The organism is Paraburkholderia sp. BL9I2N2 (assembly GCF_004339745.1).
Taxonomy (GTDB): Bacteria; Pseudomonadota; Gammaproteobacteria; order Burkholderiales; family Burkholderiaceae; genus Paraburkholderia.
Map to the genome: position 1 here is coordinate 1,839,035 of NZ_SMGP01000002.1, position 102,935 is coordinate 1,941,969.

At 62.7% G+C, this 102,935-nt stretch carries 97 protein-coding genes and 2 pseudogenes (1 of these 99 cut by a window edge); 42 read left to right on the top strand and 57 right to left on the bottom strand.

What is annotated here, in order from left to right; all coding sequences use genetic code 11:
• The 12 genes from B0G74_RS30255 to B0G74_RS30310 form a co-directional block, all read left to right on the top strand.
• A protein-coding gene (locus B0G74_RS30255; protein ID WP_132379108.1) for an SDR family NAD(P)-dependent oxidoreductase crosses the window boundary here: on the top strand, positions 1-686 show its 3' portion. Its footprint begins 88 nt before the window's first position; only the last 686 of its 774 coding nucleotides appear in the window; its start codon lies beyond the left edge, outside the window; it ends in the stop codon at positions 684-686.
• The gene (locus tag B0G74_RS30260; protein WP_132379110.1) at positions 683-1,243 is read left to right on the top strand and encodes a MarR family transcriptional regulator; all 561 of its coding nucleotides are present in this window, start codon (positions 683-685) and stop codon (positions 1,241-1,243) included. The genes B0G74_RS30255 and B0G74_RS30260 overlap by 4 nt, the downstream gene beginning before the upstream one ends.
• A 34-nt stretch (positions 1,244-1,277) precedes the next feature.
• Complete coding sequence (locus tag B0G74_RS30265) at positions 1,278-2,129, top strand: enoyl-CoA hydratase family protein (protein ID WP_132379112.1); 852 nt, start codon at positions 1,278-1,280, stop codon at positions 2,127-2,129.
• A 1-nt stretch (position 2,130) separates the two neighbouring features.
• Positions 2,131-3,339, top strand: coding sequence for an acyl-CoA dehydrogenase family protein (locus B0G74_RS30270; protein ID WP_132379114.1), 1,209 nt, complete (start codon positions 2,131-2,133; stop codon positions 3,337-3,339).
• Positions 3,336-3,779, top strand: a complete 444-nt coding sequence (locus tag B0G74_RS30275; RefSeq protein ID WP_132379116.1) for a thioesterase family protein — start codon at positions 3,336-3,338, stop codon at positions 3,777-3,779. Before B0G74_RS30270 ends, B0G74_RS30275 begins: the two co-directional genes overlap by 4 nt.
• Positions 3,776-4,171 carry a RidA family protein gene (locus B0G74_RS30280; protein ID WP_132379118.1) on the top strand — a complete coding sequence of 132 codons (396 nt, stop codon included), beginning with the start codon at positions 3,776-3,778 and terminating at the stop codon, positions 4,169-4,171. Before B0G74_RS30275 ends, B0G74_RS30280 begins: the two co-directional genes overlap by 4 nt.
• A gap of 79 nt (positions 4,172-4,250) precedes the next feature.
• Positions 4,251-5,891, top strand: coding sequence for an AMP-binding protein (locus B0G74_RS30285; protein WP_132379120.1), 1,641 nt, complete (start codon positions 4,251-4,253; stop codon positions 5,889-5,891).
• A gap of 42 nt (positions 5,892-5,933) precedes the next feature.
• Entirely contained in the window at positions 5,934-7,157 is a 1,224-nt protein-coding gene (locus B0G74_RS30290) for a dienelactone hydrolase family protein (protein ID WP_132379122.1), read from the top strand.
• Positions 7,158-7,230: 73 nt separating this feature from the next.
• On the top strand, positions 7,231-7,908 hold the full coding sequence (locus B0G74_RS30295; protein WP_132379124.1) for a glutathione S-transferase: 678 nt from the start codon (positions 7,231-7,233) through the stop codon (positions 7,906-7,908).
• A 192-nt stretch (positions 7,909-8,100) separates the two neighbouring features.
• Positions 8,101-9,606, top strand: coding sequence for a DHA2 family efflux MFS transporter permease subunit (locus B0G74_RS30300; RefSeq protein ID WP_132379126.1), 1,506 nt, complete (start codon positions 8,101-8,103; stop codon positions 9,604-9,606).
• 85 nt (positions 9,607-9,691) lie between these two features.
• Positions 9,692-10,525, top strand: coding sequence for an AraC family transcriptional regulator (locus tag B0G74_RS30305; RefSeq protein ID WP_132379128.1), 834 nt, complete (start codon positions 9,692-9,694; stop codon positions 10,523-10,525).
• Between the two features lie 286 nt (positions 10,526-10,811).
• Entirely contained in the window at positions 10,812-13,205 is a 2,394-nt protein-coding gene (locus B0G74_RS30310; protein WP_243658352.1) for an SdiA-regulated domain-containing protein, read from the top strand.
• 336 nt (positions 13,206-13,541) lie between these two features.
• Here the strand turns inward: B0G74_RS30310 and B0G74_RS30315 are convergent, their stop codons facing one another.
• The 5 genes and pseudogenes from B0G74_RS30315 to thrS all read right to left on the bottom strand — a co-directional run bounded on the left by B0G74_RS30315 (position 13,542) and on the right by thrS (position 18,004).
• Positions 13,542-14,090 carry an alpha-ketoglutarate-dependent dioxygenase AlkB gene (locus B0G74_RS30315; RefSeq protein ID WP_165923944.1) on the bottom strand — a complete coding sequence of 183 codons (549 nt, stop codon included), beginning with the start codon at positions 14,088-14,090 and terminating at the stop codon, positions 13,542-13,544.
• Between the two features lie 70 nt (positions 14,091-14,160).
• Entirely contained in the window at positions 14,161-14,346 is a 186-nt protein-coding gene (locus B0G74_RS30320) for a hypothetical protein (RefSeq protein WP_132379132.1), read from the bottom strand.
• Positions 14,347-15,748: 1,402 nt separating this feature from the next.
• A pseudogene (locus tag B0G74_RS30330) lies at positions 15,749-16,177 on the bottom strand (aldehyde oxidase); the annotation flags it as partial.
• A 271-nt stretch (positions 16,178-16,448) separates the two neighbouring features.
• Entirely contained in the window at positions 16,449-16,781 is a 333-nt protein-coding gene (locus B0G74_RS30335) for a hypothetical protein (RefSeq protein ID WP_132379134.1), read from the bottom strand.
• A gap of 8 nt (positions 16,782-16,789) precedes the next feature.
• Entirely contained in the window at positions 16,790-18,004 is a 1,215-nt protein-coding gene (gene thrS, locus B0G74_RS30340) for a threonine--tRNA ligase (RefSeq protein ID WP_132379136.1), read from the bottom strand.
• Positions 18,005-18,370: 366 nt separating this feature from the next.
• Between thrS and B0G74_RS30345 the strand changes: the two genes are divergently transcribed.
• Both B0G74_RS30345 and B0G74_RS30350 read left to right on the top strand, forming a co-directional pair.
• A complete protein-coding gene (locus B0G74_RS30345) occupies positions 18,371-18,856 on the top strand; it encodes a GNAT family N-acetyltransferase (protein ID WP_132379138.1) in 486 nt (161 codons plus the stop codon).
• A 7-nt stretch (positions 18,857-18,863) separates the two neighbouring features.
• Positions 18,864-18,950: pseudogene (locus tag B0G74_RS30350) on the top strand (phosphotyrosine protein phosphatase); the annotation flags it as partial.
• Positions 18,951-18,966: 16 nt separating this feature from the next.
• Here B0G74_RS30350 and B0G74_RS30355 read toward each other — a convergent pair.
• On the bottom strand, positions 18,967-19,554 hold the full coding sequence (locus B0G74_RS30355; RefSeq protein WP_132379140.1) for a flavin reductase family protein: 588 nt from the start codon (positions 19,552-19,554) through the stop codon (positions 18,967-18,969).
• Between the two features lie 186 nt (positions 19,555-19,740).
• Here B0G74_RS30355 and B0G74_RS30360 point away from each other — a divergent pair, with 186 nt between their 5' ends.
• Complete coding sequence (locus B0G74_RS30360; RefSeq protein ID WP_132379142.1) at positions 19,741-20,547, top strand: aminoglycoside phosphotransferase family protein; 807 nt, start codon at positions 19,741-19,743, stop codon at positions 20,545-20,547.
• 49 nt (positions 20,548-20,596) lie between these two features.
• On the opposite strand, the gene B0G74_RS30365 is transcribed toward B0G74_RS30360, so the two are convergent.
• Positions 20,597-20,929: a hypothetical protein gene (locus B0G74_RS30365; protein ID WP_132379516.1), complete on the bottom strand. Its 333-nt coding sequence runs from the start codon at positions 20,927-20,929 to the stop codon at positions 20,597-20,599.
• A gap of 227 nt (positions 20,930-21,156) precedes the next feature.
• Complete coding sequence (locus B0G74_RS30370; protein WP_132379144.1) at positions 21,157-22,680, bottom strand: PLP-dependent aminotransferase family protein; 1,524 nt, start codon at positions 22,678-22,680, stop codon at positions 21,157-21,159.
• 108 nt (positions 22,681-22,788) lie between these two features.
• On the opposite strand from B0G74_RS30370, the gene B0G74_RS30375 reads away from it, so the two are divergent.
• Entirely contained in the window at positions 22,789-23,529 is a 741-nt protein-coding gene (locus B0G74_RS30375; protein WP_132379146.1) for a GNAT family protein, read from the top strand.
• 75 nt (positions 23,530-23,604) lie between these two features.
• Here B0G74_RS30375 and B0G74_RS30380 read toward each other — a convergent pair whose 3' ends face one another.
• Positions 23,605-24,138: a GNAT family N-acetyltransferase gene (locus B0G74_RS30380; RefSeq protein WP_132379518.1), complete on the bottom strand. Its 534-nt coding sequence runs from the start codon at positions 24,136-24,138 to the stop codon at positions 23,605-23,607.
• Between the two features lie 191 nt (positions 24,139-24,329).
• Here B0G74_RS30380 and B0G74_RS30385 point away from each other — a divergent pair, with 191 nt between their 5' ends.
• Entirely contained in the window at positions 24,330-24,998 is a 669-nt protein-coding gene (locus B0G74_RS30385; RefSeq protein ID WP_132379147.1) for a VC0807 family protein, read from the top strand.
• Between the two features lie 9 nt (positions 24,999-25,007).
• On the opposite strand, the gene B0G74_RS30390 is transcribed toward B0G74_RS30385, so the two are convergent.
• Complete coding sequence (locus B0G74_RS30390) at positions 25,008-25,874, bottom strand: LysR family transcriptional regulator (protein WP_132379148.1); 867 nt, start codon at positions 25,872-25,874, stop codon at positions 25,008-25,010.
• A 137-nt stretch (positions 25,875-26,011) separates the two neighbouring features.
• Between B0G74_RS30390 and B0G74_RS30395 the strand changes: the two genes are divergently transcribed.
• The 5 genes from B0G74_RS30395 to B0G74_RS30415 all read left to right on the top strand — a co-directional run bounded on the left by B0G74_RS30395 (position 26,012) and on the right by B0G74_RS30415 (position 30,036).
• Positions 26,012-26,956, top strand: a complete 945-nt coding sequence (locus B0G74_RS30395) for an AEC family transporter (protein WP_132379150.1) — start codon at positions 26,012-26,014, stop codon at positions 26,954-26,956.
• A gap of 75 nt (positions 26,957-27,031) precedes the next feature.
• A complete protein-coding gene (locus B0G74_RS30400) occupies positions 27,032-27,931 on the top strand; it encodes a helix-turn-helix transcriptional regulator (protein WP_207915721.1) in 900 nt (299 codons plus the stop codon).
• A 146-nt stretch (positions 27,932-28,077) separates the two neighbouring features.
• Positions 28,078-29,043 carry a zinc-binding alcohol dehydrogenase family protein gene (locus tag B0G74_RS30405; RefSeq protein ID WP_132379152.1) on the top strand — a complete coding sequence of 322 codons (966 nt, stop codon included), beginning with the start codon at positions 28,078-28,080 and terminating at the stop codon, positions 29,041-29,043.
• Positions 29,044-29,098: 55 nt separating this feature from the next.
• On the top strand, positions 29,099-29,275 hold the full coding sequence (locus B0G74_RS30410; RefSeq protein ID WP_132379154.1) for a DUF1427 family protein: 177 nt from the start codon (positions 29,099-29,101) through the stop codon (positions 29,273-29,275).
• Between the two features lie 182 nt (positions 29,276-29,457).
• Positions 29,458-30,036 (top strand): DUF4337 domain-containing protein, encoded by a 579-nt coding sequence (locus B0G74_RS30415; protein ID WP_132379156.1) that lies wholly within the window; start codon positions 29,458-29,460, stop codon positions 30,034-30,036.
• A 119-nt stretch (positions 30,037-30,155) separates the two neighbouring features.
• On the opposite strand, the gene B0G74_RS30420 is transcribed toward B0G74_RS30415, so the two are convergent.
• The 8 genes from B0G74_RS30420 to B0G74_RS30455 all read right to left on the bottom strand — a co-directional run bounded on the left by B0G74_RS30420 (position 30,156) and on the right by B0G74_RS30455 (position 36,286).
• Positions 30,156-31,430 carry an RNA polymerase sigma factor gene (locus B0G74_RS30420; protein ID WP_132379158.1) on the bottom strand — a complete coding sequence of 425 codons (1,275 nt, stop codon included), beginning with the start codon at positions 31,428-31,430 and terminating at the stop codon, positions 30,156-30,158.
• 4 nt (positions 31,431-31,434) lie between these two features.
• Positions 31,435-31,842 carry a VOC family protein gene (locus tag B0G74_RS30425; RefSeq protein WP_132379160.1) on the bottom strand — a complete coding sequence of 136 codons (408 nt, stop codon included), beginning with the start codon at positions 31,840-31,842 and terminating at the stop codon, positions 31,435-31,437.
• A 93-nt stretch (positions 31,843-31,935) separates the two neighbouring features.
• Positions 31,936-32,463 carry an SRPBCC family protein gene (locus B0G74_RS30430; RefSeq protein WP_132379162.1) on the bottom strand — a complete coding sequence of 176 codons (528 nt, stop codon included), beginning with the start codon at positions 32,461-32,463 and terminating at the stop codon, positions 31,936-31,938.
• 44 nt (positions 32,464-32,507) lie between these two features.
• Positions 32,508-32,921: a YciI family protein gene (locus tag B0G74_RS30435; protein ID WP_132379164.1), complete on the bottom strand. Its 414-nt coding sequence runs from the start codon at positions 32,919-32,921 to the stop codon at positions 32,508-32,510.
• A gap of 150 nt (positions 32,922-33,071) precedes the next feature.
• Positions 33,072-33,425 carry a YciI family protein gene (locus B0G74_RS30440; RefSeq protein WP_132379166.1) on the bottom strand — a complete coding sequence of 118 codons (354 nt, stop codon included), beginning with the start codon at positions 33,423-33,425 and terminating at the stop codon, positions 33,072-33,074.
• A 656-nt stretch (positions 33,426-34,081) separates the two neighbouring features.
• Complete coding sequence (locus B0G74_RS30445; protein WP_132379168.1) at positions 34,082-34,555, bottom strand: hypothetical protein; 474 nt, start codon at positions 34,553-34,555, stop codon at positions 34,082-34,084.
• Between the two features lie 1,029 nt (positions 34,556-35,584).
• Positions 35,585-35,857: a DUF1488 domain-containing protein gene (locus B0G74_RS30450; RefSeq protein WP_095421882.1), complete on the bottom strand. Its 273-nt coding sequence runs from the start codon at positions 35,855-35,857 to the stop codon at positions 35,585-35,587.
• Positions 35,858-36,001: 144 nt separating this feature from the next.
• Positions 36,002-36,286, bottom strand: a complete 285-nt coding sequence (locus tag B0G74_RS30455) for a hypothetical protein (RefSeq protein ID WP_207915722.1) — start codon at positions 36,284-36,286, stop codon at positions 36,002-36,004.
• A gap of 377 nt (positions 36,287-36,663) precedes the next feature.
• On the opposite strand from B0G74_RS30455, the gene B0G74_RS30460 reads away from it, so the two are divergent.
• Together B0G74_RS30460 and B0G74_RS30465 are read left to right on the top strand one after the other, a co-directional pair.
• The gene (locus tag B0G74_RS30460; protein ID WP_132379170.1) at positions 36,664-37,137 is read left to right on the top strand and encodes a GNAT family N-acetyltransferase; all 474 of its coding nucleotides are present in this window, start codon (positions 36,664-36,666) and stop codon (positions 37,135-37,137) included.
• Between the two features lie 35 nt (positions 37,138-37,172).
• Positions 37,173-37,523, top strand: a complete 351-nt coding sequence (locus B0G74_RS30465) for a DOPA 4,5-dioxygenase family protein (RefSeq protein ID WP_132379172.1) — start codon at positions 37,173-37,175, stop codon at positions 37,521-37,523.
• Positions 37,524-37,558: 35 nt separating this feature from the next.
• Here B0G74_RS30465 and B0G74_RS30470 read toward each other — a convergent pair whose 3' ends face one another.
• The 6 genes from B0G74_RS30470 to B0G74_RS30495 form a co-directional block, all read right to left on the bottom strand.
• The gene (locus B0G74_RS30470) at positions 37,559-37,870 is read right to left on the bottom strand and encodes a high-potential iron-sulfur protein (protein WP_132379174.1); all 312 of its coding nucleotides are present in this window, start codon (positions 37,868-37,870) and stop codon (positions 37,559-37,561) included.
• Between the two features lie 51 nt (positions 37,871-37,921).
• Positions 37,922-38,611, bottom strand: coding sequence for a nitroreductase (locus tag B0G74_RS30475; protein WP_132379176.1), 690 nt, complete (start codon positions 38,609-38,611; stop codon positions 37,922-37,924).
• A gap of 106 nt (positions 38,612-38,717) precedes the next feature.
• Entirely contained in the window at positions 38,718-43,661 is a 4,944-nt protein-coding gene (locus tag B0G74_RS30480) for a response regulator (protein ID WP_132379178.1), read from the bottom strand.
• A 329-nt stretch (positions 43,662-43,990) separates the two neighbouring features.
• Positions 43,991-44,695 carry a PepSY-associated TM helix domain-containing protein gene (locus tag B0G74_RS30485; RefSeq protein WP_243658378.1) on the bottom strand — a complete coding sequence of 235 codons (705 nt, stop codon included), beginning with the start codon at positions 44,693-44,695 and terminating at the stop codon, positions 43,991-43,993.
• 14 nt (positions 44,696-44,709) lie between these two features.
• A complete protein-coding gene (locus tag B0G74_RS30490; RefSeq protein WP_132379182.1) occupies positions 44,710-45,393 on the bottom strand; it encodes a Fe2+-dependent dioxygenase in 684 nt (227 codons plus the stop codon).
• A 67-nt stretch (positions 45,394-45,460) separates the two neighbouring features.
• Positions 45,461-47,659 (bottom strand): TonB-dependent siderophore receptor, encoded by a 2,199-nt coding sequence (locus tag B0G74_RS30495; protein WP_132379184.1) that lies wholly within the window; start codon positions 47,657-47,659, stop codon positions 45,461-45,463.
• 455 nt (positions 47,660-48,114) lie between these two features.
• Here B0G74_RS30495 and B0G74_RS30500 point away from each other — a divergent pair, with 455 nt between their 5' ends.
• Complete coding sequence (locus tag B0G74_RS30500) at positions 48,115-49,110, top strand: aldo/keto reductase (RefSeq protein ID WP_132379186.1); 996 nt, start codon at positions 48,115-48,117, stop codon at positions 49,108-49,110.
• 31 nt (positions 49,111-49,141) lie between these two features.
• On the opposite strand, the gene B0G74_RS30505 is transcribed toward B0G74_RS30500, so the two are convergent.
• The 5 genes from B0G74_RS30505 to B0G74_RS30525 form a co-directional block, all read right to left on the bottom strand.
• Positions 49,142-49,711, bottom strand: a complete 570-nt coding sequence (locus B0G74_RS30505; RefSeq protein ID WP_132379188.1) for a YbhB/YbcL family Raf kinase inhibitor-like protein — start codon at positions 49,709-49,711, stop codon at positions 49,142-49,144.
• Between the two features lie 39 nt (positions 49,712-49,750).
• Complete coding sequence (locus B0G74_RS30510; RefSeq protein ID WP_132379190.1) at positions 49,751-50,530, bottom strand: ROK family protein; 780 nt, start codon at positions 50,528-50,530, stop codon at positions 49,751-49,753.
• 140 nt (positions 50,531-50,670) lie between these two features.
• A complete protein-coding gene (zwf, locus tag B0G74_RS30515) occupies positions 50,671-52,281 on the bottom strand; it encodes a glucose-6-phosphate dehydrogenase (RefSeq protein ID WP_132379192.1) in 1,611 nt (536 codons plus the stop codon).
• 149 nt (positions 52,282-52,430) lie between these two features.
• Positions 52,431-55,238: a glucosidase gene (locus tag B0G74_RS30520; protein WP_132379194.1), complete on the bottom strand. Its 2,808-nt coding sequence runs from the start codon at positions 55,236-55,238 to the stop codon at positions 52,431-52,433.
• Between the two features lie 51 nt (positions 55,239-55,289).
• Positions 55,290-57,275 carry an amylo-alpha-1,6-glucosidase gene (locus B0G74_RS30525; protein WP_132379196.1) on the bottom strand — a complete coding sequence of 662 codons (1,986 nt, stop codon included), beginning with the start codon at positions 57,273-57,275 and terminating at the stop codon, positions 55,290-55,292.
• Between the two features lie 45 nt (positions 57,276-57,320).
• Here B0G74_RS30525 and B0G74_RS30530 point away from each other — a divergent pair, with 45 nt between their 5' ends.
• The 3 genes from B0G74_RS30530 (at position 57,321) to B0G74_RS30540 (ending at position 60,435) form a co-directional block, all read left to right on the top strand.
• Complete coding sequence (locus tag B0G74_RS30530; RefSeq protein WP_243658353.1) at positions 57,321-57,800, top strand: hypothetical protein; 480 nt, start codon at positions 57,321-57,323, stop codon at positions 57,798-57,800.
• 58 nt (positions 57,801-57,858) lie between these two features.
• A complete protein-coding gene (locus B0G74_RS30535) occupies positions 57,859-60,012 on the top strand; it encodes a phospholipase C, phosphocholine-specific (RefSeq protein ID WP_132379198.1) in 2,154 nt (717 codons plus the stop codon).
• Positions 60,013-60,165: 153 nt separating this feature from the next.
• Positions 60,166-60,435, top strand: a complete 270-nt coding sequence (locus tag B0G74_RS30540) for a cupin domain-containing protein (protein WP_132379200.1) — start codon at positions 60,166-60,168, stop codon at positions 60,433-60,435.
• A gap of 42 nt (positions 60,436-60,477) precedes the next feature.
• Here B0G74_RS30540 and B0G74_RS30545 read toward each other — a convergent pair whose 3' ends face one another.
• Together B0G74_RS30545 and B0G74_RS30550 are read right to left on the bottom strand one after the other, a co-directional pair.
• Positions 60,478-61,593, bottom strand: coding sequence for a succinylglutamate desuccinylase/aspartoacylase family protein (locus B0G74_RS30545; RefSeq protein WP_132379202.1), 1,116 nt, complete (start codon positions 61,591-61,593; stop codon positions 60,478-60,480).
• Positions 61,594-61,632: 39 nt separating this feature from the next.
• Entirely contained in the window at positions 61,633-62,400 is a 768-nt protein-coding gene (locus tag B0G74_RS30550; protein WP_132379203.1) for a transporter substrate-binding domain-containing protein, read from the bottom strand.
• A gap of 122 nt (positions 62,401-62,522) precedes the next feature.
• Here B0G74_RS30550 and B0G74_RS30555 point away from each other — a divergent pair, with 122 nt between their 5' ends.
• Positions 62,523-63,443, top strand: a complete 921-nt coding sequence (locus B0G74_RS30555) for a LysR substrate-binding domain-containing protein (protein ID WP_132379524.1) — start codon at positions 62,523-62,525, stop codon at positions 63,441-63,443.
• Between the two features lie 24 nt (positions 63,444-63,467).
• On the opposite strand, the gene lysA is transcribed toward B0G74_RS30555, so the two are convergent.
• Entirely contained in the window at positions 63,468-64,751 is a 1,284-nt protein-coding gene (gene lysA / locus B0G74_RS30560) for a diaminopimelate decarboxylase (RefSeq protein ID WP_132379205.1), read from the bottom strand.
• A gap of 70 nt (positions 64,752-64,821) precedes the next feature.
• On the opposite strand from lysA, the gene B0G74_RS30565 reads away from it, so the two are divergent.
• Positions 64,822-65,751, top strand: a complete 930-nt coding sequence (locus B0G74_RS30565; protein WP_132379207.1) for a LysR family transcriptional regulator — start codon at positions 64,822-64,824, stop codon at positions 65,749-65,751.
• A 171-nt stretch (positions 65,752-65,922) separates the two neighbouring features.
• Positions 65,923-66,777 carry an oxidoreductase gene (locus B0G74_RS30570; protein WP_132379208.1) on the top strand — a complete coding sequence of 285 codons (855 nt, stop codon included), beginning with the start codon at positions 65,923-65,925 and terminating at the stop codon, positions 66,775-66,777.
• A gap of 30 nt (positions 66,778-66,807) precedes the next feature.
• On the opposite strand, the gene B0G74_RS30575 is transcribed toward B0G74_RS30570, so the two are convergent.
• The 8 genes from B0G74_RS30575 to B0G74_RS30615 form a co-directional block, all read right to left on the bottom strand.
• Positions 66,808-67,221 (bottom strand): rubredoxin, encoded by a 414-nt coding sequence (locus tag B0G74_RS30575; RefSeq protein ID WP_132379210.1) that lies wholly within the window; start codon positions 67,219-67,221, stop codon positions 66,808-66,810.
• A gap of 465 nt (positions 67,222-67,686) precedes the next feature.
• A complete protein-coding gene (locus B0G74_RS30585; protein ID WP_132379217.1) occupies positions 67,687-68,907 on the bottom strand; it encodes an aromatic ring-hydroxylating dioxygenase subunit alpha in 1,221 nt (406 codons plus the stop codon).
• A gap of 164 nt (positions 68,908-69,071) precedes the next feature.
• Positions 69,072-70,523 carry a glycosyltransferase family 2 protein gene (locus B0G74_RS30590; RefSeq protein WP_132379219.1) on the bottom strand — a complete coding sequence of 484 codons (1,452 nt, stop codon included), beginning with the start codon at positions 70,521-70,523 and terminating at the stop codon, positions 69,072-69,074.
• Between the two features lie 49 nt (positions 70,524-70,572).
• Entirely contained in the window at positions 70,573-71,172 is a 600-nt protein-coding gene (locus tag B0G74_RS30595) for a cytochrome b (protein WP_132379221.1), read from the bottom strand.
• A gap of 181 nt (positions 71,173-71,353) precedes the next feature.
• Positions 71,354-72,160 (bottom strand): class I SAM-dependent methyltransferase, encoded by an 807-nt coding sequence (locus B0G74_RS30600; RefSeq protein ID WP_132379223.1) that lies wholly within the window; start codon positions 72,158-72,160, stop codon positions 71,354-71,356.
• 300 nt (positions 72,161-72,460) lie between these two features.
• A complete protein-coding gene (locus tag B0G74_RS30605; protein ID WP_132379225.1) occupies positions 72,461-73,561 on the bottom strand; it encodes a cyclopropane-fatty-acyl-phospholipid synthase family protein in 1,101 nt (366 codons plus the stop codon).
• A gap of 75 nt (positions 73,562-73,636) precedes the next feature.
• The gene (locus tag B0G74_RS30610) at positions 73,637-74,413 is read right to left on the bottom strand and encodes a DUF1295 domain-containing protein (RefSeq protein ID WP_132379227.1); all 777 of its coding nucleotides are present in this window, start codon (positions 74,411-74,413) and stop codon (positions 73,637-73,639) included.
• 70 nt (positions 74,414-74,483) lie between these two features.
• Positions 74,484-75,095, bottom strand: coding sequence for a lipocalin family protein (locus B0G74_RS30615; protein ID WP_132379229.1), 612 nt, complete (start codon positions 75,093-75,095; stop codon positions 74,484-74,486).
• Positions 75,096-75,256: 161 nt separating this feature from the next.
• Here B0G74_RS30615 and B0G74_RS30620 point away from each other — a divergent pair, with 161 nt between their 5' ends.
• From B0G74_RS30620 to B0G74_RS30650, 7 genes are all read left to right on the top strand, one after another.
• Positions 75,257-76,150, top strand: a complete 894-nt coding sequence (locus B0G74_RS30620) for a LysR family transcriptional regulator (RefSeq protein ID WP_132379231.1) — start codon at positions 75,257-75,259, stop codon at positions 76,148-76,150.
• A 71-nt stretch (positions 76,151-76,221) separates the two neighbouring features.
• Positions 76,222-77,286 (top strand): DMT family transporter, encoded by a 1,065-nt coding sequence (locus B0G74_RS30625; RefSeq protein WP_132379233.1) that lies wholly within the window; start codon positions 76,222-76,224, stop codon positions 77,284-77,286.
• A gap of 175 nt (positions 77,287-77,461) precedes the next feature.
• A complete protein-coding gene (locus B0G74_RS30630) occupies positions 77,462-77,665 on the top strand; it encodes a DUF3562 domain-containing protein (RefSeq protein ID WP_132379526.1) in 204 nt (67 codons plus the stop codon).
• A gap of 142 nt (positions 77,666-77,807) precedes the next feature.
• Complete coding sequence (locus B0G74_RS30635; protein WP_132379235.1) at positions 77,808-78,911, top strand: FAD-dependent oxidoreductase; 1,104 nt, start codon at positions 77,808-77,810, stop codon at positions 78,909-78,911.
• 120 nt (positions 78,912-79,031) lie between these two features.
• Positions 79,032-79,493, top strand: a complete 462-nt coding sequence (locus B0G74_RS30640; protein ID WP_132379237.1) for a GNAT family N-acetyltransferase — start codon at positions 79,032-79,034, stop codon at positions 79,491-79,493.
• A gap of 279 nt (positions 79,494-79,772) precedes the next feature.
• A complete protein-coding gene (locus B0G74_RS30645; RefSeq protein WP_132379239.1) occupies positions 79,773-81,482 on the top strand; it encodes a molecular chaperone HscC in 1,710 nt (569 codons plus the stop codon).
• Between the two features lie 6 nt (positions 81,483-81,488).
• A complete protein-coding gene (locus tag B0G74_RS30650) occupies positions 81,489-83,216 on the top strand; it encodes a J domain-containing protein (protein ID WP_132379241.1) in 1,728 nt (575 codons plus the stop codon).
• 107 nt (positions 83,217-83,323) lie between these two features.
• On the opposite strand, the gene B0G74_RS30655 is transcribed toward B0G74_RS30650, so the two are convergent.
• Genes B0G74_RS30655 through B0G74_RS30720 form a run of 14 tightly spaced genes read right to left on the bottom strand, consistent with a single transcriptional unit; the run spans position 83,324 to position 96,745 of the window.
• Positions 83,324-84,727, bottom strand: coding sequence for an MFS transporter (locus tag B0G74_RS30655; protein ID WP_132379243.1), 1,404 nt, complete (start codon positions 84,725-84,727; stop codon positions 83,324-83,326).
• Positions 84,728-84,752: 25 nt separating this feature from the next.
• Positions 84,753-86,018: an FAD-dependent oxidoreductase gene (locus tag B0G74_RS30660; protein WP_132379245.1), complete on the bottom strand. Its 1,266-nt coding sequence runs from the start codon at positions 86,016-86,018 to the stop codon at positions 84,753-84,755.
• Positions 86,015-86,977 carry a VOC family protein gene (locus B0G74_RS30665; RefSeq protein WP_132379247.1) on the bottom strand — a complete coding sequence of 321 codons (963 nt, stop codon included), beginning with the start codon at positions 86,975-86,977 and terminating at the stop codon, positions 86,015-86,017. The genes B0G74_RS30660 and B0G74_RS30665 overlap by 4 nt, the downstream gene beginning before the upstream one ends.
• A 26-nt stretch (positions 86,978-87,003) precedes the next feature.
• The gene (locus B0G74_RS30670; RefSeq protein WP_132379528.1) at positions 87,004-88,494 is read right to left on the bottom strand and encodes an aldehyde dehydrogenase; all 1,491 of its coding nucleotides are present in this window, start codon (positions 88,492-88,494) and stop codon (positions 87,004-87,006) included.
• 39 nt (positions 88,495-88,533) lie between these two features.
• Positions 88,534-89,364, bottom strand: a complete 831-nt coding sequence (locus B0G74_RS30675) for an aspartate dehydrogenase (RefSeq protein WP_132379249.1) — start codon at positions 89,362-89,364, stop codon at positions 88,534-88,536.
• On the bottom strand, positions 89,357-91,015 hold the full coding sequence (locus B0G74_RS30680) for a thiamine pyrophosphate-binding protein (protein WP_132379251.1): 1,659 nt from the start codon (positions 91,013-91,015) through the stop codon (positions 89,357-89,359). Before B0G74_RS30680 ends, B0G74_RS30675 begins: the two co-directional genes overlap by 8 nt.
• Positions 91,008-91,817, bottom strand: a complete 810-nt coding sequence (locus tag B0G74_RS30685) for an SDR family oxidoreductase (RefSeq protein ID WP_132379253.1) — start codon at positions 91,815-91,817, stop codon at positions 91,008-91,010. The genes B0G74_RS30680 and B0G74_RS30685 overlap by 8 nt, the downstream gene beginning before the upstream one ends.
• Positions 91,817-92,722: an IclR family transcriptional regulator gene (locus B0G74_RS30690; RefSeq protein ID WP_243658354.1), complete on the bottom strand. Its 906-nt coding sequence runs from the start codon at positions 92,720-92,722 to the stop codon at positions 91,817-91,819. The genes B0G74_RS30685 and B0G74_RS30690 overlap by 1 nt, the downstream gene beginning before the upstream one ends.
• Complete coding sequence (locus B0G74_RS30695) at positions 92,723-93,622, bottom strand: alpha/beta fold hydrolase (RefSeq protein ID WP_132379255.1); 900 nt, start codon at positions 93,620-93,622, stop codon at positions 92,723-92,725.
• A 38-nt stretch (positions 93,623-93,660) separates the two neighbouring features.
• Positions 93,661-94,188 carry a cupin domain-containing protein gene (locus tag B0G74_RS30700; RefSeq protein ID WP_132379257.1) on the bottom strand — a complete coding sequence of 176 codons (528 nt, stop codon included), beginning with the start codon at positions 94,186-94,188 and terminating at the stop codon, positions 93,661-93,663.
• Positions 94,189-94,214: 26 nt separating this feature from the next.
• Positions 94,215-94,982 (bottom strand): SDR family oxidoreductase, encoded by a 768-nt coding sequence (locus B0G74_RS30705; RefSeq protein ID WP_132379259.1) that lies wholly within the window; start codon positions 94,980-94,982, stop codon positions 94,215-94,217.
• On the bottom strand, positions 94,975-96,069 hold the full coding sequence (locus B0G74_RS30710) for an aromatic ring-hydroxylating dioxygenase subunit alpha (RefSeq protein WP_132379261.1): 1,095 nt from the start codon (positions 96,067-96,069) through the stop codon (positions 94,975-94,977). Before B0G74_RS30710 ends, B0G74_RS30705 begins: the two co-directional genes overlap by 8 nt.
• Before the next feature lie 48 nt (positions 96,070-96,117).
• Entirely contained in the window at positions 96,118-96,429 is a 312-nt protein-coding gene (locus B0G74_RS30715) for a recombinase-like helix-turn-helix domain-containing protein (protein WP_132379263.1), read from the bottom strand.
• A 1-nt stretch (position 96,430) separates the two neighbouring features.
• Positions 96,431-96,745 carry a non-heme iron oxygenase ferredoxin subunit gene (locus tag B0G74_RS30720; protein ID WP_074289216.1) on the bottom strand — a complete coding sequence of 105 codons (315 nt, stop codon included), beginning with the start codon at positions 96,743-96,745 and terminating at the stop codon, positions 96,431-96,433.
• A gap of 441 nt (positions 96,746-97,186) precedes the next feature.
• Between B0G74_RS30720 and B0G74_RS30725 the strand changes: the two genes are divergently transcribed.
• Positions 97,187-98,260 carry a porin gene (locus B0G74_RS30725; RefSeq protein WP_132379265.1) on the top strand — a complete coding sequence of 358 codons (1,074 nt, stop codon included), beginning with the start codon at positions 97,187-97,189 and terminating at the stop codon, positions 98,258-98,260.
• A gap of 90 nt (positions 98,261-98,350) precedes the next feature.
• Here the strand turns inward: B0G74_RS30725 and B0G74_RS30730 are convergent, their stop codons facing one another.
• Complete coding sequence (locus tag B0G74_RS30730) at positions 98,351-99,322, bottom strand: IclR family transcriptional regulator (protein ID WP_132379267.1); 972 nt, start codon at positions 99,320-99,322, stop codon at positions 98,351-98,353.
• Positions 99,323-99,624: 302 nt separating this feature from the next.
• On the opposite strand from B0G74_RS30730, the gene B0G74_RS30735 reads away from it, so the two are divergent.
• Together B0G74_RS30735 and B0G74_RS30740 are read left to right on the top strand one after the other, a co-directional pair.
• Positions 99,625-99,912, top strand: a complete 288-nt coding sequence (locus tag B0G74_RS30735; RefSeq protein ID WP_132379269.1) for a hypothetical protein — start codon at positions 99,625-99,627, stop codon at positions 99,910-99,912.
• A gap of 98 nt (positions 99,913-100,010) precedes the next feature.
• Positions 100,011-101,705 carry an acid phosphatase gene (locus tag B0G74_RS30740; RefSeq protein ID WP_132379271.1) on the top strand — a complete coding sequence of 565 codons (1,695 nt, stop codon included), beginning with the start codon at positions 100,011-100,013 and terminating at the stop codon, positions 101,703-101,705.
• 62 nt (positions 101,706-101,767) lie between these two features.
• Here B0G74_RS30740 and B0G74_RS46850 read toward each other — a convergent pair whose 3' ends face one another.
• Entirely contained in the window at positions 101,768-101,995 is a 228-nt protein-coding gene (locus tag B0G74_RS46850; RefSeq protein ID WP_243658355.1) for a hypothetical protein, read from the bottom strand.
• Complete coding sequence (locus B0G74_RS30745) at positions 101,976-102,443, bottom strand: DUF4410 domain-containing protein (RefSeq protein WP_243658356.1); 468 nt, start codon at positions 102,441-102,443, stop codon at positions 101,976-101,978. Before B0G74_RS30745 ends, B0G74_RS46850 begins: the two co-directional genes overlap by 20 nt.
• Positions 102,444-102,602: 159 nt before the next feature.
• On the opposite strand from B0G74_RS30745, the gene B0G74_RS30750 reads away from it, so the two are divergent.
• The coding region (locus B0G74_RS30750; protein ID WP_132379273.1) for a DUF3564 family protein at positions 102,603-102,935 on the top strand (333 nt) is incomplete at its 3' end.

Sequence of the window (102,935 nt, forward strand, 5' to 3'; positions counted from 1 at the left end):
TGCTGCGCGCCGGCGCGCGCGTGACCTTGATGGGCCGCAATGCGGAACGTCTCGACATGCAGCGCGAAAAGTGCCGCGCGCTGGGCGACGTGGCGTGCATCAGCGTCGACGTCACGCAGGAAGACTCCGTCGCGAACGCGTTCCGTGAGGCCGGCGCAGTCGACATCCTCGTCAACAACGCGGGTCAGGCGCAAGCCGCGCCGTTCACACACACCGACACGGCGCTCTGGCAGCGCATGCTGGACGTGAACCTCACCGGCGTCTTTCTCGGCACGCGCGCGGTATTGCCCGGCATGCTCGAACGCGGTCATGGACGCATCATCAACGTGGCCAGCACGGCGGGACAGATCGGCTACGCGTACGTCGCTGCCTATTGCGCCGCGAAACATGGCGTGATCGGTCTGACGCGTTCGCTCGCGTTGGAAGTCGCGACGAAAGGCATCACCGTGAACGCCGTGTGTCCCGGCTATACGGAAACGGAACTGCTGCACGCGTCGCTTGAACAGATCACCAGCAAGACCTCGCGCACCGAACAACAAGCGCGCGAAACCTTGCTTCGCTCGAATCCGCAACATCGCTTCGTGAGTCCGGAACAGGTCGCCAATGCGGTGCTCTGGCTCTGCCAACCCGGCTCGGACGCCATCACGGGGCAATCCATTTCCATCTCTGGTGGAGAAGTGATGTGACCAAGTCATCGAACATCAAGAAGCCCGCTGCGGCGGCTGAAACGAAACCGCCGCGCAAAGGCGTCCCCAAACCCGCGGAGAACGTCGTGGACCTCGAAATGAGCACCGGCGCGGATAGTCACATGGGCTTGCGGCTATGGCTGCGCATGCTGACCACGACCAACCTCGTGCAAGCCGAATTGCGCAAGCGTCTGCGCAACGAATTCGACACTACGTTGCCGCGTTTCGATCTGATGGCCCAATTGGAGCGACATCCCGAAGGCCTGAAAATGACCGAACTGTCGCGTCGTTTGATGGTGACGGGCGGCAACATCACCGGCATTACGGATCAGCTCGAAAAAGAAGGACTGGTCTCGCGCGACAACGACCCGAACGACCGCCGCTCGATCAGCGTGTGTCTGACACCAGCGGGTCGCAAGGCATTCGACAAGATGGCGGTCGCGCACGAGCAATGGGTAGTCGAACTGTTCGGCGGTTTGAGCCTCGATGAAAAATCGCGCACCCATCAGCGCCTCGGCAAACTCAAGCAACATCTGCTCGACAGTCTGAAAGACTGATCGGCATCGAAACGAGCGGACATAGGAGACATTCATGACACGATCCAACGCCGATGCCCTGCTGGCCGGCAATCGCCTCACGCTAGCCGGCTACGAAGCGCGGCACTTCGGCTGGTCGGTCGCCGACAAGGTCGCGACGATCACGCTGAACCGCCCGGAGCGCAAGAATCCGCTGACTTTCGAGTCGTATGCCGAGTTGCGCGATCTGTTCCGGCAATTGACCTATGCGACCGACGTCAAGGCAGTGGTGATTCACGGCGCCAGCGACAACTTCTGTTCCGGCGGCGACGTGCACGACATCATCGCGCCGCTGATCGATCTGCCCATGCCGGAACTGCTGCTCTTCACGCGCATGACCGGCGATCTGGTCAAAGCCATGCGCCATTGCCCACAACCGGTGATTGCGGCCGTCGACGGCGTCTGCGCCGGCGCCGGTGCGATTCTCGCGATGTCGTCCGACATGCGGCTCGGCACCGCGCGCAGCAAGCTCGCTTTCCTGTTCTCACGCGTCGGTCTCGCGGGCTGCGATATGGGCGCTTGCGCGATTCTGCCGCGCATCATCGGCCAGGGCCGCGCCGCCGAATTGCTCTTCACCGGACGCTCGGCAAGCGGCGACGAAGGCCACGCGTGGGGCTTCTACAACCGGCTGTGCGAACCCGCGGCGCTTCTTGAAGAAGCGCACAAGCTCGCCGCCGACCTCGTCGCCGGTCCGACTTTCGCGCACGGCATCACGAAAAAGATGCTGCATCAGGAATGGAGCATGAGCATCGACGAAGCGATCGAGTCCGAAGCGCAAGCCCAGGCGATCTGCATGAGCACACGCGATTTCGAGCGCGCCTACAGCGCGTTTGCCGCGAAGTCGCGTCCGGTGTTCGAAGGAGACTGAGTTGAGCGCCAACACTGAACTGGATCTGCATAGCGCGCTGGCGTGGCCGTTCTTCGAGCCGCGTCATCGCGAACTGGCCGCGGGCATCGAAGCATGGTGCCGCGAGAACCTCTCGCACGAAGACCACAAGGACGTGGATGCGGCCTGCCGTCATCTGGTGCGTGAACTCGGCGCCGCGGGCTGGCTGAAATATGGCGTGGGCGGCGTTGCGTACGGCGGCCACGGCGATACGATCGATACGCGCGCCGTTTGCCTGCTGCGCGAAACGCTGGCCAAACACTCGGGACTCGCGGACTTCGCTTTGGCGATGCAGGGGCTTGGTTCGGGCGCCATCTCGCTCGGCGGCACGCACGAACAGAAGACACGTTACCTGCCGCGCGTCGCCAACGGCACGGCCATCGCAGCGTTCGCGCTGTCCGAGCCTGAGGCGGGCTCCGATGTCGCCGCCATGGCGCTGTCCGCCCGCGACGACGGCGACACCTACGTGCTCGACGGCGACAAGACGTGGATCTCCAATGGCGGCATTGCCGATTTCTACGTGGTGTTCGCGAGAACCGGCGAAGCGCCGGATGCGCGCGGCATTAGCGCATTTATTGTCGATGCGGAAACGCCGGGCCTGGAGATCGCCGAACGCATCGACGTGATCGCGCCGCATCCGCTCGCGCGCCTGCACTTTGCGGGCGCTCGCGTGCCGCGCAGCCAGATGCTCGGCACGCCCGGTGAAGGGTTCAAGCTCGCCATGCGGACGCTGGATATTTTCCGCACTTCCGTGGCGGCCGCGTCGCTCGGGTTCGCGCGTCATGCAATGGCAGAAGGCCTCGCGCGTGCCGCGTCGCGCAAGATGTTCGGGCAGACGCTCGGCGATTTTCAACTGACGCAGGCCAAACTCGCGCAGATGGCCTTGACCATCGATAGCAGCGCGTTGCTCGTTTATCGCGCCGCGTGGTTGCGCGATCAAGGCGAAAACGTCACGCGTGAAGCCGCAATGGCGAAGTGGCACGCAAGCGAAGGCGCACAACAGGTGATCGACGCCGCGGTGCAACTCTACGGCGGCATGGGCGTGCAAAGCGGTACGGCCGTCGAGATGTTGTATCGCGAGATTCGCGCGCTGCGCATTTACGAAGGCGCGACCGAAGTGCAGCAATTGATTGTCGGACGCGATCTGCTGAAAGCGCATGCTGCCGCGACTGCCGGAGCGAACCTCAAATGAGCGCGTCTTTCGAGCGGCCCGTACGCATCCGTTTCTCGCACTGCGATCCGGCGGGCATCGTGTTCTTTCCGCAATATCTGGTGATGACCAACGCGCTGGTCGAAGACTGGTTCAACGAAGGCCTGCATATCGATTACGCGCACATGATCTCGCAACGCCGCCTCGGCTTGCCGATCGTCAAACTCGACTGCGAGTTTTCGCGGCCGAGCCAGATGGGCGAAACGATCACGCTGACACTTAATGTTGCGGCGATCGGGCGGCGATCGATCAGCATCGAGATCGTCGGCCATTGCAACGGCGAAACCCGTTTCCGCGCGAAACAGGTGCTCGTCACGACGTCGCTCGAACGCGGCACATCCATCGACATTCCCGCCGACATCGCGAGCGCGCTCGCGGCGTTCGCTCCACAGCCCGACTCCATTGAGGCGCATCGCTCATGAAAAAAGCTCTTCTTCCCGCCGGCTGGGTCAAGCCGCGTGGCTACGCGAACGGTGTCGCGGCAAACGGTACGCAGGTGTTCATTGCCGGCCAGATCGGCTGGGACGAACAGGCGCGTTTCCAGACGACCGACTTCGCCGCGCAAGCCATCCAGGCGCTCAAGAATGTGCTCGCCGTATTGCACGAAGCGGGCGGCAAGCCCGAGCATCTGGTGCGATTGACGTGGTACGTCACTGACAAGCGCGAGTACCTCGCTTCGTTGAAAGACATCGGCCGCGCGTTTCGCGAGCTGATCGGGGACTACGACATCGCGATGAGCGCGGTGCAGGTCGTCGCGCTGATTGAAGACGAAGCGAAGGTCGAAATCGAGGCGACCGCCGTGGTCCCTCAGTAACAGAGCAACGAAGCACACGAAAAGAACCCACCAAGCCAACCGAAGCGCATTTAGCCGGCTCAACGCCCGGGAGACCATGATGGAACCGTCAGCACACGTCGATACCTTCGCGCGCGACAATCTTCCGCCGCAGGATCAATGGCCCGTCTTTCTGCTCGACAACCCCGACGTCGCGTACCCGGCGCGCTTGAACTGCGCGACGGAGTTGCTCGATAGAACCATCGATGCAGGCCACCGCGATCATCCCGCGATCTGGTCCGATGTCGACGGCACACCGCGCGCCACCACCTACGGTGAACTGCTGGCGCTCGTGAATCGCAGCGCGCACGTGCTGGTCGACGAAATGGGACTGCAGCCCGGCAACCGCGTTTTACTACGCGGTCCGAACACGCTGCACATGGCCGTGACCGCGCTCGCGGCGCTGAAGGTCGGACTCGTCGTGGTGCCGACCATGCCGCTACTGCGAGCCAAGGAACTGAAGCAGATCATCGAGAAAGCGCAGGTCGGCGCGGCGTTGTGCGACGCTCGCCTGACCGCCGAACTGGCACGCTGCACCGATCCAGAAGACGAGTTCTATTGCGCGGGTCTGAAGCAAACGCGACTCTTCCACGATGACGCCGCCGATTCGCTCGATACGCTCGCGATCAACAAGCCCGACCATTTCACCGCGTGCGACACCGCCGCCGACGACGTCTGCCTGATTGCGTTCACCAGCGGCACGACCGGTGCGCCGAAGGGCTGCATGCACTTTCATCGCGATGTCGTGGCCATGTGCGATCTGTTCCCGCGTCACGTGCTCAAGCCCACATCGAACGATATTTTTTGCGGCACTCCGCCGCTCGCGTTTACGTTCGGGCTCGGCGGCCTGCTGTGTTTTCCGTTGCGAGTTGGCGCCTCCACGGTGTTGATCGAGAAGCTCACGCCCGAGACGTTGCTGCAGACCGTCGAGCGTTTTCACGCGACCGTCATGTTCACCGCGCCGACTTTCTATCGGCAAATGGCGCCGCTGGTTGCGCACCACGACGTCTCTTCGCTGAAGAAAACCGTGTCGGCGGGTGAAGCATTGCCGGATTCGACACGGCGTCTGTGGCGCGACGCGACAGGCATCGACATGATCGACGGCATTGGCGGCACCGAGTTGATCCACATTTTCATTTCGGCGCAAGGCGACGAGATTCGCGCGAACGCCATCGGCCGCGCGGTGCCGGGTTACGTCGTGCAGGCCGTGGATGACGACATGCGACCGGTCGCGCCCGGCACGATCGGCAAACTCGCGGTGCGCGGCCCGACCGGCTGCCGCTATCTCGCCGACGAGCGGCAGAAGAAGTTCGTGCGCGACGGCTGGAACCTGCCCGGGGATTCCGTCTATCTCGACGAAGACGGCTACGTGTTCTACCAGGCACGCGCCGACGACATGATCGTCTCCGCCGGCTACAACATCTCCGGACCCGAAGTGGAGAGCGTCCTGCTGCAACACGACGCGGTGTCCGAATGCGGCGTGATAGGTGTGCCGGACGAAACCCGCGGACAGATCGTCAAAGCGTTCGTCGTGGTCAATCCGGGTTACGAGCGCGACGACAAATTGGTCGCGCAACTGCAGGATTTCGTGAAAAATAGCGTGGCGCCGTATAAATATCCACGCGTCATCGTTTTCGTCGATTCACTGCCGCGCACCGAAACCGGCAAGCTCAAACGCTTCGAGTTGCGTACGATGGCCTAGCCCACATTTGTCGATCAACGATCGACACAGGAGACACACCGCATGGCCGCCTCTTTCATCGAAGTCGTCGCCCAGGATGGCGGCCGTTTCAATGCGTACGTCGCGAGCCCCGCGCAAGGGTCGGGGCCGGGACTCGTGCTCCTGCAGGAAATTTTCGGCATCAACGACACCATGAAGGCGATGGCGGACCGCTTCGCTGAGGAAGGCTATGTGGTGCTGGTGCCGGATCTGTTCTGGCGGATCAAACCGGGCATCGTGCTCGGATATGGCGAAGCCGACATGAAGCAGGCGCTCGCCTATCTCGGCCAGTTCGACACGGACCTCGCGATCGACGATATCGCGGCCACCGTCGCCGCATTGCGCGCCATGCCCGAACAGGCCGGCAAGGTGGGCACAGTGGGTTACTGCCTCGGCGGCAAGCTCGCATTCCTGAGCGCCGCGCGAACCGATGTCGATTGCGCAGTCAGCTACTACGGCGTGGGCCTCGAAGCGTATCTGGACGAAGTGCCCGCGATTCGCTGCCCGATGATGTTCCACTTCCCCGAAAACGACTCGCATTGTCCGCCGGAAACCCGCGAACGGATCAGCGTTGCGTTGCGCACGCAGCCGCAAATCGAACAATACGTGTACCCCGGTTGCGATCATGCGTTTGCCGCGCCGTCGCGTCCGCAATACGACAAACCCGCCGCGATGATGGCCTATTCACGCACGCTCGCGCTGCTGCGCAAGGTGCTGGGTCCGGTCTACGATCTCAACGCGCTGTGGGAAGCGCATTGCTACTACGAGTTCGCCACGCGTGACGTGGATGCGGTCATGCCCACCATGGTCGCGCAACCCTACGTCAATCACGTTCCGACCATGACCGGCGGAGTCGGTCATGACAACCTCAAGCGTTTCTATACGCATCACTTCGTCAACTCGAATCCTGTCGATACGAAGCTGATTCCGATTTCGCGCACCATCGGCGCGGATCGCATCGTCGACGAATTCATTTTTAGCTGCACGCATAGCTGCGAGATCGACTGGTTGCTGCCCGGCGTAGCGCCAACCGGTAAGTATTTCGAGGTGCCGATGCTCGCGGTAGTGTGTTTCCGCGGCGACAAGCTTTATAACGAGCACATCTATTGGGATCAGGCATCCGTGCTGGTGCAGGTGGGCTTGCTGAACCCAGAGGGGCTGCCTGTGGCCGGTATCGAAAGCGCGCGCAAGCTGCTCGACGAAACGCTGCCGTCGAATCAATTGATGGGCGGCAAATCACGCGTGTGAGGTGCGACTAGAGGCCCGCCTCTGCACAACATCCTTATGATGTGACACTCCATTGGCCACCGTCCCTCGACCCATGCTGACCGTCCATCATCTGAACAACTCCCGCTCGCAACGTGTGCTGTGGCTGCTCGAAGAACTCGGTGTTCCTTACGAGATCAAGCGTTACCAGCGCGATCCGAAAACAATGCTGGCGCCGCCCGAGTTGCGCGCGGTGCATCCGCTCGGCAAGTCGCCCGTGATTACCGATGACGGCCAGACTATCGCGGAGTCGGGCGCGATCATCGAGTATCTGATCGGCAAATACGGGCAGGGACGGTTTGCGCCGGCGCCGGGCACGCCGGAGCGGCTGCGTTACACGTACTGGCTGCATTACGCGGAAGGTTCCGCGATGCCGCCGCTGCTGCTCAAGCTCGTGGCGCTGCGCATTGCCAGCGCGCCGATGCCGTTCTTCGCCAAGCCGATCGCGCGCAAGATTGCCGGCACGCTGCAGTCGAGCTTCATCGATCCGCAGTTGAAGCTGCACCTCGGCTACATCAACAAGGAACTGAGCGCGACCGGCTGGTTCGTCGGTGACGATTTCACGGCGGCTGACGTGCAGATGAGCTTCCCGCTCGAAGCCGCCACGGCGCGCGGCGGCATGGAAGGCCAGATTCCGGCGGTGGTCGATTTCCTCAAGCGTATTCACGCGAGGCCGGCTTATCAGCAAGCGCTCGAGCGTGGCGGCAAGTACGAATTGCTCGGCGGCGATTGAGGTTTGCGCGGCCCTGGAAATCGTAGTTGTGGGCCCAAACCCGCGGGTGCTAGACTGAAAAATCCCATTGTCGTCAACGAGTTGCCAACCGGTTGGACGGTGTTGCCGCCGGTTGCGTTTCTTTCGGCGCGGCGTCTGTTTCAGCGGCGGCGCGTCCGGCATCCGATAGACCGTGCCTAAGGAGCCGCCTGCATGACCCATTCCATCCACGGCAACAAACGCTGGCTCGCACTGATTGTGTTGTGCCTCGGCGTGCTCATGATCGTGCTCGATACGACGATCGTGAACGTTGCGCTGCCGTCCATTGCGGCGGACCTCGGTTTTACCGAGACATCGCTCGTATGGGTGGTCAATGCGTATATGCTGACCTTCGGCGGTTGCCTGCTGCTTGGCGGGCGGCTCGGCGACCTGTATGGGCATCGCAAGCTGTTTCTTATCGGCATCACGTTGTTTACGCTGGCGTCGCTTGCTTGTGGGATTTCGAACTCGCAAGGACTGCTGGTGTGCGCGCGGGCCGTTCAGGGCGTGGCGGGTGCGATTGTCTCGGCGGTTTCGTTGTCCCTCATCATGAACCTGTTCACAGAGCCCGGCGAGCGTGCGAAAGCGATGGGCGTGTACGGTTTCGTGTGCGCGGGTGGCGGCAGCATCGGCGTGTTGCTCGGCGGGCTGCTGACCAATCTGCTGAGCTGGCATTGGATCTTTCTCGTCAACCTGCCGATCGGTATTGCCGTGTACGCGCTGTGTGTCGCGCTGTTGCCGTCCGCGCGCGGGCATGCGCACGGCGAGCGGCTCGATGTGGCCGGCGCGGTGTCTGTCACTGTTTCGCTGATGCTGGCGGTCTATGCGGTGGTGAATGGCAATGAGGCTGGTTGGACTTCGGCGCAGACGCTAGGTTTGCTGTTTGCCGCGTTGGCGCTGCTTGTCGTGTTCCTTGTGATCGAAGCGCGCGTTCAGCATCCATTGATGCCGCTTGGTCTGTTCCGCTTGCGCAATGTCGCGACCGCGAACGTGGTCGGCGTGTTGTGGGCGGCGGCGATGTTTGCCTGGTTCTTCATCTCTGCGCTGTATTTGCAGCGTGTGCTTGGCTATCGGCCGTTGCAGGTCGGGCTTGCATTCCTGCCCGCCAACCTGATCATGGGGTTCTTTTCGCTCGGGCTGTCGGCGCGGGTGGTGATGCGCTTTGGCCTGCGGCTTCCGCTGGCCGTCGGTCTGCTGGTCGCGGCGTGCGGTCTTGCTTTGTTCGCTCGCGCGCCGGTGGGCGGCAGCTTTGTGCTCGATGTCATGCCCGGCATGATCCTGCTCGGCTTCGGCGCCGGTATCGCCTTCAATCCGATGCTGCTCGCCGCCATGAGCGATGTCGATCCGAGTGATTCGGGGCTCGCGTCGGGTATCGTCAATACGTCGTTCATGATGGGTGGCGCGCTTGGGCTTGCGGTGCTGGCGAGTCTTGCCGCGGCGCGGAGTGAGGCGATGCAGGCGTCTGGTGATGCGGTCGCGGCGCTGAACAGTGGGTATCACGTCGCGTTTTTGTTTGGGGCGATCTTTGCGGCAGTGGCGGGGGTGCTTGGCGGGCTGTTGTTGCGGCCGGGGCACGCGGGTTCGGCTGGGGCGCAGGAAGGGGCTCACGGTCACAACGTGACGGCAGCGGATGGACACTCCCCCGCCACGGGCAACAAAGCCGCGACCGAAAACTACTAAACGCCGCCCCGCAAAACCGCAATCCCGATCAAACATCCCGGATCGGCGCTCGCTATGCTGGTTCCATGCTGACATGAGAGCCCATATGAACCCGGTTGGAAAAGCGCTGTGGTTTATCGAAAGCCACTTTGCCCACGAGTTGACGCTCGACGACATCGCCAAATGCGGATGCGTGTCGCGCTTTCACCTGGCGCGCGCCTTCGAAGCGGCCACGGGGGTTTCGGTGATGCGCTATGTCCGCGGGCGGCGCTTGACCGAAGCGGCACGCCGTCTGGCGAGTGGTGCACCGGACATCCTCACGGTCGCCATCGACGCCGGCTACGGTTCTCACGAGGCATTCACACGCGCGTTTCGCGAGCAATTCGGGCTCACGCCCGACGGGCTGCGCGTGCGCGGCCATCTCGACAATCTCGCCCTCGTGGAGCCGATCAAAATGGACGAAACCCTGCTTACCCATCTCGAACCGCCGCGCTTTGAAGACGGTAAAGCGTTTCTTGTTGCGGGTCTGAGCGAGCGCTATACCAGCGAAACCTGCGCTGCAATTCCGTCGCAGTGGCAGCGCTTTGGTGACTACTTCGGCAAAGTGCCTGGGCAGATCAGCAATGTGGCGTATGGCGTCTGCTATAACGCTGACGATGCTGGCAACATTGACTATCTGTGCGGTGTCGAAGTCAGTGACTTTTCAGCATTGCCTGCTGAGCTCAGCCGCTTGCGGATTTCGCCGCAGCGGTATGCGGTGTTTAGCCATCGCGAACATATTTCGACTATCCGGCGCACCTGGAACACGATCTGGAATCAGTGGCTGCCGGCGTCGGGACATATTCCTGCTGATGCGCCGAATTTCGAGCGGTATGACGAGAAGTTTGATCCTGTTAGTGGGATGGGCGGGCTTGAGATATGGTTGCCATTGAAGAGCTGAGGAGCCTCCATTCTCGGTGCGGCGATGCGTGTGGCGGGTGCGTTTCCGGTGACATTGAATAATCACCTGCACAAACGCACGAAGCGCCCGATGTTCGCCATGTGCATTCTTGAATGAGAATGCACACATATCGATCGCGAGATTACCTTGCTCGCGCTGAACGTCTTGATCTTGCTATCTCGCGATTCGCCACGTCCCGGATGTCGTCAGGCAATCTGTCGCACTCGTTGCGCTTGAAATCAGGCGGTGGGACAGCCTGAAAATCGGTCGCAAAACGCATCTCCGGTTGGACAGCGTCGACCGCCAAACCAAAGATATCGGCTATTCCTGCCCGAGCGCGCTCTCGTACAGTTTTATCGGTCATGAAAATGCAATACACGTCCGATATGGTCGCGAATTCTTCAACCTTTCAAATACTTACCGTACCGTGAAAATAAAACTTTTAATTTCTGCGATTCTCGCAGCCGGTCTTAGTGCATGTGGCGGGGGCGATAATAGCAGCAGCACTGCTGGTGACAATGGCGGCAATGCGGCGCCTGTAGTAGATAGCAAAATTCCTACGCTTGCATTTGCCAATCCGCAAAGCACCTATGATTTGAATAGCTACACGCAAACAGCAATGTTTCCTCTGCAGTTCGCTACGACCGGCACCAATCTGCTGAATGCAGAGGCGTCCGGCGTGACCTATGACAAGGATACCGATTCGCTGTTTGTCATTGGCGACGGTGCGACCTCAGTGGTGCAGGTTGCAAAGAGCGATGGTCACGTTATCGATTCCATGACGCTCAATGCCGGCGACTTCGAGGACACTGAAGGCATCACCTATGTCGGTGGCGGCAAGTTCGTATTGGTGGAAGAGCGTCTCCGACAAGTCGATCTGTTCACTTACGTTCCTGGTGGAATACTGCACAGAGCAGACGTACAGTCCGTCAAACTGGGGACGACGGTTGCCAACGTCGGTATTGAGGGTGTTACTTTCGATACCAAAACAGGCGGCTACATTGCCGTGCGCCAGTCGCAACCCACCAGCATCTTCCAGGCCGCAATCAATTTTGCGGGCGGGTCGGCGACAGCATCGAACGGTACGCCCATCTTGCCGACGACAGACAATCCGCCGGTGCTGTTCGATGCGACCACGACGGGCCTTTCTGCGTTCAATGACGTTTTCTCTGTGTCGAATATCGTACCGAGCAGCGCTCCGGATTACGGCAACATCATCATCATCGGCGCGCCGGATGGCAAGATCGTCGAGATGGATCGTACCGGCAAGTTGCTGAGCAGCTTGTATATGAGTGCCACTGCCCAGAATGAGGGTGTGACGATGGGCCCGGACGGGACCATTTATGCGGTTGGTGAACAGGCCGCGGGGCCGAGCCTGCCAGGCCTGACCATCTTCAAGCCAACCACCAGCACAAACAATGTCGGCATTGGCAGCAACCTCTACCTGACGTTCGATCAATCGGTGAAGGCGGGTGCGGGTAATATCGTTCTCAGTAACGGCGCTGACGATACGCGGTCGATTCCCGTAACCGACGCATCGCAAGTGACGTTCAGCGGTAATGTGATGAAGATTCATCCGAAGTTCTACATGGTTGCCGGCACCACCTACCACATCACGTATCCAACGGGGGCGGTCAAGACGGCAGCGGGGAACGATACCTCTGCCGTGTCCGACTTATCGACGTTCTCGTTCAAGGCGATTGGCACCGTTGACCACACAGCCCCGACATTGACCAGCACTGCGCCGGTCGATGGCGCGACAGGCATCATCGGCAACCACATGACACTGTCGTTCAGCGAAGTCGTACAGGCCGGCACAGGTAACATTGTTATCAGCAACGGCTCTGATACGCGTAATGTGTCCGTTGACGACACGACCCAGGTCAAATTCAACGGCGGTCGGGTGAGCATCACCTTGACGACACCGTTGCAGGATAGTTCTCGCTACACCGTGCAATTGGCCGGCGGCGTTATCACTGACCTGTATGGCAATGCGTATGCAGGCACGACGCAGAGCTTCACGACTGCAGCAGCAGGTGCGCCAGCGCCGACCGTGCTGATCTCGGAGGTGAACTCGAACGCAGACGGCGGTCAGGATTTCTTTGAAATCTATAACTATGGCAGCACGGCAATTGATCTGACCGGCTGGAAATGGGGCGACAATCATGCTGACGTCAACGATGCCAACAATAGCGCGGCATTTGTGGCCGGTACGATGCTTGCACCGGGTGAACATCTGGTCGTTGTGCCGGGTGTGCCCGGAACGGACGAAAATACGTTCCGCACAACCTGGGGCCTCGCTGGCACGGTTCCGGTCGTTGCGATGTTGAACGTCAACAACGATGCAGCGAATCCGATCGGTTTGGGTAAAGGCGATGCGGTGGTCGTCTATGATGCGAACGGTAATGTCGCGGCTGCAATGAACTACGGCACACCGATCAATGCAGCGCAGGGAGACGGCACGACGAAAGCGATTCCAACGGCCTCGGGTGCAGATGCCAGCCTCGTTGCCGCCGGGAATCATGCTGGTGCCGTCTTCGCCGGTGGCAATGCGAAGGTTTCCGCAGTATGGGATACGGTTTCGACAACGACGCCAAACTATGTTGAGGCGGTGATTGGCGTGCACGGCGGCATAGCCGAACCGCTTAAACCTGCGTCGATTGGTTCACCTGGACAGTAATTTCCTGCCGCTTTACGGCATGAGTATGGCGAAGAACCGTCCGACTATGTCGGGCGGTTTTTTTTATGGTCTACGAACCCGAACTCGCACCGAATGTCGGCTGCGGGGTGAATTGAATCACGCCCACGGAGGTCCGCTCGTGGGCGACCTGAGCCGAACGACGATGGGCGCAGTTCGACCCACAACGGACGACCGCCCTACGTTGCTCGGGCGATCGGTTCCAAGTTACAAGCGGTCATTCACAATCGCACTTGCGATGTCACCGCAGCCCACATTTGCCCTCGTCCGCGCCGCTATCAAACGCGGCCGGGGGCTGACACCGAAAGTGCAAATGACTCAAGCGGTGCCAGCCGGTCCCCACACGATGACGTCGCCGTGCCAAAGGTTAATCCTGCGAGCGTCCACCGACGACTCGTGCTCCTTGAAGAGAAATGCGCTAGCCATCCCCAATACAAATGCAACAATAGGCGCGCCACCTTCTGGCCAGCTCATCTCCTGATGCAAAGAGACGCGCGCGCCTGGCGAAGAGTGACTGTGCAGACTGACGTCAGGGACAAAGTAATTGAAGCCCACGGCAGCGGCGGCGTCCCGCCCTAAACTCCTCAATACCTCCGGTATTGCCGCACGCGGCACGTCGATCGGAAAGTGATCTTTACTTCGCTCGATTGTCGTGCAGCCCAGATGAAAACATGTTGTGGAGTCGCCGGACATGCTCAGTCCACTCGGCGTTACAGAGGGGCGATTAGGTGACGATTTTTGTAGCTCGGCTAGGCCGCGCTGCAGGTCTTCCCCGTAGCGCAGCGCAAACCCACGCAAGATAAAAGCGCCATGCTCGAGAGCGCGATAGTCAGGGTAGTCGATCATCAAGCGAGCCTTGTCGGTCATAAGGATTTGCATCGTCAGAAAAATGCAATAGCTCCAGGAAATTTTTCGGATGGTTGGCAGCAGCCCCGCACTACTTCACTGGCTCTTTGGGCACGACGTCCATCACCTGGTTAAGGTGCTCCGTTTCGTCTGGTTCGATGATGGCAGCGAGCCCGGTCTCTGATCCGGTATGGCGTTCAAATAGAGCTAGAAGTTCAGGGCGCAGTCCGTCACCGCGTTGAGCAGCGAGAGCGTGGAGCGAGAGAAATGGCAGCATGGTTAAACTCCATTCAATGAAAGACCGGCGAACGCGATGCCGATGAGAGAATTGACGTATTGGCCGCGTGCGCGACAAGGGAGGTTCGATCGCGCCCTGCGTCGTGCACCGACCTTGGCTACTGCGGGATTCAATGATTAATCTATGGCAGCCGCTCGATACAAACACTCCGTTTCTTGCTATTTGATTTCTGTGAACGGAAAGCGTCGCCAGCGCGAGGGCGCCCGTGACGGCTTGTATCGGAAAAGAGAAGAGCTTTAACTCCGTTTTCACAACCTCGTCTGTGCAGCATAGTCCTCAAGCGGCCGCCGTTGTTGCCGACGTCGAATCGACGCATACACCTGGATCCCATCGACACATCGTCTTCGACAGAAACGATTTCCTCTGAAGCAATAGGATCGGTGAAGCTGGACCGTCCGCTTACAGGGGGCGGAGCCGACGCCTGAATGTCTCAGCGACGCATCGGACGAAGGTCTCTTAGTGGCCGCGCGCAGCCCGAGAGTGGCCAGGCCGATCGTAACGCTGGAGACCTGAGCTACCGCTCAAGCTCAGGACTATCTGCGCGAGTAGCTACGCGAGAGATTCAGACCACACCAGGGGCACAGGATAGCTGCCATCCGCGATCGTCCGCGCCCCTAGCGGACCCGATATGACGTCGCACCGGCGTAGTGCTCCGCCGTTGACCGGTCTCCGGAGGGAGGGGCGGTATCCATTCCATCTCGACCCGTTGCAGTCAATTGACCCGCTCGAAACTCGTCACTCAGCGAAACAAGCCCAGCAGCGGATTCCTGAAAGCGAAAACGCGCAGATTTATCTGCGCGTCTCTACGTTATTCGCTCAACAGACCAAGGACGTCTAGGTACCACCCAATCAACGACACAAGGCTGCAATCAATGCGGTCAATTTATGCGCCGCCGAAAAACACGGGCTTCATTCCATCATTCGGGTCCGGGCGAATAGAGCCTTGGATTTTATGTCCCAAGTGGGCGACGGCGGTGCCGAACGAGCGCAGTTGATGATGGCTGCCCGACACTGAAGTACCGTCAGCGACGCCGCCAAAATCGGTCGCAGCGCCACTTCCTGGATTCACGCTAGTTTGCGCGGCCTGAACATTGGTCGGAGCGACCGCTTCGTTCGATTGAGCAAAAGATGAGGCAGTCGGAATTGCAAGAGCAGCTACGACGATGAGCGATTGAACGAGTTTCATGATGCTTACCTCCAGACTTCGTTTGTCCGCAAACGCCCGTTTGCGTTTCAGTACTTGCAGTCTAGGCTGTGGCCTGCTCGCAATTAAGTACTTGCAGAACAAAACAATGTTGTAGAAATAAGTACAAACCCTTAGAACCAAGCGCCACGCACGCAGTTCAAGCTTTCCCTTTCCCACCCACCTTCGCGAGATCGAAGCCTGATTAGTCGCCACGCCCAAAGCAGTCCCAGCAGGCAACGCCTTTCCCCAGCCAGCACGTTTCGCCGCCTCCATCAAAACAGCCTTATGCCTAGGGTCCTTCATATGCGCTAACCGAAACTCAACAGGATCCCGACGCCCCGCATGCGCGGCCTCATCCATAAAAGACTCAACCGCAAACACGTTCGGGATATAACTCACCGCCCGATACCATCCAGTCGGCACACCGGTCTCATGCCGCACCCAACCAATATCCACATGCGGCGCCCCATAAGCGAACTCATACTTACTGATCGCTCCAGTCGTGCTGTAGTCCATCCGGTCCGGCCGATCGAAGTACCCGGGCTTCCACTGTTCCGGCGAAGCAGGCATCACCGCCCGCAACTGCAACGTCGCCAGATTCCCGCGCTTATCGAGCACAGCCTTGGATGGCGGGGGTGGATACGGAGCCGCTGGCGCGGTGGGGGCGGCTATTTGCGGAGGTGCGGTAATCACTATGTTCGAATGGTGACGTATCGTGCCCAAGCGCTCTGTTGCGTTAAAGCGCCCGGAGGCGCAGCTCGATACACCGTCGGAAGCTATCCGAAAGAAACTTTATTCCATCTGCCCACGGGGATCCCGACCGAAAAGCCCTGCAGCACGACACTGACTCCTTTCTCGGAGTCGCTACTCATCGAGGCGCTTAGGGCGCCTTTTTTTACGACATCTGATTCGCATCACCATTGCTGATGAGGCTGCTGATTTCGCGCGTTCCCTGTCCGACATTTGAGCTACCTGAACGACCAGCGACACCCGCCACAAAAGCACCCAATCCGTCCAACTGGATCGTCACCGTCACCTCTTGTCCGATCAGATCGAGCAGGTTAAGGTTGGCCGACTCATCGGCCGTGAGGTTCGCGTCGGGCGACGTGCGCACATTCAGTACATAGCGGAAGATTCTCGACAGCTCTTCCTCGCCGCCGATGCTACTCAGAAGCAACAGGGGCTCGCCGTCCGGTCCCGCCGGCAGAGCTGGATACGCGAGCCGCACTCACCACATCAGAGCCTCGACACCATCGCAGGCGTCGGCGCCATCAACATCAACCGTTCCACACCTTCCACAAATGAAACCGTCGCGTGCCGCCCATCCCGCATGCGAATACTGATCGTCCGATCCCGCTCATCGCGCGAGCCCACCACGACCAGAAGCGGCACCTGCTTCTCGCGCGCATCGAAGATCTTCTTCTCCAGCCGCTCGGGCCGGCTATCGAGCACCGCCCTGACACCCGCGTCGTCAAGCACCTGCATAACCTCCTGCGCGTAGCCGATATTTGCGTCGCTGACCGTCGCCACGACGACCTGTTCAGGAGCCAGCCACACCGGCAACCATCCCTCATGATGCTCAAGCAGCATCGCGATGAACCGCTCCATACTGCCGAGCACCGCGTGATGAATCATCACGGGCCGCTCACGCTCATTACGCTCGTTGACGAACTCCGCGTCGAGCCGCTCAGGTAGCACGAAGTCGAGCTGAATCGTGCCGCATTGCCAACTCCGCGCGCGACTGTCCGTCAGATGAAACTCGAGTTTCGGCCCGTAAAAAGCGCCCTCTCCTTCGAGCACATCGAACTCAAGACCAGCGGCACGCGCAGCCTTCGCCAAGGCATCTTCCGCGCGATCCCACGTTTGATCGCTGCCCGCGCGCATGGCCGGCCGCGTCGCTAGCGCGACCTTGAACCCGGAAAAACCAAGGTCCGCATAGACCGTACGCAACAGCGCACAGAAGCGGCCGACTTCCGCTTCGATATGCGCAGGCATACAGAACACATGCGCGTCGTCCTGCACGAAAGCACGCGTGCGCTTCAGTCCTTCGAGCGAACCCGACGGCTCGTCGCGATGACAAGCGCCGAACTCGCTATAACGGACCGGCAACTCTCGATACGACCGCACGCGCTGGTTGAACGCCTGCACATGACATGGGCAACTCATCGGCTTCAGACAGAGCGCGCGGCCTTCTTCCGCATCGGCCAACGAGTACATGGCCGCGCCGAACTTCTCCCAATGCCCGCTCTTTTCCCACAGCGATCGCGCCAGCAATTGCGGCGTGCGAATCTCGCGAAATCCTGCGCGACGCATGCGCGCACGCACATAATCTTCGAGTACGCGATACAGTTCCCAGCCCCGCGGGTGCCAGAAAACCATGCCCGCGCCTTCTTCCTGTTGATGAAAGAGGTCGAGTTTATTGCCTAATACACGATGGTCGAGGTCGTTCACAGTCTTGCTCCATTTGATCGGTTGCCACGAATGGATGCCGCAAACGGAGGTCCAGAAACGCCAAAGGCCCCGTCCGTTTCCGGCGGGGCCTTCGGTGGTTTGCCACAGCTTCGTGCTTCTAGCGCGCGCAACCTCCAGACGACCCGCCTGTGAAGGTGGTCGTCGTGGTGGTGACGGCAGCGAAGGGAATCGAGTGGAAGTCCATGGATCGACAGTAAACGATTTTGTGACGAGGCGTCAATCGCATTCTCGTCGCGCTCTGGTCAGAACAGCACGTTAAACGCTACGATGTATGTCTGATCCGAAGCTGACGCGCCCGCGCGAAACTTCGCTCTGCAACTCAACCGATCAATCGAGCATCCAACCTTGACTATCCATATCCGTCCCGCTCACGCCGCCGACTCGGCGCTGATTCTTCGCTTCATCACCGAACTCGCAGTGTACGAAAAGGCGGCGCACGAAGTCGTCGCGACCGTCGGCGACATCGAAGCAAGCCTGTTTTCCGCCGGCTCCAGCGCGAAGGCGCTGATCTGCGAGATGAACGGCGAGCCCATCGGCTTTTGCGTCTACTTTTTTTCGTATTCCACCTGGCTCGGCAAACAGGGGCTTTATCTGGAAGACCTGTACGTGTCGCCGTCATCGCGCGGCAGCGGCGCAGGCAAACAGATGCTGCGCCACCTCGCGCGCATTGCCTGCGATACCGGTTGCGGCCGCTTCGAATGGAGTGTGCTCGACTGGAACGAGCCGGCCATCGGCTTCTATGAATCGATCGGCGCGAGCGCGCAAAGCGAATGGGTGCGGTATCGGTTGGCGGGAGATGCGCTGAAGAAGTTTGCCGAGGGTGACGTATGAGTGGTGCGACATTCCCGACGACTACGCATTCATGCAGCCGGAACTCGTCGCGCTACTGGAATTGAAGGCGGGCAAATGCCTTCGATGCAAATAGCCGCGCGCGCCGAGCCTCACTCACTCGCCGCGCCATTCGCCACGGCGTCCACCTCGAACGCATCGCCCGTGGCAAAGAACGTCCCGCCAGCCACGTAGTGGCAGGTGCGCAGATCGGGATCGTCGCCGAAGTGCCAGCGGTTGTTCGAGTACACGCGGCTATCCGCATACGCCGCGACCACTTCGCCGATGATCAGATCGTGACGCTGGCTATCGTCTGGAATGACTTTGCACTCCATCCACGTGATGCAACCCGCGAGCATGGGCACGTCGATCTGTTGCGCGGGGAACGTCTCCAGGTCGAAGGCGGCAAACTTGTCGAGTTCGGTGCCCGCGTTCGAGCCCACCGCCAGCGTTTGCGCAGCGAATCCCCGGCTCGGCAGTTGCAGTCCGAACACGCCGCTCGCCTCGATCAGTTGTCGCGTGAGCGTGCGGCTATCCACCACCACGACCACCTTCGGCGGATTGAAGTCGAGCGGCATCGCCCACGACGCCGCCATCACGTTCGAGCGGCCACCGTGCGCGCTGGTGATGATCGTAACCGGTCCATGATTCAGTAGCTGCGTGGCCCGCGGCAAGGCTACGGGTTCTCGGGTGACTTTCATACGTAGGTTCCGCGTCAGATGAATGAGAGTGATTGTAGCGGCGGGGCTCGATGCGCGCTGCGCGCGCCACTGCGTGTCGATTTAGGCGAGAATGAAAAACCGTCGAACTCATTGGAGAGACCGTGCGCATCGCCTGCCTGCATCCCCCTGACAGCAACATCGCCCTGCTCGCGAACTGAAGCTCAAATGTTCACCGAGTACATCGTCAAATGGGATCTGCAGCAGGATGGCGAGCCGATTCGCACGCACAGCAGCCGGCTCCTGCCCGTGCGCCGATACGGCATTCCCGCGATGCTAAAAGTCGCGCAGGAACCCGAAGATAAATTCGGCGCGTGGCTGATGGTCTGGTGGGACGGCGAAGGCGCGGCCCGCGTACTCGCCCACGATGCCGACGCTCTCCTGCTGGAGCGTGCGCAAAGCAGCCACACGCTAGCGGACCTGGCGCGCACCGGCAACAGCGACGCCGACGACCGCGCCATCGACATTCTCTGCGCCACCGCCGCGCGCCTCCACGCGCCGCGAAACAAACCGCTTCCCGAATTGATCGATTTGCCACGCTGGTTCGCGAGCCTCTGGCCCGCCGCGCAAAAATACGGTGGCTGGTTGCAGAACAGCGCCACGGTCGCGCAAGCCTTGCTCGCCGCGCCGCAAGAACTGGTGGTATTGCACGGTGACATCCACCACGGCAACGTGCTGGATTTCGGCCCGCGCGGCTGGCTGGCCATCGACCCGAAAGGCCTCTGCGGCGAACGCGGATTCGACTACGCAAACATTTTCTGCAATCCGGACGCCGAGTCGGCATTGCGACCGGGATGGTTCAAGCGTCGCGTCGAAAGAGTGGCGCAACATGCCGGGTTCGATCGGCGCCGTTTGCTGCAATGGATATTGGCGTGGTCCGGTTTGTCCGCGGCGTGGATTCTCGAGACGGGCGAGACGCCCGACATCGATACGGAGATCGGCAAGCTGGCTGCCGAAGCGCTCGAGCGCGGGTAAGGTCAGACAGATCGGGGCGGCAACTCGCGAGCCGCCGCCCGGGCGTACATCAGTGCGGCGCTTTGCCGTTGGGCACAGCGTCCAGTGGCTTGTGCTGTTCCTCGCCGAGTCCCGGGAAGAACGCGTTCCACGCGGCGCGCACGCCTTGGGCCGCGGTGGCCTCGGCGGCAATCGATTCGGTCTCGCCTTCGCCGGCTTTCGATGGATCGGCGGACAAGCCGCGCCAGTGTGTAAATACCAGCAACGGTTTCTCGGTCCATACGCCGTCGCCAAACTTCGCAAAAGCCGTGTCCCCGCTCGTCAACTGCACCTCGTACCAGCCTTCACGGACGGGCGTGTGGGCCTCAAGCTCAAACCACGGGGTCGGTTCGATTTCCTTCATGTCGTCTCCGGTCGATAGATCGTCATAGATAACCACAACAAAGGCATTCTTCATGCCCGAGCCAACAGCGACCCGGCGAGCGCTTGCGGCACCGCATATCACGCGATGTTGCAGTGCGGCGAGTGCGACATGAGCTGCGGGCGATCCGTCGATGACGCACACTCCGAAATCGCCGCGCATAAGCGACACGATAGCGCGACATGGGCCACGCGGACAAACGCAAAAAGTTACACGCGCATCTTCGTGGCCGATTGCCTGGCCGGCTGACGCTTCGGCTTGCCGTCCAACTCGGCCACCAGCCCGGCCAGCACACGGATTGCCGGCGCCAGCCGCTCAGCCGGCGTACTGCCGTAGCCGATCACGAGCCCATTCGTCTCCGCGCACGGCTGTAACGCGAAACCGGATAGCGCGCGCGGATTGAGCCCGTGAGCGAGCGCGCGTTCGGCGAGGGTCTGATCGTCGATGCGCGGCGGCAAGCGCAGCGTCAGATGCATGCCGCAATTGCCGCCGAGAATCTGCGACGGTGCGAAATGCGCGCTCAGCGCATCGCGCAATGCCTGCTGGCGCTCGCGATACAGACGCCGCATGCGCCCGAGATGCCGCCCGAACTCGCCGCTCTCGATGAACTGCGCCAGCGCCAGTTGCTCCAGCCGATGCCCGCCGCGCAGCATCTCCTGCACAGCGACAGCGGTGTGCGCGGCGATCGGACGCGGCAGCACCACAAAGCCGATGCGCAGCGCCGGAAACATCGTTTTGCTGAACGAGCCGACGTACAACACCGGCGCGTCCTCGACCAGCCCTTGCATGCTGGCGATCGGCTCGCCGGTGTGGCGGAACTCGCCGTCGTAATCGTCCTCGATCAGCCACGCGCCGCTGCGCCGCGCCTGAGCGATCAGCTCCAGACGGCGCGCCACCGACAGCACCGAGCCCGTCGGATACTGATGCGCGGGCGACGTGTAGACCAGCGTGGGTGGCTGCGTGCGCCACGCGTCGGATGGCACCGCCATGCCTTCGGTGTCGACGGGGATCGGCAGCGTGGTCAGGTCGCCCAGATTGAACGCGGCTTTCGCGCCGCGATAGCCGGGGTCCTCGACCCATGCGACGTCGCCGGGATTGGTGAAGAGGCGCACGCACAGGTTCAGCGCCTCCTGCGCGCCCTCGGTGATCACCACTTGCGAGCCTTCGCAGCGCACGCCGCGCGCCATTCGCAAGTGCGCGGCGATGGCGTCGCGCAACGCCGGCTCGCCGGCCGGCGTGCCGTAGCCGAGCGCGAGGGGCAGCGCACGCTCCATCGAGCGTTCAAGTGCGCGCCGCCACGCGGTCACCGGGAAACGGTCCAAGGCGGGGGTGCCGGGCGTCAGAGGCAAAGTGTTGTCGGCGTGGGTGCGCGTGGCCGCGAACTGCCCGACGCGCGCCGCGTAGGCCACCTCCGGCGCGGCAGGGTGCGAGCGCGGCTCGCCGCGGGCGGATGGGCTGGAGAGTGGGCTCACGCGCGTGCCCTTCTTGTCGGCGACCACATAACCGACCGCGGCCAGATGCTCGTACGCGATCACCACCGTGTTGCGCGACACGCCCATTTCCGCAGCCAGCAGGCGCGACGACGGCAGCAGCGATCCCGCCGGCAAACGCCCAGCGAGAATCGCCTGCTGCAAGCGCTCGATTAGTTGTTTTTGCAGCGGCTCGGGCTTTGCGCCGCTGCCGGCGGCCGTCGATGCAGCCGGGCTGGCAAGCGGGCCAATGATCTCGATCATCGCGGCTGGACCTATCAAATGACGTTGTCGTGGATCTTTTGAACATACCACGTTTGCCGTATCGTTCTCCATCATCGACGATCATTCGTAACCGCCAGGAGAACAGACATGGAACCCAGACGTAACGCGTTCGACCAACCGATCGGCACCCCCGTGCCGGGCTGGAACGGCGCGCAAGCGCCTGGCCGCGAGCCGCTGGTGGGCCGCTATTGCCGGATCGAACCCGTGCACGTGGAGCGTCATGCCGAGGATCTATACGACGCGTACAGCTCGGCCGCCGATGGCCGCGACTGGACCTACCTGGCAGTCGGTCCGTTCGGAAGTCTCGCCGCCTATCGCGAGCATCTGACGCGCGCCGCCGCGTCTGCCGATCCGCTGCACTACGCGGTGATCGATCTGACGACCGGCAAGGCGGTCGGCACGCTGGCGCTGATGCGGATCGACCGCGCAAACGGTGTGATCGAAGTCGGCCACGTCACGTATTCGCCGCGTCTGAAGCGCACGCGCATCGCCACTGAAGCGATGTTTCTGCTGATGACGCAGGTGTTCGACAAGCTCGGCTATCGGCGCTTCGAATGGAAGTGCGATTCGTTGAACGGACCGTCGCGCACGGCGGCGTTGCGCTACGGCTTCACGTTCGAGGGAATCTTCCGTCAGGCGATCGTGTATCGCGAACGCAATCGCGACACCGCGTGGTTTTCGATCATCGATAGCGAATGGCCTGCGCTGCGTCCGAGCTATGCGCGTTGGCTCGATGCCGGCAACTTCGATGCGCAAGGGCAACAGGTCGAACGGCTGGTGGATCTGATCGCACAGCAGCGGAAAGTAGCGAGCGGCGACGCGCGGTGAGGTGATTGTCGAGCCGCACGGCGCGCACGGCGCGCTCGATGTAACGGGCAACAACGGCGCTCGCCGCGCGTTGGCTCAAACCGCGTGCGCCTGCCGACGCAGCACGATGGTCGGCTTGCCTTTATACGTGGTGCGAAGTTGCTCACGATAACCGCACTTATGAGCGACGCGCAGCGACGGCAGATTCTCCGGCGCGACGATGCAGGCCGTTTCCCCATCCGGCCACTGCTGGTCGGCCCACTCCAGCGCGGCACGCACGGCCTCGGTTGCGTAGCCACGGCCATGCATGGCCGGATCCAGCGCCCAGCCGACTTCGGGCGCCAACAAGGACGGCTCGATCTCGCGATGGTAGTCGGCAAAGCCGACTTCACCGAGAAACCGGCCGCTCTCCTTTTCCCGCACGACCCAATAGCCATAGCCCAGCATCGCCCAATGACCGGCGTAACGCAGCAGACGCGCCCAGACTTCTTCGCGCGTGAAGGGCTTGCCGCCGATATAGCGGATCACCTCGGGATCGGACCACATCGCGTAACTCTCGAGGAAATCGTCGCGGGTGTGGGGACGCAGGGTGAGGCGGGAGGTGGTGAGGAGCGGGGGAGCAATCGACATTGCGTAAGAGCAGATAGTGGATGAGATGGCTCGGCAATCAGTGCGCTCGATCATCGCAGATTTTCTGCGCGCCATGTGCGTTGCCAAAATCCTGGCCGCCCGCGCCGCAAGCTATGGCATGCGAAGAGACTTCGCCCTACACTCGCCGGATACGTCCGCGCATCGTTGCCACGCTCACCACCGCTCCGTCGATGAAACTTCGCCTGCGCTACCTCACCGCGCTGATTGTGAACGTCGCCTTGCCCTGGCTCGCCTACCAGCTCGCGTTCCCGCACTGGGGCCAGCTCGGCGCGCTGGCCGCGTCGGCGCTGCCGCTGATTGCGTGGATGAGCTGGGACCTGCTGCGCTATCGCCATTTCGACGCGCTCAGCGCGCTCGTGCTGGTCGGCATCGTGCTCTCGCTGCTGGCACTCAGCGTCGGCTTCGGCGGCAACACGCGACTGCGCGAGATCGAAGATCCGATGGTCTCCGGCATGATCGGCGTATCGTTCCTGGTGTCGCTCGCGCTGCCAAAACCGCTAGTGTTTTATCTCGCGCGCTCGACCATGTCGCGCGAGGATCATCGCAGCGTCGAGAGCTTCGAAAAGCATTGGCGCGAGCGTCCCTCGCTCGTCGCGTATATCCGCCTGATGACGCTCGTGTGGGGCATCGGCATGACGGGCGAGAACATCTTGCGCAGTCTGATCGTCTGGCAATGGCCCGACGATCCGCGCTCGGCCATCGCGTCCACCGTGCTGAGGTACGGCGTCTATGCCGGCCTGACGGCCTGGACCTTCTGGTGCCGCCGGCTCATCAAGCGAGATGCGCTGCGCTATCCGGACGACTCCGTGGAGCAGACAAACCACCTCGCCAGTTCATAGGCGCTGCCCTCACGCCAACTCGAGAAAGCGCGCCAGACACGGATTGCGATTCGCCGGCGACCACGCCAGCACCTGTTCGATCAGCGGTGCATCGACCAGCGGCCGGAACACCACGCCCGCGAGTTGCGCTTTGCGCATGGAAGCCGGCACCAGCGCCACGCCCACCCCTTCGTCGACGAGACTCAACACCGTCTGCTGCAACTGCACTTCGAACCGTATGTCGGGTTCGAAGCCGCCGGAGCGGCAATGCTCGAGGATCGTCGCGCGCAAAGTGGGCGCCACGTCCTCGGATGCAAGCACAAACGGTTCGCCGGCCAGTTGCGCGATCTTCAGACGCCGCGCGCGGGCCCGCGGATGGCTGCGCGACAGCGCAACGCACAAGGGCTCGCTGAGAATCGTGCGCGTGGCGAGCCCCTTGTCCGGCACGGTCGGGAACATGATGGCCGCGTCGATCTGGCCGACCAGCACCTGCGCGGCGAGATCGTTGGAGACGACTTCACGCAGGTTCAACGCGACTTCGGGATAGGCCGCGCCGAACGCCCGCGCATAGCCGGGCACGACGTTGTACGCCGCGCACATCGTGAAGCCGATGGCGAGCTTGCCGGCGTCGCCATGCGCGGCGGCTTGCGCGTTGCTGACCGCTTGCTCCACGGAGGCGAGAATCGCTTTCGCATCGGCATAGAAGCGCTCGCCCGCGGCGGTCAAGGTCACGCTGCGCGGGCTACGCTCGACCAGCGTCACGCCGACGCTCGCCTCCAGCGCCGCCAGTTGCCGGCTCAACGGCGGCTGCGACAGATTCAGACGCGCCGCCGCCCGGCCGAAATGGCGCGTCTCGGCAAGCGTCACGAAGTAGCGCAGCGGCTTGATATCGATCACGACGGCCTCATGGGAAATGACTCATGGGAAATAACAATGCAAAAAAGGTATTGTCGAGCACAAAAAACAGTATTGGATTGTATCGCCGCTAGCCACTACGCTGGCGGATCGCCATTTCTCCCCACATTTTTGCGCCAATGTTAGCCACCCTCGAAATCCTGCTCCCCGTCTTCGGTCTGATTTTCGCGGGTTTCGCCTGCCGCCGGCGCAATGTGCTCGGGCCGAACTCGGCATCGGAACTGAACCGTTTCGTGGTCTGGCTGGCGCTGCCGGCGTTGCTGTTCGACATCATGGCCCACGCCACCTGGCAGCAGCTCTATCAGCCGGCGTTCGTCGCCACATTTTCGATTGCGTGTGTCAGCGTGTTCGTCCTGATTCTGGCCATGCGGTTGATGAGCGGCCGGCATCTCGCCGATGCGAGCGTCGATGCGATTGCGGCCTCGTATCCGAACACCGGCTATATCGGTTTCCCGCTGGGCATGATCGCGTTCGGCTCGGCCAGTCTGACGCCGACCACGATCGCCACGATCCTCGTTGCCTGCGTGCTGTTCGCGGTTGCGATCGTACTGATCGAAGTGGGTCTGCAGACCGAGCGCACGCCGCATAAGCTGGGTTTGAAAGTGCTGCGCTCGCTGGCGCGCAATCCGCTGATCGTGTCGCCGATCGTGGGCGTGCTGTTCGCCAGCCTCCATGTCGCGTTGCCGCCCAGCGCGGAAACCTTTCTGAAACTACTGGGCGGCGCGGCGAGTCCGTGCGCGCTGGTGAGCCTCGGATTGTTCCTCGCGGAGAAGCGCCCATCCGAGGCCGGGGCGCGAGGCATTTCCTGGCTGCTGACCGGCGTCAAGCTGCTCGTACAGCCCGCGCTGACATGGTGGCTTGCGGCGCGCGTGTTTGGGCTCTCGTCCACGCTGGTCGAAATGGCGGTCATCCTCGCCGCGTTGCCCACCGGCACCGGCCCCTTCATGCTCGCCGAGTTTTACGAACGTGAAGCCCACATCACCTCGCGGACGATCCTGCTGTCGACCGTGGGCTCGATCGTGACCCTCTCGTTGCTGCTGCTGTTGATGGGCCATCGCACGTAAGCGCATCTAAGCGCCTCCAAGCGCATCTGAGCGCGCCGACCGGCGCGCAACATGCACGGGCCCGCGCCTCGCGCTATGCTTCGCAAACGGATCGACACGGTCCGCGATCTTCATCCGCCATGCGCGAAGCCTGAACCGAGCCGCCGTGCCCAAAGCCCGCCCCCCGAACTCCACGACGACGCCGACGCCCGTTCGCTCGCCCGGCACTATCCGCGCGGGCTGCGTATCGACCCGCACTCGCACACGTGGGCGCAGGTGCTGTATGCGGTATCGGGCGTGATGTGGGTCGAGGTCGGCCGCGAAGCGCTGGTGGTGCCGCCGCAACGCGCGGTCTGGCTGCCGGCCGGCACGCTGCACTCCATCCACATGATGAGCGAGGTGGAGATGCGCAATCTCTATCTCCACGCGCGCAATGTCGGTCATCTGAGCCGGCGCAGCGACGTGTTCGAGGTGAACGGCCTGCTGCGCGAACTGATCACCTCGATCGCGGAGCATGAAAGCAGCGACTCGCGCGATCAGCCCTATCTCGACGCCGCATACCGTCTCGCCATGCTGGAACTGGGACATGCGCCGCGCTCGTCGCTGCGCATCGCGCTGCCCGATGCCTCGGACCGGCGGCTCGAGGCGTTATGCCGCGCGGTGATCGACAATCCGTCGATCGCGATCAGCTTCGAGCAGCATGCGGCGTCGGTCGGGGCGAGCGTGCGGACGCTGGCGCGCCTCTTCACACGCGAACTGGGCGTCGGCTTTGCCGAATGGCGCCGCCAGGTGCAACTGGCGGTCGCCGTCTCCTGGCTCGCCGAAGGACGCCCGGTGAGCAGCGTCGCGCGCGCGCTCGGTTTTCAGCCGAGCAGCTTCAGCGACATGTTCCGGCGGGAACTGGGCGCGCCGCCGACCGGCTTCGATCCGAGCGGCACGTTGAGCGAGCCGGCGTCCACGGTCGCGCCCGAACCCGCAAAGAGCCAGCAAAGTTGATCCGCTTCGCAGCGCCACCGGCGTGGGTCGCCAACTGCTTGTCCGAATTTCGAAAGTCTTTGTCTCAACACCTGAGTGCCGGTCACCTAGACTAACGTTCAATCTACTGCGCAACGCAGCCCGGAATCCAATTGGAGCGACATACGATGAAAGCCATCCAGTTCAAATCCTTCGGCAGCCCCGAGGTGCTCGACCACATCGAACTGCCGACGCCGCGAGCCGACGCCGACAATGTCGTCGTGCAAGTCAAGGCGGCCTCGGTGAATCCGAGCGACGTCAAGAACGTCTCCGGGCATTTCGGACACACGGTGCTGCCGCGCACGCCGGGGCGTGACTTTAGCGGCGTGGTGGTGGACGGCCCGCAAGCCTGGCTCGGCGCCGAAGTGTGGGGTACCGGCGGCGACATCGGCTTCACGCGCGACGGCACGCATGCCGAGTTCATCAAGGTGCCGCTCGCGGCACTGTCGCGCAAACCCAAAACGCTGAGCCATGCCGAAGCCTCCGCGATCGGCGTGAACTTCGTGGTCGCCTGGCTCGGCACGGTCGAGTACGCGCAGTTGCAAGCGGGTGAGACCATCGCCGTGATCGGCGCCGGTGGCGGCGTGGGCGGTGCGGTGGTGCAGATCGCCAAGGCGCGCGGCGCCCGTGTGATCGCCGTGGACCGTCATCCGCTCGACGCGGATACGCCGGCGGGCCGCCTGATCGACGAGTACGTGCCGTTCGATGAAAACACCACGGACCGTTTGAGGGCGCTGACCGACGGCGCGGGTGCGGACGTGGTGTACGACACGGTCGGCGGCGTGGCGTTCGAGATGGCATTGAGCCTCGTCAAACGCCGTGGCCGCGTGCTCGAAATCAGCGGCACGGGCAAGCGCCGCGTCGAATTCGATCTGATCGACTTCTATCACAACGAGACGCAGTTGCTCGGTGTGGATAGCGCGAAGCTAGGCGTCGCGGAATCGGCGCCGTTGATGACGGCGCTAGTCGAGGGCTTCGAAACCGGCAAGCTGACCGGACCGGCCATCGCGCAGACATTCCCGCTCGAACGCGCTCGCGAAGCCTACGAGGCCGTGGCCGCCGGCACACGCGGCCGGGTCGTCATCACGATGTAATCGCCATTGCGACCGGCGGGCGTGGCAGCCCGCCTCTCATCTGGATACAACAGTCATGAAAGCGTATTTGATCTCGCTGGCCGCCGGTGTCGTGGTCGGCCTCCTCTACAGCGTGATGGAAGTGAAGTCGCCCGCGCCGCCGACCATCGCGCTGGTCGGGCTGCTCGGCATGCTTGGCGGCGAACATATGATTCCGTTGGTGCGGACCTGGCTGGCGTCAGGCATTCATTGACTCGCATCTTGCCGCTGCACTTCGCTCGCGTTGGGTTCCGCGTAGCCGTCGAATAAACGCCGACGCGGCCGCATCTCCACGAGGCACCTTTTCCGTCACCCTGCGTCACACGCTAAGATTGAGCCCGACGGGCTCGTGCGCCGCCCGCATACGACAAGAAAAGCTTTGCCTCGGAGAATCAGATGCCTGAAGAATATGAAGTGCATGGTCCGCACGACCATGCCGTGGAACACGCCGGTCATCACGACGCGGATCCGTTTGCGAGCCGCATGGCCGTGATCACGGCGATCCTCGCGACGATCGGCGCGCTGTGCGCGTACCAGAGCGGCAACAGCGAAAACCTCGCGCTGTACTACAAGAACGAAGCCGCCATCAAAAAGACCGAAGCGTCGAACCAGTGGAACTACTACCAGGCGAAGGGCGAGAAGCAAAATCTCGCCGAGCTCGGCGCGGCGCTGTCCACCGGCAACACGGACGCGCATGCGAAATTCCTCGCCGACGTCGACAAATACAAGCAGCAGAAAGAGCCGATCCGCGCGAAAGCCGAAGCGATCGAAAAGGAAGTCGTCGATAACGACGCCCGCAGCGAAGCGTTGCTGCACGGCCATCATCGTTGGGCGCAGGCCACCACGCTGATTCAGGTGGCGATCGCCCTGTGCGCGATCACATTGCTGACTCGCAAGAAGTGGTTGCGCAATCTCTCGTTCGTGGTGGCGGGAGCGGGCGTGATCACCGGCGCGTTGGCGTTTTTCTCGGCTTGATGAGTGAAGCGCCGCGCGGCGCGAAAGAAGGAGTGCAGTGTGATTGATGGGTCCGCGGTTCGTCGCGTTGGGCGTGCGTCAGTTGATCCGGTAGCGGTTACGACGCTAAGACTCAAGGCTCAATGCGCGATGCCGTGCGCGCGTTCGAGCAACAACTCGCGCTCGCGTGCATTGCGCGTCATCCCGGCGGCACGTTCGAACTCCGCGCGCGCTTCTTCCACGCGCCCGAGCTTCGCCAGCAGATCGCCGCGCACGCTCGGCAGCCAGTGGTAGTTCGCCAGCGCGGCATCGCTTGCCAGCGCATCGACGATCTCCAGGCCGGCCGCCGGACCGAACGCCATGCCGACCGCCACCGCGCGATTCAACTCGACCACCGGCGACGGCGCCACTTGCGCCAGCGCGTCATACAACGCGACGATCTGCGTCCAGTCCGTATCGCTCGCGCGACGCGCACGAGCGTGACAGGCGGCGAGCGCTGCCTGCAACGCGTACGGGCCGCTGGCGCCGCCCAGCGCATGCGCGCTGTTGAGCGCGGTCAGCCCGCGACGGATCAGAAGCGGATCCCAGCGGCTTCGATCCTGATCGAGCAGCAGCACCGGACGGCCCTGCGCATCCGTGCGCGCATGCGTGCGCGAGGCCTGGATCTCCATCAGCGCGACGAGGCCGTGCACTTCGCTCTCGTCGGGCACGAGACCGCTCAGCACGCGGCCGAGCCGCAGCGCTTCCTCGCAGAGCGCGGGACGCATCCAGTCGTCGCCGGCCGTGGCCGAATAGCCTTCGTTGAAAATCAGATAGATGACCTGCAGCACCGAGGCGAGCCGCGGCGCGCGTGCGTCCGCCTGCGGCACCTCGAACGGCACCTTGGCCGCCGACAGCGTGCGCTTGGCCCGCACGATCCGCTGGGCGACAGTCGGCTCCGGCACGAGAAACGCGCGCGCGATTTCGTCCGTGGTGAGGCCGCCGAGCAGGCGCAGCGTGAGCGCGACGCGCGCATCGGTCGACAACACCGGGTGGCACGCGGTGAACACGAGCCGCAGCAGGTCGTCGCCGATATCGTCGGCGCGGGCGGCATCGAGGGAATCGACGAAATCGGGCACGAGGTGAGCCTCCATCGCGTCGAGATCGTGACCCAGCTCCTGGCGCTTGCGGGCGTGCAGCGCTTCCTGCCGCAAGCGGTCGAGGGCACGGTTCTTTGCGGTCGCCATCAGCCATGCTCCCGGGTTGTCGGGCACGCCGGCGTCGGGCCAATGTTCGAGCGCGGCCACCAGCGCGTCTTGCGCCAGTTCTTCGGCGAGCCCGACGTCGCGCACGATCCGCGCGACGTGGGCGATGACCTTGGCGGATTCGATCCGCCAGACTGCCTCGATGGCACGGTGGGTGGCTGCCGTGGTCACAGCCTCAGCCCGCCGTCTTGGCGTTCGGGTCCATGTGGATGAGCTCCCAGATGTGGCCGTCGATATCCTCGAAGCCGTGCCCATACATGAAACCATAATCCTGCGGCGCGCGCGGCACGGTGCCGCCGGCGGCGAGCGCTTTGGCGACCAGCGCATCCACCTCCTCCCGGCTTTCGCACGACAGCCCGACCAGCGCTTCCGTGCTCTCCTTCGGATCGCACAGCGACTTGCGAGTGAACGACTTGAACAGGTCCTTGACCAGCAGCATCGCGTAGATGTTCTCGCCGAGGATCAGACAGGCCGCCTGTCCGTTCGTGAATTGCGGTTCGAAGCTCAAACCGATCGCGCTGAAGAAGGCTTTCGATCGTTCGAGGTTGTCAACCGCGAGATTGACGTAGATCTGCTTATGCATGATGGAGTCCAGTGATCGGGTTGTGGTTCGGACGGCTTGGGCGCTTCGCGCTCAGTGCGAGCGTTGCGCCGCTCCGGCCGCCACGCACCGTGTTCAACTCGCTTCGGCGAGCGTTTTCAGATTGTTCAGGCCGTCTTCGAAATCCTTGCCGACCATTCTGTCCATGTTGAAGAACACCTGAACCAGCTTCGACATGAACGGCGTGGGTCCGTGCATCGCCCAGGTCACTTCCGTCGCGCCCGCTTTAGGCTTCAACGTGAATTCGGCCATGTTGTGCGCTTCGAACGGCTTCAGAAAATCGAGGTTGAACGTCACGCTCGAGGGCACCGCCGTATCGACGATCTCCATTTGCCCCACGCCGACCTTTTCGCTTTGCCACGCATAACGCGCGCCCTTGCCGTTCGGCGTGCCGCTATAGGTGCCTTGGGCCGCGGGGTCCTTGCGCAGAAACGGATTCCACAAGTTGAACTGGTGGAGATTGTCGATCAGCGCATAAATCCGCTCGGGCGGCGCCTGAATGCGCACGCTGCGTTCAATGCGAAAGGTGTCGGGCCGAGTCGCCGCGTAGACCAACAGCAGGCCCACGGCCGCAACCACGGCAATCAGCATGGTCTTGAGCATGATGAATCCTTCGATAAAGCCGGAGCGGGCTTCGCGTTCCCGCCTTAGCGCTTGCCCGCGTCCAGTTCACGGAACCGGTCCAACTCGGGGCTCGGTTCGAAGTCGTCGAGTTCGAACAATTGACGCACTTCGATTTCGCCATCCGCTTGCTCGCCGAACGGCGCCGGAAAGCGCCGCGCCCATTCCATGGCTTCTTCACGCGAGCGCACCTGGATCAGCGTGTAGCCGGCAATCAGTTCCTTGGTTTCCGGAAACGGACCGTCGATCACGGAGCGCTTGCCGCCGCTGTAGCGAACCCGCCAGCCTTTCGAACTCGGTTGCAGGCCGGTCGCGTCGAGCAGCACGCCGGCCTTGGCGAGCTCTTCGTGGTACGCGCCCATCGCGGCCATCAGGGACGCTTCCGGCATCTCGCCGGCTTCGCTGGCAGCGGTCGCTTTTACGAGGATCATGAATCGCATCGCCGTTACTCCTTTGTCGTTCTGAGAGGGAGCGCCGCGCCCGTGGGCCGGCTTCTTACTCACACGACGAGCAACGCACAGCCGGATCGACACACTCGCCGATCCGCCAGGGAAAACCCCGAGAACACATGCTGCCGATGCGCGAATCGGCTAGAGGAAACAAGGTCCGAGCTTGCGGACCTCGACCGTGCACCACGTTGCCGCCGGGCAGGTCTGCGCTATCGCCACGGCTTCTTCACGGGTTTCGCAATTGAGGAGAAAGAACCCGCCGACCATTTCCTTGGCTTCGGCGAACGGGCCATCGAGCAGTTTCGGCTGGCCGTCGCGCACCTGAACGCGCACGGCGTCGTTCAGCGAAGTGAGCGATTCGACCGCGACCAGTTTGCCGCGCTCTTTCAGGTCGGCGGCGAAACGGACCATCTGGTCATAGACTTCGCGGCCCGCAGCTTCACCGCGTTCAATGCGTTGATCCGGGGGTTCGACGATGAGCAGCATATAAGACATGGCGTCTCCGATTTGATCGCGCCGCAGACGTGAACGCCCTGGAGGCGTATGAAGGCAAAAACGCGCTTGCGGTGAGTTTGCGAGAGGCAGTCTAACAAGCATGAAAGCCTCCGGCAAACCTGACCCGGCGCTGGCGCGGCGGTCAATCGGACGTCTTACGGAGACTCGTAATATCCAAACGACAGGGGAATCGTTTTTTACCGTGCGACACGATATCGCCGCATTGAAATATTCCCGCAATGCGCTGAGGACCGCGGCGAAATTGCCGCTCGCTTTACCGCGTTGACACCCGCAAATAATCGGCCTTCAATCTAACGACGATGCACGGTCCAGATTGTTCGTAATCGGCAGCAAAATCTGCCCGCAAAAAGATGGCCGATTCACAAGCAATCGAATGATCAGAGCAGCGGGGAAAATCATGCATCGATCGTTAGTGCGCACCGGCATTGCCGCCATCGTGGCCTTGGCCATTTTCCAGTGCAGCGGGTGCGGCGGTGGTGGCTCCAGTTCCAGCAGGACGGGTTCGCCTTCTACGATTTAAAGGCGTACAACGATTAGCACTGTTCCTTGGCACGCGCATGCGGCCGAATAAAAAAAACGCCCCACTGGGGCGTTTCATCTGCGCGTATGAGAAAGAAGAAACCCGTGCGTGCGGTTCAGACCGCCGCTTCCGCAATCGCCTGGACCTGCGCGGACCGCATCAATCCTTCGATCATTCTCGCTTCCGCACTAGCAATCTCGCTCAACGATGCCACGGAGAGTTGGCCGTCGAGAATCGCCAACGCCGTGCACAGGCGGGCGTATTCGCCGTCTTGCAGGGCCCACGCGCCTTCGTCGTGTTCGCGAGCGTCGAGCTGAACCATCGCCGCATGCGCGCTTTCGATGTCGGACAACACGTCCTCGCCAAGTCCGAGGCGCGCAAGTTCTTGCGACACCAGCAAATGCCGGCTCAAGGTCATATGCAGGTTCCGCGAGCCGTGGCCGTGCCGGAATGCATCGAGGGCGGCGTAGCACTGCAGAAGCATCGCCGACGTAACCGGCTCATGGGCGGTGCGGCTATAGGTCAACGCGCGCAACAACGGGGACATGGCCGACTGGTTGTGCTTGCGGACTCGCGATTTACTGGACATATCGGTTCAACCTCCTTCTCTAACTCTCGGCTTCGCCACCGAATTCTTCTGCTCTCCGGTGGCAAACGCCGCCGATACGCCGGCGGCTTGACAGGCCCTGATGTGAGTCTGTGCAGCCATCATCGCAAGCAACTATTAAGACAGACTTAAACGACTTCAAGTCCGGTTTGTATGAAGCATCTCATACTACGCGGCCGGCCGGCTGTTCGATGCCGCCCAAAAGCGCACAGCGTAGCGCAACGCTGGCATATCGGTTCGAACTTGCCAATTGCAAGTCGCGTCACGTGTCACGACGAAAAAAAACCCTGTTCCCGCGAGGGAACAGGGTCTGACAGGATGGAACAGTCGTACTCGCGCGTGGATGCTTGCCGACCTATACCCACCGCAAACTAAAAAGCTGTTAGTACTTGAACTACATCTGCTAAAGCTGTGTTGCTTGAACTACCACCGCAAATAAAACCGTGCTGCCTATATTGCTGCTGCAAAAAACATTCGTTACGGAACTGCTCACTGCAATCACAGCCGGGTCCTTTGCCTTCAACATCGCCTGGCTGCAACCCCCTGCTGATTCACGCGCAAATTACATGGATCGCGCGCCGTTTGCATTGCTTCGACTACCTACTGCTTTACTGCCCTGCCGCGTTCGACAACCGCGGCAAACTGCCATCAACGGTACGGTTCAAAACAACGCGGGGGGAAGACCGCGTCGATGGGGCTCGGTGATTTGTCGCTCCATGGAAAACAGTGTATTCCGGCACCTGAGAATGCAATTGGGCGAAGCGAAGGGATTTGACAGGCCAGTTTGGCGAATCGGCGTAACAGGCCGATTTCCTCAGAGGTGAGCGGCGCGCAGCCTGCGCCGCCACGGCGATACGCGCGGTTATTTACCGCGCCGATACGTAGTCGGCGGCCTCAGCTGGGCGGCCGAAAAGCGCCGATCGGATCGGCAACGACGCGAGCGACGGCCCCGTCACCGTCGCTCGCTGAACTTTGAGCATGTGCGCTTGCAAGACGAGCAGCCTAAACTCATCAACCCCGGGCGGCGAAATCGCTGATCGTCAGCAGCACTTTTTCGCCGGGACGCGCGAGCATTTTTCTTTCCGCCACAGCGGTAATGCGTTTGCGCCCGTCCGCGAACGTCTTCAGTACGCGTTCCTCGCCGGCGTCGCGTTGCAACCAGAAATGCTGTTCCAAGGCCTCACGCGTGACGGCGCACTCGAGATCCCGTCCTCGCGTCGAAAGCTGGAAAATCACCGCGCGTCCGTCTGCCGAGACGCTTGGTTCAAGCTCGATAATCTCCATGGCCCACCTCGCAAAGTTCGTTAAGCCGCTCGCCGTCTTGAACGAACGACACCGAAAAAAACTGAATACAAACGCGAAACCGCGCGTCGAGTTCTTTTGACTGACCAATACACGCTATCGCGCCACAGCCATGCTCACTGTGCGCTAGACCACCGTCGAGTGGGCCGAAGCATGCGCGCTCAACCGGCGCGGACGTTTCGCGCAGAACTCATGCAGCAGTGCGTTTAATCCTTCCGTCATGGCTTGCGTGCCGCGCCGGGCGCCTCGCGACGCGGACGAAAGCGCGAACCAGGAATGCGGCGGCCGAAGCTCGTGGCACGTGCCGCGCGCATCGAGAAAGCGCAGACAACCGGTATCGGGATAAAAGACGAGCGTCATCGCGTCGCCGTCGACCCCGTGCGTGACCGTATGTGGTTTCGTATTCAGCATTTTCGTTGTTATGCCAGGTTGGCGTCGTTCCTCGGCGGCTCGACGTTCGAACCCGCACGCGCCAGCAATTCGCGGATAAGGCAAAAGCAAAGCGCATGCCAATGAGCACCAAACACGTCGCGCGAAACGTCGCGAGCGCACCGCAAACCGACGACACGACGCCTTCGGCACACCGCAAACGCCGACCGCGTCTGAATCGGCGCACGCGGCAGCGCGCGAATCCGTCATAGCGCGGACCATCGGCCGACGGCGTCGGCACGACCGGCGAACAGCAAAGTCGAGAGGCGCAAACATAACCGCGTGGTAAAAAAGCGCTGCTGGCGCGACAATTCACGGCCATTCTTACTAGCCGCCGGCACGCCGGAAACGTTACCAACATGTCCGTTCAAGAACCTGTCTTCACCCTGCGTCCGGCGCTGGACACGGACGAGGCCTTCCTGTTCGAGCTGCGCAAGGCGACCATGACGGAGCACCTGGCGCGCGTCGGCGAACCGTCGGACGATACCGAGCATCGCGCGCGTCTGCTGCACCGTTATGACACGGCGCGCGTGATTTGCATCGACGGCGCGCCGGCCGGTTTGCTGAAAGCGCATCGCACCGGCGCCGAGTGGGTCGTCGTGCAATTGCAGATCACGCCGGCGCTTCAAGGGCGCGGCATCGGCGAACGCGCGCTGCATACGGTGTTGCGCGCCGCGCAGGCCGACGCATTGCCGGTCACCCTCAAGGTGCTCAAAGGCAATCCCGCGAGGCGCCTATACGAGCGCCTCGGCTTCGAGATCGTCGGCGAAGATGAGAGACAGTTTCACATGAGGCGCGCGCCGCGCGCGTCGGCGGAAATTGAAGCAGAATGAATGTCGGATAAAGACTGATACGCAACGGACCTGTTATGACCTTTCGCGACACCTCCGCCATCGCAAGCTGGCACGCCCACGTGTATTTCGATGCGAGCAGCCGCGACGCCGCGTGGACTTTCCGCGAGCAGATCGACGCGCACTGGGGCGACAAATTGCAACTGGGCCGCTTTCACGAGCGCCCGGTGGGACCGCATCCCATGTGGTCGTATCAACTCGCGTTCACGCAGGCGCAATTCGCCGAGCTGGTCGGCTGGCTCACGCTGAATCACGGCACACTGGATATCTTCGTGCACCCCAATACCGGCGACGCGCTACGCGATCACCGCGACGCGGCCGTATGGATCGGCCGATCGCATGAATTGGTGCTGAGCGCGTTGAACTAGGCACCGCTCGAAGCTCGAGCGGCGCCTCTCGCGCTTCACATATTCGAGTACGAACTGCACCAGCCAGGCGCCGCGACCTGCTTGTCGCCGAACAACGTGCATCCGCCGTATGCGTCGTTGGCTTTGCCCTGGAACAGCGAGCAGTTGGCGCAGGTTTGTCCGGAGGCGTAGCCGGGGAATTTCGCTTTGTCGACCTTGGACGCGTCCTCCTTATAGCCGACGGCTTGCGCCTTTGGATCGGTTTCGCTGAGTTTGTTCGCCGTATCGGCGAAGGCCGCACGGGTGAGCATGAGCGCCGAGCCCGCGCTCACGCCCAGCAGCAGAAAATGGCGACGCGATGTTTTCATATGGGTCCGATGGAAGGTGGGGAAATTTGCCTCGATCGCGATCAAGCGCCGTCAATCGAGAAATCGCGTGAACCGTTCGACTGGTTCGCGCTCAGTGCGTAACGTGTTGACCAATGCGTTTTCGTCGGCGAAACCGAGCGACATGCCGCACACCAGTTGCTCTTGCGACGGCAAGCCGAGATGCTCGGCAATTACCCGATGAAACGGCGTAAACGCGGCCTGCGGACACGTATCGAGACCCCGTCCGCGCGCGGCCGTCATGATCGCCTGCAGGAACATGCCGTAGTCGAGCCAGCTGCCGCGCTCCATCACCCGGTCGATGGTGAAGAACAAACCCACCGGTGCGCCGAAGAAGCGGTAGTTCTGCGCATGCTGCTCATGCATGCGCGCCTTGTCGCCCTTCTCGATGCCAAGCAGGCCATACAGATCCCAGCCGATTTTGCGGCGCCGATCGATATACGGCGACACCCATTGATGCGGATAGTACGGATACTCTTCCTGATACAGCGCGTCGCGTTGCGGGTCGTCGTAAGCGGCAAGCAAGGCTTGCGAGAGACGCGCCAGCGACTCGCCCCTCACCACGTAGACTTTCCACGGCTGCGTATTGGTACCCGAAGGCGCGCGGCTGGCGGCTTCAAGAATGGCTTCGATGTCGGCGCGCGACACCGGCGTGGGCAGAAAGGCGCGAATCGAACGCCGCGTGACGAGCGCGGCGTCGACATCGTTGGCGGGTGTGGTCATCGGCGAATTCCGGCGGAGCCAGCAGTTGTGGCGGTCTGCGAGAATTCTAGCGCGAGCGCCCACTTTCCCGCTGGCGGGCCGGCAACGCCGGCCGCGCGCAGCGGTTTTAGCGCAGCGGCGTTTTCAGTGCATCGATGAGATCGAGCGGATCGTAGGGCTTGCGCAACAGGATCGCGTGCGGCAAGACCGCGCGCTGCTCCGGCGTCAGCACGAGGTCGTAGCCGGTCAGAAAGATCACGCGCAAATCGGGCCGCTCGCGGCACACATCGAGCGCCAGGTCGATGCCCGACTTGCCCGCCAGCCCCACGTCGGTCAACATCACGCTGATCGCGTGTTCGCTGAGAATCTGCTTGGCGTCATGCTCGCCTTCGGCTTCCAGAATGTCGAAGTCGAACGTGCGCAACAATTCGGCGGTGCTCACGCGAATCAGCTCGTCGTCTTCAACCAGCAGAATCCGCAGCCGCGTCTGAGCGACGAAACTATCGGCGCTGTCCGGCATTACGGGCGGATCGATCTCGAGAAGATGCTGTTCGGCCTCGGCGATTTCGGCCGCTTGCGGATTCTGCGCTTGCAGCACGTAGCGGACTTTGCGCGCCAACGCTTCGTGCGTGTACGGCTTGCTGAGCAATTCGATGCCTTCATCGAGTCGCCCCGAATGCACGATCGCGTTGTCCGTATAGCCCGACGTGAACAGCACCGCGATTGCCGGCAACCGTTCGCGCGCCTTGCGGGCGAGTTCGGTGCTGCGCAGCGGACCGGGCATCACCACATCGGTAAACAGCATGTCGATCGGCACGCCGCTTTCGACGATTGCCAGCGCGCTTTGCGCGTCTTTCGCCTTCAGTACGCGGTAGCCGAGATCGGAGAGCATTTCGACCACGGTCGTGCGTACTTCTTCGTCGTCCTCGACCGCCAGAATGGTTTCCGTGCCGCCCTTGGCAGGACCGGCGTCGATGTTCGTTTCGAGGTCTTCTTCCTGGCGCACCCGCGGCAGATAAATGCGGATCGTCGTGCCGTGGCCTTCCTCGCTATAGATCTTCACATGGCCGCCGGATTGCTTGACGAAGCCATACACCATGCTCAGGCCAAGGCCCGTGCCCTGACCTTCAGGCTTGGTCGTGAAGAACGGCTCGAACACGCGCTCGCGCACTTCCGGCGGCATGCCGGAGCCCGTGTCGGTGACCGCCAGCATCACGTACTGGCCCGGCGTAACGTCTGCGTTGCGCTTGGCGTAGGCGTCATCGAGCGCGGCGTTGCCGGCTTCGATCGTGAGCTTGCCGTGGCCGTTCATGGCGTCCCGCGCGTTGATCGCCAGATTCAGCAGCGCGTTCTCGACCTGGAACGGATCGACCAGCGTATTCCACAAGCCGCCCGACACGATAGTTTCGATTTCGACGCCGTCGCCGAGCGCGCGCCTGAGCATGTCGTCGAGGCCGCGCACGAAGCGGCCGAGATTGACGACCTTCGGCGCGAGCGGCTGACGCCGCCCGAACGCGAGCAGTTGCGAGGCGAGGTTCGCGCCGCGCGCCACGCCCGCCAGCGCATTGCGCACGCGCTGCTCGGGCTTCTCCGAACCGGCCACGTCTTTCGCCAGCAATTGCAGATTGCCGCCGATCACTTGCAGCAGGTTGTTGAAGTCGTGTGCGACGCCGCCCGTGAGCTTGCCGATCGCTTCCATCTTCTGCGCCATCCGGAGCGCTTCTTCGGCGTGCCGCAGTGCCTCGGTGGTTTCCTTGTCGGCGGTGACGTCGCGGCCTACGCCGTGAATGCGCGCCGAGTCGGGATCGAGCGCGAGCGTCCACGCGACCCAGCGCCATGTGCCGTCGATCCGCTTGAAACGGTTTTCATAACGCACCGGCACGCCCGTTCTGCGCAATTCGGCCAGATGCGTGCGGACAGTCTCTACGTCATCCGGATGAACCAGATCGACATACGAACGCGACATCAGCCAATGCACGTTATGACCGAGCGCCGTGCTCCACGAAGGACTCACACGCTGCAAGCGGCCTTCGATATCGGCCACCACCAGCAGATCCTCGCTCAACTCCCACAGACGGTCGCGGTCCGCCACCGTCTCGATCACGCGGCGCTCCAACGTTTCGTTCAGATCGCGCAACGCGCTTTGCGCCTTGGTGCGCTCGGCGATTTCGGTTTGCGCCGCCTGATACAAGCGCGCGTTGTCGATGGCAATCGCCGCCTGCGCGGCGATGCCGGCCACGATCCGCTCGGCACGCTCGGTGAACACGCCGGGCTCCGGGTGGCCGAAGAACAAGCCGCCGACCACTTCGCCGCTGCGCGACTGCACCGGCGCGGCCAGATAGCTGCGCACCTTCAGATGGCCCTCCGGCATGCCGCGATGCGGCGCGTTGTGGCCATAGCGCGGATCCTGCGTGATGTCGTCGACGCGGACGATGCCTTCGCCCTGGAAAGTTGGCGCGAACACCGCCGTGTTGCGCGGCATAGGAAATCGTTCGAACGCTTCCTTCGGCACGCCGGACAGCGTGTACAGCATGTAGCTGCCGCCCTTCTGGTCGAGCACGTTGTAGAAGAACGAGCCGAATGCCGCGCCCGTCAGTTCGGTGGCCGCGTCGGTCACGATCTGCACCGCGCGGTTCAGATCGAGTTCAGCCGCCACGGTCGAGCCGACGCGATTGAGAATCTCCAGCGTGCGCGATTCCTCGCGCAGCTTCATCTCCGTCTCGCGGCGCAAGCGCGCGAGTTGCAGGTTGCCCGATACGCGAGCCAGCAGTTCGCGCGCAGAGAACGGCTTGGTCAGATAGTCGTCTGCGCCATGCTCGATGCCGTCGACGCGCGCTTCCTCTCCCGCACGCGCGGACAGGATCAGCACCGGCGTGTCGCGCAAGTCCGGATCGGCGCGCAGTGCGCGTAGCAGGCCAAAGCCGTCGAGGCGCGGCATCATCACGTCGGAGAGCACCAGATCGGGCGGTTCCGCGCGCGCGGCTTCCAGCGCGGCCTGGCCGTCGGTGGCGAGCCGCACGTCGTGGCCCGCAGCTCGCAATATGCGGCTCATGTACTCGCGCAAGTCCGCATTGTCGTCGACGACCAGCAGCCGCGCGGCGGCGACCGGCGCAGCCTCGGGCGATACCTCGCCGGCCGGCGTTGCGCCGATCGACGCGTCGGCGAGAATTTCGTTCTCCGGACTCCAGCGCAACGCGGCATCGACATAGGTGCGCGCGTGCTTGCTCATGGCGGCATGCACGATTGCATCCTCGGGTTGGGACAGCACGGCGCCGCGCGGCAGCGAAACGGTAAAGCACGCGCCTTCGCCGAGCACACTGTCGACCCGCACCGTGCCGCCGTGCAGCTTTACCAGTTCCTGCACCATGGCGAGCCCGATGCCGCTGCCTTCGACGGAGCGACCCGGTGCGCCCGCCACGCGATGAAAGCGCTCGAAGAGGCGCGGCACTTCTTCTTCCGCAATGCCGATACCGCTATCGGTCACACTGACCTCGACGCCACCGCCTTCGTCAGCGCGAACCACGACGCGGATCGTGCCGAAGAACGTGAACTTGTATGCGTTCGACAGCAGGTTCATCACGACCTTTTCCCACATCTCGCGGTCGAGTTGCACGACCACGGGCGTGGCCGGAATCTCCACTTCGAGACGCAGGCCGGCCGCCTCGATCGCGGACTGGAACAGCGACGCGAGCTCGGCCGTGAAGGAGGCGATGTCGGTGGGTTCCGTGTGAATCTCGATGCGGCCCGCCTCGATCCGCGAGAAATCCAATAGTGCGTTGACGAGCTTCAACAGACGCAAGCCGTTGCGATGCGTGATCTCGATCAGCGCGCGGTCGTCGATATCGCTGCCCGTCTGCGCGCTGTCACCGTTCGCGGCCTGCTGCGGCTTGGCGAGCAGTTCTTCGAGCGGGCCGAGCATCAGCGTCAACGGCGTGCGGAATTCGTGGCTGATGTTGGAGAAGAACGTGGTTTTCGCGCGGTCGATTTCGGCCAGCGCTTCCGCGCGCCGCCGCTCTTCCTGATACGCCTGCGCGTAGCCGATCGCCGCGCCGATCTGGCCGGCGGCCAGGTTCAGGAAGCTGCGATAGGCGTCGTCAAAAATGCGGCAAGGGTTCAGGCCGGCGATTAGAACCACCGTCTGCGTCGACTCGCTGCCGGGCGACACCGGCAGGATGACCGCCTGCTCCGGCGCGAGATGCCACGGGCCGCTCGGCAACGCGGTGCCGAAGCGCTGCGTCAAGTCGCGCACCAGTTGCGGCGCCTGGATCTTGAGCGCGTCGGCGACCGGCCAGAGCGAATCGCCGACACGCATTGTCTGCGGTGCGGCCGGATGGCCCGGCTCGATGCCGCACGCCCCGACCAGCGTGACCGTGTCGCTGCCGGATTCGGCTGCGTATAGCAAAGCGAAGGGCAGGTCTTGCGGATTCGACTGCAACGCGCGCGCGCTGAGTTCGCACGCCTCGCGCCAGTCGCGGCCGTCCGGACTGACCGCCGCCAGTTCCTTCAGCAGCGCCAGTTGCCGTTCGCCGACCACCTGCATGGTGTCGTCGCTGTTGGCGCAGATGATGCCGCCCGGTTCGCCGTTCTCGCCGGGAATGGGGCTGTACGAGAAGGTGTAATACGTCTCCTCGGGAAAGCCGTTGCGCTCCATGATCAACAGCTTCTGTTCGACGAAGATGCCCTCGGCGCCCGCCAGCGCGGTAGCCAGAAGCGGCTCGATGTCGGTCCAGATTTCTCGCCACACCACGTGAGTCGGTTGACCGAGCGCGACCGGATGCTTGCCGCCAATGATCGATTTGTACGGGTCGTTGTAGAAATAGAGCAGCTCGTCGCCCCAGCCGATCCAGATCGGTTGACGCGACGTGAGCATGATGCGGATCGCGATCTTCAGACCTTGCGGCCAGGTATCGGGCGCGCCGAGCGCCGTTTGCGTCCAGTCGTAGGCGCGGATCAGCGCGCCCAGTTCGCCGCCGCCGGCAAGAAAGGACGGGGCGGCCAGGCCGGCGGGCGGTGCATCCGACATGAAGCGGTCCGGCTGTTTCAACGCGATCTCCTCGACGCGGCGGGTCATATTCGTGCGGACCGCTGTTGCAAAAGCGGTGCCTGATACGACGGATGGCTAACGATCACCACGCAATTGATGTAGCGCGATTCTCGCACGTAGCGGTATGCCGGAGGAAGATGAGACGAGGCGCAAAAGCCCGGCACAGCGGGCTTTTCGCGGCGTGGGACTGCACGTTAAGCAGAGGATTGGGCGGCGTCGACGGGACACCGCGAAATGAAACGGAAATGCAGGTAAAACGTACCTTGATGCAGCGCCTTGGGACAGGCAAATTTCCCGATCGCAATGCCTTCCGCATGCGACCGGTTTTTCTCGCTCACGCAATGCCCGCAGCGTCTTTACAACAAGCCCACACACACCGCGGCGACGATCGATCCCAGCACCAACACCGCGCCGATGGTCTTGCGTTTGTTCAACTCCGTCCAGAGCAGAACGCCGGTGAGCGACAGCAAAATGATGCTGCCTGCGAGCGTATCGATCAGCAGCACCCAGCCGACGCTCAGACCGACGCCCTTGTGCAGGTTCGTCATCATCGCGAGAAACGTGTTCTCGCTGCGCTTGACCGTCACATAGCCGTTGCCCACCCAGTACTCGGCGGACGTGTTCTCATGCGGCGAAGCGAAGTTGAGCTGCCAGTGCTCCGGCTGAACGACGCTGCGCTCGCCCCAGGCCACCGGATGTGCCGGCTCTTTCTGAACGCGTCCTGGCGTGCCCGTCAGTTTCAGTTCGTGCTTGAGCCATTTGCCCAACTCGCGCGGCGACTCCGGCGCGGGTTGCGGCAACGGCACCTGCAACACCGCCACTTGCGGCTCGCCGGTCGATACTTTGAGCGGGCCGCCGCGATGGTTCAGCAGGAACCCCGTGGTGCCGAACAACAGACCCAGCGCCGCGCCCCACAAGCCAACCCAGCCATGCACCTTGCGCAGCCATTTGACGAAGGTGGCGCGGCGCGAGCGCTGCTGCCGCGCTTTCAATTCGTCGTCATCCAGCCGCCGCGGCTCACGCGTCGCATGGTCGATGCCCACGGGCGATTGAATGTCGATTGCCTCAGGTACGCTCACGTCTCGCTCCAGGTCCGCAACAGATTGTGATAGATGCCGACGAGACTGCGGCGCGCGGTATCGTCGGCGTTGGTGGCGTTCAGCCGTTGAATCGCCGTGTCCATGTCGAACAGCATCGCGCGCTGCGTATCGCTGCGCACGAGACTTTGCACCCAGAAGAAACTCGCGATCCGCGCGCCGCGCGTGACCGGCGTGACCTGGTGCAAACTCGTCGCCGGATAGACGATCATGTCGCCGGCCGGCAGTTTGACCTGCTGCACGCCGTACGTGTCTTCGATCACGAGCTCGCCGCCGTCGTAGTCGGCGGGCTCGGAAATGAACAGCGTCACCGAGACGTCGGTGCGCAGCTTCACGCCGTTGGGCAGCACGCGCACGGCTCCGTCGACGTGACTGCCGAACTGCATGCCGCCTTCGTAACGATTGAACAGCGGCGGATACACCTGGTTCGGCAACACCGCGCTGATGAACAGCGGGTTGCGCTCGATCGACGCGAGAATCACGTCGCCGAGTTCGCGCGCAATCGGCGTGTGCTCGGCGATCTGCTGATTGCGCTTGACCGGCGCGCCCTGATAGCCGGCGGTCGCGCGGCCGTCGACCCAGGCGTCGCCCGCCTGATCGAGCCGTTCGCGCACGAGCCGCAACTGCTCGGCGCTCAGTACATTCGGAATGTGCAGCAACATGGTGTTTCCTTTGCGTCGGCTTACCGTGTTCGAAAACGGCAAGCCTAACGCATCCGTTCAACGCATATCAAAAGCGGTAGTCGAACGTCGCCAACAAGGTACGTCCGATACCCGGCACGGAACGGCCGCCGTCCGACGGAATCAGCGCGTCGTAGTAGTACTTGTTGGTCAAGTTCAGCAGGTTCAGGCGGATGTCGTATTTCTTCGCGTGGTACGCAGCGGTCGCATCCCAGCGCGTGTAGCCCAGCACTTGCACGTAGTTCGTATTGGATGCGTAGCGCGGCGACATATAGGTCGGACCGCCGCCGATTTCCCAGTGCGGCGTGAGCGCGTAGGTGGTCCAGAACATCAGCGTGTTGCGCGGCGTGTTGGCCGGCACGTGCCCTTGCGTACCGTCGCGCGCCTTCAGGATGATGGCGTCCATGTAGGTGTAGCCGCCGAACACTTGCCACTTGTCGGTAATGTGGCCCGTCACGCCCGCCTGGAAACCGTCGACGCGGATGTCGCCGTCGAGTTCGTATTCGGTCGGCGAGACCTGCGTGCGTGCGTTGGTCTTTTCTTCGCGGAAGAATGACGACGTCACCGAGAGATTGCCGCCGAGCAGATCCCATTTGCCGCCGACTTCGTACGACTTGGTCGACTCGGGCGCAAGGTTCTGCGTGAGGTTGGTCACCGTCAGCGCTTCGAGCGAGGGATTGAACGACGTGCCGTACGACACGTAGTACGACTGCCAGTCGGTCGGCTGATAGATCACGCCGGCGCGCACGCTGGTGAAGAAGTTGGTCTGGGTCGCATAGCTCGGCAGGCTGATCGAGTTGTGGATCTGCGCCTGGAAGCGATCCCAGCGCAAACCGCCGACCACCTTCCACTGCTGGCCGATCGACACGGTGTCGTTCACGTACGCGCCAATTTCGTTCGCGCCGGAATCGGCGTAGTTGCCGACCGTGGTGGTCACACCGGCCGGGTTGGACAGATACGCCGGGTTCACCATCGTCACGACCGGCAAGTTGTTACGGGTGTACGCCTGGTTCGAATAGCTGTCGTGACCGAGGTCGACACCGGCGATCAGGTCGTGCTTGATCGGGCCAGTGACGAACTTGTATTGGAGCATCGTGTCGTTGTACAGCGAGTGGTTCTGGATCACACGGTCGTGGCTTTGCAACTTGATGAACAGTTGCGACGGCGACAGCGTCGTGAAATTGCCGTTGCTCAACGCGGGGCTGGTAGCGAGCGGGCCCGTCAATACCGCTTGCGGCGCGGTTTCGCGCGCGTCGGTCATCGAGTGCGAGAACTGCGTCTGGTTCGTCAGGATCAGGTTGTCCGAGAACTTGTGCTTGATCGCGGCAGTGACGGTCTGCACGTCCTGGATCGTGCGGTCGGTCGTCAAGCCGTAGAACGTGTTCTTCGGCACCGGCGACGGGCGGCCGTTCAACGCCTGCACGCCGTAGTCCGGCATGTCGTAGTTGTGCTGGATCAGCGCGGAGATCGTCACTTCGGTCGGCGTGCCGATTCCGAAGCGCACTTCCGGCGCGATACCGTAGTCCTTGTTCTTCATCTCGTCGCGCGTCGAACCGAGGCTTTGGCCGAACGCGTTCAGGCGAATCGCCGAGGTATCCGTCAGCTTATGGTTCACGTCGACAGTGCTGCGATATTTGTCGTCGGTGCCGATCATGCCCGTGACTTCGGCCGAGTCATGCAGGTTCGCCTTCTTGCTGACCTGGTTGATCACGCCGCCCGTCGAGCCGCGGCCGAACAGCATCGACGACGGGCCGTACAGCACTTCGATTTGGTCGAGGTCGAACGTGTCGCGATAGTACTGGTTACGATCGCGGAAGCCGTCCAGATAGATGTCGTTCTGCGCGGTGAAGCCGCGCAGGTTGATGTTGTTGCCGATCTGGCCGCCTTCAGCCGCGCCGATCGTCACGCCCGGCGCATTGCGCAGCGCGTCCTGGAACGAAGTGGCGCCTTGCGATTGCAGCACGGCCTTGTTGATGACGGTGACGGTCTGCGGAATATCGCGCAGCGCCGTGGGCGTCTTTGCGCCCACCGTCGAACGCTCTGCCTGGAAGTCCTGTTGTTCAGCCTGCGCCGCCACGCCGATGGTCGGCAAGGTGCCGCTGTCGGTCGCGGTGGTCGTCGTCGCATTTGCATTCGCCGCCGGTGGCTGCGAAGTGGTTTGCGGAGCAGTCTGCGCGACCGCCGGAGTCGCAAAGGGAACGGCAAAAGCTAACGCTAACGCAGTCGCAAGCGGCGTGTGGTTGAACATGGGAATTCCCGTCGGAGATGCGCTTGCCGGATTCGCATACCTGAGATGGAATCGATGACAAAGTCGCAATTTGGCTGGCTGCCGGTCTCGTGCGCACGGCACAAACGACGGGATGGCTGGCTATTGGTTAAATGAGAATCGCTATCATTCCACACGCATAAAACCGCATCAATCGCGACACGCCTTACCCCTAGTAACAGAATTGTTTCTATTTTTTACGGATGTATGGCATTTGTAATTTTTCAGGCCTTTGCCAAGCCTATTTATTACATTTCTGTAATGTTTTGTATGTTGAAACGAAAGGCTTTTGATCTCGAAAGTAAAAAAGACGCTGCCGGAAAGCTTTCAATTTAATAACGTCTGCCAGTGCCCGCTGCCGGCACTAAATCCCGACTCCGTTTATCCTTTTTGCAACACTGCCTATCGAACTGTTCCGTTCATTCCCGGAGTTGACCATGCAATACCGCAAATTCGGCCGCACCGGCCTGACCGTGTCACGCCTGTGTCTCGGCACGATGACCTTTGGCTTGCAGACCGAAGAAGATGTTTCCCATCGCATTCTCGATACGGCGGCGGATGCCGGCGTGAACTTCATCGACACGGCGAATGTGTATCCGCTCGGTGGCGGCGAGAACATTGCCGGCCGCACGGAGGAGATCGTCGGGCGCTGGCTGAAGGGCAAGCGCGAGCACTTCATTCTGGCGACGAAAGCGGTGGGCAAGATGGGACCTTCGGCGTGGGACCAAGGCGCGTCGCGCAAACATCTGCTGAATGCAATCGACGCCTCGTTGCAACGTCTCGGCACGGATTACGTGGACCTCTACCAGCTCCACTCCGACGACGCGAATACGCCGCTCGACGAAACGCTCGAGGCGCTGGACGTGATCGTGCGATCAGGCAAGGCGCGCTATATCGGCGTATCGAACTTTCTCGCTTACCGGCTGGCGCGCGCCTTGGGCCGCGCCGATGTGTTGCGCGCGGCGCGCTTCGTCTCCGTGCAACCTCGTTATAACTTGTTGTTCCGCCAGATCGAGCGCGAACTGTTGCCGCTCGCGGCCGAGGAGCAATTGGCCGTGATGCCGTACAACCCGCTCGCGGGCGGCCTGCTCACAGGCAAGCACCAACTGGATGCCGCGCCGACGTCCGGCCGTTTCACCGAAACCGTCGGCAAGGCCGGCGCGATGTATCAGCAACGGTATTGGCACAAGCGCGAGTTCGAGACGATCGAGCAATTGAAAGCGATCGTGGCGCCGACCGGCGAATCGCTGACGCGCGTTTCGCTCGCCTGGGTGCTGGCGAATCCGCTCGTCACGTCGGCGATTATCGGCGCGAGCCGCGCCGAGCAATTGAGCGACACGCTCGCTGCGTCCGAGCTCGTGCTCGATGAGCAGATCAAGACGCAGCTCGATGAAGCCAGCATTGAATACCGTTGGGGCGACGCGGCGCGATAAGCGTAGTCGCCTGTCGCGACGGCCGCCGCGTTCATCGCCCGTAACGCAGCACCGTGCTCGTCGCCGCAATCACGTGGTCCTTGATTGCGGCGAACAATGCGTCCCGCGTCAAACCGGGCGGCAGCGCATCCGGCGGCAGATCGAGCGCATAGACTTGCGCGACGTAGTGATGCGGGTTGTCCCCCACTGGCGGGCATGGTCCGTAATATCCCGTGCCGCCCGTCCGATTCGTGCCGGCGACGCTGCCGGGCGGCTGGCTGCCGCCCGCGCCAAGCGAAGTCGTCGAGGGCGCGACGCCATATAGCACCCAGTGCACGATTCCCAGACCCTTTCCGCCGTCGGGATCGAACAGGGTCACCGCATAACTCTTCGTGCCGGCTGGCGCATTCCGCCATTGCAGAGCCGGTGACACATTGCCGCCACCGCAATTGTTCGCGCTCGCCGCGTGGCTCGAATCCAGCGTGCCGCCGTCGGCCAAACCCGGTGACGTCACCACGAAGACTTCCGCCGCGCGGGCATGCACCGCGGCAAGCGCCAGCGCGGCAGACACGCCGACCGATAACAGGCGTCGTGCGACGCCGAAGCGACTGCTGCGAATCATCGTTTGTTACTCCGGCTAGGGTTCAGCGGTGGTCCAACCTCACTTGAAGCGGCCCGTCCGCTCATTCGCTTCCGGCAATTGCCGCGTCTCACGCACGGACCTCGGATGCCATAAACGCGCGCCGCCTTCGATACCCGCATCGTTCGAAACGGTGGCCGTGTTCGCTGGCAGATCGATCGTGAGGCGCGCCGCGTTGCCGCCGCCGATCCACAGTTTGTCGTAGTTCACCAGCGCGCCCAGAATCCCGATCACCTTCTCAACGCGCCGGTTCCACCGTTTATTCCCGGCTTTTTCACGTGCCGCGTCGCCGATGTATTCGTCGTACGCCACGCCCTTCTTGCTGACCGGATGATGCGCGAGCTCCAGATGGGGCATCAGCTCGCCGTCGCGAAACATCGCCGTGCCCGCGCCCGTGCCGAGCGTCAGCACGAATTCGAGGCCGTGGCCTTCTATCGCGGCGAAGCCCTGCATCTCGGCGTCGTTGATCATGCGCACCGGCAAGCCGCCCAGGCGCTGCGCCAGCGAATCGGCGAGCGGAATGTCGTGCCAGCCTTCCACGCCGAAGTGCGGCGCGGTCAGGATGCGGTTGTTGCGCACCACGCCCGGAAAGCCAATCGACATCAGCATAGGCGGCTCCTGTTCGACGAGCGGCGCAACCAGCTTCGCAAGCGCGTCCACGAGTTGATCCGGCGTGCACGGATGTGGCGTCGCCACCCGCAGGCGCTCGGTTTTCATCTTGCCGTCGGCGTCGATGATCGCGGCTTTCAAGCCGGTACCGCCGACGTCGATTGCCAGAATCCGCTCGGTGCTGGCGGTCACTTTCGTCTTACTTGCCGTCCTGCTTGGCGTCTTGCCTGGTGCCTTGCGGGTCGTCTTGCTAGCCGTCTTGCCTGACGTCTTAGGTGTCGTCTTGCGTGTCACCACGGTGTCCCCCGATTGTGTTGGTGCGACTCGTTGAATTACTTCTTCTGCACAGCATCCCTTTTCAACGGCCGCCATGCGTGACCGTCGCGCGCCAATAGCGCGTCTGCTTCCGCGGGGCCTTCGCTGCCGGCCGCATAACCATGCACCGGCATCGCGCCGCCGGCTTTCGGATGCAGCACGTCGTCCACCGCGCACCAGCTCGTTTCGATGCTGTCGGCGCGCTGGAACAGCGTCTCGTCGCCGAGCATGCAGTCGTAGAGCAACGTCTCATAGCCGACGTTGGCGCGTTCCGCGAAGAAGTCGGCATAGTCGAACGACGACTGCACCGCGCCGATCTGCATGACCGGCCCCGGCGTTTTAACGTTGAAGTCGAAGCTCGTGCCGTGAGCCGGATCGATGCGCAAGGTCAGCACGTTCGGCGTGAGCGCATCGACGGGTGTGTCGCGGAACAGGCGGAACGGCACCGGCTTCAGTTGCACCGAGATTTCCGTGCGACGCGCGGCCAACCGTTTGCCGGTGCGCAGATAGAACGGCACGCCGGCCCAGCGCCAGTTCTCGACGAACACGCGCGCCGCGGCGTACGTTTCCGTCGTGCTGTCCGGCGCGACGTCCGGTTCCTCGCGATAGCCGACACCGGCCGGACCCTTTTCGTATTGACCGAACACGACATCGTCCGGCGTCAGCGGCTTGATCGCGTCGGAGATTTCGGCCTTCTTGTCGCGCACGGCTTCGGCGTCGAACGAATTGGGCGGCTCCATGGCGACCATGCCGAGCAGTTGGAACAGATGGTTCGGCAGCATGTCGCGGAACGCGCCGGTCTGTTCGTAGAACTTGCCGCGCCCTTCCACGCCGATGGTTTCCGCCGCTGTGATCTGCACGCTGTCGATATATTCGCGCCGCCACATGGGTTCGAACAGCGCGTTGGCGAAGCGCACTGCGAGAATGCTCTGCACGGTGTCCTTACCGAGAAAGTGATCGATGCGATACACCTGCGTCTCTTTCGCGTACGACAGGATATGCGCGTTCAGATCGCGCGCCGAGGCGAGATCGGTGCCGAACGGTTTCTCGATCACGATGCGGCGGAAACCGCCGCCGCTGTCGCCCTCTTTCAGCAGACCGGCTTTGCCGAGATGCTCGACGATCGGTTTGAAAAAGCGCGCGCTGACCGCGAGATAGAAGATCACGTTGGCGCCCGGCGTCTGCTCGAGCTTTTGCTTGAGCTTCGTGAAGACATCGTCGGTTTCGAATTCGCCGGCCATGTATTCGAGGCGTTGCGCGACCCAGTCCCACGCCTTGTCGTCGAGCTTGCCGGCGTGGAAAGTGCTGGCTTTGTCGGCGGCAAACTGTTCGAGCGACTTGTGCAGATCTTCGCGCCACACGCTAGTCTCGCGCTCGCCATGATTCACGCCGATGATTTTCATGCCGTCGTCGAGCAGGCCATCCACCGCGAGGTTGTACATCGCCGGCATCAAAAGCCGCTTGGTCAGGTCGCCGCCGGCGCCGAAGATCACCAGCGTACACGGCGGCGCGGGCCGCTTGCCGGGCGGCGAGGCGGGCGCTTCCTGCGGGCTCGCGCTGACTTTGCAGCTCGGTAGTTGACTGGCGGCGGGGCGATCGGCTGCTGGGGTATTCGATGTAGTCGACATGGGATTCACTTTTGGAAACCAATGGAACGGACGTGGTGGTACATGAAAGACCACGCTTGAACCCACACAGTTCAAAAACAGCCACGCAACCTGTTCACTATGCGACGTTGTATGGCTTGTGCAACCTCACTCGCTTGCGCCGCCGCGCACTACTTCGCCGATGCGTGCGCCGGCTCGGGGACAGACGCGGGCTCCGCCGGGCGCGCAGGCGCTGTGGCTTGCGCCGAAGGTGAAGTTGGAATCGGCGCCTGATCCGGTTCGCCCGCCAGCGGCACATTGCCCGACGCGCTCATCGCGCGCGGCTGCAACAGCAACGCAACCAGCCCGGTCCAGCCGGTCTGATGCGAAGCGCCCACGCCGCGTCCGCTATCGCCATGGAAATACTCATGGAACAGGATCAGATCGCGCGAACGCGGGTCGGCCTGTAACAGCGGATAAGCACCCATGACCGGACGCTCGCCGTCCTTGTTCTTAAGAAACAGCGTAGTGCAGCGGCGCGCCAGTTCGTCGGCGATGTGGCTCAGCGAGAACTTCTCGCCCGAGCCGGTCGGATACTCGACTTTAAAATCCTCACCGTAATAGCGGTGAAATTCGTATAGCGACTCGATCAACAAATAGTTCACCGGCATCCACACCGGACCGCGCCAGTTAGAATTGCCGCCGAACACACGCGTATCGGATTCGGCCGGCAAATACTTCACGGTAAAACTGTCGCCATTGTGATTGAACACGAACGGATGATCGCGGTGGTACCGCGACAGTGCCCGCACGCCATGATCGGAAAGAAATTCGCTTTCGTCGAGCGCGCGGCGCAACAACGCTTTCATGCGATGCCCACGCAATAGCGAGAGCAGCAGCGCATTGCCCTTGCCCGGCTCGTTCCAGCGCGAAACCAGCTTCGCCAGATCGGGACGATGTTCGAGGAACCAGACAAGCCGTTCGCGCAAACACGGCAAGCCGCCATGCAGACGCTCTTCGAGCACGTGCACCGCAAATAGCGGAATCAGACCCACGATCGAGCGCAACCGCATGGGAATGCTGCTGCCGTCCGGCAGGTGCAGCTTGTCATAGAAGAACTCGTCCTCGTTGTCCCACAGGCCCGTTTCGCAGCCGTCGTCGCAACTCACGGCCTCGGCGATATACAGAAAGTGCTCGAAGAACTTCACGCCGATGTCGACGAACACGTGATTGGCGTACGCGAGTTCCAGCGCGATACGCATCAGGTCGAGCGCGTACGCGGCCATCCACGCCGTACCGTCGGACTGATCGATGTGGCCGCCGGTCGGCAGCGGCGATGAACGGTCGAATATCCCGACGTTATCTAGCCCGAGAAAACCGCCCTGGAAAATATTGTGGCCGTCGGCGTCCTTGCGGTTCACCCACCATGTGAAATTCAGCAACAGCTTATGGAACACGAGTTCCAGAAAATCGCGATCCGCCTTGCCGGTGAGCGCGCGGTCGATTTCATACACGCGCCACGCGGCCCACGCATGCACAGGCGGATTGGCGTCGCCGAGCGCCCATTCATAGGCGGGGATCTGACCGTTCGGATGCTGATAGCGGTCCTTTACCAGCAGTAGCAACTGCCGTTTCGCGAACGCCGGGTCGATCAGCGCGAATGCGGCCGCATGAAACGCCAGGTCCCACGACGCGTACCACGGGTATTCCCACTTATCGGGCATCGACACGATGTCCGCATTGCACAGATGCCGCCAGTCCATATTGCGGCCGCGTTTGCGGCCGGCGGGCGGGGTCGGCTGAAGCGGATCGCCGTCGAGCCAGCGCTGCACGTCGTATTGGTAGTACTGCTTCGACCACAGCATGCCGGCGAGTGCCTGGCGCTGCACGAGCCGCGCATCGGGGTCGGTGATCTCGTGTTGCAGCGCGCCATAGAATTCGTCGGCCTCGGCGATGCGGTGCGCGAAGATCGCATCGGCATCGAGCTGCACGTCGTCGGGACTCGACTGCGGACGCCAGCGCATGTACACCACGGCGCGTCCATATGGTTCGAGCTCGATCGCCGCATGCGCGCCGGCCTTGGTGCCCGCGTTGCGGCGAATCGCCTGTTCATCGCCGTGCACGATGTAATCGTTGAAGCCGTCTTTGAACGGGCCCGCGCCGTCCATGTTGAAGAGGCGCTTGACGTTGGTGTCGTTCTCGCAGAAGAGCCACGTCAGCTGCGGTGCGTCTTTCGACCAGGCGGTAACGACAATCGGCTCATGGCCATGCTGATGCCCGACCACATGCACCTCGCCATTGTGGTCCGTGCCGGCGGCGAGCGAGGGCTTGTCTTTGCTCTCCTTCCACGACCATGAATTGCGCGCCCAGATTTGCGGCAGCACATCCAGCGAGGCCGCCTGATCGCCGCGATTCTCGATGGTCACGCGCATGAGAATGTCGTCCGGCGCGTGTTTGGCGTATTCCACCTGCACGTCGAAGTAGCGCAAATCGTCGAACACGCCCGTGTCGAGAATTTCGTACTCCGGCATGTCGCCGCCACGGCGCCCGTTTTCCTGAACGAGGTCGTCGTACGGAAAGGCGGCTTGCGGATACTTGTAGAGCATGCGCATGTACGAATGCGTCGGCGTGCCGTCGACGTAGAAGTACAGCTCCTTCACGTCCTCGCCATGATTGCCCTGCGCATTCGTGACGCCGAACAGACGCTCCTTCAGGATCGCGTCCTTGCGGTTCCATAGCGCGAGCGAGACGCACCAGCTCAGCTTGTCGTCGCCGAAACCGGCAATGCCGTCCTCACCCCAGCGATACGCGCGGCTGCGCGCATGGTCGTGCGGAAAATAGTCCCAGGCGGTGCCGTCCGGGCTGTAATCCTCGCGCACGGTACCCCATTGACGCTCGCTGAGATACGGCCCCCAGCGCTGCCAATGCGCACAGTCGGCCGAATGCAGCCGTGAACCTTCAATGGTGGCGAGCAGATTGGCAGCGCGCAGCGGTGGCATGACTACATCCTTGCATCGGGCTTGGCGGTGGGACACACATCGTAGCGCGGTTTAGGCACCCGCGGTCGCCAACCCGGCGAGCAGGTGTTCAATGCGCAGCAACTCTCCCAGCGACCACGCCTGAAACGGCGTGCCGGCGAGTGCGTGCGGCGCATCGCCGTCGGCGATTTCGGAGAGATGGTCGAGACCGGCGTGGTCGAGATGCGCGTAGAGCGGGTCGAGAAAACGCGTTTTCGCCTGCATACGGGCATCCGCCGCGCCGCCGTGGACTCGCAGCCACGCTTCGACGAACGGGCCGAGCAGCCACGGCCACACGGTTCCTTGATGATAGGCGCCATCGCGCTCGAGTGGAGACCCGTTGTAGTGTCCGCGATAGGCAGGATCGGACGGCGCGAGCGTCCGCAGTCCCAGCGGCGTGAGCAACTGCGCTTCCACCTGATCGAGCACCGCGCGCGCCGGTGCGCCCTCCAGCAACGGAAACGGCAGGCCGCCTACGGCAAAGATCTGGTTGGGCCGGATCGCGCGATCTATCGCGCCTTTGACGTGGTCGACGTCCACGTTGTCGAAAAGCGCTTGCGTGGACGGATCGACGAAGCGTTCATGAAACGCTTGCAACGCTCGCTCAGCGGCCGGCTGCCACCGCGGATTCCACGTTGCTGCAATGCGCAATGCGTTGATCCAAAGTGCTTGCACCTCGACCGGCTTGCCGATGCGCGGCGTCACCACCCAGTCGCCGACTTTCGCATCCATCCACGTGAGTTGCACGCCGGGTACGCCGGCGCTCAGCAGGCCATCGTCGGCTGACGCCTGGATGTTGAAGCGCGTGCCTTTCGTGTAGCCCGTGAGGATGGATTCGCTGGCCTCTTGCAGCCGCTGCTGCGTTGCAGCGCTCGCGTGATGCGTCGCCAGATAGTCGTGGACGGCGACGATGAACCACAGCGATGCGTCGACGGAGTTGTATTCCGGCGTGTCGCCATAGTCGGGAAAGCGATTCGGCAGCATGCCTTCTGACAACGTACTCGACCATTCGAGCAGGATCGCTTCCGCGGCGTCGAGCCGGCCCGATGCGATCAGCAAGCCACGCATCGCGATGAACGTGTCGCGCCCCCAGTCGGTGAACCACGGAAAACCCGCGAGGATCGTGCGGCCTTCGTTGCGCGTCACGACGTAGGCGTCGGCGGAGCGCTGCAGGCGTGAGCCGAGCGCGTCGCGGCGTTGTTGTTCGATGCGCGCGAGTTCTGCTGCGTGGATGGCTGCCGCTCTTGCGTTCGCCGGTTGCGTTCCGCTCGTGGCGCCTGAAGCGCTGAGAATCATCACCGCTTCGCCATCGGCGAGATTGAAGCTGAACACGCCGGGCGTGGCGAGATCCTCGCCGAAGTCGAGGCCGCGCTCCCGCTCGCGAACATAGCAGAAGTTGCGATACCAATCGGGCGCGTGCGTGTAGACGCCATTCGTCGCGGCGTGGATTACCGGCAGGTCGCCGTAGGGTTGCCAATATACGCTGGCCTGGCCGTCGCTCGTCTGCGCGTTGAAGTTGAACGCGGCGTTTTCATGGTGCAGCGCATGATAGTCGCGGCCCGACAGCAGCGGCCTGACTTTCAATGTCAGCGTGCTCGCTTGAGAAGCGACTCCAGCACCACCGTCCAGGCGCCAGCGCAAAACAGTTTCGCGGGTCGTCTTGCTGACGAACACATCAGCGGTCACCACTAGCTGCGCGGCGATCTGAAAACGCCACGTTGGCCATGGCTTCGTATCGAACGCGGCAAGACTCGCTGTCAGGTCCGGATAAATCAAGTCGGGCACGTACCGCTGCATGCTCAATGGATAACGCTCGCCGTTCGCTTCGAGCCACGCCTCCACGCCGTTGACCAGCACCACGCGCCCGCCTGGCGCGCGCGTCGCGGTGAGCAGCAACGCGTGATAGCGGCGCGTGCGCAGCGTGCCCACGGTGCCCGACGCGAAACCGCCAAAGCCGTCTGCTTCCAGCCATTCGTCTTCGAGGCGCGTGATGTCGAAGGGTTGTTCGATGTGTGTCATGAACTTATCGGTTGAGCAAAGCCGTCCATTTTTCAGCGCGCCTGAATGTCAGGCATAAGGCGCCGCGGTGACCATTCTCCTACTTATCACTTTCCACTTTCTTTCGAAAAACCGACTTATCGACGCAAGTTTTACCACTCGCAAACGTTTCACAATTATTTCTTGAAAGGATTAGACACTGCATCCGCTTTCACGAAACTGGATGTAGACATGGGACAAAACAAACGCGTCGCGAGTGCCGTTTTGGTTGCACTTGCAACTTTAGCGTTGAGCGGTTGCGGTGCGGATGATTCCGCGCCGTCGGCAGCATCGACAACGCCGGCCGCTGCGAACAACGACGCCGCGCCGAATGCGGCGGCAGCGCCCGCAACGCCAATCCTCAACGCATCCTCAACACTCGCGGCAGACCCGGCAGCGGCCTCCGATCCAATCACGCAGAACATGCAAGCCAGTCTCGCCGCGGACAACCAGCAAGTCGCGCCTGTCATGCATTACGCACCCGGCGACAGCGCCAGCAGCAACTGACCTAATTCCACCGGCGCGCGTGGCGCGCTATTCTTCCCCCCGCAGAAGGTGATATTCGATGACATCAACTAGCCGTCGCCGTTTCCTGCAGACCGTGGCTTCATCCGCCGGCGCTGCCGCCGCGCTGACCGCGCTGCCCGAGTCGATTCGCAATGCGCTCGCCGTTCCCGCGTTTTCGCGCACCGGCACGATCCGCGATGTCGAGCACATCGTCGTATTCATGCAGGAGAACCGCTCGTTCGACCACTACTTCGGCCATATGCGCGGCGTGCGTGGCTACAACGACCGCTTCCCGATTCCGCTGCCGAACGGCAAGCCGGTGTGGTATCAACCGTCGAAGGAAGATCCGACCCAGCCGGTTCTGCCGTTCCATCTGAACACGGCGACCACCAGCGCGCAATGCGTCGGCGATCTGGATCACTCCTGGTACAAGACTCATGCCGCGATCGACGGCGGCCGCTACGACCAGTGGCCCGCCAACAAGACCGACATGACGATGGGCTATCACCTGCGCAGCGACATTCCGTTCCACTACGCGCTGGCCGATGCGTTCACCATCTGCGACGCGTACTTCTGCTCGCTGCCGGGACCGACGCACCCGAACCGCTCGTATCTGATGACCGGCATGGTCGATCCGAGCGGCACGCTGGGTGGACCGCTGCTCGACAACAACGATTTCGTCGACGGCGACGGTCCGCCGAATTATCAGTTGCTCTCGTGGACCACGTACCCGGAACGTCTGCAATCCGCGGGCATTTCGTGGCAGGTGTACCAGCAGGGGCTGACCGGCGCCGATCCGTTGAACGGCAACTACGGCACCAACATCCTGCAGAACTTCACGAATTTCATCAACGCGCAGCCGGGTTCGCCGTTGTATGAGCGCGCGCAAACCGTGCGCACCATCGACGACCTGAAGGCCGACGTGCTGGCCAACAAGCTGCCGCAAGTGTCGTGGTTGTGCCCGCCGGCCGCGTACTCGGAACACCCGAGCTATACGCCCGCATACGGCGCGGAGTACACCTCGCAGATTCTCGATGCGTTGACGTCGAATCCCGAGGTGTGGAGCAAGACGGTGTTGTTCATCATGTACGACGAGAACGACGGCTTCTTCGATCACCTCGTGCCGCCGCAACCGGCGACGACCGGCGCGCAAGGCAAGTCGACGGTCAGCACCGAAGGCGAAATTCACAACGTGGTGAATCCGCAGCGCGGCGGCAGCTACACCGCCGACGGCCTGCCGTACGGCCTCGGCCCGCGCGTGCCGATGACGATCGTGTCGCCTTGGAGCAAGGGCGGCTTTGTCTGCTCGCAGGTGTTCGATCATACGTCGGTGATTCGCTTCATCGAAGCGCGCTTTGGCGTGTATGAGCCGAACATCACGGCATGGCGCCGCGCGGTGTGCGGCGACTTGACCACGGCCTTCGACTTCCGCACGCCGGACTCGAAAGTGCCGCCGCTGCCGGACACGAGCAACTACAAGAGCATCGCCGACAACCAGTGCGCAACGCAGCCGAAGCCGACCGTGCCCGCGACGCCGGGCGCTATCGATCCGCAGGAAAGCGGCATTCGTTTCGCGCGCGCGTTGCCGTACGAGTTGCATGTGAATGGCCAGGCCAACGAGAAGAAGAACACGTTCGAGATCTCGATCGGCAACACCGGCGATCAAGGCGCGCACTTCTATATGTACGCGACGAATCGCACGGACGGTCCGTGGCGTTACACCGTCGAAGCGGGCAAGTCGATCAACGAGACGTTCGATCTGACGATGACCAACGGCGTGTACACCTTCGAAGTGTTCGGCCCGAATGGCTTCGTGCGCAAGTTTGCGGGCAACACGCAGCAGTCGACGGCGCAGAACGCGCAGATCGCCGCCGGCCGCGGCAACAACAAACCGGCGGAACCGGAAGTGAAGGTGCAATACGACGCCGCGAACGGCAACGTGTTCCTGAAGTTCAGCAACAAGGGCAGCGGCATTGCGCGTCTGACGGTGACGGACAACGCGTACGGCGCGCGCCCGCGTCCGGTGCTGGTGCCGGCCGGCGCGCATATCGAAGAAGCGTGGGTGCTGGCGTCGAGCCATCACTGGTACGACTTGACGGTGACGAGTCATGACGACGCCAGCTTCTCGCGCCGTCTTGCGGGTCACGTCGAGAATGGGCGTCCGAGCATTAGCGATCCAGCGGCGGTTGCGCCGGTGTTGGTGGTGAACTAAGGGCCGGTGAAGGTAAAGGGCTTCGGTCAGGCGGCCGCCTCGGCGGCGCGCTTGACCGTAGCTCAGCGCAGGTTGTGTCGCGCAAGACGTCCTGCACGAAATGGCGGATAGCGTTACATTCAGTCTTCGCCACTTCCTGCTGATGGGCACATCATGGACCGTAACGCATTCATCGAAAGCCTGACGAAAGAAGGCTTCCCTGACGCCGTGGTTGTCACGCGCGAGGCCAACGTCGAGATGGAAATTCACGAGCATCCATTCGAAGCCAAGGCCCTGATCCTGGAAGGCGAAATGAGCATACGCATGGACGACGAAGTGCGGGCGTATCGCGTCGGCGACGTCTTCCACTTGCCGGCGAACAAGCCGCATGCGGAGCGCTTTGGTCCGAATGGTGTGACGTATCTGGTGGGAAGGAAGCAGTAGGCGCGGCCTGAATGACAGCGCGCGCCTGTAGAAAGAAAAGCATCAGGCACCCAGCAAAACCCCAGTCCTGAAAGCCCGCGTACCCGTCACACGCCCGAGCGGCGCGCCGGCCGTCACGAAGCGAATCGCGCGCCGCATGTAAAGCACACCTTCGGTTTTGCTTGCGATCGTCGTGGTCTCGTCGGTCAGCGGATCGACGATATCGAACAGCGCCTGGCCGACGCGAATCGTATCGCCGATCTTCGCGCGATGAATCAGAATCCCGCTTACGGGCGCATAGAACTGCTCGCTGCCGGCGAGCGGCGTGGCAGGCGACAGCAGCTCCGGCAAGGGCTTGGCATCGAGCTTGATCGCCTTGCGCCACCCCAGATAATCGACAAGCGCGTCGGCATCTTCCTGAGCGACTTCATAGGACACGTCGCGCTGCCCGCGGCATTCCACGGTCACGGCGATCGCACCGTTGGGCACCGGCTTATCGGCCGGCAACTCCTGCTGCAATTTCCACCACAAAAGACTATGCGTTTCATCGAACGATTCGCCGCCTGAATTGGTGGCGAGTAACGACGCCTGTGCGCCGAGATAGCGCGACAACGGCTCGAACTCCGGCCACGCCGCCTCGCTGGTGTAGAGATGCATGGCCGCTTCGAGCGAACAGTGGAGATCGATAATCACATCCGCATCGAACGAGAGTTGCAGCAACGCCAGTTGCAGCGATTCGAACTCGGTCAATGGTTTCTGTTCGGCCAGTTCGTCGGCAATCAACTTTCGCACTAGCCGCACGTTCTCGGCTGCATTGGAACCCAGCGTTTCTTTAGCGCGCGCGACCAGCTTCGAGAACTGCAGGAAGTGGCGATTGAAGTTCTTCCCGCTGCCCAGATCGAAGCGGCCAAGAAACTGCCCGAGCACGTATTGCCCGAGCCCGACCGGATTCGCCACGGGCACCAGCACGATTTCCGCGTTCAGCGCGCCTTGCTTTTCCAGTTCGAGCAAACGACGCTTCAACAACACCGTCGCCAGCATCGCGGGCGTTTCATCGGCATGCAGCGACGACTGGATATAAATCTTCTGCCCGCTATTCGCCGGGCCGAAATGAAACGACACCAGTTCGCGGTGCGTGCCGATAGCCGGCGAGAGAAGCGGAATCGATTGCCTGTTCATGAGCGGGGGTCTGTAGAAGAGAAGTCGGAAGTCGAAGAATCAATTGCCGTACGGATCGAAGTCGAAGTACTTCTTCGCGATCTGCGCGTACGTGCCGTCCTTGAGCATCGAGGCGATCGCCGCGTTGATGGAAGCCTGCACCGCGGTCTCGTCCTTGCGCAAGCCGATGCCCACGCCGCGATCGCCCATCGAAAGCGGTTCGCCGACGAACGCAAAGCCCTTGCCCGCCGGCGTACGCAAGAAACCGATGTCCGCTTCCACCGAACCGAGCAACGCGCCGTCCAGTCGCCCGTTCTGCAAGTCGGCGAACACTTCGTCCTGACTCTTGTACGCCACCACATGCGCGCCGAGCGGCGCCCAGTTCTTCAGCGCATAGCCCTCGAACTGCGTGCCCGACTGCACGCCGATCTGCTTGCCCGCCAGCGCATTCGTGCCGCCCGCGAGCGCCGAACCTTGGCGCGCGATCAGCCGCGACTTGAACTGAAAGAGTTTCGACGAAAACAGAATCTGTTGCTCGCGCTTCTCCGTGATCGCCATCGACGAAAGGATCGCGTCGATCTTGCGCGCCTGCAGCGCCGGAATCATTCCCGAAAATTCGAGTTCGACCCACTGGCAGCGCGCGCGGATGCGCTTGCAGATTTCATTGCCGAGATCGACGTCGAAACCTTTGAAGCTGCCCTCGGGCGCCTTGGCGTCCATCGGCGGATAGCTCGGGTCGATACCGAGGCGCAGCGTGGTGGGCTCAGCGGCAAACGCGCCACTGCTGAAAACCAGCGCGGCGCTCAAGATCATCAACGGAATTTTCATGGGAGCACGAAGTGTGGGTGGGGCGAATGACGACCGAGCTATCCTATGCCGCGTCTGCGCCTCAAAGAAGTCCCATTCGGACTATCATGATCACTTTTACCGATCACTGGACGGCAGCCCTCATGGCGTTGACGATCTCCCAGCTCCGCGCGTTCACCGCCGTGGCCGAGCATGGCAGCATACGCGCGGCCTCGCGGGCGCTCGGCATCGCGCAGAGCGGCATCACGCAACAACTGCAGAATCTCGAATCGATGCTCGGCGCGACCCTGTTCACCCGCACGAACCGCGGCATTGCGCTGACCGCGCTCGGCCAGCGGCTGTTGCAGCGCGCCGGCGCGATTATCGGCGAATGCGAACGCGCCGAACAGGAAGTGCAGCAACTGCGCGGCGACTACGTCGGCGATGTCACCTTCGGCATGACCACCGAACCGCTGATCGATGCGTTCGCGCCGGTGCTGATGGAATTTCGCACGCGCTTCGAGCGGGTCGCGGTGCATCTGCGCACCGGCACTTCGCGCATGATGATTTCGTGGATTCGCGAAGGCACGCTGGATTTCGCGGTTGCGTTGGTATCGAAGCACACGGATACCGCCGATCTCTCGGTGACGCCGCTGTATCCGTCCGATCCGGTGATCGTCTGCCGCCAAGGGCATCCGAAAGCTGGTGCGACCACGCTGGCCGAACTGGTCGATTGCACGTGGGTGGCCACGCGTTCGCCGAATCTCACGGACGATCCGCAAATCAACCGCCTGAACCATCTGTTCGAAAGCCACGGCCTGCCGCCGCCGAAAATCGTCGCGACAGTGGAAGGCCTGTACGAAACGCTGCATCTGGTGAGCGCGACGGATTGCCTGTCGCTGGAAGCGTCGATCGTGGTCAAGCGCGGACCGTTTGCGAGCACGCTCACCGCCATTCCAGTGCGCGAGCGCGCGGTCGAACAGAACGTCTGCCTGCTGCAGCGCGCGGCCATTCCGCTCACGCCCGCCGCGCAGGAACTCGCCACGATGATCGCTTCGTACACGCGCACGGTGCGGGCGCGTTGACGCGGCATTGAGGTGGCGCTGAGATCAGGCCGTCGTTTCGAGCGCGAGCAACTCGTCGACCGTTTGCCGCCGGCGGATCAGTCGCGGCTTGCCATGCTCGAGCAACACCTCGGGCACAAGCGGCCGGCTGTTGTAGTTCGAGGACATCGACGCGCCGTAGGCGCCTGCATCGTGAAACACGATGAAGTCGCCCACTTCGGGTATCGGTATTGAGCGGTTCGTAATGACGCCGCCTGCAACTTGGGTGAAGACATCGCCGGCTTCGCACAGCGGCCCGGCCACTGCGAACGAATCGACCGGCGCTTCGCTCGGCGAGCCGTCGCGTTTCAGCACCGTCATCTCATGATGACTGCCGTAAAACGATGGCCGTACGAGATCGTTGAATCCGGCATCGACCAAAGCAAACTGCTGCGCGGGGCGTCGATTCAATGCGTGAACTTCCGCGACGAGCACGCCCGATTGCGCGACGAGGAAGCGGCCCGGTTCGATCTCCAACCTCACGCCATGCCCGACATGCGCTTCGATCTGCCGGCGCGCCGCGTCCCAAAGCCGGAAGTAGTGCGCGACGTCGATATCGGGCTCGCCTTCGCGATACGGCACTGACAAACCACCGCCCGCGGAAATCGCTTCGATATCGTGGCCCAGGCCCTTCACGGCTTCGACCATCGCATCGCAAACGCGCGACAGATGTCCATAGTCGACGCCCGAACCGATATGCATGTGCAGCCCGACCAGCTTCAGGCGATAACGCCGGATCAGCTCGACCGCGTGCGGCACATCGTCGAGCCAGATGCCATGCTTGCTATGCTCGCCGCCCGTGTTGGTCTTGTTGCTGTGCCCGTGACCGAAGCCCGGATTGATCCGCAGCCACACGCGATGACCTTCGGGCGCATGCCGTCCTATCCGTTCGAGCATATCGAGCGAGCCCACATTGACTGTAATGCGATGCTCGATCACGGTGGCGAGCGTCGCATGATCGATCAGGTCCGCCGTAAACACGACGCCTTCGGGATCGCCATCAGGCGTGAAGCCTGCCGCGAGGCTGCGTTTGAGTTCACCCAACGAGACCGCGTCGACCATCGCGCCTTCCTCGCGCATCAGTTTGAGGATATGCAGGTTCGAACACGCTTTCTGCGCATAGCGGATCACATCGAAGCTGCGCAATTCGGCAATGCGTGTGCGGATTACGTCAGCGTCGTAGACCCACAGCGGCGTGCCGTGCTCGTGGGCGAGTCTGACGAGTTGTTGTGGATTGAATGGCGTCACGGTTCCCGTCTCTTGATGTCGAAGCGTTGGTGTGAGCGACATGATGCGGAAAACGCATCATTCAGTAAAATACCAATTCTTGGCATGCCCATTCACTTCTGATATACCCACCATGGCGCTTACACATCGGCATATCGAAGTCTTCCGCGCGCTGATGACCGCGGGCAGCGTCACCAAAGCGGCCGAGATGCTGTTCACCTCGCAGCCCACGGTGAGCCGCGAACTCGCGCGCATGGAACAGAGCATCGGCTTTGCATTGTTCGAGCGCACGAATGGTCGATTGCGTCCCACCTTGTCCGCGCTCACCTTGTTCGACGAGATCAAGCGCGCGTATGTCGGACTCGAACGTGTGGCGTCCACCGCCGCGAGCCTGCGCGAATTCCAGGGCGGCCAGCTTTCCATCATCGCGTTGCCCGCGTTTTCGCATTCGATCCTGCCGGGCGCGGCGAAGCGCTTTCACGACGCGCAACCGGGCGCAAGTTTGTCGATCGCGACCCAGGAGTCGCCGTTTCTCGAGGAATGGCTGACCGCGCAGCGCTACGATCTCGGCCTGACCGAACACGGCGCGCCTCCGGCGGGCACGCGTCTGACGCCGTTGCTCGAAGTGGATGAAGTGTGCGTGCTGCCCGACGAGCATCCGTTGCTCGGCAAGCGAGTAATCGCATTGAAGGATTTCGCCAATCAGCCGTTCATCAGCCTGTCGTCGAACGATCCGTACCGGATTCAGATCGACGAGGCCTTCGCGCAAGCGGGAATCGCGCGCCGCCAGATCGTCGAGACGCCCACTGCCGTCTCCGTGTGCAGTTTCGTGCGGCACGGGCTTGGCCTCGCGATCGTCAATCCGCTGACAGCCCTCGATTTCGTGGGTCGCCATCTGCATATCCGGCCGCTCGGCGTGTCGTTGCCGTTTCGCGTCAGCGTGATTCAGCCGGAGCATCGTCCGGGTCATCCGTTGGCCGGCGCGTTCGTTCGAGCGTTGCGAAGCGAAGCCGCCGCGCTGCGGCTACAATTGAAATCCCACACCGGACGCAAGCAGCAGTGAGCGCTTTGTTCGCGAATCAACGCGTGGGCAATCGCCGACCTCCACCGAAAGAATCCGGGCACGCTTCAAGCTAAACACAGCAGCACACCGATTGCGGACGCGAACGACGCACAGCGCCTTCGCGCCGCATGAGTTTTTATATGTCGTAGACCATCAACAGGAGTTTCCCAAATGATGAATCGAGACAATCCCGTCTGGCTGATCACAGGTTGTTCCACCGGCTTCGGCCGCGAGTTGGCGAAGCTGGTGCTGGAGCGCGGTTGGCGCGCGGTGGTGACCGCACGCGACGCGTCGAAAGTGAAGGATATCGCCGAAGCCCACGGCGATCGCGCACTGGTTCTGCCACTCGACGTGACCAACCCCATGCAGATCGACGAAGTCGTAACGCAAGCGAAGCAGCGTTTCGGCCGCATCGACGCGCTCGTCAACAACGCGGGTTACGGTTATCTGGCCGCGATCGAGGAAGGCGAGGACGACGAAGTCCGCGCCATGTTCGAAACCAACGTGTTCGGCCTCGTCGACATCACGAAGGCGGTCTTGCCGATCATGCGTGAGCAGCACAGCGGCTTGATCGTCAATGTGTCGTCGATCGGCGGTATCACGAGTTTCGCGGCGACCGGCTATTACCACGCCACCAAATATGCGGTGGAGGGTCTATCCGAATCGCTGGCGACGGAGGTGAAGCCGCTCGGCATCGACGTGTTGATCGTCGAACCGGGACCGTTCCGCACGAACTGGGCGGGTCCGTCGATCAAACAATCGGCCACGGTAATCGACGATTATGCTGCCACGGCCGGTGAGCGCCGCAAGCAGACCGAGGCGCGCAGCGGCAAACAGGCAGGCGACCCGGTGCGCGCCGCGCAGGCCATTATCGACGCCGCGCTGTCGGACACACCGCCGCTGCGGTTGCTGCTCGGCAAAACCGCGCTCGAACTGGCGCGCAAGAAGCTGGACTTCATGCGCGGCGATTTCGATGCATGGGAAGCCACCACGCTGGGGGCGGATTTTCCGGAAGGAGCGGGCTGAACTTAGGCGTATGTCGTGCGTTGGCCGGGCTTAAAACTCGACCAACGCGAAATCTTCCTTGCCCACGTCGCAAAGCGGGCAGCGCCAGTCGGCCGGCACGTCCGTCCAGCGCGTGCCCGGCGCGATGCCCTCCTCCGGCAAACCTGCGGCTTCGTCGTAGACCCAGCCGCAGATCACGCAGACCCACTGCTTGAAGTCGTCCGCCGAAGCGGCAGGCTCCGCCGCGTGCGGCGCATCAGCCGCGTGCGACGCCGGCGTGTCATCGAGGCTGACCACCAACGGCGCGGCCGTGCCCACGCCGGTTTCCGCGAGGCGCGCCTGCAAGCTTTCCAGCAGCCTCTGCGCTTCAGCCTGCGTCAGATCGATCCAATAGGGATCGCCCGCGCCGTCGTTGAGCCGCTCAGGAGAAAACTGGATTTCTACGGCTACGCCCTTCTTGTACATGGCAAATCGGAATTTCGATGAAGCCGGCAGCGCGTCCCAGGAAGAACTTCCTTAGGGACGTGCCGGCATGGGTCGGAAGCGTCGCGCAGAGGCTTCGCGTGGAGATCAGACGAACTGGTTCAACACGATCGCGGCAATCAGGCCGGCGGCGCCGATGAGGCCCAGCAATTGCAGCAGAGTGAGGGATTTGCGGGGTGCGGTAGGGATTTGTTGCGTAGTCACGGGCTATTCTTGAAGATCGGAAAAAGCGAAATGGTACACGGGTCCGCGGCTAGCGCATGTCGATTAGCGCAAACCGCCGTGCATTAGCTGCCATTATCGCCGCTCGATCGCCCGGTATTCCCTACCGTCGGGAGATGGATTAATTCCCCTCGAGGGGGAAAGTTTTCGTGCGGATTCCTGATGCGGACATGCCGGGCAGATCGCCACTCACATCATGCGCCCGGCGTCAAAACGACCCGAGAATCAGCTCTTCGCCAACGGGTTGCCGTGACGAGAATCCCAGAAGCGAATCACAGCCGTGTCGCCCGTGCCGGCACCCACCACCTGATCCGGCGCGCCGTTCTCGCGCAGCAACGCGCGCAGATCGTTGATGACCGGAAACACCTCATGATTCCAGTCCGCGCCCTGCGAATCGTGGGCGCGCTGTTCGGCTTCGACGATCTCCCGGTCTTCCTTGAAAATGCGCTCGGTGAACCACACCAGCAGCGGCCACGCGAGATTCAACACGCCAGGAACACCGGGTTTGCGAATCGACAGCAGCCCGAACGTGCGGTTGGTGCGCTGCTCGCGATCGAGCGGCACGTAGACGATCCACAGATCCATTACCAGCGTCTGCTCGGACGTGCGGATCTGCAGCGTCTGATACGGATACTCGGTGCGGATCGTCATCACGTCTTTGTCGTTGTCGCCGCCGGTTTTACGGCTCTGGCCGAACACGATCGCTTCGCCGATCGGCTGCTGGCCGGCCATGCGCGCAAATGTGTAATCGACTTCGACCCAGCCCTCGCCACGCCGCCGGCCGAGCGAACGCGCCCGCATCTGCCCCATCTGCCTGCGATGCAGAAACTGATGGTTCATGTCCATCAGGTTCTCGTGCATGAACGAGTAGTGGCAATTCACCGGACGGCCGAAGCGGCGCGTCTTGTACTTCTTGTCCGAGACCGAGCCGAACGCCGGTAGCGGCCGTTGCTCGGCCAGCGCCGCGTCGCCGGGGAAAACGAAAATCAGGCCTTCGATTTCGCGGCACGGGTAAGAGCGCACGCCGTTCGGCAAACGGTCGCGGCCCAGGTACGGCACGTCGATGCACTTGCCCGAGCAGTCGTAAGTCCAGCCGTGATAGCCGCAGCGGATCGATTCGCCATCCACCACGCCCTGATGCAACGGCACCTGACGATGCGCGCAGCGGTCCTCCAGCGCGAACGCCTTGCCGGACTCCGTGCGCGCCAGCACGATCGGCTCGCCCGCGAACGTCACACCATGCGTCTTGCCCCGCTTCACCTCGTGCGACCACGCCAGCGGATACCAGTAGTCAGGGTGAATACCGACGCGGCGCAGATCGCGCACCGGTGCGTCGTTGGCGGCCTGGCCCGGCATGTGAGCGGATTTCTGCGATGCGGCCTGGGCAGGCGACGCATCGACGGTTACATCGACGGTGTCTCGTTCTAGCGGGGGAACAGCATGCATAGGTGGGTCTCCGTGCACGGGCGGATAGAAGGTTGCGCCCTGCAAATTGCGGGCGGCATCGTCGCCAGTCTACTAGAACCCGACGCCGTATGGGTTCGGGGACCGTGCAACCACCTACTGCGGCGCCTGCTCCCACTACTCTCCTGAAGAGACGACGCGCCGCGTCAGCTCTCGTCGTGTGCCACCAGCCCCGAGCGGCGCTGCACGCCCCACGACCGTCCGCCGCGCAGGAAATGCAGCCAGCCGAGCGCGGCGCCCACGTGCCGCACCAGCTGAAACGTGAACGGCTCGGCGACCGCCGCGAGCATCGCCATCCACAAACTGGTGCCGGCGCGCTCGCCGGTCCAGCGCCGGTACAAATGGATACTCCACAGATAGAACGCGAGGTCGATCGCCGTTTTCAGGCCGATCACGCTGAAGATCGACACGACGATCGCGCCATGGCCACCGAACACGAAGGCGAGCAGCAACGCAAACGCGGTCAGGCCGTAAATCGGCTGCATGGTGTCGATCGCCTTGACCGGCAGCATCAGCATGCCGAGCGTGCCGTAGCGCGGATTGCCGGTCATGTCGCGGTTCCAGTACTGCGTCTGCAGGAAGCCCGCGAACCAGCGGCGCCGTTGACGCAGAAAACTGGCGAGATTGTCCGGCGCGTCAGTGCGGGCATGCGCCTCGCCGACCACGCGCACGTCCCAGTCGAGGCCGTGGTCGACCGAATAGCGGCGCAGCCGGTGAATCAGCTCGTAGTCTTCGACGAGACACTGCGGATCGAAGCCGCCCACGTCGACCAGCGCGTCGCGCTTGAAGGACGCGAAGGCGCCCGAAATCAGCAGCAGACTGTCAGCACGCATCCACGCGAAACGGGCGATGAAGTTGCGCATGTACTCGTAGGTCTGGAACCACTGGAACACGCGCCCCGACACCGACTTGCCGCACACCGGCACCAGAATGCCGGCCGCGGCGACCAGCTTCGGTTCGCTCGCGAAAGCGGCGCGCATGGCGTAGGTGGCGTCGTCGTCGAGTAAGGTGTCGGCGTCGACGGTCATGACCGTTTCCGTGGTCATCACGGTGATCGCGGCATTCAGCGCGCGGGCCTTGCCGCCGTGCGGCACACGCAGCCAGAACAGATTCGGATACAGCGCGCTCGGCGCGCTCAGCACGCCGTCTGCGGCCGCGGTAAGGCCGAAGCGCCCGGTGAGCAACTCGCGGGTCGAGTCGGTGGAACCGTCGTCGGCAATGACGATTTGCGCCGGCCCGTGCGTTTGCCGCAGCAGCGCGGCGATCGTGACCGGCAGCACCGTCGCTTCGTTATGCGACGCGACGATCACGCCCATGCTCGGCAAGCTGCGCCGTTCGAACTCGGGCTCGAGCGGCGGCGCACGCCGCATCAACGGCAGCGTTTTCCACGTGACGAACGCAAGCAGCAAGGTGTCGTACACCACGTAGGCGATACCCGTCGACCACGCCAGCGCGCCCTGCAGAAAGAAGGCGCGCGCGAACAGCAGCAGCCACAAGACGACCACACTCAGATGAATCAGCGTGCTCAACGGTGTCGTGCGACGCGGCACAATGCGCGGCGAAGCGAGAGCGAGAGCCTGTTCCAGGGTTTTCTTCAAAATGACTGCCGGGTTTGTCAATGTTGCGGTTGATAGGTGAATGCGGCGCTCACGGCACCATGCGCTTCAGAACCGACTTGCGATCGATCCACTGGTGCTTCAACGCGCCGCCGATATGCATCGCGAGCAGCGCATAGAGCGCGTAGCCAAGCCACGTGTGCAAGGCGCCGAAGCGGTCGTGCAAGGTCTCCTTCAGCGCCGGATCGAGATTCATCACATAGCCGATGCGCGGCCACGGAAACAGATTGAACAGATGCATGGGGTGCGTCGCCGCGTCTTTCCATGCGGAATCGTGCAGCCAGCCGGACAGCGGCAGCGCAATCATCAGCAGATACAGCAGAAAATGCGCGACATGCGCGGCGATCTTTTCCCACGACGGAAACTCGCGCGGCAACGGCGGCGGCTTGTGCGACACACGCCACAAGATGCGCATGAGCGCGAGACCCAGCACCGTGATACCGATCGACTTGTGGGTGTCGACCACCGGACGCACCCAGTCGTCCGGCAACGAATCCGCGCTCAGCCCGAGCACCACGTTGCCGATCATCAGCAGCGCGATCAGCCAGTGCAGAACCATGGCCGTACGTGTGTAGCGCGTTGGCACTGGCGTGCCGGTCGAATCGGTCAAAGAGTCGGCGTGTGTGTTCATGATTGTTCCGTCCGCAGCGGCATGGCTGCGAAAGCTGTTTGAAAATCCGGCGATGCCGTAGCACATCAAGGCAAGCCGATGTATAGGCAAACGCCCGAGTGTGCCGCTTTATTCCGCCGGGCGCTTAACTCCATGTTTTCGGATTATTTCGCTGCCGCCGGCTTAGAGAAGTCATTGCACCTTAACCGTGCGCCGCCTCGCGCCGCGCGATCAGCGCGGCCGACTCGATCCGTTCGTCGAGCCAGCCGTTGGTTGCATACGCATCCAGTAGTTGCCGGATGCGCGCCAGCAGTTCGTCCAGCCGCTCGCCGAGCCGTTCGCGCGACAGACTCGACATCGACAGCGGCCGCGTCACCAGCGAGTCGACCGAGACCCGCCGCGTTTCGACGATCGACACGCGTTCGAGCATCGGGAACGGCGACTTCGCCAGCACCGCGTCGTGGCTTTCCCAGCCGTCCGCCTTGCGCTGCATGCGCGCCGGGTCGCCCTCCGAGTAAGCCTCGAGCAGCGCACGGTACGGCGCGAGCCAGGCCATCGGCGAGTCGGCGGCGAACGCGGTCGAAAACAGGGCGACCGCGCCTTCCGGTTCGATCAGAGCATCCAGACGCGCGAGCGTGTCGGGCCGGTCCATCCAGTGAAACGCCCGCCCGATGACGGCCAGCCGAAAGCGCCCCAAAGCCGGCGACAGATCGTAAGAACTCCCCTCGCGATACTCGATGTTCGGCGCAATCCCCGCGCCCAGGCTCGCGGCAACGCGCAGCATTTCCGGTTCGGGGTCGAGCGCGAGACCCGCGCCGACCCACGACGAAAACGCCAGTGACAATTGCCCCGGCCCGCAGCCGAGGTCCAGGAGCCGGTGCGAGCCGCCGAGTTCGCAGGACTGCGCGACGCGGCGGATCAACTGCGGCGAATACGGTGGACGGCCCGCCAGGTAATGCGCGGCGGTGGTCCTGAAGCGGTCGGGGACGAAGGGGATTGGGGTGGTCATCGGTAATTCCAGGCGGGTCGGTTGCGGCAATGGCAAACGACGAACGGAACCCCATTGTCGTTGCTGCGGTCCATTGGCGCCGCTGTTGCGAGGCAACTCGATCAGACAGGGCTTCCCTGCCTCAGAGTGCACCCAAGGTTTGATGCCCGGATGACTGCGCAGTTTCCTGCCGATTAGATAAATCGCAGGGCGGAACTCGCGAGACGGTCGCTCAGCAAAAAGCCGAGTGTGAAAACACAATGAAAGCCAGCCGGCGTATCGCGTCACGCCTAGCACTTAAGCGGATCGGCCCACCGCGGTTCAACGCTTCACGAACCGATAATGCCCCACGCCCCACTCGTTTCCATTCGCGTAGCCGAACAGTTCAGCCACCGCCATATAGAACATGCGCCACCGTTGCAGCCACACTGCCGCATCGCGCGCGCCGTAGGTGTCGATCAGCATTGGCATCACCCGGTCACCCGCCGCATCGAGCGCGGCGAGCCAATGATTCGCCGTGCGCTCGTAGTGCGTGCCGCTCACCCACCACTGCCGCTCCACGCGCAGGTCGTCCTGGAAATTGAGCAGCAGCGCCTCCGACGGCATCGTGCCGCCGGTGAAAAAGTACTTCGACATCCAGTCGCTGCCGTCTTGCACCTGGAAGTGATAGGCCAGCGTGCGATGCGCGAAGAGATGCACGAACAGCTTCGCGTCGGCGCGCATCCAGCGCGCGATTTTCGCGAGCAGCAAGCCGTAGTTCTTCATATGCTCGAACATCTCGATCGACATCACGCGATCGAAGCCGCCGCCAAGTTGCGCCCCGTCGAATTCGAAATCGACGATGCTGCCCGTCACCACCGAAAGGTTGTGCAAACCAGCCTGCGCCGCGCGCGCTTCGATGAACGCGCGCTGCCCATGCGAGTTCGATAGCGCGACGACGCGCGAATTCGGATACCGCGCCGCCAGCCATAACGACAGTGAACCCCAGCCGCAGCCGAGATCGAGAATCCGCTGACCGTCGGCGAGTTCCGCACGCTCGGCATAGCGTTCGAGCATGGCCGCTTCGGCTTGCGCGAGCGTCTCGTCACCGGTCGGATACAGGCAGCATGAATACTTCAGATGCGGTCCGAGATACGCGTGGAAAAACGACGCCGGCACCTCGTAATGCTGCGTGTTGGCGGCTTGCGTTTCGATGGCGATCGGACTCGCGCGCAGATCGTCGAGCAGACGGTTGAACCGTTGCGCGCGCAACTCGCCGTTGTCGACCGCTTCATCGCGCAGGCGCTGACGCATCAACTGACGCATGCCGAAACGGATCACGCCGTCGGGTAGCCAGCCGCGCTCGCAACTTTGAATGAGCCAGCCATCGGCGGAGTCGGAGGACGACGGCGGCATCGTGTGGTCAGTGGTGGAAAGACTCATGAGGCTGACTCCTGGTGTTTCTTTTGGACTCTTTCGAAGGCGCGCTTGCGCCCGCTTGCGTCTTCCATGCCGTCTTCAATGCCGCGGCGGCCACGGAATCAGCGCGCTGGTGGTGCGCATGTAGTCGGCGTACCCGGGACGCCCTTTTGCCATGCTTTCTTCGAGCAGCGGAATGCCGGAGACCTTCAGCAACAGAAACGCCATCAGCACCGGCGGCAACAGCGTGAACCAACCCCACGGCGTGCCGATCGACAACGCGATATACGCGAGCCAATGCACGCATTCGAAGAAGTAATTCGGATGCCGCGAGTATCGCCACAAGCCGACGCGGCACACGGCGTCGCGATTGGCCTGATCGGCCTTGAAGTTGCGCAACTGGCGGTCGGCCATCGCTTCGCCGGCCACGGAGACGATCCACACGACGACGGCTAGCAGCATCCAGCCGACGGCCGGCGCAGTGCCGCGGTACGACGGCACCAGAAATGCGATCGACAGCAACATCGAAATCACGACTTGCAACTGGAAAAACCAGAACATCCGGCTTGCCGCCTTGTCGCCCCATTCTGCGCGGAAGCGCTGATAGCGCGCGTCTTCCGGCTTGCCGGCGTTGCGTTTCCACAGATGCGTGCCGAGCCGCGCGCCCCAGACCAAACCGCCCAGCGCGGTCAGCGCGCGCGCGACGGGGTCGCCGGTGCCGAGCATCGCGTAGAGCGCCGCCACGAGTCCCAGCGAATGCGCCCAGATGGGATCGACCATGCCGGCGTTTTCGCTCCTCAACTGCCACGCCCAGACGGCGCTGAAAAGCGCGATGAGTCCGATCAGGGCAATCACGGCGGCAGCAAGCGGTGGCATGGTTTCCTCATTCGACGGCAATGCGGGTTATACGCGGCGACGGTGGTATCGGATGCGTACGATGCGCCCGCTAATCCTTGTCGCCCGGCGACGCAAAGCCCGGCTTGCCCACCTGATCCGGCCGCTGCGGCACGCGTCTGAATCGCGACGTGTCATAGCCCATCGCATCGAGCCGCGCAAGCAAGGCGCGATATGTGTCCTCGCTCATGTCCGGCTCGCGCGAAAAAATCCAGCCGAGGTTTTTGCCCGGATAGCCGAGGATCGTGTAGCGGTAGTCTGGGTCGACGTAAAGCGTCAGTTGCGTCACGCGGATAGGCCAGAACAGCTGCACGCTCCACTCGCCGCCGTCCTTGCCGGGCACGGGCGTGTCGAGAAACTGATAGTGCTTTTCCTCGGCGTCGAAGCGCTTCTTGCGGGCGTAGTACGAATCGTCGATCTTGCCGTCCGCGCGCAGTGTCCATTCGGCGCGGCTCGCCACCATGTCGCGTTCGGCGAAATACGGAATGTTCGCGATGACGTACCAGCGGCCCATGTAGCGCGGCAAGTCGACGGGCACGGTGGCGAGCGGTTCGCTCGCGCGCGGGTTGGGATTGGGCGGATCGTTGGAGCAGGCCGTGAGTGATAGCAGCAGAACGCTTGCAGCGGCGGCAGCTGCAGCGGTGACGTAGGCAACTCGGCGCATGGCAAGGGCCTCGAACGTGGCGGCAATACACCTATTACGTTCGACGAGGCCGTCTGGATGCGTGCGCCGCTCTCCGCAAGAAGGCGCACCGATAACAGAACCAAAGCGGCAAATGGTGCTAAATTGGCCCGACTGCGGACTTCAATTCCTGAATCGACCGAATGGAAAACCTGAGCGGGATCGTCGCCTTCGTGCAAACGGCCGAAGCGTCCAGCTTCGTCGGCGCGTCGCAGCGGCTCGGCCTGTCGCCCTCCGCCGTCGGCAAAAGCGTCGCGCGGCTCGAACAACACCTCGGCGTGCGGCTGTTGCAGCGAAGCACGCGGCGCGTCAGCCTGACCGACGACGGCGAGCGCTTCTACGAACGCTGCCGGCAGATTCTCGACGCGCTGAGCGAAGCCGAAGCGATGATGCTGCAAGCGAACGCCGCGCCACGCGGGCGCCTGCGCGTGACTTTGCCGACCATCGGCTATCGCTTCCTGCTGCCGATCCTTCCGGAATTCGCCGAGCGCTATCCCGAGATCGACCTCGAACTGGATTTCAACGACCGCATCGTCGACGTGATCGAAGGCGGCTTCGACGCCGCGGTCCGCAGCGGCGATCTGCCCGATTCGCAATTGATGGCCAAGCGGCTCGGCCCGTTCCGCTTCGTAGTGTGCGCGTCGCCGGGTTATCTGCAACGGCACGGCGTGCCGCTCGCGCCGGCCGATCTCGCGCAGCACGCATGCTTGCGCTTCCGCTTCCCGACCTCGGGCAAACTGCAGCACTGGGCGTTTCGAGGACTCCCCGAAGACGCGGCCGCGCGCTTTCCGACCGCGCTGACCTGCAACAACATGGAAGCCCTGCGAGCGGCGGCGGAACTCGGTCTGGGCGTGGCCTACATGCCGGATTTTCTGGCTCGCGACGCGATCCGGGCGGGAACACTGCAAAACGTGCTCGACGACCATCTGGCGCACGCGGGGCAGTTTTCGGTGCTCTGGCCGTCCAGCCGGCAACTGTCGCCGAAGCTGCGCGCGTTCGTCGATTTTCTGTCGGAGCGCTTGTTCAGCGCAGCTTAGCGACGATACAAGTGGCGTGATCCGGTTAGCGTTATCGTGTCCGCAACGCCCGCTCCCGCGCGAATTCCCTCATGCCTACCCGCTCAAACGCCGCATTCACCGCCTTGCTCGCCGCCGCCCTATTCGGCGCGACGACACCGCTCGCCAAGGCGCTGCTCGGCTCGCTCTCGCCGTTCCTGCTGGCTGGGTTGTTCTATCTCGGTAGCGGCTGCGGCCTTGCCGCGGTGATTCTGGCGCGCCGGCTTAAAGGCGGCGGCGCCGGGCAGCCGGTCGGCCACAGCCATTTCCCGTCGCGCGAAGCCCCCTGGATGGCCGGCGCGATCGCAGCCGGCGGCGTCGCCGGGCCCGCTTTACTGATGCTGGGTCTGCAAACGACGCCGGCCGCCACCGGTTCACTGCTGCTGAATCTGGAAGGCGTATTCACCGCGTTGATCGCGTGGATCGTGTTTCGCGAGAACGTCGACGTGCAGGTGTTCCTCGGCATGGCCGCGATCGTCGCGGGCGGCGTGGCGCTGTCATGGCAGCCGGGCGCGGCGGGACTGCCGCCCGGCACGCTGCTGCTGATCGGCGCCTGCGCGTGCTGGGCCGTGGACAACAATCTCACGCGCAAGGTGTCGGCGCACGATGCGATGTTCATCGCCTGCATAAAAGGACTCGTGGCCGGTTCGGTGAACGTGGCGCTCGCGCTCACCCTCGGCGCCGCATGGCCGAAGCTCTCGACCGTCGCGCTCGCCATGCTCACCGGCTTTGCGGGCTACGGCGTGAGTCTCGTGCTGTTCGTCGTCGCACTGCGCAATCTCGGCACCGCGCGAACCGGCGCATATTTTTCGGTCGCGCCGCTATTCGGCGTGACTTTATCCTGGCTTCTGTGGCCCGAACTGCCGCCGCCGCTTTTCTGGGTCGCTGCAGCGCTGATGACGCTCGGCGTGTGGCTGCACATTCGCGAACGTCATGAGCATCCGCACACGCACGATCCGCTCGAGCACTCGCATCGTCACCGGCACGACGCGCATCACCAGCACGAGCACGACTTCGCGTGGGACGGCGACGAGCCGCATACCCATCCGCACCGCCATGCACCCATGACGCACGCGCATGCGCATTTCCCGGATATCCATCACCGGCACACGCATTGATTTTTCGGCCAGCCGTGCAGCACGGACGCTTGCTGCATCGCAAGACAAAAATCTCTCTGAAAAAAAATCATGCGATAGACCGATTCAATTGGCATCGCCGCGCATCGCATCCTGTAATGAACTCCTGTTGTCCGCGTGCCTTCCGCCCAACCTGTCCGCACCTTTGGAGAGATCCATGTCACAACCCGAGCCTAATGTTGATGAATTAGTGAAAAGCATCGCCGAAGAAACCGACACGCCGGCGGAAACGGTCTCGAAGATGTACGCGGACACCTTGGCCAACTACCGGCACGACGCGCGTGTATTCGATTACGTGCCGCTCTTCGCCGCGAAAAAAGTACGCAACCAGCTTCGCGATAGTTCGAATCGCAAACACTGACACGGCGGCGCGCGGAGACCACCGCCTGCTGAATCGCAATTTTTTTCGCCTCGACCGACTCGCGCAAAATTCACATAACGCGCACCGATTTTTTTCCCGCTGATAGACTCTCGCCCAGAACCATCGACTCGGGGGAGTTGGCATGCGGGTAACGATCGTAGGCGCGGGCATCGCCGGTTTGAGCACGGCGTGGTCGCTCTCGAAACAGGGACATGACATCACGCTGATCGAGCAGGGCTCGATTCCAAATCCACTCGCCGCGTCGGGCGACCGGCATCGCATGATTCGTCGCGCATATGGCGATGCGGACGGTTATGCGCGAAACATCGAAGAGGCGTTCGATAGCTGGGACCTGCTGTGGAACGATCTCGGCGTGTCGCACTATGCAAATTGCGGCGTGCTCGGCATTTCGCAATTCACGGGCGATGGCGCCGAACAGTTTCGCAACGGCCTCGACCGCATGGGATTCGAGTACGAAAGGCTCGAACTCCTCGAAGCAGCGGCGCGCTACCCGTTTCTCGACCCAGCCACGTTTCGTTACGCCTACCTCGATCACGACGGCGGCGCACTTTTCAGCGAACGCATTGCACGCGATATGAAAGCGTGGCTCAAGATGCGCGGCGCCGACATTCGCATGCACACCAAGGTGCTCGCGGTCGACCCGCAGACCGCTTCCGTGCGCATCGAAAACGACGTGATCGTGCATGCGGACCGGCTCGTGGTCACCGCGGGCGCATGGACGCCGCAACTGTTTCCCGCGCTTGCGGAAAACCTGATGACGTATCGCAACACGGTCGCCTATCTTGAGCCGCCCGCGGATCTGGAAGACGCGTGGTCGACGGCGCCCGCGATCGTCGATATCGGCGGCGCGAGCGACGGCTATGTGCTGCCGCCGCTCGACGGCATTGGTCTGAAGTTTGGCGCCGGCATCAATAAATCACGCGCGCCGGACCCCGACGCGAATCGCGTTGCCGCGCCCGTTGAAGGCGACCGCTTGCGGCGGCTGTTTGCGCCGCCGTTCAGCCGCATCGACGAATATACGGTATCCGAAGTAAAAACCTGCGCGTACACGTTCACGGCGGATAACCGTTTCTTTTCGAAGCGCATCGGCAACACGCTGGTGGTGTCGGCTTGCTCGGGGCACGGCTACAAATTCGGTGCAGCGGTGGGGCGGCGAATCGCGGAGGCGCTGGAGACGGACGACGACGCCACGCTCGCGCGGTGGCTCAGAGCCGAGACGGCCTGAACGTTTTCCTCGATTCACACTTGGTGGCTCCACATTCTGAACGTACTGTGGATCTAACAATAGCGCCGCAAATTTTCTATGCTGGCGGTTCAGCAGTCTTCTTCCGACCAGGAACCGCACATGTCCGATTCGATTCAAATCCGCCCCGTCGTCCCCGGCGACTTCGATGCATGGCTGCCGCTTTGGGACGCCTACAACGCGTTCTATGGCCGCTCGGGCGAAACCGCGTTGCCGCGCGAGATCACGCAAATCACGTGGGAACGTTTTTTCGACGGCTACGAGCCGATGCATGCCATGGTGGCTGAACGCAACGGCCAGTTGCTCGGTCTCGTGCACTTCCTGTATCACCGTCACACGACGATGAAAGGACCGATCTGCTATCTGCAAGACCTCTACACGCTAGACTCCGAGCGCGGCAAAGGCGTTGGCCGCGCATTGATTGAAGCGGTGTATGAGCGCGCCAAAGCCGATGGTTCGCAACGCGTCTACTGGCAAACGCAAGAGACGAATCAGACGGCGATGAAGCTCTACGACAAGGTTGCGGACCGTTCGGGCTTCCTGGTCTATCGCAAAGCCTTGTGATGCCGCGCGGCGGGCTCGCCTAGCGCGCTTCCCGCTCGTCTCGCCGTGCCGCGCGCTCTGTGCGGCACACTGCTTTTATCTCCGACCGATCTCGTGGCCACCATGCGCCGCGCATTGTCCGGTCCGATTTCCGCCGCCTTCGTTTCCCGCGCCGCTCAAGTTTGCGTGCGGTCTGCCGTTATCGCCATTGGACGGAGCTACACCCGGCTCCACGCGGTTCATCAGCGAAACCTTGGGCGATCTCCTCATGGAGGGGCGCAAACGAATCGGAAACTGTACATGCCTTCGATCATCGGCATCGATCTTGGAACCACGCATAGTCTTGCGGCAATCTGGCGCGCCGACCGCGCCGTGCTCATCCCGAACGCGTTAGGCGAGACGCTCACGCCCTCGTGCGTCTCCATCGACGGCGATGGCTCGATCCTCGTCGGCCGCCCCGCTCATGACCGCCTGCATACGCATCCCGAGCGCACCGCCGCCAACTTCAAACGCTATATGGGCACGAGTCGCACCGTGTCGCTCGGCACGCAGTCGCTGCGCCCCGAGGAGTTGTCCTCGCTGGTGCTCAAGTCGTTGAAGGCCGACGCCGAAGCGTTTCTCGGCGAAACGGTCGGCGACGCCGTGATCGCCGTGCCCGCCTATTTCAGCGACGCACAACGCAAAGCCACGCGCATTGCCGGCGAACTCGCCGGCCTGAACGTGCTGCGCCTCGTCAATGAACCGACCGCGGCCTCGCTCGCGTACGGCGTGCATCAACGCGACAGCGAGCGCAAGTTTCTGATCTTCGATCTGGGCGGTGGCACCTTCGACGTCTCCGTGCTCGACTTCTTCGAAGGCGTGATGGAAGTGCGCGCCAGCACCGGCGACAATTTTCTCGGCGGCGAGGATTTCACCGATGCATTGGTCGAGTTGTTCTGCCAGCGCAACGGACTCAAGGTCCAATCGCTCACGCCGGTTGCCGCGCAACGTCTGCATCAGCAAGCCGAACGCGCGAAACGTCAGCTTACGCAGAACGGCGTTGACAGCGTCACGCTCGAACTCACGATCGACGACCACGCGCGCACGCTCGAACTCGACGCGGCCGCAGCGGAGCGCACCTGCGAGCATTTGCTGCAACGGCTGCGCCAACCGGTGGAACGCGCATTGCGCGATTCGAAGATTGCCGTCGCCGCGCTCGACGAGATCATCCTCGTCGGCGGCGCGTCGCGCATGCCGATGGTCCGCAAGCTGGTCTCGAAGATGTTCGGCCGCCTACCCGCCGGACATTTGAATCCGGACGAAGTGGTCGCGCTCGGCGCGGCGGTGCAAGCCGGACTCGTGGGACGCGATGCCGGGCTCGACGAAATGGTGCTGACCGATGTCGCGCCCTATAGCCTCGGTATCGACACAGCCATGCAGGTCGGGCCCGCTCAGTTCGTGCCGGGTCACTTTTTGCCGATCATCGAACGCAATACGATCGTGCCGGTGAGCCGCATGCAGCGCATTTTCACGGTGCGCGACCGCCAGCAGATCCTGAGCATCAAGGTGTTTCAGGGCGAAGCGCGTTTGACCACGGACAACGTCGCGCTCGGTGAATTCACGCTCGAAGTGCCGCTCAAGGCAGCGGGCGAAGCAGGCGCGGATGTGCGCTTCACTTACGACATCAACGGCGTGCTGGAAGTGGAGGCCACTGCGTTTCCGGGCGGCATAAAACGCGCGATGGTGATCGAAGAAAATCCCGGCGTGATGACACCGCAAGAAATTCGCGAGCGACTTACCGCGTTGAGCGCGCTGAAGATCCACCCACGCGACCAACTCGAGAACCGGACGCTGTTGACGCGCGCCGACCGTGTCTATGAAGAAACGCTCGGCGATCATCGGCAATATCTGGCCGCGCATATCGCCCGCTTCCAGGCACTGATCGAGCGCCAGAACGCCGATGAAATCGCGCAGGCGCGCGGTGAGCTGAGCGCGCTGCTGGATCGCTTCGATGTACATGTGACTTACTGACTGGCCATGAATACCATCTCGAACAATCAATGGCCCTGGGATGTGCTCGGCATCGAGTCGAATGCCGACGAGCGGGCCGTCCGTCGCGCTTATGCGCGGCTGTTGAAGCAGCAACGTCCGGATCAAGATGCCGAGGCTTTTCAGCGTCTGCGGTACGCGTACGAGTCGGCGTTGCAGATGGCGAGTGGCGCGATCGCGAAAGAAGTAGCCGCGGCATCAACAGCGAACGCGTCTTGCACTGAACCTGAGCGTTTGATCGCAACTGCGCGGAAGTCTGCAACCGCGCCGGCGACGTCCCACGTTACGGTGAACACTTCGGAAGTCGAGGCCGCCGTCCGCGAACCCGACGCTTTCGAAACCGCCGTCCAGCTCTGGCAAAACTTCATCGCGCAAACGGACGACCTCGAGTCGCGCCGCTCCTTGCAGGATCTGTTCGCCGCCGTCGTCAACATTGCGACGCGCGATGAACTCGAATGGCAGGCGCTGTGTCATTGTCTGAACGAGGACACGCCGGCCATGCTGCGCATGAATTTGAGCGCGGTTCTCGGCTGGCGGGACAACGCCGCGCATCTGCGACAGCGTAACGCGGCCATTGCCACGCTCGCGCTGAACCGCGTGTTCGCCGACGAAGACTACAACGCGCTGCGCCTGCGCTTCACGAACGCGATGGCATTGCTCGAAGGTCCGTCGCCGCAATTGGCGGCCGGCGCGCGAGCATTGCTTCGTGCCGGCGTGCGCGCAGAGATGGAGCAGCTATTGACCGCGCTTGGTCGCTACCATCCGAATGTCGTGCGGCTGCGGCTCGATGCCGAGAAAGTCGATTTTTGGGGACGTTGCCTCAAATTCCGCATCGGCGCGGGCCGTCTGTTCGGACCGGCGCTCGCCTTGAACGCGTGGTGCGGCTTGCTGTTCGCGGACGCTTCGCTGAAACCCAATAGCAGTCGATGGTTCGATCAATGGTCGCCCGCTCAGTTGGGCATTCTTTTGTCGACGCTGATGCTCGCGCTGGTAACGGTCGCCGCTACGACCGTGCTGCTGTCCGAGCCTCAGCAACAGCGGCTGCGAGCGTTGCGCTCGATCGGTTGGCTGCGTTATGGCTGGATTCCCGTGTGGCTCGGTGCGACAACCGTTGCGCTGTGTGAGGACGGCAGCGGCCGTTCGACATCGATCGCGATGGCCACGCTGAGCGTCTGTACGATCTGGGCCGCGTTGATTCACGGCTGGCCGCCTATCAAGGAGCTCGCGATACTCGCCGCATTCAGCGCGACGGCGTTGGGCTTTGCGGGCCACTGGATCGCGACGGATTCGCATGCGTGGCTGATGCCTTATGCGCATGGTGTGCTGTTCGCGTTCTTCATTTCGTTTTCGCAAGCGGAATGGCGCGGATGGATCGCGCGTCGGCCGCGGTTGTTGTTTTGGGTTTGCGCGCCTTTGTGGTTCGCTGGATTCGCAGCGTTGATCGTATTGCTATTGCAGCGCGATGTGCGTGCGACGCAGTTCGCGTGGGCGTTGTTTACGGTGATGTCGGCGGCCGGCGGCATGCTGGCGACGACGCGCTGGAACGATCTGCGCGCCGCGATACCGGCGTTTTTTCGCGGGTATGCCAACCTTGTCTGGATGGCGCTGGCGATTTATAAGCCGGACATCATCGCCTGTGTGAGTGCGGGGTTGATGAGTATCTGGGTTATTGAGGGGATTAGGCAGCGGCGAGAAGCGCGCCAGGCGACGCGGTAACCACCCCCAAAAAAACGAAGGGGCACACCACCCAGTGCGCCCCTCGTCTCCCAGCTAATCGCGGTACTGCAACATCAACCGCCCACCAAACTCAAACAGTAGAAACCTCAAGCCTCCAGTTGCTCCAGCACCTTCCCCTTGGTTTCAATCCCAAGAAAGTGCACCGCCACCGCCGCAAGAAACGGCACGGCCGCGAGGATATAAAACGCCACTTGCAGATTCCCACCGATCATCGTCTTCGACACGATAGCCGGCGCGAAGATCGCCGCCACCTTCAGCCACGCGCCGCCGACGCCGCAGCCCATCGCGCGGATACTCGTCGGATACAGCTCCGGCGTGTACACATAAGCCGTGATGAATCCGCAAGCCAGGAAGCCCAGCGAGAACGCGCAGCATGTCGCCACGACATACACCGACGAATCGTGGAGCACACCCGCCAGCAGCAGCGAAATCGCACACGCCACGAACGACAGATTGATAATCGGCTTACGTCCCACCTTGTCGACCAGCAACGCGCAAGTCAGGGATCCCACCACGCCCAGCACCGAAGCCGCCACCGCCAGATTCAGCGCGAGTTGCAGCGGCGCGTGATAAATCGTGCGGTAGATCGTCGGCAGCCACGTCGAAAGACCGTATTGAATAAAGCCGCAAGTGATCCACAACATCGCCACGGCCAGCGTGCGCTTCAGATACGCGGGACCGAACAGGTCGCCCATGCGGCGCTTCGGATGACGATTGGCCATCGCTTCGAATTCAGCCGACTGCGTGACCGGCGGCAGCGGACCTTTGACCGCGCGTTCGAACGCATGCACCGCCACATCCGCGTCGGCCATCCGCTCACGTTCAGCGAGCCAGCGCGGCGATTCCGGCACCAGCTTGCGCAGCACGAAGAACAGGATCAACGGCATGCCGCCGATAAAGTACATGGCTTGCCAGCCGAAGCGCGGCACGATCCACGCACCCAACGCATTCGAAGCGAGCAGGCCGACCGGGAAAACGATTTCATACAACAGCACGAAACGGCCACGGCCATGCGCGCGGCTGATCTCGTTGATGTACGTCGCGGCCACCGGCAATTCGCCACCAAGCCCGAGCCCCTGAATCACGCGCAACACGACGAACGCCGCGAACGTCGGCGCAAAACCGCACGCAATGCTGGTGATGCCGATGATCCCCGAACTCAGCGCGATCGCCTTCACGCGCCCCTTGCGCTCCGCATACCACGGAAAAACGAACGCGCCGATCAGTTGTCCGACCGAACCGGAGCCGATCAGAAAGCCGATTTCCCACGGCGTCAGATGCCACTTCGCGATCAGGATCGGCAACGTGGCCGCGATCGCGATCACATCGAAGCCGTCGAAGAACGTCGCGAGACCGATCAGTATGCGCGCGCGCACCTGCATCGCATTCTTGGGCAAGCGCTCCAGACGCGCGATGATCGAGCCCCGGGTCACAGGGCCTGAGACACCGGCGCTGCTGCGGTCCCCCATGGTGTTGTCGATGGTTCTCATGCCGTTGTGCCGTCCGTAGATGTGGTTAGGCAAGCGCCGTTGAGGCGTCGGTCAGGGTGGCAAGGTCGATGGTCCGGCCTTGGTTCATCCATTTGCGCGACAGTTTCAGTTCGCGCGGCGTATTGATGGCGATCACGCCGCGAATCGCGCTGTCTTCCAGATGGAACAGCGTGGCGCGTTTGCCCCGCAAGTCGCCGCGCACGGCCAGTTGTGCATCGCCTGGAATGTCGCCGAGAATCTGCAGGTTCACGTCGTACTGATCGGACCAGAACCACGGAATATCCGCATACGGTTCGAAGGTGCCGAGCAATGCCTTCGCGACGGCAATCGCCTGGTTCTGCGCATTGGCCCACGATTCGAGCCGCACGCGGCGCTTGAGCCACGCGCTCGGATGGTTGGCGACGTCGCCGCACGCGAAAATGCGCGGGTCGTCCGTGGCGCCGAAATGATCGACCACGATGCCGTCTTCCACCTTCACGCCCGCGGCTTGCGCCAACGCCGTGTGCGGCGTGAGTCCGATGCCGGCCACCGCGAAATCGGCGTCGAGCGTCGAGCCGTCCGCGAACGTGGCGCGAATGCGATTGGCGTCGTGCGGATGATCTTCGAGCGCGGTGAGCGAAGCGTTCAAACGCACGTCCACGCCGTTCGAGCGATGCAGGTCGAGCAGGAAACCAGACACCATCGGCGGCAACGAACGTGCGCACAGACGCGGCGCACCTTCCACCACCGTGGCTTCGACGCCGAGCTTGCGCGCCGTGGCCGCGACTTCGAGGCCGATCCAGCCGCCGCCCACCACCAGCACGCGCTTGCTGGCACGCAGGCGTTCACCCAAAGCAACCGCTTCATCGAGCGTACGCAAGTAGGCAATGTGCGAGGTCTTTAGAAGCGAATCCGGCAACTTACGCGCCGCACCGCCCGTCGCGATCACCAGACGGTCGTATTGCACTTCGCGGCCCGACTGCGTGCGCACGATGCGCTGCTCGCGATCGATCGAAGTCGCGCAATCCGGCTGCCAGGCTTCGACGTTCAGCGCATCGAAGTCGTCGGGCTTCACGAGCCGCACGGTGTCGATATCCGCTTCGCCCGCCAGCACCGCTTTCGAGAGCGGCGGACGTTCGTACGGCAGATGGACTTCGTCGGCGATCATCACGAGGCGGCCGTCGAAGCCTTCCTTGCGCAAGGTCTTCACGACCCAACCGGCCGCCTGGCCGCCGCCGATCACGACGATCGTGCGCGGTGCTTCGAGGCCGGCATGGGCGGCTTGCGCCTTTGCAGCAGCAGCGTCCGTCATTTTTTCTGCTCCGTCATGAACTTGCCTTCCGGCGCCTTGGCGTTTTTCTGGCGCCGCGTATTGCCGTCGATGCCGCCGTCGATCGCCCATTCGGCGAATACGGTCGGACCCGGTTCGAAATCGCGCGGCTGCCAGTCGGGCGTGAGCTGGTCTTCGTCGGCGTAATACTCGATCAGGCCGCCCGCCGGGTTCTGGAAGTACCAGAAGTAAGCCGACGACACCGGATGACGCCCCGGCCCGAGTTGCGTGTCCCAGCCGCAGCGGCTGATATGCATGCCGCCGCCGAACACTTCGTGGATATCGCGCACGGTGAACGCGACGTGGTTCAGGCCGCGCTTACCGTTGGGCAAAGCCAGCAGGAAAATGTCATGATGGCCGCCGTGCGGCGCGCAGCGCATGAACGCGCCACGGCCGGGATAACGGTCGGACATTTCGAAGCCGAGCAGTTCCTGATAGAACTTTTCCTGTTCGGCGAGACGGTTCGTGAAAAACACGACGTGGCCCACTTCGACCGGCTCGGCGCGTTCGTAAATCGGCGACGGCTGATCGACGCGCAACGTTTGGCCCCACACGTTCGACGGCGAACCGTGAATGTCGAGCGCGCGCTTGCGGGTCACTTCGACGCGAATCGCCATGCCGTTCGGGTCGATACAGCCGACGGCGTCGTCGGTTTCGAAATGGCCCGGCTGACTTGCGAAGCGCCCGCGCAATTCGTCGAGTTCGGCTTTCGTGGCCACGCCCCACGTTACTTCGCGCAGCGTCGGGCCTTCTTCGAACGCGGGCGGCAACGAGGGATCGTCAGCGTTCACAACGAGAATCGTGCACCCGTTCAGCGTTTCGAAACGCGCCTGCGTTTCATCGTGCGCGACTTCCTTCAAGCCCCAGTCCGCGAAAAAGCGGCGACAGGTGGCGAGATCCGTCACGCCGTAAATAATCTGTTCAATGCCGAGAATCGTCATAACGTGCCTCTTGCGTATCTTGCGTATTAATTCGCCCACGCCAGCGGCGCGTCGTTCAAGCCCCAGTAGAGGCTCTTCTGTTGCATGTATTCGCGGATGCCGAGCCGGCCTTTCTCGCGTCCCATGCCGCTCTCTTTCCAGCCGCTGAACGGCGTCGAGATCGAGAACAGCTTGTAGGTGTTGATCCAGATGGTGCCGGCTTCCAGTGCGCGGGCGATCCGGTATGCGCGCTTGTAATCGCGCGTCCAGATGCCGGCGGCGAGGCCGAACACACTGTTGTTCGCTTCTTTCAGCAGCGAGGCTTTGTCGTCGAACGGCATCGCCACCAGCACCGGGCCGAAGATTTCTTCCTGGCAGATACGGGCGTTGTTGGTCAGGCCTTCGAGAATCGTCGGCTGGAAGTAGGTGCCTGCTTCGCGGCCATCGCCGACCGGGCGTTCGCCGCCGCACAGCAGGCGGCCGCCCTCTTCCACGCCCAGCGCGACATAACGTTCGACGGTTTCGCGATGCGCCGCCGTAATCAGCGGACCCATCTGCGTTTGCTCACGCGACGGATCGCCGACACGCAGTTTGCGCGCGCCTTCCGCGAGACGCTTCATGAACGCGTCGTAGATCGAGCGCTGCACGAACAGGCGCGAACCCGCGATGCACGCTTCGCCCGACGAACTGAAAATGCCGTACAGCACACCGTTGACCGCATGATCGAGATCGGCGTCGTCGAAGACGATGGTCGGCGACTTGCCGCCAAGCTCCAGAGACACCGGCATCAACTTGTCCGCCGCGATGCGCGCGATGCCGCGGCCCACTTCGGTGCCGCCCGTGAACGACACCTTCTTCACCAGCGGATGACGCACCAGCACGTCGCCGATTACGGAGCCTTTTCCGGGCAACACGCTCAGAACGCCCTTCGGCACACCGGCTTCTTCGCAAATGCGCGCCAATGCCAATGACACCAAAGGCGTCACTTCAGCCGGCTTCAACACGACTGCGTTGCCGCCTGCGAGTGCCGGCGCGAGCTTCTGCGCGTCGGAAGCAATCGGCGAATTCCACGGCGTAATCGCGGCGATCACGCCGATCGGCTCGTAAATGCTCATCGTCAGATAGTCGCCGCGCGAGGGCGTGACTTCTTCGTCGAGCGTTTCGAGGCACGCCGCGAAATAGCGGAACGTGTTCGCGGCGCTCGCCACCAGCACGCGCGTTTCGCCAATCGGCTTGCCGTTGTCGCGGCGCTGCAATTGCGCGAGCGCTTCGTGACGCGCCATGATCAGATCGGCGATGCGGTACAGAATCAGCGCGCGTTGATGCGGCTTCAAACCCGACCAGTCCGCGCGGCGCCATGCGATATCCGCCGCTTCCACGGCGTCGCGGGCGTCGTCGGCATTGGCCGTCGAGATTTCCATGTTGACCGACTGATCCGCCGGATACAGGCTTGTGTACGGGTTGCCACGCCCTTGCCGCCATTCGCCGCCGATGAAAATATCGCCGGTGGGCACGAGGCTGGTATCGAAGTGAGTCATGTCGGTCATTCCGGTTTGCTTCAGCTAATCAACTGGGGCTTAAATCACGCAGCGCGCCGCGCGATTGCGTAGCGCACGCATCGCGCTGTACGCGGTCAGTGCGGACGTCTTGGGGTTATCCGGCAGCGGCTTGCCGCACATTTCCAGCGACATCTCGCCGAATGCGCCGCGTGCCACGATGCGGTGCACGTTGCGCGTCACGTTCGGATCGGCGATCAGCCGAACCGTGGTGTGGTCCAGACCGAGGCCGGCCAGCGCGATCGTCGCGGCCACGTTGGCGTTCTTCGGATAGAGCCGGGCCGCTTCGCGCGCGCTGCCTTCGAAGATCACCTTCTCTTCATTCAGCGTGTGCAGATCGCAGAGCTGTTCCGCCGGCGTGCCGAGCCAACCCGTGGGCGGCTTGCGGCCGGTGTACAGCACTTCGTCGAGACCGCCGAGCTTGGCCGCGGCCAGCGCATCCACGCCGCCAATCGCGCCGGAGAGCAGCGTCAACGTGGCGTCGCCTTCATCGGCGGCCGCGGAGAGCGCGTCGAGCAGCAGCATGTCGGACAGCGCGCCGATGGATGCGACCGCGCAGTCCGTGCCGGCCTTCAGCAACGGCACCACGTGATCGACCAGCGCGCTATGTCCCGCGCATTCCAGCGCGAAATGCGGCTGGCTGCTCAACGCGGACACGGAGGCCACGACATCCACCGAGTCGCCCACTACTTCACGCACCGAAGCCATGTGGCGCTCCGGCACGATCACGTGCGACACGCGCACCGTCGGATCGGCGGCGACCGAGCGATACACCGCCTGGCCGATCGCGCCGAAGCCGATCATCGCGACGTCGACGGGTGCGTGATGCCCCGCGTAGCCCGTGTCACGCATGTTCCGGCTCCTGTTCCTTGACCGGCGGCCCCGCGAACGCGGTGGCGAACGAGCCGACCGACAGCATGTCCACTTCGACCAGCACCGGACCCGTCTTCGCCATACCTTCGCGAATGATCGCGTCGGCCTGGTCGAGCGATTTGATGCGGTAGTGCGTGAGCTTCAGGCTTTCGCAGAACTGCGCGAAATCCGGCTGATGCAGATCGACGTAGCAGCGGCGGCCACCGTATTGCGCATCCTGAATGTTGCGGATCACGCCGTAGCACTGGTCGTTCATCAACACGATCATCACGTTGGCGTTTTCCTGCACAGCCGTCGCGAGTTCGCCGACGTTGACCATCAAACCGCCGTCGCCGACGAGGCACACGGTCTTCGCCGCGCTACCCGCGAGCGCCGCGCCGATGCCCATCTGCATGCCTTGGCCGATGCCGCCGCCGAGCGCGTGAACACCCGCACGCGGCGAGAAAATCTTCAGCATGCGGTTGCCCCACGTGCTGTTCGAGATCGTGACGTCGCGCACCCAGTTGTAGTCGCGGCCCACCGCCGACTGCAGCGCGTCGACGAGACGCTTGTACGGGCCGAGGCCCTTGCCCACATCGGCGACGGCGCTTTCGCGCGCGGCGGCCAGATCCTGCGCGAAAGTCGGGTCGACCTTCAGACGTCCTTCGAGCAGCGTTGCAAGTTCTTCGAGCACGGACGATGCATCGCCGTGAATGAACATCTCGTTGCGATAGCCACGGTTATCGGCGAGCGCGTCGGCGTCGATGCGATACAACGGTTGCGGCAACGCGAGCTTGTACTTCAGCGTTTCATTGCCACGCAGGCGCGAACCGACCACCACCAGCGCGTCGCACGTCTTGTAGAAGCTCTCGACGGCCGTGTGCACATTGAACGCGCCGAGCGTGGCCGGATGATCTTCCGGCAGCACGCCACGGCCTTGCACGCTGGTGACGACGCCGAAGCCCAGCGCCACCAGGCGCCCGACCGCCTGGGTCGCGTGACGCGTGCCGCCGCCCAGCCAGAGCAACGGGCGCTTGGCCGTCGCCAATGAATCGGCGAGTTGCGCGACGCGCTGCTTGCAATGCGTGAGCGTCGTGATGTGCGGCGCGGCCAGATCGGCGGGCCATTCGACTTCGGCGGCCTGAATGTCGATCGGAATCTCGACGCTCACCGGACCGCTCGGCGCGGTTTGCGCGACACGCACGGCTTCGCGGATAGTCGGCAGCGCGGTTTCAACGGAACGCACGCGAAACGCGGCCTTCGAGATCGACGACAGCATCGACAGTTGGTCCGGTGCTTCGTGGATATACGCGAGGTCCTGATCGAGGTATTCGGTTTCGATCTGGCCGGTGACGTGCAGCAGCGCGGTGCCGGCGGTCAATGCTTCGACCATCGCACCCGCTGCGTTGCCCGCCGCGGTGCCCGTGCTGGTAAAGGCGACGCCGAGGCCGCCGGAGACGCGCGCGAGGCCATCGGCCATATTCACCGCGCCGGCTTCGCCGCGCGCGCCGACATAGCGGATCTTGCCGCGGTTATGGATCGCGTCGAGGATCGGCATGTTGTGGATCGAGATCACGCCGAATGCGGTTTGAACGCCGCATTGCTCGAGAAAGGCGGCGATGAGTTCGCCAACGGTGGTTTTGTTAGACATGTCGTGCAACGCCTCCAGAAACATCGATATGACTGCCCGTCGTATAGGACGACAGCGTCGTAGCCAGATAAAAGAGCGCTTGAGCGGCTTCTTCGGGGCGACCGAAGCGGCCTAGCGGAATGTTTTTCTTGCGCGCCAGCTCGGCCGTCCAGTCTTCCCAGCTCTGGCCCGGCTGCGCTTCTTTTGCGTAACGGCGGCGCCATTGACCCGATTCGACGATGCCGATCAGAATCGAATTGACGCGGATGCGCTGCGGCGCGAGCTCCACCGCGAGCGACTTGAGCAGGTTCTGCACGCCGGCGCGCGCCGAAGAAGTTGCCACCATGTGCGCCTCGGGTTGCAACGCCAGCAGCGAGTTGACGCAGACCACTGAAGCGCTTCCGCTCACCCCAGCCGCGTCGCGCAGCATCGGCAGAAATGCGCGGGTCGGGCGAATCACGCTGAAGTACTTCAGGTCGAGTTCTTCGCGCCAGGCGTCGTCGGTGGTGTCGGCGAAAGTCGACACGCGGCCCTGGCCAGCGTTGTTCACCAGCATGTCGGTGCGGCCGAAGCGCGTCTGCACCGCTTCTGCGAAAGCCTTCACGTCGTCGGCGTCGAGTACGTCGCAGCGGCGGGCAAGCAACTGCGCGTTCGGAAACTGCGCGTTCAGCGCGGCTTCCGCTTGCGCGAGACGTTCGGTGTCGCGGCCGCAAATCGCGACCGAGGCACCCGCCCGCAGAAACATTTCGGCGGTCGCGAGGCCGATGCCGGACGAACCGCCCGTCACCACCGCTACCTGTCCGGTCAAGTCGATTTGGATCATCAGAGTCCCAATGCCTTCATGTAATTGCTGCCCGCCTTCGGGCCACCCTTCGGCCGATAGTTGAGCCGCTGCGAAAGTTCGTCGGCCGCGCGGCGGACCTTGTCGATCAGGCCGCTGTCGAGCAGCGACGCGTCGATCTCGTGGCGCGGAATCGTCGTCGTGATCACGGCGACGATGCGGCCCGTGTCGTTGCGCACCGGCGCGCTCACCACCGAAATGCCGCGCTCGAACGACGACTCGCTGATCGCGAATCCGCGCTTCGCATCGTCGCGAATCCGTTCGTACAGATCGTCTACGGTGACCGGCGTCTGCTTCGTGTAGCGTTCGAGTTCCGGCTCGGGATAAAGCTTCTTCAACTCGTCGAGCGTCATGTCGCCCATCAGCACCTGGCCATGCGTCGTGGCATAGGCCGGCAGACGCGTGCCCACGTTGACCTTCACCGAGCTGAAAATCGGCGCATGGCTTTGTGCCTTGGCGACGAACACGACGTCGCGTCCATCGCGAATCACGATGTGACTCGTGAGGCCCGTTTCCGTACGCAGCGCCTCGATAATCGGCAGACCGAGGTCGGTCAATTCGAGCGAGCTCAGATACTCGAAACCGAGCCGCAGCACCGCGACGCCGAGGCGATAGTTGCGGTCCTTGTCGGCACGCTCGAGAAAGCCGAGCGATTCGAGGGTTTGCAGCAGACGGAACACCGTCGTGCGAGGAATCTTCAGGCGCTTGGATAATTCCGGTGCGCCGAGAACCGGTTCGCGCGGCGAGAACTCCGTCAGAATCTTCAGACCGCGTTCGAGACCCGGCACCCGGTAGGCGGTGTCGCCGCTGGTGTCGTTGCCGGGGTCATTGCGGACTTCGTCCGCGTCGCGCTCGGCGTTAATTGTGTCGGGCGTGTCGGGCGTCATTCATTGGCTCCGTTGTCCGTCGCTCGAGCGACAGAACGTGTCGATGATCGCGGTGTACGCGGCGGGTGCTTCGATATAGCCGGCGTGCCCCGCGCGCGGCACGACCTGCAATTGGGTGCCCGCGGCCAATGCGAGTCGCTCGCAGGCCTCGGGCGTCGTAATGGTGTCGTCGGCGCCGACGGCCACGTTGATGCGGCCTGTGTAGCGCGCGAGGTCGCCGGCGAGATCGGCGTTGGCGAGCAGATGCGTGGCCTGCGCATAGCCATGCGGGATCACGCGCGACATGTTCCAGCGCACCCATGCGCGCGCTTCGCCGCTTGCGTGAGCGGACAACATATTGGCGCTGCGTTTTTCGGCGAGGCCTTGCGGACCGAGTTCATTCAGCATCGCAAGACGCTGATCGCGCTTCGTATTGCGTACTTCAGCCGACGCCGCGCCATAGCCACCCGCCGGCGACAACAGCAGCAAACCAGCCACACGCTGCGGATGCGTCACGGCAAACGCGCCGGCAATAATCGCGCCGAGCGAATGGCCAAGCAGCACGCACCGTTCGATGCCGAGAGCGTCGAGCCACTCGTTCAATATGCCTGCGTAATCACTCGCCACCGGCGATTCAGCCGCGACCGGCGTGGATGCGCCATAACCCGGCGCATCCCACGCCAGCACGCGGCGCGTCGCGCCGAGTCCTTCGAACTGCTGCACCCACGAAGCCGCGCCCGAACCGATACCGTGCAGCAACACGAGCGGCAGCGCGCTGTTGTCGGCGCTATCCACTTCGCGATAGCTCACCGCGCGTTGCGAGGCCAGCCAGATCTGCTGCGCCGGAAAGCGCGCGAGGCGGGCTTCGAGCGTGGCGTGCTGATCGGCGCTATCGGTGATAGAGGACGGGACTGCGGACATGATTTCCTTCGCGGGTGTTTTGAAACCGGTACGACGGCTTAGCGCTTGAGCTTGGCCAGCGGCGAATCCGGCGGATACGTCGGCGTAATGGGTTTCGGCGAACCGAGCATCACGCACATCAACGCGTCTTCTTCTCCGACGTTGATTTCCGTGCGATACACGCCCGGCGGCACCGAGATCAGATCACGCTCGCCGAGGACCGCTTCCCACGTTTCGCCGTCTCTCTCGCAGATCACTTTCATCTTGCCGCGCAGCACGAAGAAGATTTCTTCGACATCCATATGAATATGACTCGGGCCGATGTTGCCGGCCGGGATCACCATCGTCGAGAACGTGAAGCCGCCTGCGGGCACCGTGTTCATGTCTTTCGCGACGCCCGTGCCGCCAGTGCCGACATAACGCATTTGCGCACGGCGATACTTCGGGTCGTAGTCGGCCTGGAACTTCAACGCGTCCCAGTCATAGCGACGCGTTTCCAGGCGCGCGACGCGAGTGTCCAGCCATTGGGCAAAGCTCGCGTCCGCGGGTTGGTCCCACGATTTGCGTTCGATATCGGCGTCCGCCATCTCTTTCTCCTTTCGATTCGACAAGATCAATTCATCACGAAGCCGCCGTTGACCGGCAGCAATTGGCCGGTCACGAAACGAGCGGCATCGGATAACAGGAACAGCACCGGCCCAGTGACGTCGTCGGGCACTTGTGCGCGCGTGAGCGCGCGGCCTTGCAAGTAATACTCGTGACGCTCGGCGGGCACGTACGCGGTCGCCTCGACTTCGGTCAGCCCCGGCGCGATCGCGTTGACCGTCACCTGATGCGCGCCGAATTCACGCGCCAGCGAGCGGGTCATCGAAATCACCGCGCCCTTGCTGGCGACATAAGCGAGCAGCTTCGGCGCACCCCACATCGCCGTGTCCGAGGCGATGTTGACGATGCTGCCGCGGCCCGAGTCGCGCAGATACGGCAGCGCGGCGGTGCTCATCAGCCAGGTGCCGCGCACGTTGACGTTCATCACGGCGTCCCACGTATCGACAGACAACTCGTCGGCAAACTTGCCGCCTGAGTTGGTGATCGCCGCGTTGTTGATCAGGGCGTCGAGACCGCCGAGCTGCGCCGCGCCTTGCTCCGCGAATTGCTTGATGCTCGCGGGATCGGCGAGATCGAGCGGTACGTAAGTGACCGCATGACCTTGTTCGACGAGCGATGCGGCGAGCGCCTTGCCTTCTGCGTGCAGCACGTCGCCGAACACCACGCGCGCGCCGGCCTGCACCAGCGAGCGGACGAAGGCCGCGCCGAGACCACGCGCGCCGCCCGTCACGAGGACGCGCCGGCCGTTGAGCGCTGCGGACGCGTCGTTATGCATGGCTGTGGCCTGCATCCGCCGTTTGCGCGGCGCCTGACTTCGCGGCTTCAGCGCGATGTGCTTCCAGCGCGGCGAAGTCCTGCTGTGCACGCTGACGCAACATGCGGCGCACCCGCGTCATGCCGACGTCGTGCTGATACAGGAACTCGTGATTGCGCGCGTTCGGCGCCATGCTTTCCAGCACGTAGCGGTCTTGCTCCAGCACGGCCCAATGCAGACCTTCCAGGCGATTGCGGTACAGGAAACGCCATGCGTCGCGTTGCCAGCCCGACACCTTGCGGGTGCGCCAGAAGTAGACCTGACAGTTGTCGCCGTCGACCGGCGTCGCAAAGCCGATGATCCCGAAGTTGCCGCCCGGGCCGAACTTCTTCTTGTAGGGAATCGCGAGGCGCATCCACAGCGTGCCGGTTTCGCCGAGTTCCACCCAGTCGAAGTTCACGTCGCGCTGGCCGACCTTTTCGAACATTAGTCCGGTTTCGGTCTTGCGCACGCGCATGTCGGCCTGCTTGTCGCCTTCGGCCATCGAGTGCGAGGTCGCGTGCAGATACGCGCCGTGCATCGGGTCCATCACGTTGTCGATCGCGTACTGGTAATTGCACTTCCAGTTCGACATGCACAGGAAGCTCGCGTATTCCTCGCCAACCAGCTCTTCCGGCAACACCAGCGGCGTCGGTTCCTTGTGCGCTTCGTCGCCGAACCACAGAAAGATCGCGCCGGCATGCTCTTCGACCGGATATGACTTGACGCATTTCTGGCCTTCCAGCGGGCAGTTCGACACGGCCGGCACTTTGGTGACTTCGCCGCTGCCATCGATTTCAATGCCGTGATACCAGCACGCGACACTGCCGCCGAGGTTCCAGCCGAGCGACAGACGCGCGCCGCGGTGCGGGCAGCGGTCTTCGAGCGCGTGGACTTTGCCTTCCTTGTCGCGCCACAGCACGATCTGGTCGCCGAGGCGCGTGATGCCGACTGGCGCGTCGCCGACTTGCCAGCTCGGCGCAACGGGATACCAGTAGTTACGCAGGCCTTTGTCCAGATACGACTGGATCGGGTCAGCCGCGCCTTGAGTTGTATTGGGGGACGTCATGAAGAGACTCCGGATACGGATGCGATGAACGTGTTCGGGAAAGCGCGCTTATTCGGCGAGCAGGCGGAATTCAGCGGCGAGGCGGTCGGCGTGCCACGTGCTGCCTTCCGGGGTGCGGAAGCCGACGCGGTTCAAACCGTCGACCACTTCCTGCAACTCCACCGCGCCCGCTTCGAACACTTTCTCGAGCGCATCGCCAAAGTCGTTTTCGTACTGGGTCGGCTCGGCCTTGCGCGTTTGCCAGATGAAGTTCTCGGTCTCGCCCGGCTTTTCGATCACCCCCTTGCCGGCGACGTTGTTCGGCTGCGGCGCGAGCCACGGCTTCAGGAAGGGATTGAAGTTCACGATTTGCTCTCGCATGTCATTCCACCTTGATCTGGATTTCTTCGCCGGCGAGGCGCACCGAGTACATCTTCAGGTCGCGGCCACCGGGCTCTTTCAAGCATTTGCCGGTCGGGATATGGAACACGGCCTCGTGCAGCGGGCACTCGACGGTGTCGCCGTCGACAAAGCCCTGCGTCAGCAACGCGTACGCATGGGGGCAGACGTTTTCCAGCGCGTACAGCGCATCGCCCACCTTGTAGATGCCGATCTCCGTGCCGTCGAGCTTGAACTCGAGCGGCGCGTCATCGGACAGGTCGCCGGCATGGCCGGCGCAGCGCCATTGTTCAGTCATTTCTCGCCTTCTCCTGAAGCCTTATGTTCCATACAAGGAACATCAGTTCGTGTATGGATAATTATAGGAGCGGCTTCGGCCAGAGAAAATAAAAATCTGGACTGGTAGGGGAAAACACCGAGTGTGGCGCTCTTAACACAGCATCGCGTGAGGTGGCGCGAATGGCTACGACACTCGCCGAGCAGTGCAGGGCTTGGGTTTGAGCCAAATCTTCCGATGAACCCGGCCACCCTTATGCGGGTTTGTACGGGGTCCGAAAATTTATTTTGACTACTCTCAGACTCACTATAATTTTCCATAGGCGATACAAACGCCCATAGGTGGAACATAAAGCGTAGCAGTTTTGGCGCATAAACCCCAGAGCTGCATTCAACCCAAAGCAAGGATCAGGGACGACGAATCCGGCGAGAGCTATCCGTCGTGTGATCAGGAGAACCAACGGTGAAGCACATCATTGCGGCCGGCTTGACGGCAATCTGCGCAACGACAGGCGCATGGGCGCAGAGCAGTGTGACGCTATACGGCAGCCTGGATGCCGGTGTCGCGTATATCAGCAATGTAGGCGGCCATTCGAAGTGGATGGAAGAACAGGGCAACATGCAGCCTGACCGCTGGGGCCTGAAGGGCGTGGAAGATCTGGGCGGCGGCCTGAAAGCAGTCTTCCAGTTGGAAAACGGCTTCTATACGAACACCGGCGCGTTCGCTAAACCCGGCGTGCTGTTCAATCGCCAGGCGTTTGTCGGCCTGAGTTCGGACACGATCGGCACGGTGACGCTCGGTCATCAGACGCCGTTCAGCTTCGACGTGTTGGGTCCGCTGAGCACGGCTTATCTGGCGGCCAGCTGGTACGCGTTCCACCCGGGCAATATCGACGAACTCGCCGACACGGGCGTGGTGCCGTTCGACAATTCGGTGAAATTCCGCTCGGCGAGTTTCAGCGGCTTCCAGGTTGGCGCGATGATGGGTCTCGGCAACACGACCAACTTCTCGACCGGCAAGACCTTGAGCTTCGCGCTTAGCTATGCGAACGGTCCGTTCAAGGCCGGCGCGACGTATGCGAACGAGCACAATCGCACACCGTCGATCGTCACGACGGGCATCACCAACTTCCAGGGCGTGCCTGCGGCCAACTACACCGCGGACAAGGTCGAAAATATGGGCGCGGGCGCGTCATACCAGTTCGGCAAGCTGCTGGTGCACGGTCTGTACACGCGCGTGAAGCTGGAGTCGGGCGGACACTCGGACACGTATCAGAGCTACGACGTCGGCGCGAATTATCAGTTCACGCCCTTCAACAGCGTGGCCGGCGGCGCTGCCACGACGACATTGGCGGGGCATCGCTGGACGCAGTTCGAGATCGGCGATATCTATTCGCTGTCGAAATCGACGCAGTTGTATGTGAATGCGCTGTACGAGCGCGCCGGCTCGAATACGGATGCGGCGTTCTTTACGGCGGGTGTGTCGAGTGGACGGAACCAGACGATCATTCTGACCGGCATCCATCACTCGTTCTGAGGTTCTGCTGAAACCGCGATGCGGAGCATGCAGTCCGGCCGCAATCGCAGCCGGACTAGCGCTGAAGTGAATGCGGAAGTAGAGGCGGAATCAACCGGCCGCCACCGACTTGCGGCGAGCCTGAACCGCGGTCGGATCATCCGGGCGCGGCCGGTAGCTGAGTCGCTCGGACAGTTCGAGCGCCGCCTGGCAAACCGCGATGATGAGCGGCTCGCGCTCTTCGGCTTCGCCGATATCCGAACGCGGAATCGTCACGGTCAACGCCGCTGCGATCTTGCCGCTCTGCTCGCGCACCGGCGCGCTCACCACCGAAATACCTCGCTCGAATGACGCTTCGCTCACCGCATAACCGAGCGCCGCGCTCTCGCGCACTCTTTCGTACAGTTCTTCGACGGTGGCCGGCGTGCGCTCGGTGAAACGTTCCAGTTGCGGCTCCGGATACAACTGACGCAACTCCTCAAAGCTCAGATCGCCCATCAATACCTGGCCGTGCACCGTCGCATGCGCCGGCAAACGCGTGCCGACATGCACCTTCACCGAACTGAACATCGGCGCATGGGTTTGCGCCTTGGCAACGAACACCACGTCGCGCTGATCGCGGATCAGCAGATGCGTGCTCAGACCCGTGGCGTCGCGCAGGCGTTCGAGAATCGGCGTGCCGACATCGGTCAATTCGAGCGAACTCAGATATTCGAAACCAAGCCTCAACACCGCGACGCTCAGGCGGAAATAGCGGTCGCCGTTGACGCGCTCGAGAAAACCGAGCGCTTCGAGCGTCTGCAATAAACGGAACGTGGTGGTGCGCGGAATGCCAATGCGCTTCGACAATTCGGGCGCGCCGAGCACCGGCTCACGCGCGCTGAATTCCGCCAGAATGCGCAGGCCGCGCTCGAGGCCCGGCACGAGATAAGTCGATCCGCCGGCGCTCTCTTCGTCGGTGGAATCCGGGGACTCGGCGTCGTTCACCTGGCGCGGCGGCAACGCGTCCTGCGAAATCGAGGCGGCCGCACCGCGTGGCTTTGCGTGCTTGCGTCCCACTCCTGTCTGCTCTTCTTTTGCCATCTTGGCTGCCGTTTCTGCTGTTCATCAAGGTCAGATCAGCATGATAGCGCGTGGCGCGCGCCGCCCTCACCGCCTTCGCTATTTCTTGCACGACGCCGTGGCCGCAAGCCGTGCGATCGTCAACCAACGCGACACGCGCGCGCTATGCCGGGTCGTGCGCCGGGTCGTGGGCCGGGTCGTGGTTAACCATGCCATTTGCCGCACCGCCACCATTTCGTGCGGTGCTATGCTTTGAAGCGGTCCATTGCGCGAGGTCTCGCTGCCGCGCATTCGCTCCGCCCAGGCGTCCGGAGGCCATGCTCATGTCCGATTCCATTCAGATTCAGGTTGCCGACTCGCACCTTTATCCGGGCTGCGCGGTGCGCATCGCGCACTTGCCCGAGCCGGCCCGGGGGGCAGCCGCCGTCGTCGAATTCGCGGATGGTTCGGGCGCCAACGCCACGTGCCACCGCCGAGCGCTCGACGAACTCGAATTGATGGTCGATCGCTATGCCACGCAAAAGCGTCACCCAGTCGATACGCGGCATTGGCTCCTGCTTGCCGTCGACGCCACGCATAACAGTTGGCGCGTGAAGCGCCGGCTGCCTTAGTCTGCCTCTTTCGCCGCTTCGAATCCGCAACCGGTGCCGCGCGCACGCCGCCCCGAGCGGCGCTCTAGTGCCCGTCACAGCCACTTCGGAACCTACCGATGACCGATCACGACTCCACTCTGCCGCCGAACGCCGACAACGCCGATAACGCCCCCGACGACCCCGACCGCCGCCGAGTCCTGACCGGCCTGGCAGCGGTCGGTATCGGACTGGCGCTGACGGGCTGCAAAACCGACCAAAGCATGTCGAGCACTGGCGCGCAGCGCAGCGCCGCCGACTTGCGGCTCGACGCCGCGCTTCACGATCAGGTCAAGCACATCGTAGTGATCTACGCGGAGAACCGCAGCTTCGCGAACCTGTACGGCAATTTCCCCGGCGTCCAGCATCCGCTCGATGCCGTGAGCGCCGAGCGCTATCTGCAACTCGACCGCGACGGCAAAACGCCGCTGCCGCGCTTGCCTGCCATCTGGGGCGGCCTCGTGCCGCAAGCCCAGGAAGTGGACGGCAAGCGCTACATGATCGGCCAGAAGGATATCGTCAACCTGCATAACCGCCCGTTCCATATCGCCGACGCGCAGGGCGCGCCGCTGCCGACCGGCGTGATCACACGCGATCTGGTGCACCGCTTCTATCAGAACCAGATGCAGATCAATGCCGGCCGCAACAACCAGTTCGCCGCATGGGGAGATTCCGGCGGCCTGGTGATGGGGCACTACCGCAATTCCGCCGACACGCTGCGTCTGTGGAATCTCGCGCAGCAGTACACGCTGTGCGACAACTTCTTCATGGCCGCCTTCGGCGGCTCGTGGCTGAACCACATCTTTCTGATCTCGGCGCAAGCGCCGTTCTATCCCGACATCCAGAACAGCCCGGCGAAGAAGATGGTGTCGGTGGTCGACGGCGACGATCCGACCGGTACGCGGTTGAAGCAGTCGGAAGAGTCGCCCGCCTCCGCACTCGACGGCCCGCCGAAATTCGTCAACGACGGCGCGTTCACCGCCGACGGCTACGCCGTCAACACCATGGCGCCGCCGTATCAGCCGAGCAACGTGCGGCCGGCCGAAGGCGGCAATCCGGCCTTCGCGGACCTGTCGAATCCGCGCGTGCTGCCGCCGCAGAATTACGCGACGATCGGCGACCGTCTAACGGACAAGGGTGTCGACTGGGCGTGGTACAGCGGCGCCTGGCAGTACGCGTTGGAGCATCAGGATACGGGCGCGGTGCCCGACTTCCAGTATCACCACCAGCCGTTCAACTACTTCACCAACTACGCGCCGGGCACGGCGGCACGGCGCAAGTATCTCCGCGATGGTGGCCTCGGCAACGACGCGTCGACCAACCATCTGATCGCGGATATCGATGCAGGACGCTTACCGGCAGTCGCGTTCTACAAGCCGCAAGGCGATCTGAACATGCACGCGGGTTACGCGGACGTCGAGTCGGGCGACCGCCACATCGCGACGGTGATCGAGCATATCCAACGCGGGCCGCAGTGGGCGAACACGGTCGTGATCGTCACCGTCGACGAGAACGGCGGCTGGTGGGACCACGTGTCGCCGCCGAAGGGCGATCGCTGGGGTCCGGGCTCGCGGATTCCCGCGCTGGTGATATCGCCGCTGGCGAAGAAGGGTTACGTCGATCACACGGTGTACGACACCAATTCGATTCTTCGACTGATCCGCCGTGTGCACGGCCTCGCGCCGCTCGACGGTGTGGTGGCGCGCGATCGCGCATTCGCGAGCAATGGGCTCGCGCCGCTGGGCGATTTGACAGCGCCGTTGGATCTGGCTTGAAGGTTCGAGAGTTCGTGAGAGTTGAAACGCCTGCGGCCGCGCCGCCGGCGTTTCAGCACAAACTACTGCGCGACGCCATGCAGCTTGGCGATCACCGCATCTGAAATCTGCTGCGCCGTCTTCTTGATCGTCTTCTTCTCGTCACCGCTCGCCATCACGAACTTGGCGGCGATCACGTACGGATTCAGTTTGATGACCGCGCCCGGCATGCCCTTGCTGTCGGCTTCGTCGACGGCCTGATACAGCGGCGGCAAATCAGGTGCCCCGAGACTATCGCACGACACCGCCACCTGGATGTCGTTCTGGCCCGCGCCGAAAACCCACCATGGCACGCCTGAGGCGATTGCCATCATCAACGCTCAGAAACACGCCGCGCACTTGCCAACCGACAGCCGGCAACGGCTGACCCGGCGCACTGCGGCGCGCATCGACACCAGCCTTCTTCAGATCGTCCGTCAGCGCGTCCGCCATTTCGTCCACGATGTGTTTGGCGTGGTCCTGAGGATTTTTGTCCTGCCCCATCGGTCCCGGTCCGCTCGGCAGCAAACCGCGCAGGCGGCGCGCGCGTTGGCCCGGTCCGCTGTCCGGCGTCACGTTCGCCACGTCCAGATCGAAGTCGGCTACATAGACGATCGGCACCGGCGCGGCGAACGGTGCGCTGTCCGCCGCGGCGCTGACGGCGGCCACCGCGCTCAGGCATCCCGCGATCACCGTGCATTGCAGAAATCGACTCAGCATGGCATGCCTCCGCGAACGTCAACAGGACGCGGCTATCGTACAACCGTACGCATCGGGCGTCCGTTTTTTCGTGCCTGATCGTCATACGTTTTGCCTTGCATAACACGCTTTGCGGCGTAGACTGGTAAAGCCAACTTCGCACTTTGTACGGAACCCGCCATGCGACTGACCATCCTCATCAACGGTTCCGATCCCACCGTCAGCCATGACTACGCTGTGCTATGGCTCGACACCGACGAACACCGGTGGTCGAGAGAAGCGCATCAAGGGATCGATCTGCCCCCCTGGGGCGAGTTACACGACGATAACGGTGTGACGACCCTCTGTGCGCCCAGCACGGATGCGCCGTTGTGCACGCTGCGCGGATTGCACGTGGACCGCAAGCAGCGCGTGAGCGCCGCGCAAGGCGCCGCGGCATGGACCGCCCTGCCGACGCGCGCGACGACCAGCGGCTTCTGGCGTCTGCAAGCAGTGGACCGCCAACAGGTCCGC

Coding starts and splice junctions, on each gene's coding strand:
- B0G74_RS30265 (WP_132379112.1), top strand. CDS start 1,278: ATGACACGATCCAACGCCGATGCCCTGCTGGCCGGCAATCGCCTCACG.
- B0G74_RS30275 (WP_132379116.1), top strand. CDS start 3,336: ATGAGCGCGTCTTTCGAGCGGCCCGTACGCATCCGTTTCTCGCACTGC.
- B0G74_RS30280 (WP_132379118.1), top strand. CDS start 3,776: ATGAAAAAAGCTCTTCTTCCCGCCGGCTGGGTCAAGCCGCGTGGCTAC.
- B0G74_RS30285 (WP_132379120.1), top strand. CDS start 4,251: ATGGAACCGTCAGCACACGTCGATACCTTCGCGCGCGACAATCTTCCG.
- B0G74_RS30290 (WP_132379122.1), top strand. CDS start 5,934: ATGGCCGCCTCTTTCATCGAAGTCGTCGCCCAGGATGGCGGCCGTTTC.
- B0G74_RS30295 (WP_132379124.1), top strand. CDS start 7,231: ATGCTGACCGTCCATCATCTGAACAACTCCCGCTCGCAACGTGTGCTG.
- B0G74_RS30300 (WP_132379126.1), top strand. CDS start 8,101: ATGACCCATTCCATCCACGGCAACAAACGCTGGCTCGCACTGATTGTG.
- B0G74_RS30305 (WP_132379128.1), top strand. CDS start 9,692: ATGAACCCGGTTGGAAAAGCGCTGTGGTTTATCGAAAGCCACTTTGCC.
- B0G74_RS30315 (WP_165923944.1), bottom strand. CDS start 14,090: ATGACCGACAAGGCTCGCTTGATGATCGACTACCCTGACTATCGCGCT.
- B0G74_RS30320 (WP_132379132.1), bottom strand. CDS start 14,346: ATGCTGCCATTTCTCTCGCTCCACGCTCTCGCTGCTCAACGCGGTGAC.
- B0G74_RS30355 (WP_132379140.1), bottom strand. CDS start 19,554: ATGAAAGTCACCCGAGAACCCGTAGCCTTGCCGCGGGCCACGCAGCTA.
- B0G74_RS30360 (WP_132379142.1), top strand. CDS start 19,741: ATGTTCACCGAGTACATCGTCAAATGGGATCTGCAGCAGGATGGCGAG.
- B0G74_RS30365 (WP_132379516.1), bottom strand. CDS start 20,929: ATGAAGGAAATCGAACCGACCCCGTGGTTTGAGCTTGAGGCCCACACG.
- B0G74_RS30370 (WP_132379144.1), bottom strand. CDS start 22,680: ATGATCGAGATCATTGGCCCGCTTGCCAGCCCGGCTGCATCGACGGCC.
- B0G74_RS30375 (WP_132379146.1), top strand. CDS start 22,789: ATGGAACCCAGACGTAACGCGTTCGACCAACCGATCGGCACCCCCGTG.
- B0G74_RS30380 (WP_132379518.1), bottom strand. CDS start 24,138: ATGTCGATTGCTCCCCCGCTCCTCACCACCTCCCGCCTCACCCTGCGT.
- B0G74_RS30385 (WP_132379147.1), top strand. CDS start 24,330: ATGAAACTTCGCCTGCGCTACCTCACCGCGCTGATTGTGAACGTCGCC.
- B0G74_RS30395 (WP_132379150.1), top strand. CDS start 26,012: ATGTTAGCCACCCTCGAAATCCTGCTCCCCGTCTTCGGTCTGATTTTC.
- B0G74_RS30400 (WP_207915721.1), top strand. CDS start 27,032: ATGCTTCGCAAACGGATCGACACGGTCCGCGATCTTCATCCGCCATGC.
- B0G74_RS30405 (WP_132379152.1), top strand. CDS start 28,078: ATGAAAGCCATCCAGTTCAAATCCTTCGGCAGCCCCGAGGTGCTCGAC.
- B0G74_RS30410 (WP_132379154.1), top strand. CDS start 29,099: ATGAAAGCGTATTTGATCTCGCTGGCCGCCGGTGTCGTGGTCGGCCTC.
- B0G74_RS30415 (WP_132379156.1), top strand. CDS start 29,458: ATGCCTGAAGAATATGAAGTGCATGGTCCGCACGACCATGCCGTGGAA.
- B0G74_RS30425 (WP_132379160.1), bottom strand. CDS start 31,842: ATGCATAAGCAGATCTACGTCAATCTCGCGGTTGACAACCTCGAACGA.
- B0G74_RS30430 (WP_132379162.1), bottom strand. CDS start 32,463: ATGCTCAAGACCATGCTGATTGCCGTGGTTGCGGCCGTGGGCCTGCTG.
- B0G74_RS30435 (WP_132379164.1), bottom strand. CDS start 32,921: ATGCGATTCATGATCCTCGTAAAAGCGACCGCTGCCAGCGAAGCCGGC.
- B0G74_RS30440 (WP_132379166.1), bottom strand. CDS start 33,425: ATGTCTTATATGCTGCTCATCGTCGAACCCCCGGATCAACGCATTGAA.
- B0G74_RS30445 (WP_132379168.1), bottom strand. CDS start 34,555: ATGTCCAGTAAATCGCGAGTCCGCAAGCACAACCAGTCGGCCATGTCC.
- B0G74_RS30450 (WP_095421882.1), bottom strand. CDS start 35,857: ATGGAGATTATCGAGCTTGAACCAAGCGTCTCGGCAGACGGACGCGCG.
- B0G74_RS30455 (WP_207915722.1), bottom strand. CDS start 36,286: ATGCTGAATACGAAACCACATACGGTCACGCACGGGGTCGACGGCGAC.
- B0G74_RS30460 (WP_132379170.1), top strand. CDS start 36,664: ATGTCCGTTCAAGAACCTGTCTTCACCCTGCGTCCGGCGCTGGACACG.
- B0G74_RS30465 (WP_132379172.1), top strand. CDS start 37,173: ATGACCTTTCGCGACACCTCCGCCATCGCAAGCTGGCACGCCCACGTG.
- B0G74_RS30470 (WP_132379174.1), bottom strand. CDS start 37,870: ATGAAAACATCGCGTCGCCATTTTCTGCTGCTGGGCGTGAGCGCGGGC.
- B0G74_RS30475 (WP_132379176.1), bottom strand. CDS start 38,611: ATGACCACACCCGCCAACGATGTCGACGCCGCGCTCGTCACGCGGCGT.
- B0G74_RS30480 (WP_132379178.1), bottom strand. CDS start 43,661: ATGACCCGCCGCGTCGAGGAGATCGCGTTGAAACAGCCGGACCGCTTC.
- B0G74_RS30490 (WP_132379182.1), bottom strand. CDS start 45,393: ATGTTGCTGCACATTCCGAATGTACTGAGCGCCGAGCAGTTGCGGCTC.
- B0G74_RS30495 (WP_132379184.1), bottom strand. CDS start 47,659: ATGTTCAACCACACGCCGCTTGCGACTGCGTTAGCGTTAGCTTTTGCC.
- B0G74_RS30500 (WP_132379186.1), top strand. CDS start 48,115: ATGCAATACCGCAAATTCGGCCGCACCGGCCTGACCGTGTCACGCCTG.
- B0G74_RS30505 (WP_132379188.1), bottom strand. CDS start 49,711: ATGATTCGCAGCAGTCGCTTCGGCGTCGCACGACGCCTGTTATCGGTC.
- zwf (WP_132379192.1), bottom strand. CDS start 52,281: ATGTCGACTACATCGAATACCCCAGCAGCCGATCGCCCCGCCGCCAGT.
- B0G74_RS30520 (WP_132379194.1), bottom strand. CDS start 55,238: ATGCCACCGCTGCGCGCTGCCAATCTGCTCGCCACCATTGAAGGTTCA.
- B0G74_RS30525 (WP_132379196.1), bottom strand. CDS start 57,275: ATGACACACATCGAACAACCCTTCGACATCACGCGCCTCGAAGACGAA.
- B0G74_RS30530 (WP_243658353.1), top strand. CDS start 57,321: ATGTCAGGCATAAGGCGCCGCGGTGACCATTCTCCTACTTATCACTTT.
- B0G74_RS30535 (WP_132379198.1), top strand. CDS start 57,859: ATGACATCAACTAGCCGTCGCCGTTTCCTGCAGACCGTGGCTTCATCC.
- B0G74_RS30540 (WP_132379200.1), top strand. CDS start 60,166: ATGGACCGTAACGCATTCATCGAAAGCCTGACGAAAGAAGGCTTCCCT.
- B0G74_RS30545 (WP_132379202.1), bottom strand. CDS start 61,593: ATGAACAGGCAATCGATTCCGCTTCTCTCGCCGGCTATCGGCACGCAC.
- B0G74_RS30550 (WP_132379203.1), bottom strand. CDS start 62,400: ATGAAAATTCCGTTGATGATCTTGAGCGCCGCGCTGGTTTTCAGCAGT.
- B0G74_RS30555 (WP_132379524.1), top strand. CDS start 62,523: ATGGCGTTGACGATCTCCCAGCTCCGCGCGTTCACCGCCGTGGCCGAG.
- lysA (WP_132379205.1), bottom strand. CDS start 64,751: ATGTCGCTCACACCAACGCTTCGACATCAAGAGACGGGAACCGTGACG.
- B0G74_RS30565 (WP_132379207.1), top strand. CDS start 64,822: ATGGCGCTTACACATCGGCATATCGAAGTCTTCCGCGCGCTGATGACC.
- B0G74_RS30570 (WP_132379208.1), top strand. CDS start 65,923: ATGATGAATCGAGACAATCCCGTCTGGCTGATCACAGGTTGTTCCACC.
- B0G74_RS30575 (WP_132379210.1), bottom strand. CDS start 67,221: ATGTACAAGAAGGGCGTAGCCGTAGAAATCCAGTTTTCTCCTGAGCGG.
- B0G74_RS30585 (WP_132379217.1), bottom strand. CDS start 68,907: ATGCATGCTGTTCCCCCGCTAGAACGAGACACCGTCGATGTAACCGTC.
- B0G74_RS30595 (WP_132379221.1), bottom strand. CDS start 71,172: ATGAACACACACGCCGACTCTTTGACCGATTCGACCGGCACGCCAGTG.
- B0G74_RS30600 (WP_132379223.1), bottom strand. CDS start 72,160: ATGACCACCCCAATCCCCTTCGTCCCCGACCGCTTCAGGACCACCGCC.
- B0G74_RS30605 (WP_132379225.1), bottom strand. CDS start 73,561: ATGAGTCTTTCCACCACTGACCACACGATGCCGCCGTCGTCCTCCGAC.
- B0G74_RS30610 (WP_132379227.1), bottom strand. CDS start 74,413: ATGCCACCGCTTGCTGCCGCCGTGATTGCCCTGATCGGACTCATCGCG.
- B0G74_RS30615 (WP_132379229.1), bottom strand. CDS start 75,095: ATGCGCCGAGTTGCCTACGTCACCGCTGCAGCTGCCGCCGCTGCAAGC.
- B0G74_RS30620 (WP_132379231.1), top strand. CDS start 75,257: ATGGAAAACCTGAGCGGGATCGTCGCCTTCGTGCAAACGGCCGAAGCG.
- B0G74_RS30625 (WP_132379233.1), top strand. CDS start 76,222: ATGCCTACCCGCTCAAACGCCGCATTCACCGCCTTGCTCGCCGCCGCC.
- B0G74_RS30630 (WP_132379526.1), top strand. CDS start 77,462: ATGTCACAACCCGAGCCTAATGTTGATGAATTAGTGAAAAGCATCGCC.
- B0G74_RS30635 (WP_132379235.1), top strand. CDS start 77,808: ATGCGGGTAACGATCGTAGGCGCGGGCATCGCCGGTTTGAGCACGGCG.
- B0G74_RS30640 (WP_132379237.1), top strand. CDS start 79,032: ATGTCCGATTCGATTCAAATCCGCCCCGTCGTCCCCGGCGACTTCGAT.
- B0G74_RS30645 (WP_132379239.1), top strand. CDS start 79,773: ATGCCTTCGATCATCGGCATCGATCTTGGAACCACGCATAGTCTTGCG.
- B0G74_RS30650 (WP_132379241.1), top strand. CDS start 81,489: ATGAATACCATCTCGAACAATCAATGGCCCTGGGATGTGCTCGGCATC.
- B0G74_RS30655 (WP_132379243.1), bottom strand. CDS start 84,727: ATGAGAACCATCGACAACACCATGGGGGACCGCAGCAGCGCCGGTGTC.
- B0G74_RS30660 (WP_132379245.1), bottom strand. CDS start 86,018: ATGACGGACGCTGCTGCTGCAAAGGCGCAAGCCGCCCATGCCGGCCTC.
- B0G74_RS30665 (WP_132379247.1), bottom strand. CDS start 86,977: ATGACGATTCTCGGCATTGAACAGATTATTTACGGCGTGACGGATCTC.
- B0G74_RS30670 (WP_132379528.1), bottom strand. CDS start 88,494: ATGACTCACTTCGATACCAGCCTCGTGCCCACCGGCGATATTTTCATC.
- B0G74_RS30675 (WP_132379249.1), bottom strand. CDS start 89,364: ATGCGTGACACGGGCTACGCGGGGCATCACGCACCCGTCGACGTCGCG.
- B0G74_RS30680 (WP_132379251.1), bottom strand. CDS start 91,015: ATGTCTAACAAAACCACCGTTGGCGAACTCATCGCCGCCTTTCTCGAG.
- B0G74_RS30685 (WP_132379253.1), bottom strand. CDS start 91,817: ATGATCCAAATCGACTTGACCGGACAGGTAGCGGTGGTGACGGGCGGT.
- B0G74_RS30690 (WP_243658354.1), bottom strand. CDS start 92,722: ATGACGCCCGACACGCCCGACACAATTAACGCCGAGCGCGACGCGGAC.
- B0G74_RS30695 (WP_132379255.1), bottom strand. CDS start 93,622: ATGTCCGCAGTCCCGTCCTCTATCACCGATAGCGCCGATCAGCACGCC.
- B0G74_RS30700 (WP_132379257.1), bottom strand. CDS start 94,188: ATGGCGGACGCCGATATCGAACGCAAATCGTGGGACCAACCCGCGGAC.
- B0G74_RS30705 (WP_132379259.1), bottom strand. CDS start 94,982: ATGCATAACGACGCGTCCGCAGCGCTCAACGGCCGGCGCGTCCTCGTG.
- B0G74_RS30710 (WP_132379261.1), bottom strand. CDS start 96,069: ATGACGTCCCCCAATACAACTCAAGGCGCGGCTGACCCGATCCAGTCG.
- B0G74_RS30715 (WP_132379263.1), bottom strand. CDS start 96,429: ATGCGAGAGCAAATCGTGAACTTCAATCCCTTCCTGAAGCCGTGGCTC.
- B0G74_RS30720 (WP_074289216.1), bottom strand. CDS start 96,745: ATGACTGAACAATGGCGCTGCGCCGGCCATGCCGGCGACCTGTCCGAT.
- B0G74_RS30730 (WP_132379267.1), bottom strand. CDS start 99,322: ATGGCAAAAGAAGAGCAGACAGGAGTGGGACGCAAGCACGCAAAGCCA.
- B0G74_RS30735 (WP_132379269.1), top strand. CDS start 99,625: ATGTCCGATTCCATTCAGATTCAGGTTGCCGACTCGCACCTTTATCCG.
- B0G74_RS30740 (WP_132379271.1), top strand. CDS start 100,011: ATGACCGATCACGACTCCACTCTGCCGCCGAACGCCGACAACGCCGAT.
- B0G74_RS30745 (WP_243658356.1), bottom strand. CDS start 102,443: ATGCTGAGTCGATTTCTGCAATGCACGGTGATCGCGGGATGCCTGAGC.